Origin of the sequence: Winogradskyella sp. (genome assembly GCF_965228925.1) — a bacterium.
Taxonomy (GTDB): domain Bacteria; phylum Bacteroidota; class Bacteroidia; order Flavobacteriales; family Flavobacteriaceae; genus Winogradskyella.
Map to the genome: position 1 here is coordinate 1,441,785 of NZ_OZ245845.1, position 115,343 is coordinate 1,557,127.

Annotated in this window: 62 protein-coding genes and 1 tRNA gene (2 of these 63 cut by a window edge); 42 read left to right on the forward strand and 21 right to left on the reverse strand. The window is 40.0% G+C overall.

Annotated features, from left to right (window positions below):
* Both ACO052_RS06125 and ACO052_RS06130 read right to left on the reverse strand, forming a co-directional pair.
* A protein-coding gene (locus tag ACO052_RS06125; protein ID WP_422107120.1) for a BlaI/MecI/CopY family transcriptional regulator crosses the window boundary here: on the reverse strand, positions 1 to 97 show its 5' portion. It extends 269 nt beyond the left edge of the window; only the first 97 of its 366 coding nucleotides appear in the window; it begins with the start codon at positions 95 to 97; the stop codon falls past the left edge of the window.
* Between the two features lie 105 nt (positions 98 to 202).
* Positions 203 to 1,591: a dipeptidase gene (locus ACO052_RS06130; RefSeq protein ID WP_422107121.1), complete on the reverse strand. Its 1,389-nt coding sequence runs from the start codon at positions 1,589 to 1,591 to the stop codon at positions 203 to 205.
* Positions 1,592 to 1,693: 102 nt separating this feature from the next.
* On the opposite strand from ACO052_RS06130, the gene ACO052_RS06135 reads away from it, so the two are divergent.
* The 6 genes from ACO052_RS06135 (at position 1,694) to ACO052_RS06160 (ending at position 11,851) form a co-directional block, all read left to right on the forward strand.
* Positions 1,694 to 1,775, forward strand: a tRNA-Leu gene (locus tag ACO052_RS06135).
* 432 nt (positions 1,776 to 2,207) lie between these two features.
* Entirely contained in the window at positions 2,208 to 4,226 is a 2,019-nt protein-coding gene (locus ACO052_RS06140) for a tetratricopeptide repeat-containing sensor histidine kinase (protein ID WP_422107122.1), read from the forward strand.
* 1 nt (position 4,227) lies between these two features.
* On the forward strand, positions 4,228 to 4,878 hold the full coding sequence (locus tag ACO052_RS06145) for a response regulator (protein ID WP_422107123.1): 651 nt from the start codon (positions 4,228 to 4,230) through the stop codon (positions 4,876 to 4,878).
* 214 nt (positions 4,879 to 5,092) lie between these two features.
* Positions 5,093 to 9,475, forward strand: a complete 4,383-nt coding sequence (locus tag ACO052_RS06150; protein ID WP_422107124.1) for a choice-of-anchor Q domain-containing protein — start codon at positions 5,093 to 5,095, stop codon at positions 9,473 to 9,475.
* Positions 9,476 to 9,502: 27 nt separating this feature from the next.
* Positions 9,503 to 11,689 (forward strand): T9SS type A sorting domain-containing protein, encoded by a 2,187-nt coding sequence (locus tag ACO052_RS06155; RefSeq protein WP_422107125.1) that lies wholly within the window; start codon positions 9,503 to 9,505, stop codon positions 11,687 to 11,689.
* Between the two features lie 27 nt (positions 11,690 to 11,716).
* On the forward strand, positions 11,717 to 11,851 hold the full coding sequence (locus tag ACO052_RS06160; protein ID WP_422107126.1) for a hypothetical protein: 135 nt from the start codon (positions 11,717 to 11,719) through the stop codon (positions 11,849 to 11,851).
* 237 nt (positions 11,852 to 12,088) lie between these two features.
* Here the strand turns inward: ACO052_RS06160 and ACO052_RS06165 are convergent, their stop codons facing one another.
* Positions 12,089 to 14,161: a DUF5060 domain-containing protein gene (locus ACO052_RS06165; RefSeq protein ID WP_422107127.1), complete on the reverse strand. Its 2,073-nt coding sequence runs from the start codon at positions 14,159 to 14,161 to the stop codon at positions 12,089 to 12,091.
* Between the two features lie 512 nt (positions 14,162 to 14,673).
* Between ACO052_RS06165 and ACO052_RS06170 the strand changes: the two genes are divergently transcribed.
* The 9 genes from ACO052_RS06170 (at position 14,674) to ACO052_RS06210 (ending at position 47,220) form a co-directional block, all read left to right on the forward strand.
* Entirely contained in the window at positions 14,674 to 16,308 is a 1,635-nt protein-coding gene (locus ACO052_RS06170; RefSeq protein ID WP_422107128.1) for a tetratricopeptide repeat protein, read from the forward strand.
* 310 nt (positions 16,309 to 16,618) lie between these two features.
* Complete coding sequence (locus ACO052_RS06175) at positions 16,619 to 18,544, forward strand: tetratricopeptide repeat protein (RefSeq protein ID WP_422107129.1); 1,926 nt, start codon at positions 16,619 to 16,621, stop codon at positions 18,542 to 18,544.
* 266 nt (positions 18,545 to 18,810) lie between these two features.
* Entirely contained in the window at positions 18,811 to 24,603 is a 5,793-nt protein-coding gene (locus ACO052_RS06180) for an HYR domain-containing protein (protein WP_422107130.1), read from the forward strand.
* A 459-nt stretch (positions 24,604 to 25,062) separates the two neighbouring features.
* Positions 25,063 to 31,092, forward strand: a complete 6,030-nt coding sequence (locus ACO052_RS06185; protein WP_422107132.1) for an HYR domain-containing protein — start codon at positions 25,063 to 25,065, stop codon at positions 31,090 to 31,092.
* A gap of 89 nt (positions 31,093 to 31,181) precedes the next feature.
* The gene (locus ACO052_RS06190) at positions 31,182 to 36,914 is read left to right on the forward strand and encodes an HYR domain-containing protein (protein ID WP_422107133.1); all 5,733 of its coding nucleotides are present in this window, start codon (positions 31,182 to 31,184) and stop codon (positions 36,912 to 36,914) included.
* 9 nt (positions 36,915 to 36,923) lie between these two features.
* Positions 36,924 to 43,853 (forward strand): HYR domain-containing protein, encoded by a 6,930-nt coding sequence (locus ACO052_RS06195; RefSeq protein ID WP_422107134.1) that lies wholly within the window; start codon positions 36,924 to 36,926, stop codon positions 43,851 to 43,853.
* A 53-nt stretch (positions 43,854 to 43,906) separates the two neighbouring features.
* On the forward strand, positions 43,907 to 44,740 hold the full coding sequence (locus ACO052_RS06200; RefSeq protein WP_422107135.1) for a T9SS type A sorting domain-containing protein: 834 nt from the start codon (positions 43,907 to 43,909) through the stop codon (positions 44,738 to 44,740).
* 153 nt (positions 44,741 to 44,893) lie between these two features.
* Positions 44,894 to 47,053 carry a T9SS type A sorting domain-containing protein gene (locus tag ACO052_RS06205; RefSeq protein WP_422107136.1) on the forward strand — a complete coding sequence of 720 codons (2,160 nt, stop codon included), beginning with the start codon at positions 44,894 to 44,896 and terminating at the stop codon, positions 47,051 to 47,053.
* 8 nt (positions 47,054 to 47,061) lie between these two features.
* Entirely contained in the window at positions 47,062 to 47,220 is a 159-nt protein-coding gene (locus ACO052_RS06210) for a hypothetical protein (protein ID WP_422107137.1), read from the forward strand.
* Positions 47,221 to 47,495: 275 nt separating this feature from the next.
* On the opposite strand, the gene ACO052_RS06215 is transcribed toward ACO052_RS06210, so the two are convergent.
* From ACO052_RS06215 to ACO052_RS06245, 7 genes are all read right to left on the reverse strand, one after another.
* Positions 47,496 to 48,353: a carbohydrate kinase family protein gene (locus tag ACO052_RS06215; protein WP_422107138.1), complete on the reverse strand. Its 858-nt coding sequence runs from the start codon at positions 48,351 to 48,353 to the stop codon at positions 47,496 to 47,498.
* Positions 48,354 to 48,356: 3 nt separating this feature from the next.
* A complete protein-coding gene (locus tag ACO052_RS06220; RefSeq protein ID WP_422107139.1) occupies positions 48,357 to 50,393 on the reverse strand; it encodes a glycosyl hydrolase family 95 catalytic domain-containing protein in 2,037 nt (678 codons plus the stop codon).
* 25 nt (positions 50,394 to 50,418) lie between these two features.
* Positions 50,419 to 51,531 carry an ABC transporter ATP-binding protein gene (locus tag ACO052_RS06225; protein WP_422107140.1) on the reverse strand — a complete coding sequence of 371 codons (1,113 nt, stop codon included), beginning with the start codon at positions 51,529 to 51,531 and terminating at the stop codon, positions 50,419 to 50,421.
* A gap of 3 nt (positions 51,532 to 51,534) precedes the next feature.
* Positions 51,535 to 52,359, reverse strand: coding sequence for a carbohydrate ABC transporter permease (locus ACO052_RS06230; RefSeq protein WP_422107141.1), 825 nt, complete (start codon positions 52,357 to 52,359; stop codon positions 51,535 to 51,537).
* Positions 52,360 to 53,823 carry a glycoside hydrolase family 32 protein gene (locus ACO052_RS06235; RefSeq protein ID WP_422107142.1) on the reverse strand — a complete coding sequence of 488 codons (1,464 nt, stop codon included), beginning with the start codon at positions 53,821 to 53,823 and terminating at the stop codon, positions 52,360 to 52,362.
* Between the two features lie 97 nt (positions 53,824 to 53,920).
* A complete protein-coding gene (locus ACO052_RS06240) occupies positions 53,921 to 54,802 on the reverse strand; it encodes a carbohydrate ABC transporter permease (RefSeq protein WP_422107143.1) in 882 nt (293 codons plus the stop codon).
* 1 nt (position 54,803) lies between these two features.
* Entirely contained in the window at positions 54,804 to 56,030 is a 1,227-nt protein-coding gene (locus tag ACO052_RS06245) for an extracellular solute-binding protein (protein ID WP_422107144.1), read from the reverse strand.
* 129 nt (positions 56,031 to 56,159) lie between these two features.
* Between ACO052_RS06245 and ACO052_RS06250 the strand changes: the two genes are divergently transcribed.
* Entirely contained in the window at positions 56,160 to 57,029 is an 870-nt protein-coding gene (locus ACO052_RS06250; protein ID WP_422107145.1) for an AraC family transcriptional regulator, read from the forward strand.
* Here the strand turns inward: ACO052_RS06250 and ACO052_RS06255 are convergent.
* The gene (locus ACO052_RS06255; RefSeq protein ID WP_422107146.1) at positions 57,026 to 58,048 is read right to left on the reverse strand and encodes a LacI family DNA-binding transcriptional regulator; all 1,023 of its coding nucleotides are present in this window, start codon (positions 58,046 to 58,048) and stop codon (positions 57,026 to 57,028) included. The genes ACO052_RS06250 and ACO052_RS06255 overlap by 4 nt on opposite strands.
* 313 nt (positions 58,049 to 58,361) lie before the next feature.
* Here ACO052_RS06255 and ACO052_RS06260 point away from each other — a divergent pair, with 313 nt between their 5' ends.
* From ACO052_RS06260 to glpK, 15 genes are all read left to right on the forward strand, one after another.
* Positions 58,362 to 61,388 (forward strand): SusC/RagA family TonB-linked outer membrane protein, encoded by a 3,027-nt coding sequence (locus ACO052_RS06260; protein WP_422107147.1) that lies wholly within the window; start codon positions 58,362 to 58,364, stop codon positions 61,386 to 61,388.
* Between the two features lie 12 nt (positions 61,389 to 61,400).
* Positions 61,401 to 62,972, forward strand: coding sequence for a RagB/SusD family nutrient uptake outer membrane protein (locus ACO052_RS06265; RefSeq protein ID WP_422107148.1), 1,572 nt, complete (start codon positions 61,401 to 61,403; stop codon positions 62,970 to 62,972).
* A 123-nt stretch (positions 62,973 to 63,095) separates the two neighbouring features.
* Positions 63,096 to 66,419: a VCBS repeat-containing protein gene (locus ACO052_RS06270; protein WP_422107149.1), complete on the forward strand. Its 3,324-nt coding sequence runs from the start codon at positions 63,096 to 63,098 to the stop codon at positions 66,417 to 66,419.
* Entirely contained in the window at positions 66,412 to 69,660 is a 3,249-nt protein-coding gene (locus tag ACO052_RS06275; protein WP_422107150.1) for a VCBS repeat-containing protein, read from the forward strand. Before ACO052_RS06270 ends, ACO052_RS06275 begins: the two co-directional genes overlap by 8 nt.
* Entirely contained in the window at positions 69,647 to 70,978 is a 1,332-nt protein-coding gene (locus tag ACO052_RS06280; RefSeq protein ID WP_422107151.1) for a vanadium-dependent haloperoxidase, read from the forward strand. The genes ACO052_RS06275 and ACO052_RS06280 overlap by 14 nt, the downstream gene beginning before the upstream one ends.
* Before the next feature lie 6 nt (positions 70,979 to 70,984).
* Positions 70,985 to 71,902, forward strand: a complete 918-nt coding sequence (locus ACO052_RS06285) for a hypothetical protein (RefSeq protein WP_422107152.1) — start codon at positions 70,985 to 70,987, stop codon at positions 71,900 to 71,902.
* Positions 71,899 to 72,531 (forward strand): hypothetical protein, encoded by a 633-nt coding sequence (locus ACO052_RS06290; protein ID WP_422107153.1) that lies wholly within the window; start codon positions 71,899 to 71,901, stop codon positions 72,529 to 72,531. Before ACO052_RS06285 ends, ACO052_RS06290 begins: the two co-directional genes overlap by 4 nt.
* Positions 72,532 to 72,545: 14 nt before the next feature.
* Entirely contained in the window at positions 72,546 to 75,218 is a 2,673-nt protein-coding gene (locus tag ACO052_RS06295) for an MGH1-like glycoside hydrolase domain-containing protein (RefSeq protein ID WP_422107154.1), read from the forward strand.
* Positions 75,219 to 75,247: 29 nt separating this feature from the next.
* The gene (locus ACO052_RS06300) at positions 75,248 to 76,588 is read left to right on the forward strand and encodes an MFS transporter (RefSeq protein ID WP_422107155.1); all 1,341 of its coding nucleotides are present in this window, start codon (positions 75,248 to 75,250) and stop codon (positions 76,586 to 76,588) included.
* A gap of 15 nt (positions 76,589 to 76,603) precedes the next feature.
* Positions 76,604 to 77,839, forward strand: a complete 1,236-nt coding sequence (locus tag ACO052_RS06305; protein ID WP_422107156.1) for an MFS transporter — start codon at positions 76,604 to 76,606, stop codon at positions 77,837 to 77,839.
* Positions 77,836 to 79,689: a trehalase family glycosidase gene (locus ACO052_RS06310; protein ID WP_422107157.1), complete on the forward strand. Its 1,854-nt coding sequence runs from the start codon at positions 77,836 to 77,838 to the stop codon at positions 79,687 to 79,689. Before ACO052_RS06305 ends, ACO052_RS06310 begins: the two co-directional genes overlap by 4 nt.
* On the forward strand, positions 79,689 to 80,852 hold the full coding sequence (locus ACO052_RS06315) for an MFS transporter (RefSeq protein WP_422107158.1): 1,164 nt from the start codon (positions 79,689 to 79,691) through the stop codon (positions 80,850 to 80,852). Before ACO052_RS06310 ends, ACO052_RS06315 begins: the two co-directional genes overlap by 1 nt.
* A gap of 13 nt (positions 80,853 to 80,865) precedes the next feature.
* On the forward strand, positions 80,866 to 82,260 hold the full coding sequence (locus tag ACO052_RS06320) for an MGH1-like glycoside hydrolase domain-containing protein (protein WP_422107159.1): 1,395 nt from the start codon (positions 80,866 to 80,868) through the stop codon (positions 82,258 to 82,260).
* A 6-nt stretch (positions 82,261 to 82,266) separates the two neighbouring features.
* Positions 82,267 to 83,853, forward strand: a complete 1,587-nt coding sequence (locus ACO052_RS06325) for an FAD-dependent oxidoreductase (RefSeq protein ID WP_422107160.1) — start codon at positions 82,267 to 82,269, stop codon at positions 83,851 to 83,853.
* Positions 83,846 to 85,330, forward strand: coding sequence for a glycerol kinase GlpK (glpK, locus tag ACO052_RS06330; protein WP_422107161.1), 1,485 nt, complete (start codon positions 83,846 to 83,848; stop codon positions 85,328 to 85,330). Before ACO052_RS06325 ends, glpK begins: the two co-directional genes overlap by 8 nt.
* A gap of 288 nt (positions 85,331 to 85,618) precedes the next feature.
* Here the strand turns inward: glpK and ACO052_RS06335 are convergent, their stop codons facing one another.
* A complete protein-coding gene (locus tag ACO052_RS06335) occupies positions 85,619 to 86,269 on the reverse strand; it encodes a gluconate 2-dehydrogenase subunit 3 family protein (RefSeq protein ID WP_422107162.1) in 651 nt (216 codons plus the stop codon).
* Between the two features lie 13 nt (positions 86,270 to 86,282).
* Positions 86,283 to 87,980, reverse strand: coding sequence for a GMC oxidoreductase (locus ACO052_RS06340; RefSeq protein WP_422107163.1), 1,698 nt, complete (start codon positions 87,978 to 87,980; stop codon positions 86,283 to 86,285).
* Between the two features lie 203 nt (positions 87,981 to 88,183).
* Here ACO052_RS06340 and ACO052_RS06345 point away from each other — a divergent pair, with 203 nt between their 5' ends.
* The 5 genes from ACO052_RS06345 to ACO052_RS06365 are packed head-to-tail and all read left to right on the forward strand — an operon-like array spanning position 88,184 to position 93,395.
* On the forward strand, positions 88,184 to 89,128 hold the full coding sequence (locus tag ACO052_RS06345; protein WP_422107164.1) for a sugar phosphate isomerase/epimerase family protein: 945 nt from the start codon (positions 88,184 to 88,186) through the stop codon (positions 89,126 to 89,128).
* 7 nt (positions 89,129 to 89,135) lie between these two features.
* Positions 89,136 to 90,365 (forward strand): nucleoside permease, encoded by a 1,230-nt coding sequence (locus ACO052_RS06350; RefSeq protein WP_422107165.1) that lies wholly within the window; start codon positions 89,136 to 89,138, stop codon positions 90,363 to 90,365.
* Between the two features lie 8 nt (positions 90,366 to 90,373).
* Positions 90,374 to 91,510, forward strand: a complete 1,137-nt coding sequence (locus ACO052_RS06355; RefSeq protein WP_422107166.1) for a Gfo/Idh/MocA family protein — start codon at positions 90,374 to 90,376, stop codon at positions 91,508 to 91,510.
* Between the two features lie 37 nt (positions 91,511 to 91,547).
* Complete coding sequence (locus ACO052_RS06360; protein WP_422107167.1) at positions 91,548 to 92,600, forward strand: sugar phosphate isomerase/epimerase family protein; 1,053 nt, start codon at positions 91,548 to 91,550, stop codon at positions 92,598 to 92,600.
* A 42-nt stretch (positions 92,601 to 92,642) separates the two neighbouring features.
* Positions 92,643 to 93,395 carry a 3-keto-disaccharide hydrolase gene (locus tag ACO052_RS06365; RefSeq protein ID WP_422107168.1) on the forward strand — a complete coding sequence of 251 codons (753 nt, stop codon included), beginning with the start codon at positions 92,643 to 92,645 and terminating at the stop codon, positions 93,393 to 93,395.
* A 241-nt stretch (positions 93,396 to 93,636) separates the two neighbouring features.
* Here the strand turns inward: ACO052_RS06365 and ACO052_RS06370 are convergent, their stop codons facing one another.
* Both ACO052_RS06370 and ACO052_RS06375 read right to left on the reverse strand, forming a co-directional pair.
* The gene (locus ACO052_RS06370; RefSeq protein WP_422107169.1) at positions 93,637 to 95,298 is read right to left on the reverse strand and encodes an alpha-glucosidase; all 1,662 of its coding nucleotides are present in this window, start codon (positions 95,296 to 95,298) and stop codon (positions 93,637 to 93,639) included.
* A 22-nt stretch (positions 95,299 to 95,320) separates the two neighbouring features.
* Positions 95,321 to 96,970 (reverse strand): solute:sodium symporter family transporter, encoded by a 1,650-nt coding sequence (locus ACO052_RS06375; RefSeq protein WP_422107170.1) that lies wholly within the window; start codon positions 96,968 to 96,970, stop codon positions 95,321 to 95,323.
* A gap of 219 nt (positions 96,971 to 97,189) precedes the next feature.
* On the opposite strand from ACO052_RS06375, the gene ACO052_RS06380 reads away from it, so the two are divergent.
* Positions 97,190 to 98,752 carry an alpha-amylase family glycosyl hydrolase gene (locus ACO052_RS06380; protein WP_422107171.1) on the forward strand — a complete coding sequence of 521 codons (1,563 nt, stop codon included), beginning with the start codon at positions 97,190 to 97,192 and terminating at the stop codon, positions 98,750 to 98,752.
* Between the two features lie 31 nt (positions 98,753 to 98,783).
* Here the strand turns inward: ACO052_RS06380 and ACO052_RS06385 are convergent, their stop codons facing one another.
* From ACO052_RS06385 to ACO052_RS06410, 6 genes are all read right to left on the reverse strand, one after another.
* On the reverse strand, positions 98,784 to 99,203 hold the full coding sequence (locus ACO052_RS06385; protein ID WP_422107173.1) for a DUF4174 domain-containing protein: 420 nt from the start codon (positions 99,201 to 99,203) through the stop codon (positions 98,784 to 98,786).
* Positions 99,204 to 99,283: 80 nt separating this feature from the next.
* Complete coding sequence (locus ACO052_RS06390) at positions 99,284 to 102,163, reverse strand: alpha-amylase family glycosyl hydrolase (RefSeq protein WP_422107174.1); 2,880 nt, start codon at positions 102,161 to 102,163, stop codon at positions 99,284 to 99,286.
* A gap of 66 nt (positions 102,164 to 102,229) precedes the next feature.
* Positions 102,230 to 103,693 (reverse strand): SusE domain-containing protein, encoded by a 1,464-nt coding sequence (locus ACO052_RS06395; protein ID WP_422107175.1) that lies wholly within the window; start codon positions 103,691 to 103,693, stop codon positions 102,230 to 102,232.
* Positions 103,694 to 103,704: 11 nt separating this feature from the next.
* On the reverse strand, positions 103,705 to 104,844 hold the full coding sequence (locus tag ACO052_RS06400; protein ID WP_422107176.1) for a SusE domain-containing protein: 1,140 nt from the start codon (positions 104,842 to 104,844) through the stop codon (positions 103,705 to 103,707).
* Positions 104,845 to 104,859: 15 nt separating this feature from the next.
* Positions 104,860 to 106,470 (reverse strand): RagB/SusD family nutrient uptake outer membrane protein, encoded by a 1,611-nt coding sequence (locus tag ACO052_RS06405; RefSeq protein WP_422108049.1) that lies wholly within the window; start codon positions 106,468 to 106,470, stop codon positions 104,860 to 104,862.
* A 39-nt stretch (positions 106,471 to 106,509) separates the two neighbouring features.
* Positions 106,510 to 109,416 carry a SusC/RagA family TonB-linked outer membrane protein gene (locus tag ACO052_RS06410; protein ID WP_422107177.1) on the reverse strand — a complete coding sequence of 969 codons (2,907 nt, stop codon included), beginning with the start codon at positions 109,414 to 109,416 and terminating at the stop codon, positions 106,510 to 106,512.
* Between the two features lie 269 nt (positions 109,417 to 109,685).
* Here ACO052_RS06410 and ACO052_RS06415 point away from each other — a divergent pair, with 269 nt between their 5' ends.
* The 5 genes from ACO052_RS06415 to ACO052_RS06435 all read left to right on the forward strand — a co-directional run.
* Positions 109,686 to 110,732 carry a LacI family DNA-binding transcriptional regulator gene (locus ACO052_RS06415; RefSeq protein ID WP_422107178.1) on the forward strand — a complete coding sequence of 349 codons (1,047 nt, stop codon included), beginning with the start codon at positions 109,686 to 109,688 and terminating at the stop codon, positions 110,730 to 110,732.
* 129 nt (positions 110,733 to 110,861) lie between these two features.
* Positions 110,862 to 112,220 carry an MFS transporter gene (locus ACO052_RS06420; protein WP_422107179.1) on the forward strand — a complete coding sequence of 453 codons (1,359 nt, stop codon included), beginning with the start codon at positions 110,862 to 110,864 and terminating at the stop codon, positions 112,218 to 112,220.
* A 6-nt stretch (positions 112,221 to 112,226) separates the two neighbouring features.
* The gene (pgmB, locus tag ACO052_RS06425) at positions 112,227 to 112,883 is read left to right on the forward strand and encodes a beta-phosphoglucomutase (protein ID WP_422107180.1); all 657 of its coding nucleotides are present in this window, start codon (positions 112,227 to 112,229) and stop codon (positions 112,881 to 112,883) included.
* A gap of 40 nt (positions 112,884 to 112,923) precedes the next feature.
* The gene (locus ACO052_RS06430; RefSeq protein WP_422107181.1) at positions 112,924 to 115,230 is read left to right on the forward strand and encodes a glycoside hydrolase family 65 protein; all 2,307 of its coding nucleotides are present in this window, start codon (positions 112,924 to 112,926) and stop codon (positions 115,228 to 115,230) included.
* Between the two features lie 44 nt (positions 115,231 to 115,274).
* On the forward strand, positions 115,275 to 115,343 hold the 5' end (the start) of the coding sequence (locus ACO052_RS06435) for a glycoside hydrolase family 13 protein (RefSeq protein ID WP_422107182.1). Its footprint extends 1,893 nt past the window's final position; the window shows 69 of its 1,962 coding nt (coding positions 1-69); the start codon lies at positions 115,275 to 115,277; its stop codon lies off the right edge, out of view.

Sequence of the window (115,343 nt, forward strand, 5' to 3'; positions counted from 1 at the left end):
TGGGTTCTGGATAGGCCTCTAAAAGGTCTTTCATAAAAGCTTTATCGAATTTCCAGAGATATTGCATCAATTGTTCTTCGGTTTTGGAGAGTTCCATGTTCTACAATATTAGAATTAACTCTACAAATGTAGAATAAAAAATCAAATAAACAAAATCAAAGATAAAATCTTAGGCTTTTTTAGTCGTGAAACGCAGAGAATTCTAGGTCTTCAGTTCAGTAAAATACTTGTAAAACCAAGGTATAGTTTCGATACCTTTTAAGTAATTCCAAATCCCAAAATGCTCATTGGGCGAATGGATGGCATCGCTATCTAAGCCAAAGCCCATTAAAATAGTCTTGCTTTTCAATTCTTGTTCAAACAAGGATACAATAGGAATACTACCCCCACTACGTTGTGGTATAGGGGTTTTGCCAAAAGTCTCTTCGTAGGCTTTAGACGCCGCCTGATAACCAATACTATCTATTGGGGTAACATAAGCTTGTCCACCGTGATGTGGCATTACCTTGACCTTAACACCCTTTGGGGCAATACGTTCAAAATGGGATTTAAATAACTGTGTAATCTCGTCCCAATCTTGGTGCGGAACCAAACGCATGGAAATCTTTGCAAAAGCCTTGCTGGCAATCACGGTTTTTGCGCCTTCGCCAATATAGCCTCCCCAAATACCATTCACATCCAATGTTGGGCGAATAGAGTTACGCTCATTAGTAGTATAGCCTTCTTCTCCATAAACCGCTTCGATATCCAAAGCCTTTTTATAGGCGTCTAATGAGAATGGGGCCTTGGCCATTTCAGCACGTTCCGCATCAGAAAGTACTTCCACTTGGTCATAAAACCCTGGAATGGTGATATGCTTGTTTTCGTCATGTAGTGAGGCTATCATTTTGGTCAATACATTTACAGGGTTGGCAACAGCACCACCATACAATCCAGAATGCAAATCACGATTAGGACCAGTGACTTCAACCTCGACATAGCTCAAGCCTCGCAACCCGGTCGTAATAGATGGGACATCTTTAGCAATCATACCAGTATCTGAAATGAGGATCACATCATTTTTAAGTTTGTCTCTATTATTGGCAAGAAAAGGTGCTAAATTCTCACTACCGACTTCTTCTTCGCCTTCAATCATAAATTTGACATTACATGGTAAGACATCGTGCTTGGTCATATATTCCAAGGCCTTAACATGCATGTACATTTGTCCTTTATCGTCACAAGCACCTCGGGCAAAGATGGCACCATCTGGATGTAAATCCGTGGTTTGAATAACAGGCTCAAAAGGTGGCGAATGCCATAAATCTAAGGGATCAGGTGGCTGCACATCGTAGTGTCCGTAAACTAGAACCGTCGGCAAATTGGGATCGATTATTTTTTCACCGTATACTATGGGATAACCATCCGTTTCACAAATTTCCACATGGTCACAACCAGCATCTTTTAAACTGTTTTTAACAGCATCTGCGGTTTTGAGCATATCGTCTTTATAGGTGGAATCGGCACTAATGGAAGGGATTCTTAAAAGGGCGATGAGCTCATCAATAAAGCGTTGTTGATGAGTGTTGATATAGGACTTTATGTTTTGCATAATAGGACAGTTTCTAACAAAAATAATAAAAACAAATACGAATATTTCTTAAGCACTTGCTATTTGAATATTGAAACTATTGTGTATATTTGCACTCCTTTTGCAGGCGTGGTGGAATTGGTAGACACGCTAGACTTAGGATCTAGTGCCGCGAGGTGTGCGAGTTCGAGTCTCGCCGCCTGTACAATAAGACAAAGCTTCAGATTATTACTGAGGCTTTTTTTTGTGTTTTAGTTTAATTATAAGAAAGCGAGACGAGAAGCCTGTGCTGAGCAAGGTCGAAGTAAGTCTCGCCGCCTGTACAGAGATAAGCTTCAGTATTAGTACTGGGGCTTTTTTTATGGTATGTAGTATTCGGGTATGACATAATAGGCGAGACGAGAAGCGTCGCATTGAGCTTAGTCGAAATGTTTATGCTGAGCGAAGTCGAAGTAAGTCTCGCCGCCTGTACAATAAGACAAAGCTTCAGATTATTACTGAGGCTTTTTTATTTAAGGTTTGATTAAACCTTCACGATTTAGAACCAGTGCTAAGGTTTTACAAGAAAATCCCAAAAGTTATAAACATATTTATAACTTTACGCATATCACCCTATCACTAGTTAATATATTACCCCATGCGAAAAATTAGTTCTCTTTTCGTCTTATTGAGTTGTATCCTTGTATTTGGGCAAGACCCATCACTTGAGCAGTCCGTAAATAATCTCGAGCAACATATTAAAGCGTCACAAAATGGTGAAAAGCTTAAGTTAATGGACAGCCTTTGTAGGCTTGTTGAATACAATGGGAACTTACGTTTCGATTCCATCACCAAAGCCACTATAGCTTATGCCTACAAGTTAGACTCCACTCAAATGGCCATTCGCCATACCTCAAACCTCATTTTTTATTATGCCAATCGTGCTAGTAACGCTGAGGAAGGCGTCAAGCTATTTAAAGATTTTGAACAACGAAATTTAGATACGGATAACTACGGCCTTATGGGCAGACTGTATACCAATGCAGCGGATAGCTATTATTTTTCAGGGCAGACGGAACAATCTATTGGTTTGTACGATAAAGCAGAGGCTTTGGCGTTAAAGGCCAATGACTCATCCTCTTATGCATTAGCAAGATCCTATAAATCCGGGGCCTATGCAGTAAAAGGTAACTATGCCATAGCTTCTAAACTACTTTTAGAAACTTCAGACTACTTTCAAAAAGCACGAGATACCTTTAATTTGCTCTTTGTAAGAAATGAACTGGCCACATTATATACGAAAATAGGTTTTGATGATGAAGCCAAAAAAGAACGTGACGAAATTATTGCCATTGCCAAGCACCAGCGCAATTTTAATTCACTCGTTCCTAATTTGTACAATGCCTCATTAGAAGCGAGTTTTAAAGGCAATCAAGCGGCAAGAATCGTATATCTCAAAGAAGCTTATGGCTATGTTACGGATCCCGACTATAGCTTATCCTTAGAACCTGTAATTACTTATGCCTTGTTAGGGGCCTATGCCGTAACAGATAGTTTGAGTAAAGCCAAGGTGTTTTATGATAAGGTGCAAAAGGACTTTGCCCCACTAAGCCCAATTCCCTATGAAAGCTTGTATAGAACAGCATTAGCGGATTATTATATAGCAACTAAGGCATATAACAAGGCTTTAAAGGAAGGCGAGTGGGTGATTGATAAACATAAGCAAACTAAGAACTTCTGGGGGAAATTTAAGATGGATGAACGACTTTCTAACATATACAAAGCGCTTGGAAATATTGAAAAATCCCATGAACACTATGTGGATTTTGTAACCCTAAGAGATTCTATTAATAGTGTCAAAAAAGTAAATGGTCTGTCTTATTATCAAACCCTCTATGAAACCGAAAAACGGGATTTCACGATAACAGCCCAAAATTCTGAGATTGCGCTGTTGGACAAACAAAACAAAATCAAACAGCAATGGATGTTGTTTGGAGGTTTGGGCTTAGTGCTTTTATTCACAATTATCTATTTACTGCGTTCCAGAAACTTCTCGAGAAAGGAGAAAATAAATCAAGAGTTGTTTTCACAAGAATTGATAAAGACGCAAGAAGACCAGCGCACACAGGTGGCTAGGGATCTTCACGATAGTGTTGGTCAGAAATTGATGTTGCTCACCAAAAAAGTAAAATCTTTTGAGAATAATGATATCGATAATCTGGCAAAAACTACGCTGAGTGAGCTAAGAGGGATTTCCAGAGGGCTTTACCCCGCCACCTTCGAGAAAATAGGGGTTACTGCAAGTATAGAATCCATGATCAACGAGGTCGATGCTAATACCGATTTATTCTTCACCATTGATATCGCAAATATCGATGATGTACTATCTCAAAAAGATGCGCTACATTTATACCGTATTATCCAAGAAGTTCTGAACAATACCGTAAAACATGCCAAAGCCAAATCGGTTTCGGTCCTTATTTCAAAAACAGAAGATGTTATTGAAACGACGATTAAGGATAATGGAATCGGTTTCGAGTTTAACGAAAAACGCCATGCTACCTCGAGTTTAGGCATGAAAACCTTGATAGAACGTGCTAAAATAATTAAATCGAAGTTGTCTTTCGATAGTGCTAAAAATAAAGGTACAACGATGCAACTTATTACCCCCGTTTAAGATGATAAAAAAAGAAGATATTTCATTCATATTAGCAGATGACCACCCCATGCTTTTAAAAGGTTTACACGACGAGCTAACCTTACATAACTATGCTATAATTGGGCAAGCCACTAATGGGATGCAGGCTTTGGAACTGATTTTAAAGCTCAAACCGACGATCGCATTTTTAGATATCGATATGCCTTTACTAACGGGCTTCGAAGTGGTAAGAATGGCCAAGGATAAAGGCACGTCAACTAAATTTATTATTCTGTCCTATCATAAAGAAATCGATTATATTACCAAAGCAAAAGCACTACAACTCAATGGTTATTTGCTTAAGGAAGATAGTTTTTTTGAAATTGAACGTTGTATCGATGCTGTTCTCAACGGTGAGATCTATTTCAGCAGTTCTTTTGATAGTTTTGCCATTGAGAACGCTTCGGACGAGCTCAAAAAATTAAAACTGTTGACGCCTTCAGAGATTACTATTTTAAAACTCATTGCCCAAGGAAATACCAACACAGAATTATCCGAAACTTTGGGAGTTTCTGTCAGAACGGTTGAAAAACACCGTAGTAATATTGTCCATAAATTAGAGATAGAGGGCGGGACCAATGCCGTTATTAATTGGACCTTAAAGCACAAAGATGTCATTGTAAATCTCTGATAATCAAACTCTTTTATTATTATGTGTGCTTAACTACGTGTAAGCACGTAGTCTATACGTGCCTGCGCTTATAAAGTACGTGTATTCTCGTATTTCAAGGTTTTTTACCTCATTCTAACTTGCACCCATTAACCTTTAATTACACCCCGTTATGCAAACTTATTATTTGCCGGGAGTGATTTTTAATAAATCACTTTCTTCTTTTTGTAAAAGATTGAAATTAGCTGGTGCAATAATTATTTTTTCAGCTTTTCAATTACAAGCACAGACCTTTACAGTTACTAAAGCCGATGATACCGATGACGGTGTTTGTGATGCTGCCGACTGTTCCTTACGAGAGGCTTTAAAAGCAGCCTACCAAGCAAATGGAGACAATATTATCAACTTTGCCTCTCCTTATTTTGATACGCCTAGAACTATTACACTGACCTTGGGTCAACTTGAGATTGGTCCACCATCTGGAGGACATGGAGGCGATTATATTATTAATGGACCGGGTCAAGACCTATTAACCATCGATGGGAATCTACAGCACAGAGTGTTTTATGCTGGTTTCGGACATATAGATGTTGAAATCAATAACTTAACTATAGCTAACGGAAAACCCGACCAGCCGGGAACTGCTAATGATAGCCAGCCTTACCCACAATGGGGAGGAGGGATTATGAAATTAGGTGGTGACCCAGGTTCGTATTGTCGATTGATTAATGTTACTATAGAAAATTGTGAAGCACTTAGAGGAGGAGCGGTTTCATCTTATGGTGGTAATATGTATCTCGATGGCGTAACATTACGAAACAATACTTCTACTGGATACGGTTCAGCGATTGAAGAGGAAGGACGAATTTTCGAGATCAAGAATTCTGCGATCTATGGCAATTCAGGAAGCGCGCCCATACGGATGCATGCGAGCATTGCCAATGTTGACTTCAAAATGGAGAATACTACGATTAGCGGAAATAGTACACCAGCTGGTGGTTCGGCGATTGAGTTTATTACCACTGGAGGATATTCACAAACACTTAATATGAATAGCAATACCATTACCAATAATACATCTGGGAGTGATGGTGAAGCTGGCGCTGCCATTACGTTTTCTGCCAATAATCTTATTGATGGGACCATAGATAATTCCATTCTTTCAGGAAATTTGGCCAATGGCTCACCTTCAGATATTGGTAATGATAGCTTCACTCCAGATAGCGGAAACAATCTTATTGGTGCCGGTGCAACTCAAATTAATGCGACAAGCAACATTTTTAATGTCAACGATCCATTATTAGCACCACTAGCAGATAATGGTGGTAATACGCTTAGTCACTTACCATATGGAAATAGCCCAGCACTTAATGCCGGTTTTACGAGCCTTACAACCGATCAGGTAGGCAATGCCAGAGGTATTTTTGGTACTGATGATATTGGTGCCATAGAATTACCATCCGTAGGAAGCTATGTAGTAACTAAAACAGAAGATACTAATGATGGGGTTTGTGATGGTGATTGTTCGTTAAGAGAAGCATTTATAGCAGCGAATAACGATCCAGGTACAGACGTTATTGAGTTCTCATCATTATTCAATTCGCCTCAGACGATTACTGTTAGAGCACCCGAATATCAAGATCCGAACAACACTTCGTCTCCAATACTTTTTGGCCAGATGGAAGTAGGTGCAGCAGGTGGGTTTGGAGGATCATTGATTATTAAAGGACCTGGTCAAGACCTCTTAACTATCGATGGTAATAATGCTACGAGAGTATTCTATAACGGATTTGCACATTTGAATTTAACTATAAGCGATTTAACCATTGTTAATGGTAATTCAGCAACCATACAAGGGCCTTATAATACCTATGGAGGCGGTATCCTGTTGCTAGGTACCAATACAACGACTTTGACCAATGTGACTATTGGGTCTTGTACTTCGGATAACGGTGGTGCTATCTCCTCGTGGACAGGCACCATCAATCTTAATGGTGTTACCCTAAGTGAGAATAGTGCCAGCTATGGTGCCGCTATAGAAAGTGAAGCAGGAACATTAAATATCAATAATTCAGCAATTATTAATAACTCAGGAGCTGAGGCACTTAAAGTTTGGGCTTCAAATTCGTCCTCAGGTCAAGCCTTCATTGTAAATAATTCCACGATCAGTGGTAATACTGCACCAATTGGAGGCTCTGCGATAGAAACACGTACAAATTCAGGACGCAAAACTACTATGCTCATCACCAATAGTACCATAACCAATAATGTAACTGAAGCAGCTGGTAGTTCAGCAGCGATAAGCCATCAAGGTACGCTTAATGCAACAACATGGACAGTACATAATTCCATTATTTCAGGAAATACGGCAGAAGGTGCTCCTGCAGATGTAGTATTTCACGATTTCGAAGCAGGAAGTAGTTATAATATCATAGGCACTGGAACAGCAATAACCGATGGTACTAATAATAATATTATTGGTGTAGATGATCCGTTATTATTGCCATTAGCAGATAATGGGGGAAATACCTTAAGTCACTCATTTTTTAATACAAGTCCAGCGTATAACAATGGAATAGCTTTAGACTCATATAAGGTTATGGATTTTAGTGGAGCAACAACCATTACCTCCATAGAAGATACCCTATTTGGGAACGACCCTAATTACTGTGATCTGTATGTCTTTGTAGCACCTGCAACGGCACGATATGAGTTTACCTTTAGCGGAACTACGGAATATTTAGGTAATGATGCGGATCCGGACAATCCTAGAGAAGGTATTTCAATATATCTATGGGATGACAATCTTGTTGCTAATAGTGGCTTTTTTTCAGACAGACCAGAATATCTAGGGCATACCAATAGGAATAATGATGGCTCGTATTATGATGACGGTGGCGGAAGTCAATTCTTTGACCTAGTCGCTGGTGAAACCTATCTGTTTTATGTATCTACTTATTTTAATAATAGTTTAGTGACCTATGACGGAGAGCTAAGGGTTGTTGATTCAGGCATAGCACTTAATGATCAGGTTGGTAATCTAAGAAATTATAACGATCAAGGCTATGATATTGGTGCTATAGAGTTACAATCAGATAGTAATGTACCACCTATATTCAGAGCACGTGTATTCTTGCAGGGTGCCGCAATAGACCCAGTTCAAGCTGATGGAGAAGAGAATTTAATGCGCGATGATTTAAGAGTTGCGGGTATGATACCTACGACTAGCCCTTATTCAGATGGTCTTACCTGTGATAGTAGTGTCTTTGGAGATATAGATGATGAAAGCATTGTAGATTGGGTATTTGTGGAGTTACGCGATAAAGATAATAGTGCACAGGTCGTATACTCGCGATCTGCATTATTAAACAGAGATGGCTTCATTGTAGATGTCGATGGGCAAGCTAACTTAAGGCCTACTGCTTTGGCCGGCGATTACTATGTCGCCATTAAGCACCGTAACCATATAGGGGTTATCACAGCAGCTCCTGTTACCCTAAGTGGTACAACAACTTTAATTGACTTTACCGACCCTATTAATGTAGAAGGGGGTACCAATTCGGTAGTGTTATTACCAAATACATTGCACGGAATGTACACTGGGGATTATGATGGTAATGCACAGATCCAAAATACAGATGCTAGTGCAGTAATCCAATTAATCGGTAGCTCAGGTTATAATGAAGCCGATATGGATATCAATACTCAGGTACAAAATACTGATGTCAATGCCCTGATAAACCCCAATATCGGGCGTGGACAGCAGTTTAACAGACCTAGTATTGCTTCCGATTCACAATCCTCGAATGTAACCTTGGCCTTTGCCAACGCCCAAATTACCAATGATGGTACAGACGATTTCTATGAAGCTGATATCATGATATCCAGCACATCGGACTTCTATGTGGGCTCGGGCCAGGTATACTTAGATTATAATACGGCAGCCTTTGGTGATAATGTATCGACCAATAGTACTTTAGAGTACAGCCAACCGGACGGGTCCATTTTAGGCCATTCTTGGCCTGGAGTTCCTTTTCCAACACCGGCCTATAAGGATTTTGTTCATAACGATAATACCACGTCAAGGGTATCATTGTCTTTCCAACAGAATATAGCCTTAGTAGGATTGGAGACAGCGACGGAGTTAGTAGTGACGACTACTCCTAAGGTCTTATTCCATATCAAGATACGCTATGCCGATGTGAATGAAGATGCCAATATTTGTTTCTATAGCGATGGGGTATTCCAGGACCAGTTCTTTACAGCCTGCGGTGGGACAACGACAGCAGATTGTACGAATACACCCGGAGTACAGATTATGGATGATACTTATGACTGCTCGCAGTCGGCGCCAAGCACTTTGACTATAGCAGAGGTAGAGAACGATACCTTATTGCTATATCCAAATCCAGTAAAAACAAGCTTTTATATCAAAGGTTTAAAGACAATAGGAGCCGTACGTGTCTATGATATCAATGGGAGACTTATCCTACAGATGGATAATGTGGAAGGAGAGCAAGCCATAGATATGAGTGCCCATGAAGATGGTATTTATCTAGTTGAGGTGACTACAGAAAATCTATCGGTGACCAAACGTCTGATTAAAAAAAGTAATTAAGCCTTACCCCTTAAGTATAAAATAATTATGAAAGTAAAAATAGTTATAATGGTATTAGTGGTGATGTGCATGTATGATGTATATGCCCAAGATATCACCTTCTCCTTTGCCAATACACAGATTACCAATGACGGTACAGATGATTTTTACGAAGCGGATATCTTCATAACAAGTACCTCGGACTTTTATGTGGGTTCGGGCCAATTATATCTGGACTATAATACTGCAGCCTTTGGGGAGAACATATCGGCCAATGGCAATATAGAGTATAGTCAACCTATAGGCTCGATTATAGGCTATGAATTTCCGGGATTTCCCTTTCCAACGCCGGCCTACAAGGACTTTGTGCAGAACGATAATACCAATTCGAGGGTGTCACTATCCTTCCAACAGAATGTGGCCTTGGTTGGTTTAGAATTTGTTCCTGAAATAGAGGTGACGGCTACCCCGAACCTATTGTTTCATATTAAGATAAAATATGTTGATTCTAGCGAAGATGCCGGTATTTGTTTTTACAGCGATGGCGTGTTCCAGGATCAGTTCTTTACGGCCTGTGGCGGAACAAATATTGCAGATTGTACGAACAGTCCTGGGACTCAAATCACCAATGATAGCTATGATTGTTCGGGAGCATCTCTGATCATGGGTTACGTTTATAATAACGGGTGGACACCTTCAGACCCCAATGGGGTAGCGACCAGTGCCGATGATATCCTTATCGAAGCGGGTGAAGCGACCATCAACACGGATACGGATTGTAATAACATGACTGTAGAAGCTGGTGCTGGATTGACCATTACTAATGGTATAACACTAACGGCCGCTTCGGGTGTGCTTTTGGAATCGACCTCTACGTCCTATTCGAGTTTGATCTCGGATGGTACCTTAACAGGGACTATTGCCTACGAGCGCCATGTTAACCAAACGGCAGCCTCTGGAGGTAACGATCTGGTAAGCCCACCTGTTTCGGGACAAATCTTTACAGACTTTTTGGCGAACAACACCAATATCGTTTCTAATGCGGGTAATACCTTATACCTGTTTGGGCCATTCGACAAGGTCTCGGGCAGCTATGTTACCTATTCCAATACAGAATCTGCGACCTTGGACTCGGGAACGGGGTACAGGGCGGCAACGACGGATAATTCGACCTTACGCTTTGAAGGGACGGTTAACCAAGGGGACGTCAACCAAGCCGTATTTAATATTGGCCCGAGCTACAGCGAATGGAACCTTATTGGTAATCCCTATCCGAGCTACCTTAATGTTCAAGACTTTTTGAACGACAGCAACAATATGGGCGCACTCGATGTGAACAATGTGGGGATTTACGGCTATGACGGTGACGCCTCCGATGGTTGGGTGATCTACAACCTGAACACCACGGATGCCAATACAGTGATCGCTCCTGGTCAGGGCTTTTTTGTGGCGGTCGGCAGTGATGCGACTATCGCCTTTACACCAAGTATGAGAAGGCACGGTAATAGTGATGACTTTATAGCCGGAAGGCCTATGGATACCAATCAGTACCTAAAACTAGAGTTAAACAGCAGCAATGGGGACCGTTCGGCGACCGATTTTTATTTCAACGCCAACTCCACCAATGGCCTTGACCTTGGCTATGATGCTGCTGTTTTTGGGAACCTTGCCGGTGCATTCGGCCTTTACTCTCGCCTGTTGACTAACGATACAGGTATCGATTTTGCCATTCAGTCGCTGCCACAAGAGGTATTGAGTAATGGTAGCTTGGTTCCCTTAGGGATCAATGCCAGCCAGGCAGTACAACTGACTGTAGGCATAGACAGTTCGAACTTGCCTGCGAACGTTGATGTCTATCTTCTCGATACTCAGGCCAATACAACAACGCATTTAAATACGGAAGATTATGTAATGACGCCAGTCGAGAACCTTAATGGGACAGGACGTTTTTATATCAGTTTTGGCGAGCAGACTCTTGGCATATCCGATACTGATTTTAATAGCTTAAAGATTTTTACGGTGAATGCTAGGAACATCTTGGCCATAAGTGGACGGGTAGACCATAATACAACTGCCAAATTATACGATATCAATGGAAGGCTGGTAGCGCGCAAAGTTATAGAGGCAGGAACTCAGTACAACACTGTGGACATTATGGGATTAGGAACGGGAATATATATCTTACAATTGTCTAATAGTGCAGTAAGCCGCGCACAGAAAATAAGTATTGATTAGTACATGAAAAAGAAAGATAAAGACAAGATGACGCGCAAGGAGGCCATAATCAGGATGGGCAAGTATACCGCCTTAACGGCTATCGGGACATTTATGATTTTATCGCCTATGAAGGCGCAATCGGCATCACCACCAGATCCCGGAGGTAATCCCTTCGATTGAGCTATAGAAGAAAAAAAATGAAAATGATGTAAGTTTTTATAAGCAATTATTTAGAGGGACCCCTTTAACTAAACCAAAGATTCTTCATTAAATTAATAGCAGAAGAGGCACAAAACTGTTGAGTTTTAAAGGGGTGATTTTCATCAGCAGTAGTGCGATAACCTCCTTAAATAATTAAGGAGGTTTTTTTCTTTGGAACCTTTAAAAGAGATTCACCTTAGTCTGCAAAACTATTTTTTAGTATTTAATAATGGATTTGGTCAATTGCCCTTTGTCACTTTTAATCGTCAATAGATAAAAGCCCTTTGCCAACGCACTGAGATCTATGTGTTCTAAATCTTCGGATTTTTTTAGGATGAGATGACCAGTGGTGTCGTATACAGCGATGTGTTGCATTTGGTACTGGAAACCACTGTTTGCCAAATTTATAAATAAGATGTCATGAGTAGGGTTGGGATAGATCTGTATAGATTGTTCAAGTGCAACACTACCAATGGACAGCAAATCCGTATCGGCGACTAAGGCTACCCAGTCATTAGTGTCTGGAGCGGTCAAAGAGTTTGTTATAGCTGTTGGAGCGGTCAGACTGCCTCCAGTTCTAGGGTTGAACCAAACGACGGACCAGTTGCCAGAGGGTAAGCTAATATCAGTGGTACCTCCATCAGGTCTGTAAACCACATAAATGTCATTAGGTTTTGCGAATACATAATCCTCGTTGTCATTCGTAACACTATCCATAGATTGCATCTCTAGTAAATAGTCTTGTAAATAGGTATTAAAGAAGTCTAGGGCGATGCTCGCATGAGTGTATTTGGTATCTCTCGATCTATGGTCTTGAGCGGTGAGGTCGGTCTCTCCAGTACCATAGCCATAGTAATACTCAACCCCAGCTCCACCAGCCATTAAGGTACCCCATAATACGCGATGTCTTACAAGATGGTTATCATTGGGGTCTTGATCTACTCCAGTATCCGCATTGCCTTGCTCATCATTGGCAACCACCCATTTTTTACCAGCTAGAGCTGAATTATCAACCCAGGTTTTTACCATAGCATGTGTGCTAGCCTTGTCTATTTGTATCGACGCTCCTGTAAGTGCAGAATTATTACCTAGTAATGGCGTATAATGTTCATCTTGATCATTGGGGTAGGTGTGTAAGACAATAAGGTGATTATAAGGGTCTATACTTTCGATATAGTTTGATGTGGCAATAGCCACAGCATCAGTAAGTGTTGTTTCTTCCGTAATATTCCAGTTGAGCGCCAAATGATGACTGTATCTAGCAATCAATTCGCGATAATATAATTTCCGTTCCCTGCCAAAGGTATTATTATCCATCATATTATCATTTTCCGTTTCCATGGTTTTAAAGTGCATAAATAAGCCCTTCTTGTCAGCATATTCAAAGATGTGCTCCCATTGGGCCAATTTAGAGACATCAAAACGGTCCTTATGAACCCCTAATTCCCACTGCTGATTGTCGTTATAGTTATTATAGGTGTCCTCCGGTACATTTAAGAGGTGCGGGAATACGTTGTCATCATCGCCATGCAAGCTTAAGGTTAAAAAAGAAAAGGCGTTAACGCCTTTGTCCGATAGGTAACTCAAGACTCCTAACAATTCAGTGCCTTTACCGTTATCCCAAGTGTAACTAGAGGCATCATTGGCGTCATAATCCTGTTGGTGTGGGTTCCAGCTTTTTCTGCGATTGCCACGATTGGGTGTATTATCAAAGTCCTCATAAGCTAAGGTGTTTTCTGGGGCGTCGGCACCAGCCTTTACAAACCAATTGCCGTTTGGCACTGCTGGATTGGTGCCAGAATATCTTAAATAGTGTTCCCCGACATATACGGTCCTTCCGCGAAGGGGGCTTCTATGGTCTCTTCCAGATTTGAGACTTTCAGCGATTTCAAAGTTTCCGATCTGTCCATTCATAAAACCGGCACCGGTTCCACCACCATCCATAGCGACATCGGTCCCTGTGGTAAATGTGGCATTCCAATTCCAACTTCCAGTACGATCCGGAGCAAAGTGCACTTTCCATACGTTTCCAGAATCACAACTGGTATCCGCGGGGTTTTCGCAACCTGAGTAGTAGCCGGGCACGACAAAAGTTGTGTTTGTATCGCTGTGCGTAAATGTTACGTCTAAGCGATAGTCTGTGAAAGGGTTGGTCATTGCGGTTTCTGAACTGTTCGGACCTTCAAACGATAGTGTCACTTTATGCCATCGTTGTAATTCACCACTAAGGGTCTGTGCAAAATGCAGACCTTGCCATAGCATGAAAATGATAAGTAGTTTCGTTTTCATAATACATTGTTTTAGGTTAAGTATATGGGGTCCGGTTGATTTAACTACGTCAAAATTGGGTATGGAGTATGACTACAAGTCTTAATTTTCGATGAACCGCTTTAATTTTTAACATATAGCTCAGAGGATGACAACAATAGTTGAAATCATCTCGTATCGTCTATATATTCAGTTCTTGATGTGTTTTGATACTTGGCCCTCATTTCTGTGTTGCGTTAAATGGGTTTGAGAATAGCATCGCACTAATCGAATCACATCATATACCAATGAATTAGGAGGTAACAAATGGTTAACAAATTGGAATTTTTAGATTTTGTTGTTGTGAAAGACTAGATCATGAAACGTACAAATATTAAGGGAATTACGACCATGATTCTCGTCCAAAGCGTCCTTATTACAAGGCTTATGTCATTATGCGATTATAGAATATCCAATACAGGGAGCTAAAGGACGTCGTTTATAATTTCAAAATTGATTAATTTAGCGAGACAAACCCTCTTACCCCTGACCTGTTGCAACGTATTATTCCTTATTTATGTTTGCTCTTATCTTTTTTGGGCATCGCCCAAGAACAGGACACTACATTTCTTACTTTAAAGAACAATCTCGATAGGGCCACAAGTAACACCGAAAAAGTGAAAGCCCTAATGGCCTTAGGGGAATATCGAATAGAATATGATATAAAAGAAGCTGAAGACTATTTGTCAGAGGCGCGACAACTCGCAGAATTGGGTGACGGTGAAACTGCAGATTTAGCCTTTGTTTATAATCAGTTAGGAGTCGTCAATAGAAGAAAAGCCTTGTATGGGGATGCTATTGAGCTCTACTTGAAATCCAAGGATATCTATGAAAAAATAAACGATACCAGCAAGGTAGCAGATGTCATTCATAATATTGGGATGGTTTATCGCTATCAGGAACAAGACAGTGTCGCTGCTGAGAATTTTAAAGAGGCTATTCGTCTAAACGGACAAATGAAAGACACCTTCGGATTAGCCGCCGCCTTTAATATGCTGGGCGTATCCTACAGAAGGATGAACCAATTAGATTCTGCCTTGGTTAACTATAGCATCGCCCGCAATCTTTTTGTAAAGCTCGATAGTAAAGATGATATAAGACGAGTAGATAATAATATTGCGGTTGTGTATTCCATTACTGGACAATATGAAAAATCCTTGCCCATAAAGTTGGCCAATCTTGAATATAATAAAAGACAGGGTAAGAAAATGTCCATGTGCATTGGATATCATGGGCTCTCAAAAGAGTATTCGCGATTAGGAAACCCAGAAAAGGCCAAATTGTATGCGGATTCTTCATTGCAAATAGCTCTTAAAGAAGGCTATAGAGAAAGGATTACTAGTGCTTATGTAAGACGAAGTGCGGTACATAGAGATATGAAGAATTTTGAGCAGGCCTACCAAGATTATCGCTACTACAAAAAATATTCGGACTCCATATATGGTCTAGAATCTGCCGAACGTATTAAGGAACTAGAGCTACAGTACGAAACTCAAAAAGAAAAAAATCGACTCGAAATTTTATCCGAAGAACGAAAAGATAAGGTACGTTTATATACCTACTTATTCATTGCGGCCATACTTGTTGGTGGTTTGGTGGGCTACTTATTGTGGCGTAACTATACGGCGCGTGTCCGAATAGTGGCTGATAAATTAGAGAAAGAAAGACTTACCAAAGAATTGTTGGATGAAAAAGTAAAGGTATCCGAGGCGGAACTGAAATTTTTGGTGGCGGATAATACCATGCGTCTCCAATTTGTTAGGGAACTGTCTAATCGCATTAAAGAGAATAAAAAAGCAGCTGATTCAAATGAAATTCAACAGTTCGCCAATTCATTAATATTACAATTAGAACAACAAATTGGGACTGAAAGTAAATTGACCTTACTTCAGGAGCGCATTGAAGAGGTCAATAGGGGGTTTCATGAAAAACTCATCAAATTATATCCGGATTTATCAAAAACAGAGCGCGAGGTTTGTGCCCTGTCCCGACTAAATTTATCCATTAAAGAGATTTCCACCATACGAAATGCTTCAGTCGATGCCACTAAAATGGTAAGGCACCGTATTAGAAAAAAGCTCGATATACCAAAGGATACAGAGCTCGAAACCTTTATCCAAAGTCTTTAGAATTAAAGACGTTACTTTTTGTTACCACCAAAATTTCTAATCTGGGGGGATGATGATTATACTTGTTTAAATAGTTAAAAAAGGATGTTGTAATCAAAGCAGTTAAATGCATCATACATTCTTAGTTGTCTTCAGTAATCATTGTTAACTGAAGCTGTATAAACAATAACTGTCATCATAATTTACCTTACCCATGACAACGCTAAGCCTTATCTCAGCAGAAGTATATCTTAAAATACAAACTGTTCTACGCCTCAAAAAAATTAAAGGGTCACTATTAGAGCGTTTACTTTTTCTTTCTGTCTTTTGTTTGACTTCAATTTACGGTCAAGATCAGTATCATAACATCGATGAACAACTAAAGCAATATAAAACTGACCAAGAAAAACAAGTTTTTTTAGATTCTGTCACTAGACATATGGTCAGGACAAATGATACCTTAAAGATTAAATACCTAAAGCAATTAATACATCTTGCGCGACAGCTTGAGGATTATGATATGGTGGCCCGCAAGAGCAGACATATTCTTGCTGATTTAAACTGGCGAGGCCAACAAGACTCTGCCATCGCCATGGCCAATCAATTACTTGCTGAAAAGGATAAGTTCAAAGATCCTGTCTCGGCAGCACATTTATATTTAAAAAGGGCTGCTCCTCTTTATTTTCAAGGGAAATACCTAAAAGCTATCGAAGACTATGAAAAGGCCGCCACTATTTTCGAGGCCAATAATATCCCCCTATTTGCAGCCGACGGCTACTTTTTTGCATCACAGGTCTACAAGGATAAGCACGACTTTGTGCCTGCGGTGACCCATATGAAAAAGGCCATGCGCTTATATGAAGTAGGTGGGGATAGTACCTATGTACAATACGTTACGGAAGGCTTAACCGATTTGTACGATCGTAATGATCTATTTGAAAAGTCATACGGAGAGCGGCAGCGACTATTAAAAAAATATAGAGGAAAGCTCTCGCCCTCAATGCTAGCGATAAACTATTATGCCATAGCCCGGTATCATAAGGAACAAGGGGACAAAGCACTTCAAAAAGTGTATTTGGATTCATCCTATGCCGAAGTTTCAAAAATTGACGACCCCTCCATTCCTCAGGAGCATGTCGCTTCTTTGGCCATGACCTTTTGTAATGCCTATGTTAAATACTATCTCGAGCAGAATAATTTAGCAGAAGCAGAGACTTATCTTAAGAAAGCGGAGAGCTATTTTAAAAAGACCCTGTCTCAAGACTTTTATGAAGTCAGAATGTCTATGTATCGTGCCCTCGTGCTTGAGAAAAAGGGGCGTATTAACGGTGCAAAACACCTATATGAACAAGTACTGGAGAGAGGTTTAGAAATTGATAATCTCAGTTATCGTTTGGACGCTCAACAACAGTTGGCTAACATTTTAGAAAAGCAAGGCGATTTTAAGAGCGCCAATGAATTTCGTAAAAACCACCAGCAACTAAAAGATTCCTTAAATGGTGTAAAACAGACCAACACCCTCTTATTGTTACAAACGGAGTTCGAAACCGAACGTCATCAAAAAGAACTGGCGCAGCGCACGGCAGACCTCAAAAGTCTGGAGTTAGAACAATACAAAACGGAAAAAGAAAAAAATAGACTCGAAATCCTATCTGAACAACGACAGGACAAGGTGCGACTATATACCATTTTATTAATACTTGCCTTAATGATTGGTACGCTGGTAGGCTATTTGATATGGAAGAATTATAAAGCTAGGGTTCGTATTGTTGCCGACCAATTAGAAAAGGAAAAACTTAAGAAGGTTCTGTTAGATGAGCAAGTAAAGGTATCTGAGGCAGAATTGAAATTTTTGGTAGCGGACAATGCTATGCGGCTGCAATTTGTCAAGGAGCTCTCTAAAAAAATTAAGGAAAATAAAAGGGCGACGAACTCAAATGAAGTTCATAAGTTCGCCAATTCACTGATTTTACAATTAGAACAACAGATTGGAACTGAGAGCAAGCTGTCCTTAATTCAGGAGCGTATTGAAGAGGTCAATAGGAGTTTTCATGAAAAACTTATTAAATCATTTCCAGACTTAACAAAAACGGAGCGCGAGGTTTGTGCCCTGTCCCGACTCGATTTATCCATTAAGGAGATTTCTACCATACGCAATGCTTCCGTCGATGCCACCAAAATGGCAAGGCACCGCATTAGAAAAAAAATGGGTATTTCTAAAGATATAGGGTTAGAGACCTTTATCCAAAGTCTTTAAAATCAGCACTGTTACTTTTTGTTACCATTAAAATTTCTCAGTTGAGGGTTCTATAGTTAAACTTGCGTAGTACCTAAGTGAAAGGATGTTTTATGAAAGGTGACATGCTGAGTTAAACATCTTTTGAGACACGCTTGAAAGGGAAGAAAAATACAATGGGCCCAAACTATGCTTACCGTTTTCTAATACACATCTTCTTTTTCATATGCAACCATCATTAAACGAACATATGAAAACAATAATCACCATAATAATCCACCTTACCCATGAAAAAGCTCACCCCAATCCTAGTAAATTTATGGACCAAAACATATAAGGTTCAATACAATAGAAGCATCATAAGACTATTGACAGGCTTATTATGTTTGGCCCCTTTTATGAGTTATGGGCAAACGACTTGGTATTTAGACAATGTGGTTTTTGATGATGGTTCTGTGGCGGCGGGGTCATTTGATTACAATCCACTTGGAGGCGTAGTACAGTATACAAATATTAGCATCACATCGGGCATAAGTAGTATTTATGGCATAGGAAGATTTGACACCGTGGCAGCATTTTCAACCGATCCCACAACCGTACAATTTTTTGAGCAGTCTTCATCCAATTATACGGGCGCCCCTACGATGGTACTCAATTTTAACCAATCCCTGGTTATCGGAAGTGGTATTATAAATCTAACGGGATTTACGGGGACTTGTACTAATGCCAACTGTAATGGTATCGTTAATCCTATTTCTTTTACAGCGAGCGGTAGAATAAGAACAAATGTCCCGCCTACAGCGGTATGCCAAGATATTACCGTAGCCTTGGATGCCAATGGTAATGCCAGTATCACCCCAGAGATGATAGATGGTGGATCTACCGATGATATTGCGGGATTCTCATTACTATCAACAAATTTTTTAAATTTTACCTGCGCAGACTTAGGTGCCAATACCATTACCTTAACCATTCTGGACTTTAATGGTGCTAGTGATAGCTGTGAGGCTATCGTCACGGTCGAGGATATTTCTCCACCAGTGTTTTCACCGATACTTCCAATTACTGTAAATAATGATTTAGGAAGCTGTGGTGCCAATGTCACGGTACCTGTCCCCTCTGTTAGTGATAACTGTTCGTTTACATTAACTAATAGTTTTAACAATACTTCAGATGCTTCAGGCTTTTATCCTATAGGGACTACCGTATTAGTTTGGACAGCAACGGATCCTTCCGGAAACACCACCCGCCGTTCACAGTTTATAAATATCAATGATGCAGAACCAGCTAGTGTGACTTGTCCGGCTGATGTCGTTGTAACGAACGATTCGGGCTTGTGCACAGCTATGGTCGCCGTGCCTCAGCCTGTTGCAACAGACAATTGCCCATTTACACTTATTGATAACAGTTTTAATGGTACTGCAGATGCTTCCGGTGAGTATCCTGTTGGGACAACGGTCGTGAATTGGTCATTAGTAGAAGCTTCAGGAACTATTATAAACTGTACACAGAGTGTTACAGTGAATGATACAGAAGTGCCTACGATTACCTGTTCCTCTGATATCATCATAACTAATGATGCAGGATTATGTAGTGCCTCGGTGATAGTACCTCCACCAACTACTGCAGATAATTGTTCCGTAGCCTCCGTAACCAACGACTTCAATGATACTAATGATGCCTCAGGTAACTATCCTGCAGGAACAACTTTGGTGACATGGACGGTTACAGACACCTCAGGGAATACAAATACCTGTACCCAAGCAATTCTAGTTGGCGATCTTGAAGTTCCAAGTATAGACTGTTCTGGAGCTTATACGATAAACGGGTTTTCAAGTGATGAAATGGGCGTATGCAGTGCCTGGGTTACTGTCCCTGAACCTGTAGTTTCTGATAACTGCTCTGTGGCATCTGTAACAAACGATTTTAATAATACTTCGGATGCCTCAGGAATCTATCCTTTGGGCGTTACTACAGTAGTCTGGACTGTAACCGATGCTTTAGGAAGTAGCAATACCTGTATGCAAACAATAACCGTAAATGACACTGAGGCACCTCTTATTAGTTGTTCTGCAGATATCACAATGAGTAACACTTTAGGACAATGTGGTGCTTTGGTTTCGGTGCCTTTACCCACCGTTACCGACAATTGTAGTTTTACATTGACTAACGATTTTACCAATAGCGATGATGCTTCTACAGTATACCCCATTGGCACTACATTGGTCACTTGGACCGCTACTGATCCATCAGGAAACACAAATACCTGTACTCAAAACATTACAGTAAACGATACAGAAAATCCAACCATTAGTTGTCCAGATCTCACGGTTGGTACAGACATGGGTATGTGCAATGCTATTGTGACTGTGCCTGCACCCACAGTGTCTGATAATTGTTCCGTAGCATCATTCACAAACGATTTTAATAATAGTTCAGATGCTTCAGGAACCTATACTTCAGGAACGACTGTGGTTATCTGGACAGTTACAGACACTGCGGGAAATATAAATACCTGTACTCAGAATATTATAGTCAATGATACTGAACCACCAACGATTACCTGTCCAGCGGATATTGATGTAAATACAGAACCAGGGTTATGTGGTGCAACCATTACTGTGCCACAACCAACGTTTTCAGACAATTGTCCGAGCGTGACAATCACGAACGATTTCACTAATACTTCCGATGCTTCTGGAACTTATCCCGGGGGTATTACAACCGTAACTTGGACGGCAACCGATGCTGCTGGTAATACGACCGCATGTACACAACAAATCTTTGTCGATGATATTGAGCTCCCGATAGTGAGCTGCTCCGCAGTTAATGTCAACGTACCTGCAGGACAGTGTAGCGCCATGGTCACCGTACCTGCACCCACTGTTTCAGATAATTGTTCCATAAGTTCTGTTACAAACGAATTTAATGGTACTTCAGATGCTTCCGGAATTTATAATGTTGGCACTACCGTATTTAGATGGGTAGTTGTGGATTCTAGAGGTTGGACCACTTACTGTAATCAAAGTGTAACGGTAACAGAATCCATACCGCCATCCATATTATGTCCAGATGATATTACTGTAAGTTGTGCTCAAGTCGTAAACTATAACCCTCCGTCTGCAACAGAGAATTGTGGTTTTCAGACGGTACCAACATCAGTACCTAACTTTACACTGTTAGGCACTTTTGGCAACAGTACCTATTTTGTGTCTAATTTCCAAGCTCACAGTGGAGCAACAGTATTTTCATTAGCTGCTGATAATGGATATGACTTAGTGACCATTAATACCGCAGAAGAAAATGCCTATATCGTACAAGCACTCCGTAGTGCGGGTATAGGGGGTATTTTTCTAGGATATAATGACCTACAAACTGAAGGCACCTTTGTATGGCAAAGTGGGCAACCTAGTTTTTATGAAAATTGGGAAGAAGGGCAACCTGAGGATGACAGTTTTAATAGTAACGCAGCGGAAGACTATGTACGATTACTACCATTTACAGGAACATGGTATGATGTAATCGACGACACTTCTGCACATATAGTTATTGAATTTCACGACTACAGTAATGGAATGCCTATTCAGGTTGCAGGCTTACCTTCGGGTTCCTTTTTTACCAAGACTACGGTAAATACCTTTTACAGCAAAGATGCTAGTGGTAATGAGAGTACTTGTGCTGTTACAGTTACAGTAGAAGATACCGAAGGACCAACTATGAGTTGTCCAGCAGATATTGCGGTCAATGCCGATGTAAATAGTTGTAGTGCTGCAGTAAATATTCCAATACCAAATATGATTACAGATGTTTGTGGTGCAACACTTATTCCTAGTACGGGTAAGGTGTCGTATAATTTCAGTGCCATAGCATTAATAGATACACCTGCTACCTTATATAATGCCACAACAACCTTAGAAGATGTCCAATTAAATATCACCTATAACGGTGATCATGATGGATTAACAGAAAATTTTGTTTTAGTAGGTCCTGATAGTGTAACACTTTTAAATGAGAGTGAAGGTGAGAATTGCCAAACAACTACACGTACTGTTGTAATACCAACAGCAACCTGGAATACTTGGGTCACTACTTATGGAGCGAACCTAACATTTACCTTGTTAGCAAATCCTGATGTCAATGAAGAGGTATGCTTTAAGAATGTCGATGATTTTTTTCGGATAGATGCTGTCAATCAAGGCGTTTTAGCTTTAACCAATGACTTTAATAATAGTCCAGATGCTTCGGATGTGTATCCAATTGGGACAACAACTATCACTTGGACGATTACCGATTTAGCTGAAAATAGCACCACTTGTACGCAAAATATCACCGTCACAGAAACAGAACCACCTGTCATTTCTTGCCCAGGCAACATTACGGTAAATACAGATCCTGATTTATGTAGTGCGGTAGTGACATACAATGCACCAACAGTTACCGACAATTGTACGACCAATAGCTTACAAAATGTCCTCAATAATTTTAACCAAAATAACCAGCAGATTACAAGTCTAATTCCCAATGCCTATAATTTTGATCTGGATGTTGGTGTCAACAGTTACTATATTGATGATGGTGGTGGTGATATGTATGATGATGGGAATTTTATAACAACAGATATCAATCCATCGTCCATTTATTATTCAGATAATACCATTGTTAGGGCTTCATCATTTGGAACTAACGGCGTATTTTTCACACGTAAAGTTGACCATATGTGGCTCTTGGCTGCTGACCTAGACAATGTGAATACCTTCGATATCACAGGTAATTTAGGTGCAGATGGTTCTGGACTGGCGGACGGTTTCACGGCAACCATTATGGTAGAAGGAGTCAATTATAATCTGTTTGTAAAACGTGTTCGAGAAGATACTACTGTGAATAATGATAGTGATCCTTCAGTCAATCATCTGATTATTATTCCAGAAAATGCGAATGCAGCTCAAAACTTTGCAACCGATACCGATGATAATCAACATCAAGTAACGGGACTTTTGGGAACCACGCGATTGTACTATCTATTATTTGCGTCAGATAATAGCGGACTTGTTGATAATAACACCATGGAAGCCATTGCTACAAGTTTTATAACAAATACATTCTCTTTTCCAGGAACTATTGTGCAAACAGCTGGACTAGCCAGTGGTAGTGCTTTCCCTGTAGGAGCAACAACCAATACCTTTATAGCCACGGATGAAAGCGGCAATAGTAGTACCTGTTCCTTTACAGTGACGGTCAATGACACTTCTGGTAACTGTAATGTTCTGGTTTCGCCAAAGGTATATCTGCAAGGCAGTTCCCTAAATTCTACGATTGCATCCGACGGACTGATGCGTGATGATTTAAGAGCGGGTAATTATATACCATTAAACACACCATATACGGACAATACTTCCATTAATAGTTCAGTACTCAACGTTACTGGCGCAGATGCCATTGTTGATTGGGTCTGGGTAGAACTTCGTGATGCCAATACAAATACCACCGTTATTGACGGAAAATCAGCCCTTTTGCAACGTGATGGGGATGTGGTGGCCTTGGATGGTTCATCGGCTGTGATGTTCGGTCAGTTGGCAGGAAACTACCATGTGGTCATCAAACACCGTAATCATTTAGGGATTATGAGCAGCAGCGCCATTGCATTGAGCAGTACCACTACTATTGTCGATTTTAGCAATGGCAGTACAACCACCTTTGGTAGCGATGCACAGACCACCTCGGGACTGCCCAATGGTACTTTTGCCCTGTGGGTAGGGGATTCTAATGGGGATGCGGTGATACAATATGTTGGTGGTATACAGGATACCCCAGGCATCCTTGCCGAGGTGCTGAATGATAATGGTAATTTCCTTAGCCTACCCACTTTTGTAACTACAGGCTATTCTAATCGTGACATCAATATGGATGGCAATATTCAGTATGTGGGTGGAAATTCGGAACTCCCTTTTATCCTGCAGAATGTCTTAGACGATCCCCGTAATTTCTTAAACCTAAGTACCTGGCCTATTAATGCGCAACTGCCTACAACTACGGTTAGGGCTATGCAATTGAGAAACCAATTTGAACGCTCCAAATTCTAATGTATATCTAATGAACTTAAAATGTAATTATAGCTTGATACCACTTCTTAGTCAAGCGAATCTCTTAAAGAGATGTCCTGAATTGGCAACACTTCATTTGATATCACTAAAATGGCAAGGCGCTGTACTAGAAAAACGCTTAAAACTCTTAAAAGTATGAGCTCGAGATTGCTATATAAAACATTGAAAATCAGCGCTGTTACTTTTTGTTACCGCTAAAATTTCACAGTTGATCGTTCTAATAAGTATACTTGCGTAGTTAGAAACAAAGAGATGTTTTATGCACTTTAATAATGCAGCGTTAAAACAGCTTTTTCTTAACACCTTGGAAGAAAAAAGTAAGTTGTCCCCTCAGCCTTCCCTAACGGCAATTGGCAAACTACCATGACTTCTTCAGGTTTAATATCCCTTATTTAAAGTTGATGACATTAATAGCTACTACAAAAACTGACCTTACCCATGACAAAATTACCCCTTACCTCTGCCAACTTATGTGCCAAAACATATAGGGTCCAATACAGTATAAATATAAAATGGCTATGGATTGGGCTATTGATTTTTGCCTTTACAAAGACCTCTGCTCAGACGACTTATTATTTAGATAATGTGGTGTTTAATGATGGATCCATAGCGACAGGATCTTTTGATTATAATCCTTTAGGAGGTGCGGTACAGTATACGAATATCAATATTTTTGTGAGCAATAGTTCTATTTATGGAACTGCAACGTTTACAACGGTACGTCCGTTTTCAGTAGATCCTACGAATGCTCAATTTTTCACTGCATCTTCAGGTATTTCTACGAATGCTCCAGTTTTAAGTTTAAATTTCAACCCTGGCTTAAATACGACTAATAATGCAAATCTAACAGGGTTTACGGGGATTTGTACCACAGGTGACTGTAATTTTATAATCAATCCCATTACGCCTATAACAAGTGGAACTGTTCGAGCCAATACGCCTCCAAATGCTGTATGTTCAAATTTTACTGTTTCATTGGATGCCGCAGGTAATGCTAGTATAAATGCCTCCGACATCGATGGAGGGTCTACGGATGACATTGCTGGTTTTATACTGTCTATAGATAAAAGTAGTTTCACTTGTTCTGATTTAGGATCCAATACGGTGACCTTAACGGTAACTGATGCCAACGGTGCTACTGACAGTTGTCAGGCTACGGTCACTGTAGAGGATAATATAGCTCCGGTATTTGAAGGATTTTCTAGCGATGTAGTCATTGACGCTGGTATGTGTGGTGCTAATGTAACAGCATCTGTAACGTTTAGCGATAACTGTTCTTCATTTACTTTAACTAATGATTATACAGGGACCTCGGATGCTTCTGGATTTTATCCTGTAGGAACCACAGTAGTAATTTGGACAGCCACGGATACTTCTGGAAATTCAGTAAACCGCGCACAATTTATAAATGTTGAAGATGTTGAACCGGCAAGTGTCACTTGCCCATCAGATGTCATCGTCAATAATGATACAGGTTTATGCAGTGCTATGGTTTCGGTTCCTGCTCCAACGGTTGTGGATAATTGCCCAGTGACACTTTCCAATAGTTTCAATGGTACTGCAGATGCTTCTGGTGTCTATCCAATCGGAACAACCGTGGTGAACTGGTCAGTTTTAGAGACATCAGGTGACCTTACTTTCTGTAGTCAAAGTATAACAGTCAATGATATCGAAGCCCCTACGATTACCTGTTCCTCTGATATCTTTATAACTAATGATGTAGGATTATGTAGTGCCTCGGTTACTATACCTCCACCAACAGTTACAGATAATTGTCCAAATGTTACAATTACCAACGACTTTAACAATAGCTCTGATGCGTCAGGAACTTATCCGATCGGAACTACAACCGTTACTTGGACCGTTACAGATCCTGGGGGAAATACAGACACATGTACCCAAACTATTGCAGTGAACGATACGGAAGGGCCGTCTGTAAGCTGCTCAGATACAAGTTTTGATTGTGCCCAAGTTGTCAATTATACAATTCCTGCAACAACAGATAATTGTGGTCTACCTGAAGTGCCGCTCTCCATTCCAAACACGACAATTCTTGGCACTTTTGGGAACAGTACCTACTTTATTGACTCTAGAAATCTTTCGGCGTCATTCGCATTTGCGGTAGGTGAAGGCTCGGACTATGATTTGGTGACCATCAATTCCCCAGAAGAAAACGAGTATCTGAGGCAGCAATTAGTCAATCTTGGGCTGAATGCTTTCCTGATCGGTTACAACGATATTGATAACGAGGGGAGTTTTGTATGGCAAAGTGGACAACCTGCCACTTATGAGAACTGGCTAAATGGTAATCCTGATAGTGCTACTGGTGACGAAGATTATGTGTTTATGTTTTCAGACGGTATGTGGGTTGATGGAGGAGGAAATGGTGTAATACGCCTTATCTATGAAGTTCATGACTACAGTACAGGAGCTATTCTAGCCTCTGGATTAACTCCAGGTTCGCTCTTTGCGGAAACCACAGTAAATACATTTTTCAGTAAGGATATCTATGGTAATATTACGACCTGTACTGAGACGATTACTATCAATGATACACAAGCACCTGATATCACGAACTGTGATGATATTATGGTCAATATTGATCCCGGAACCTGTGTGGCGACGGTAGCCGCTCCAACAGCGACTGACAATTGTGTTGTGGCCAGCTTTGTCAATAATCTCAATAATAACCCAGGAAATGCAAATACCTATCCCGTAGGAACCACGGTACTCACATGGACTGCCATGGACTTTGCCGGGAACATGAGTAGTTGTATGCAGACCATAACCGTCACTGAAAATGATATACCAGAGATCACTGGATGTCCAGCGGATAGCAATCTCTTAAACTGTCCTCAAGTTTACGACTATACTATACCCACAACCACCGATTGTAGTTTCCCAGCAGTGCCTATTTCGATACCAGACTTTGCATTTTTGGGAAGACTAGGTAACAGCACTTATTTTGTTTCAAACACACCAATGACACCACCTCAGGCCTATGCTATGGCCCAGACCAATGGCTATGATCTGGTAACGATAAACTCTCAAACGGAAAATGCGTTTTTAAGTCAACTAGCGCCTACTGGAAGTATCCTTTTGGGCTATAATGATATTGATACCGAGGGTACGTTTACATGGCAAAGCAGGCAACCTAACTTCTATGAGAATTGGGATACTGGGCAGCCTAGTGGTAGTGCCGCAGATGTGGATTATGTGCAGTCTTTGAATGGTAATTGGAGTGATATTGGCCCAACGACTAACATAAGTGTTGTCCTAGAATTTCATGATTACACTGGCGGACAGCCCATACAAGTATCTGGTTTACCTCCAGGCGCTCTATTTACCAGTACCACGACCAATACCTTTTTTAGCAAGGATAGTTCAGGAAATTCAAATACCTGTTCATTTACCGTGAATATTCAGGAAGATACGACACCACCATCGGTGTTTTGTCCGAATGATGTTACCGTCAATTGCCCTCAAATTGTAAGCTATGGCAATACTGCGTCTTCAGATAATTGTAGCTTTCCCACCGTCCCCACAACAGTACCAAATTTTACATTGTTGGGGACGTTTCGCAACAGTACCTATTTTGTATCTAACAATACCTTAACAGCTCCTCAAGCGTTTGCATTGGCCTCTGGTAATGGTTATGATTTGGTGACAGTTAACTCGGCCGATGAGAATACGTTTTTGGTGGATGCGATGCGTACCATAGATATTAGCAATATCTTTTTAGGCTATAACGATATACAGACTGAAGGTGATTTTGTTTGGCAAAGCGGGCAACCTAACTTTTACGAGAATTGGACCCCCAATAATCCGGATTCATCTTTTGGCAACGAAGATTATGTAGAGCTTTCTTCTGATGGCCGATGGTATGATCGGGAGACCTTAACTTTGAGTTATGTGGTTCTTGAGTTTCATGATTACAGCAACGGGAAAACCACTCAGGTCACGGGGTTTCCTTCAGGCTCTCTATTTACACAAACTACGGTAAACACCTTTTACGCTAAAGATGCCGGCGGTAATATAAATACCTGTGCTGTCACGGTTACGGTAGAAGATGCCAATCCACCAATGATGACCTGCCCTGCCGACATTAGCGTCAATGCAGATGCAAACGCCTGTAGCGCTTCTGTTACTGTTCCCATACCTAATATGTTAGCGGATGACTGCGGGGCAACCTTGATCCCTAGTACATCCAAAGTGCTCTACAATTTTGACCTAAACGGTGATCTGATCGATACACCAGCGACGCTTAACAATATAAGCACCACTCTTGAAGATGTTATTCTAAGAGTGGCCTTTAAAGGCGATCATAATGGTAGCTCCGAGAGCTTTGTGCTTACGGGCCCAGATATGGTGACACTATTGGATGTAAATGATCAAGACCCCGGATGTTCTATTAAAGAATACACTATTACAGTTCCAACGGCAACTTGGAACACTTGGGAGAGTACCTATGGATCAAGCCTCACCTTTACCTTATTAGCCGATCAAGATGTAGATGATAATCAGTGTGGACAGGCTAGTGAAAATTTCTTTCAAATTGAAGCTGTTAACCAAGGCAACGTATATCCGCCAACTAATGACTTTAACAACACGACGGATGCTTCTGGTACTTATCCTGTTGGTACAACAACAATAACTTGGACCATTACAGATTTAGCGGGAAATACAGGGACTTGCACGCAGAGTATCACGGTAAATGAAACAGAGGCACCTGTGATGTCATGTCCGAGTGCTATTGCGGTAAACACAGATTCTGGTCTATGTAGCGCTACAGTCACCTTCGATAAGCCAACAGTGACTGACAATTGTACCGAGTTTACCAATTCGTTACAGAATGTGCTTAACAATTTTAATCAGAAGAACCTACAGCTCACTAGCCTTATTCCAAATGCCTATAATTTTTTAATGGATGGCAGCGGAGATGTTAATTCAGATCGAATAGAGGATGGCGGAATTGATATGTATGATGATGGAAATTTTATTGGAACTGACCTCAATGCTGGCCCCATCAATTACTCAGATAATACGGTCATCACTTCTACGGCCTTTGGCGCCAATGGGACTTTCTTTACCCGTAAAGTAGATAATATGTGGCTCTTGGGGGCAGACCTGGATAATGTGAACAGCTTTGATATTACAGGTAATTTGGGAGCGGATAGCTCTGGAGCAGCTGATGGATTCACGGCCTCTATTACGGTAGGTAATACGACCTATAACATATTCGTAAAGCGTGTCCGAGAGGATCTTTCAGGAGCAGATAGTGATCCTTCGGTCAACCATTTGATCATCATTCCAGAGAATGCAAACGCTACGCAAAATTTTTCTGCGGATACCGATGATGACCAGCATCAGGTGACCGGACTTTCGGGAACTACCAGATTGTACTACCTCTTATTTGCTTCTGAAAACAGTGGTTTGGTAGATAATACAGCTATGGAAGCCATAGCGACCAGCTTCGTCACCAATATGTTTACCATATCAGGCACTATTGAACAAACCGAAGGTTTAGCTAGTGGCAGTACCTTCCCCGTAGGAACAACGACCAACACCTTTGTCGCTACGGATGCCAGTGGTAACACAGATACCTGTTCCTTTACCGTGACGGTGACTGATCCTTCGGGTAACTGTAATGTACTTGTCTCTCCAAAAGTATACCTGCAGGGCAGTACCTTGAACTCTACGGTGACATCCGATGGACTGATGCGTGATGATCTAAGAACAGGTAATCATATACCATTAAATACCCCATATACGGACAATACTTCAATTAACGGTTCAGTACTTAATGTTACTGGCGCAGATGCCATAGTCGATTGGGTTTGGGTAGAGCTTCGTGATGCCAATGCCAATACGGTCATTGTTGAAGGAAAATCAGCGCTTCTGCAACGCGACGGCGATGTGGTGGCTTTGGATGGTTTATCGGCGCTGATGTTCGGTCAACTCGCAGGTAGCTACTATGTCGTCATCAAACACCGTAACCATTTGGGGATTATGAGCAGTGCTACAATTGCATTAAGCAGTACGACTACGTTAGTTGACTTTACTAATGGTAGTACCGTGACCTTTGGTAACAACGCCCAGACCACCTTGGGGCTGTCCAATGGCACCTTTGCTATGTGGGTAGGGGATTCTAATGGGGATACTGTGGTACAATATGTCGGTGGCATACAGGATACCCCTGGCATCCTTGCTGAGGTGCTCAATGATAATGGTAACTTTTTGAACCTGCCCACCTTTGTAGCTACGGGCTATTCTAATCGCGACGTCAATATGGATGGCAATATTCAGTATGCTGGTGGAAATTCGGAACTCCCATTTATTCTGCAGAACGTCTTGGATGACCCTCGTAATTTCTTGAATCTCAGTACCTGGCCTATCAATGCACAATTGCCAAATAATAATGATAGAGCTATGCAACTTAGAAACCAATTTGAATCCTCTAAATACTAACCATTATGATCCCTACCCCTAAACGATTTTTGGAATTTTTTGCGACACTAAAGAAACGGGTGCCTAGCATAATTACAGGGCTAATTTTGATGATATGTAACCTAAGTTATGCGCAACAAACCACCTGGTATTTAGATGGTGTCACCTTGGATTCTGGTGGTACCATAAGTGGGTCCTTCGACTTTGATACCACGCAAAATACCTATTCAAATGTTAACGTAAGCATCGAAAACAGTACCAACTACGGCATGATCAATTTTACTGTGGTATCACCATTATTAAGTACTGATTTTAATGATACGTTTGTTCAACTCATTCCATCAAGTAATGGCGACTTAACTGGACAGGCCAGCTTATTTCTTGAATTCAGCCAATCCTTAACCATAGGTAGTGGGAACATTGGTGTTTCAATAGGTAATCTTTCACTATTGGGCGCTTGCTTTGATAACATCTGTAATGGAATCACTGATCCTAATGAATTTATAACCAGTGGACGTGTTACCTCAGACCCACCTCCCTCAGCAGTTTGCCAAAATATCACCGTCAATCTAGATAGTGTCGGAAATGCCAGCATTAGTTCTACAGATATAGACGGGGGTTCTACTGATGATCAACTGGGGTATACGCTATCATTGAATCAAACTGATTTTACTTGTGCAGATCTAGGTCCAAATACTGTGACCTTCACCATAACAGATAGTAATGGATCTATAAATAGTTGTACCGCTACGGTCACGGTGGTGGATAATACAGCTCCTGATATATTTTGTACGGCAGATATTAGCACTAATGTGGATTTGGGTTTGTGCACGGCATCGGTCACTGTGCCCGCTCCAACAACTTCGGACAACTGCCCGAATACCAACATTACGAACGATTTTAATAATACCGCAGATGCCTCTGGTAACTATCCAATAGGTACAACTACAGTAATTTGGACTATAACAGATGCTGCTGGAAATAGTAATACCTGCAACCAAAATATTACGGTAAATGATATGGAATTACCGAACGTCACGTGTCCCGCAGATGTAAGTATTGCTTGTCCGCAAATAGTTGATTATAGCGCTCCAACAACCTCTGATAATTGTGGATTTTTAGAAGTGCCTAATTCCATTCCCAATACGATACTTCTCGGAACTTTCGGTGGTAGCACCTACTTTGTAGACACGAGAGACCTGCAAGCATCTGTTGCTTTTAGTACAGGTGTAGCCAGCGGTTATGATTTGGTAAGTATTAACTCACCAGAGGAGAATGCGTTTTTAAGTCAGCAGGCCGCTGACTTGGGGATCACCATACCTTTGCTTCTTGGCTATAATGATATCGACAACGAAGGGACCTTTGTCTGGCAAAGCGGCCAACCTGCTAATTACGAAAATTGGGAACCTGGTGATCCAAGTGGTGGTGTAATCGATGAGGATTATGTGTTATTTTTTAATGGGGAGTGGTTTGATATTACTGGAAATGGGATTTCAAGAATTGTATATGAAGTTCATGATTACAGCACAGGTCCTGTCCAAGTTACTGGATTGCCTTCTGGGTCTTTGATTAATAGTACTACGGCAAATACCTTTTTCAGCAAAGATCTTGCTGGAAATATAAATACTTGCACCCAGACTATTACGGTTACAGATACGGAAGCACCTACTATTAGTAGTTGTCCTGCAGATATTACGGTCGATAATGATGCAGGTCAATGCAGTGCTTTGGTCACGGTTCCAGTACCAACGGTAACGGATAATTGTTCATTTACCATCACTAACGACTTTAACAATAGCGCTGATGCTTCAGGAGAATATCCTATAGGCGCTACCTTAGTGACTTGGACGGCCACCGATCCCTCAGGAAACTCAAGCAGCTGTGAAACTATTGTTAGAGTAAATGGTCAAGATACCTCAGTACCAAGCATCTCTGCATGTATAGATGCCACCGTCACTGCTTCAGTGAACGCAAATAATGCTATGGTAAATGTTCTTACACCGACTTTACAAGATAATTGTGGTCTGATACCCATCCCAACGACTAATAGAGTACCATACAATTTTTCATCTGGTAGACTGGTTGATACGTTTACCACATTACCTAATCTATCAAGGGCAGCAGAGGACGTTACATTAGAGGTGACCTTCAGTGGAGATCATGATAATTTTCAAGGATTTGAAGCTTTTATATTACGAGGTCCTGATAATTCAACGGCATTGCTGATATGGTCTATAGATGATGATTGTATCGTTACGAAACGTGATGCCGTAATTCCTGTAGCGACTTGGAATTCTTGGATTGACACTTTTGGAACCGAACTTACATTTTATGTGTTTCGTAACTCCGACGTAGGAGAGAGTCAATGTTCGTTCTTACCAAATACGAATTTCTTCCAGATTAGCGCTCCAGACTTTGGCAATATAGCTTTAGCCAACGATTACAATAATACTAGCGACGCATCCGGTACGTATCCTTTGGGGACAACAGTGGTAACATGGACAGCCACAGATGCTGCAGGGAATAGTGCGAGCTGTACACAGACTATTACGGTCAATGAGGCCTTAACGCCAACCATAACCTGTCCACAAGACATTACGGTCAATGTCGATCCCGGTATGTGTAATGCTATGGTCACGGTTCCTATTCCTAATCCCTCATCAGATAATCCGCCTTACACTATAACCAATGATTTTACAGGTACTGAAGATGCCTCAGGGACATATCCCATTGGGAAAACACTCGTGATCTGGACTGCTATAGATCCTTCAAACAATAGCATCACTTGTACGCAAACCATAACGGTTACAGAGTCGACACTACCATCTATTTTCTGTCCTTCGGATATTAACCAATCTTGTCCGCAAGAGGTAAATTATGCACTACCAGCCACATTCGATTGTGCCTTTTTACCGGTACCTATGTCCGTTCCCGGATTTACCTTGGTAGGCACTTTTGGCGATAGCACCTACTTTATATCGAATGCTCCTATGACCGGACCAGCAGCATTTGCCATGGCCGAAGCTAACAACTATGATTTGGCAACCATCAACTCGGCTGAAGAGAACTTATACTTAGAGCAAACACTATCTTCTCAAGTGCTAATTGGATATAATGACCTGACTTCAGAAGGCAATTTTGAATGGCAAAGCCAACAACCCAACAATTATGAAAACTGGGAATTAGGGGACCCATTTGGTGATGATAGAGATTATACCTTGTTTGCTTATGGAATATGGTATGATACAATTGCGACCATACAGTTTCCTGTGTTGATCGAATTCCATGATTACTCTAATGGGCGCCCTATTCAAGTCGCCGGTTTACCCTCAGGAGCTTTATTCACGGAAGGTAGTACGGTAAATACGTTTTTTAGTAAGGATTTAATTGGTAATACCAACACCTGTTCTTTTACGGTGTCTATAAATGATACGAGTGCCCCTCAAATCATCTGCTCCAATGATATATCTATAAATGCAGATGCTAATGCCTGTGAAGCCAATGTTACGATTCCCCAACCGACATTTTCAGATGATTGCGGTGCAACACTTATTCCCTCAACCTCTAACATCCCGTACAATTTTGGTGGTATTGGTAATAGTTTAACCAATACGCCAGCTACATTAACTAATATGTCAACGGCCGCAAAAGATGTTGCGATAAGGGTCTCTTTTAGTGGAGAGCATCGTAGTTCAGCCGAGAACTTTATACTTACCGGCCCCGATGATGTGGTATTACTTGATGCTCCAGGGGTACTTCCTCAAGGCACACTTACTCAGAGAAATATTGTAATTCCTCAGAACACCTGGAATTCATGGATCTCAACTTATGGGGCAGATCTCACATTTACCTTGTTGGCGGCAATTAATGTAAGGCCACTTCAACCTTTGGTAAATCAGCCAACGGATTTCTATAGGCTTGAAGTGATGACTCTCGGTAACGTATTTACACCAACCAACGACTTTAATAATACCGCAGATGCCTCAGGGATATACCCTGTAGGGACTACAACCATAACTTGGTCTATTGCTGATTTAACAGGCAATATCGGTACCTGTACGCAATTAGTGACGGTTAATGATACTCAGGTACCCAACATCACATGCCCAAGTGATATTGCGGTAGATGTTGATAGTGGGCTTTGTAGTGCCACTGTCAATTATGTGATGCCAACGGCTACGGATAACTGTTCTTTTTTTACAAATTCTTTAGAGAATGTACTCAATAACCTAAACGTAAGTAGTCAACAAGTCACTAATCAAATACCTAACGTTGCCGATTTTGTAATGGATGGTCCGGGTGGTGTTAACGGAACCTATATTTCAGACGGAGGTAATGGTATGTTTTATATCAGTAACCGAATAGGTACAGATTTGAATGCAGGTCCTATTAACTATTCTGATAACACGGTAATAGCCTCGGCTGCCTTTGGAGCTAATGGACGCTTTTTTACTCGAAAAGTAGAGAATTTATGGCTTCTGGCTGCAGATCTGGATAATGTCAATACATTCGATATCACCGGATTTCTAGGAGCGTTTTCAGGTATAGGTACCGTTGATGGTTTTAGCTCTACCATAACAGTAAGTAATGCTAACTACAGCATCTTTGTTAAGCGTGTGCTTGATGATCCAACCAATTCAGTTTTTGGGTTTTCAATTCCTTCAATTAATCATCTCATTATTATCCCAGAAAATAACAATGCAAGCCAGAACTTTTCGCCAGACACCTTCGATGATCAGCATCAAGTAACAGGTCTGGCTGGCACCAATAGAATGTATTACCTGCTCTTTGGTTCTGAAAATAGCGGGCTTGTAGATAACATGTCCATGGAAACTATCGCTACGAGCTTTATCAATACGATATTAGCCGTTCCTGGGACCCTTCAACAAACCGAAGGCTTAGTTAGTGGTAGTGCATTCCCCGTGGGAACCACCACCAATACCTTTGTTGCTACTGACAAAAGTGGCAATACAAGTACCTGTTCCTTTACTGTCACCATAAGTGATCCTTCTGGGAATTGTAATGTACTTGTCTCCCCAAAAGTATACCTGCAAGGCAGTACGCTCAATTCTACGGTCGCTTCTGATGGGCTTATGCGTGATGACCTAAGGACAGGCAATTATATTCCATTAAACACACCATACTCAGATAATACGTCGATTAGCAGTTCTGTACTTAATGTTACTGGTGCAGATGCTATTGTGGATTGGATTTGGGTAGAGCTCCGAGACGCAACGACCAATACGACCATCATAGATGCTAAGTCGGCACTCTTGCAACGTGATGGCGATGTAGTAGCCTTGGACGGGACATCACCATTAATGTTCAGTCAACTCGCAGGGAACTATTATGTGGTGATTAAACACCGCAACCATTTGGGGATCATGAGCAGTAGTCCGATTACCTTGGGCAGCACGACCACTATTGTCGATTTTAGCAATGGTAGTAGAGCCACCTTTGGTTCCAATGCACAGACTACTTTAGGATTACCTAATGGCACCTTCGCCATGTGGGTCGGGGATACCAATGGGGATGAAGTCGTTCAATATGTTGGTGGTATACAAGATACCCCAGGTATTTTGTCTGAGGTACTCAACGATAATGGCAACTTTTTGAACCTACCCACCTTTGTGGCTGCGGGCTATTCTAATCGTGATGTGAATATGGATGGCAATATTCAGTATGCCGGTGTAAATTCAGAATTACCCTTTATCCTACAGAATGTGTTTGATGATCCCGGTAATTTCTTAAATCTCAGCACCTGGCCTATCAATGCGGAGTTGCCAAATAATAACGATAGAGCTATGCAGCTTAGAAACCAGTTTGAACGCTCTAAATACTAAGTAACCTCCATGAAATTAAATGGTAATCATATCGTAAAGTCATTTCTAAAGGCGCTAAATTTAAAAGGCATCATGGCTGTGCTTGTCGTGCTATGCAGTGCATTCAACTATGCACCAGAAGCCAACGGCGACTTAAGTCATCGTTCTTTTGATAATGAAACAGCAGAAACCATTGGTTTCTCGAATTTCGATTCAAAACTCACTAAACCAATGTCTAGCATTGCTAAAGCTATGCCGATGCCATCGATTACTTGCCCATCTGATATTACGGTGAGTTGTCCCCAGTCCGTCACTTATAATAGTCCCACAACGTCTAGTACTATCGGTTTCCCTGTTGTGCCTTCATCTGTGCTTGGTTTTACCTTATTAGGGACTTTTGGTAACAGTACCTATTTTCTTTCGAATGTCGCCATGACCGGTCCACAAACTTTTGCCATGGCCCAAGCCAATAATTATGATTTGGTGACTATTAATTCTTTAGAAGAAAATCTACAGCTAATGGCTTTACTTGGATCCACTCCAATATATATTGGTTTAAATGATTTACAAACCGACGGTTCGTTTGTTTGGCAGAGTGGACAACCGAGTTTTCTAGAGCTTTCGTATGGTATGGGTCCAAATGATTATGTATTCTTTCTTAATGGAAATTGGATAGATTTTTCAGGGACTGCTTTATTTCAAACGGTCATTGAATTTCATGATTATAGTGGGGGGCAACCCATTCAGGTGACAGGGCTTCCATCAGGTTCATTTATAGACGCAGGCACAACGGTTACAAATACTTTTTTTAGTAAAGATATTATGGGTAATAGCAATACCTGTACCCAAAGTATAACGGTTAATGATACAGAAGCTCCGAGTATAACCTGTCCAGCGGATAGAATTGTGGATAAAGATCCAGGACAATGCAGTGCAACCATAAGCATACCACAACCCGTCTTTTCAGATAACTGCCTGAGTGCGACCATCACGAATGATTTTAACAACACATCGGATGCTTCAGGCACCTATCCATTAGGATCTACTATAGTGACATGGACCGCAACAGATGCAGCTGGCAATGAAAATACCTGTATCCAAACGATTACGGTAAATGATGCTGAGGTCCCCACTATAACTTGTACGCCTGATATTAGTACCAATGTGGATTCAGGCTTGTGCACGGCTACGATCACGGTACCCGCACCGAGCTTTTCAGACAATTGCCCGAATACAACCATCACCAATGATTTTAATAACACGTCAGATGCCTCTGGTAGCTATCCCGTAGGAGCCACCTCAGTGGTATGGACCGTTAGAGATGCAGCTGGTAATGAAAATACCTGTACCCAAACGATTACAGTTAATGATGCTGAGGCCCCCACCATAACTTGTGCATCGGATATTAGTACCGATGTGGATTCGGGCTTGTGTACGGCAATGATCACGGTACCCGCACCGACCTTTTCAGACAATTGCCCGAATGCAACCATCACGAATGATTTTAATAACACTGTGGATGCTTCTGGCATCTATTCAGAAGGGACTACTACGGTTATATGGACCGTTAGAGATGCCACTGGAAATGAAAATACCTGTACCCAAACGATTACCGTAAATGATACGGAATCGCCAACTATATCTTGTCCTGCAGCTGTAACGATTAGTTGTCCACAAGTCGTGAATTATAGCGCCCCAACAACTTCAGATAATTGTGGCTTTCTAGCAGTGCCTAATGCCATTCCAAATACGATATTGCTAGGCACTTTTGGAAACAGCACCTACTTTGTGGATACGAGAGACTTGCAAACATCGCTTGCCTTTACTACTGGTGAAGCGAGTGCTTATGATTTAGTAACTATCAACTCATCAGAGGAGAATGTGTTCCTAAGCCAACAAGCTGCTAATTTAGGCATTACTACACCCTTACTTCTTGGTTATAATGATATTAATACCGAAGGGACCTTTGTGTGGCAAAGTGGACAAGCTGCTACTTATGAAAGTTGGGAACCTGGCGATCCAAGCGGTGGTGTGATCGATGAGGATTATGTCTTAGCTTTTAATGGGGAGTGGTTTGATATTACTGGGAATAGCCTTGCTCGAATTGTATATGAAGTTCATGATTACAGCGCAGGTCCTATCCAAGTTACTGGATTACCTTCGGGATCTCTTGTTTCTAGTACCACTACAAATACCTTTTTTAGTAAAGATCTTGCAGGAAATATAAATACCTGTTCTCAAACCATTACGGTCAATGATACTGAAAGCCCTACCATCAGCTGTTCAGCCGATATCAATGTCAATACAGACTCAGGGATATGCAGTGCTACGGTGACCGTACCTGCACCTACGTTTTCAGACAATTGTCCGAATGTGACCATTACAAATGACTTTAATGACACTTCGGATGCTTCAGGATCTTATCCAGTAGGTTCAACGATGGTGAGATGGACAGCCACAGATGCTTCGGGAAATACAACATCCTGCACGCAAGAAGTGATTGTAAATGATCAGGAGTTACCATCAATTACCTGTCCAGATGATATCGCTGTAAACGTAGATGCAATAACCTGTACAGATGCGAGGGTAACAGTACCCGCACCAACTTTTTCAGACAATTGCCCTAATGCCACAATCACCAATGATTTTAATAATACCGCCGATGCTTCAGGCACCTACCCCTCAGGGACCACTGTGGTCATATGGACTGTTAGAGATGCTGCTGGAAATGAAAATACCTGTACCCAAAATATTACGGTCAATGATATCGAACCTCCTACCATAAGCTGTTCGGCCGATATTAATACGAACGTGGATTCGGGCCTGTGCACAGCAATGGTAACTGTGCCTGCACCAACAACTTCGGATAACTGTTCTAATGTCACTATTACCAACGATTTTAATAATACCGCGAATGCGTCAGGTACTTACCCTACAGGAGTGACGACCATTACGTGGACGGCTACAGATGCCTCGGGCAATAGCGGTCAATGTACACAACAAATCACAGTAACAGCATCAGCTCCAGCCATAAATTGCCCATCCGATATTACTGTAGCCTGCCCCCAAACGGTCAATTATGCCAACCCAACCATCTCTGGCGTTTGCAATTTTCCAGTTGTGCCCACTTCGGTACCTGGGTTCACGGTATTGGGGACCTTTGGCAACAGTACCTATTTTATATCCAATACCCCAATGCAAGGTTCGGCGGCCTTTGCCATGGCGCAAACCAACAACTACGATTTGGTGACCATCAATTCTTTAGCTGAAAATCAACAGCTAGCGTCATTACTTGGTTCTACCACTGTATTCATTGGTTATAATGATGTTCAAACCGAAGGAACATTTGCATGGCAGAGTGGGCAACCTCATTCTTTTGAGAGTTGGGCACCTGGGCAACCTTCATCATTTTTTGCATCTCGTCTTGACTATGTCAGTTTTACTTCTGGACTTTGGTATACCGATTTTTTCAGTACAACTTATCGAGTGCTTCTTGAATTCCATGATTACAGCATTGGCCAACCTATTCAAGTGTCGGGACTCCCGTCGGGTTCTGTTATTGGGACAACGACCACCAACAGCTTTTTTGCTGAAGATGTATTTGGTAATACCTATAACTGTTCGTTTGACATCACTGTAGACGATACTGCTGCTCTTGTAATGAGCTGTGCCTCTGACGTCTCTGTGAGTGCTGCTAATGCTTGCAACACAAGTGTCACGGTGCCTGCACCGAGCATTACATACCCTTGTTCTTATCTGCTATCCAATGACTTTACAAACACCGCGGATGCTTCTGGAACCTATCCCGTTGGTACAACCCTAGTGACTTGGACAGCAACCGACCTTGCAGGAGGTAATAGCGTGTCCTGCTTACAACGTGTTATTGTGACGTCTACGGAAACTGAAGCACCTACAATGACCTGTCCTGAGAATATGACGCTAAGCTGTCCACAGGTCGTCAATTATACAAGCCCCACTACGGCAGATAACTGTGGTTTTCCAATTGTGCCTACATCAGTCTCAGGATTTAATCTGCTGGGAACCTTTGGGGATAGCACCTATTTTATATCAGATACAGCTATGACGGGTCCAGAAGCTTTTGCCATGGCAACAGCAAATGATTATGATTTGGTCACCATTAATTCCTTAGCAGAGAATGATCAACTGCGCGCATTAATCAATAACACCACCAGAGTCTTTATTGGTTATAATGATATACAAACTGAAGGGACCTTTGTTTGGCAAAGTGGACAGCCTAATAATTTTGAAAATTGGGCAGTGGCTCATCCAAGTAATGCGTCTGGTGCCCATGATTATGTGGTGTTTTTAGATGGCTTTTGGTTCGATGAGCTTAATACCGAACAAGCATTTACTGTCATTGAATTTCATGACTACAGTAGCGGACGTCCTATCCAAGTAACAGGACTTCCTTCTGGGGCTGTCTTTAGCAACACGACTACAAATACGTTTTATAGCCGAGATACCTCAGGAAATACTAATACCTGTGCGCTTACGGTAACTATTACTGGAACTACAACATTCAGTTGCTCATCAGATATTGTTGTCAGTGCGGATACCAATGCTTGCAATGCCAATGTCAATGTCTCTGCACCTACATTGGTAAATGCATCCTGTGGGGCATCATTAATACCTACGACGTTTAAGGTGCCCTATAATTTTGTTGTGAGTGATAGGTCCCGTACATTAGTTGATACACCGGCGGTTCTCCCTAATTTACTAACAGCTACAAACGATGTTGTACTTAGGGTTACATTTAGTGGTGATCATAATGACGGGCAGACTTTGGAAGACTTTAGGCTTTTAGGGCCCGACAATATAGAATTACTGGATTATATAAGTTCTGCGAGTTGTACTGTGACGGAACGTTTAGTAACGGTACCCATGGCTACTTGGAACTCCTGGATTTCTACCTATGGCTCTGATTTGACATTTACCCTTCCTGCCAATGCATCCGTTGATAAAGACGTATGCGATAAAAATTCCAATTTCTTTCAGATTGATGCTATTTCTTTAGGGGATGTCATCCTTACAAATAATCATACAGGGACGTCCGACGCCTCTGGAATATACCCTTTAGGTACTACTCCAGTAACCTGGACCTTCACAGACCTTAGAGGTTTCGGTGATACATGTGTACAGACGGTTACGGTTACAGAGTCAGAAACCCCCAACATATCTTGCCCTGCTAATATTACAGTAGATGTAGATAGTGGCCTTTGTACTGCCGTTGTCAACTATAGCCTGCCAACGGTGACGGATAATTGTACGCCCTTTACCAATACCCTACAAAATGTACTCGACAATTTTAATAAGCAAAATCAACAGCTAACCAGCCTTATTCCCAATGCCTTCAATTTTAATATGGATGGGACGAATGGCGTTAATGGCAATGCTATTGCTGATGGAGGTATACTTTCAGATATCGCCGGAGGTTTAGACATGTACGATGGAGGCAACCGTATAGGAACTAATCTCAATGCTGGTCCTATTAACTATTCGGATAACGTCATTACAGCCTCGACAGCCTTCGGTTCTAATGGTGCCTATGTGACACGTAAAGTTGAGGATATGTGGCTATTAGCTGCGGATTTGGACAATGTGAACAGTTTTGATATTACCGGGGATCTCGGTGCCAATAGTGAGGGACTTGCTAATGGTTTTAGCTCTCTAATTTCCGTAAACGGAAATAGCTATCATCTTTTTGTAAAGCGCGTTAGGGATAAAGTGGAACCTCCATTTTTTGAAAGGGATCCTTCGGTGAACCATTTGATCATTATTCCTGAGAATACCAATGCCACACAGAATTTTTCAACGGATACTAACAGTGATCAACATCAGGTAACAGGACTTTCTGGAACCAACAGATTGTATTACCTGTTATTTGCTTCCGATAATAGTGGTTTGGTGGACAACACTGCCATGGAAACCATTGCCATGAGCTTTATTTCCAACATACTCACGACCAGTGGTACCCTACAACAAACAGCAGGCCTGGCCAGTGGCAGTGCCTTTCCTGTGGGAACGACCACCAATACCTTTATGGCCACCGATGTGAGTGGCAACCAAAGTGCTTGTTCCTTTACGGTTACTGTTAATGATCCCTTGGGGAACTGTACCGTCCTAGTGTCACCCAAGGTCTATCTACAGGGCAGTACCATAAATTCTACTATTGCGACCGACGGCTTAATGCGTGATGACTTAAGGGTTGGTAATTATATTCCACTAAATACTCCTTATACGGATAATACGTCCATTAATAGCTCGGTACTTAACGTTACTGGAGCAAATGCTATTGTGGACTGGGTTTGGGTAGAGCTTCGCGATGCGACGACCAATACCACCATAATTGAAGCAAAATCGGCACTATTACAGCGTGATGGGGATGTCGTCGGTTTAGACGGTACTTCAGCATTATTATTGAACCAGCCCCCAGGAAATTACTATATCGCCATTAAACACCGCAATCACTTAGGGATCATGAGTAACAGTGCCATAAGCTTAAATGGTACGACCACTACTGTTGTGGACTTTAGTAATGGCAGTACGACGACCTTTGGCAGCAATGCACAGACCACCTTGGGGCTGCCCAATGGCAGTTTTGCCATGTGGGTAGGTGATGTGAACGGTGATGATATCATATTATATGTCGGAGGCTTGCAGGATACCTCGCGTATCCTTTCTGAGGTCCTTAACGATAGCGGTAACATCCTTAACCTGCCCACCTATGTATCTAACGGTTATTCTAATGGGGACATCGACATGAACGGTGACATCCAATATGCTGGTGGCAATGCCGAACCACCGTTTATCCTGCAGAACGTGCTGGGCAACCCTAGCAATTTCCTGAATCTGAGTACTTGGCCGGTCAATGCGCAGTTACCAAGTACCCTAAGCAAGGCGATGCAACTTCGAAACCAGTTTGAACACTCCAAACATTAACAGAAATGAATATCAAATTACATATAAACAATAACCTTAAACCTTTTTTTACAATGAAAACAACTACTCTTAACCGATTTATGTCTGTGCTGCTCGTCATTCTATCTTGTAGCCTAGGCGCACAGAACTACAACTTTACCTTAGTGGACAATGGTAACTACAGCTATACCATTGCTGCGGAGTCCCTTTTCGACTCAGGGGGTTTTGCGCCCGTTACGCAGTCCTATGGCTTTGTACTGGTGGTTCCCGATGGCGTAACCATAACTCTCAATGAAGTACTTCCCTCCGGGACATCAGAAACAGTAACCCCAATACCTGGGTCTAACGTTGCCGGTATTGATCCGTCCATGTCGGATAAGGATCTCTTCTTAGTTACCACGGATACTGCTGGTAGGACAATAAGTGCCCATGCCAATGCTGCGGTGATCCCCTTGGTAACCCTTACGGTAAACGGTAATCCTACCAGTGGGGAGATCCGATTGCTTTCCAACAGTTCCACGCTGGCCAGTGCACCAGCCATAAATGGGTCGCTTGATGCCTTCTTTCAGATAGATATTACCGATGATAGCACGGTCAACTTTACCAACGAGTACAATATGTTGGGCAGTACGGCAGCCATCAACTTCGGTACCCTGTCCATCGATGATGCCGAGATTGGCCCCAATAGTTTAGTGCTGTACCCCAATCCTGCAGACCAAGAGATTAACATCAGGTCAAAGGGACTGATGATAGAGACCGTAGAGATTTTTGAGCTCAACGGCAAACGCGTGATAAAGGTGGATAGGCCTTTGGGTGCGATCGATGTAAGCCAATTGGAATCGGCCACCTATCTGGTGATCATACAAACGGATAAAGGAAATACGATCAAAAAACTCGTAAAGGAATGATTGATAGTCCCGATAGCTATCGGGACCGGTAACGTTCGGTCCGATGGATGAAAGCCAAAGGACCGAAGACTGGACTAGCACCTTATATATCCTGACGCTCTAGAACAAACATATACTAGCCTTTTAGACAACGACTTAAAACAACGCTTAAGAATGAAAATTAAACAACAATCAAGACCTTATATGCTGTTTATACTGCTACTGGGTCATTTAGGTTTTGCCCAGAACTACAACTTCGATCTGGTGCAGAACAGTACCTACAATTTTACCGTTTCTGCCGTGGCACAGTTCGACTCGGGGGGCTTTGCGCCTATTACCCAGTCCTATGGCTTTACGCTAGTCGTCCCCGATGGGATAACCATCACTGTTGATACGGTCCTTCCTACGGGGACAACAGAAAACATAAACCTCATACCAGGGGATACCCCGTTTGTAGTAGGTATTGACCCGACGATGGCCGATAAGGAACTGTACCTGATCACCACGGATACCCAAGGTAGGACGATCAGTGCCCATGCCAATGGTGCGGTTATTCCCTTGGTGACCCTAACGGTCAATGGCGCCCCGACCTCGGGAGAGATCAGGATTCTGGACAATAACTCCACCCTAGCAAATGGACTTGGCGTTGCACTTGATACGTTCTTCCAAGTAGATGTTGTCGACGATAGTACTGTGAGCTTCAATAACGAGTTCAATGTTCTGGGCAGTACCCCTGCGGTGAGCTTTGCCATGTCGACGACCTACAGCTACAACAACGGTTGGTCACCCTCAGACCCTAATGGGGTGGCCACGGCTTCGGACGATATCAATATCGTTGCGGGCAATGCGACCATATCGACCGATACCAATTGTGACGATATTAGTGTTGCTGCGGGTGCTGGGCTCACCATTAACAATGGGATCACCCTAACCACAGCCTCGGGTATGGTCTTGGCTTCGACATCAACCGCTTATTCGAGCCTAATTCTTAATGGTACGGTAACGGGGACCATCACCTACCAACGCCACGTGAACAGTGCGGCCACGGGCGGCCAAGCTACGGGTGGCAATGACCTTATCAGTCCACCTTTACCGGGGCAGACCTTTGGGGCCTTTAGGGCGGCCAACGCTAATATACTATCGGGAAACATAGCCGGCAATCCCGCATTTCTTTTTGGGCCCTTTAACAATACTTCCGGGGTTTATGAAAATTACAGCAGCTTTAATGATGCCAATATATTAACTGCTGGTGTCGGTTATCGGACCGGCTCAACCGACAATGGCACCTTCAGTTTTACAGGTGCTGCACAGAACGGCAATATAGATGTGGCCGTTGACAATACGGCAACAAATCCTTGGCATCTTATAGGAAATCCGTACCCGAGCTATTTAAGGGTACAGGACTTTTTGAACGAAGCGCTCAATGCGGGATTGATCAACGAGAACGCAGTCGGTATCTACGGCTATGACGGCAGTGCCACTGACGGTTGGACAATTTATAACCTAGCCACCACTGATGGTACGACAGCCATCGCGCCAGGACAGGGCTTCTTTATCCTTGCCGAGGCTGCGGGTAACATACGCTTTACCCCTGTGATGCGTACCGCGGGGACGACGGACGATTTTATAGCGGGAAGGACTGCAAACAATGGCTTAAAGTATATGGAGCTAAAGCTTCAATCTACCTCTGATAGCCGTACGGCGGACTTCTATTTTGGTGACAATATTTCATTAGGGCTGGATCCTGGCTATGATGCCGAGGTCTTTGGTCCTGGGGACCATAGCTTGTCATTGTACTCGCATTTGGTGGATAACGATCAGGGCATTGATTTTGCGATCCAGGCCCTGCCCATGGATATACTGTCGAATGGTACAGTACCCTTGGGGATCCATGCGAACATGGGTGAGCAGTTGACGCTCAGCCTATCGGAAGCGGATTTGCCTGATGGTACGGAGGTGTACCTACTGGACAGCCAGGAGAACACATCAACCCACCTAAACACGATGGACTTTACGATAACGCCGATTGAAGATCTTAATGGAACGGGACGTTTTTACATCAACTTTTCACAGCAAGCGCTCGGCCTACCGGAAAATGACTTGAGCACTCTTCAGGTATTTACATTGGACGACACAGTGGTCATCAGGGGTGAGATACATGAGCAGACCAAGGCCACCTTGTATGATATGAACGGAAGGTTGGTTTTGACCAAGACATTTGAGCCAAGGAGCCATAACAATGCGATAAGCACAGCAGGCTTGTCCGCTGGGGTTTATATGGTGCGATTGCACAATGTTCAAGGGCAGTACATTAAAAAGCTAATCATAGATTAAAGAGATATATGGCAAGAGACGATAACAAAGCGATGACACGCAAAGCAGCACTCGGAAAAATGGGAAGATATGCGGCCCTAACGGCCTTAGGAACCTTTGTGGTCCTATCACCGATGCAGGCGCAATCTTCATCACCTCCCGACCCCGGGGGGAACCCATTTGATTAAGATACTGGTTAATCCAAAAAGGTATGGTCCCATTTTATGAAGCTAGATTAATAACGAAATCCCCGATCATACCTTTTGGATGACCGAGATAAACCCCAAAGACTATATGATTGATAGCAGAAAACACGAGACTAATAGACAATTAAAGGGGTAAGGTTCTAGTCTATGGTATTGTGTTATAACCTCCTTAAGTAATTAAGGAGGTTTTTTTATTAATAATTTTATGGTCTTGTAAGACAGGTTGATGCTTAAGTCTTAAAATGATAGCATCACTTCTAAAAGTTGATCATGGGATTGGCTCCTTTTTTGCTGGCCACTAAGCTTCCAATTTTACAGGCAAAATCGAGGGCTTTCGAAGCTGTTTTACCTTTTAATAGTTGGTCGATTATACCCGCAAGAAAGGAATCTCCAGCACCAACGGTATCTGCTACATGTACCTTATAGCCCTCATGCTCATAAAAGCTACCGTTCTTATACAGTAATGCGCCATTGGCCCCGCGTGTTACACAAATTGTATCTGTGGATGTAGCTTCCGCAATATAGGAGATAGCATCTGTCAATACTAAGTTCTTTTGACCCAAATTTTCGCAAATAAGCAGTAGTTCCTCATCATTAAACTTTGTAAAATCTGATTGCCGCATAAGGTCTTCAACAACATCAAACTGATAATGCGGTGCTCTTAAATTCACATCAAAAATTTTATAGCTGGCTTCTGGAAGAAGCTGGAGCAATGAGGATTTAGAAGCTTGGGATCTACAGGATAGACTTCCAAATATAAACGCCTCTGATGCTTTAACAGCTTCAAGGGCCGTGGTATTGACTTCGATAAAATCCCAAGCGCAGGGTTTGACAATGTCATACGACGCATTCCCTAAATCGTCTAACGTGACTTTTACCTCGCTGGTGTCATGTATGGTGTCGATCTGGATGTTTTTGGAAGCGAGATGGTGTTGTCTTATAAATTGCAAGATTTCAGTCCCTAAGTAATCATCTCCAATTCTACTTATGAGATCCACCGAATTTCCTAAAGATTGAAGCCTAAAGCTCACATTGAGAGGTGCTCCGCCAATACTACGATGCGTAGGAAATACATCGAAAAGGACTTCTCCAAAACAGACAATCCGTTTGTTCATAATCTACTTCACTGTGTAAGTTCTTTTGTCTTTACCAACACCTGTTATGGTTAAGGACTTCCATTGCTTTGGAAGAATAGGATTCTTTTGTTCAATGCCATTTTCGGTAAGATGCAAGCCTCCAAACCCAAATAATACCGTTTGTAACATGCCACCGGCACCTGTGGCAAAATAGGGTAAGTCTGCAGTTGCCGTTTCGGATAATGCTCCGAAAGGAGGTCTTTTATTAGGTTCATAAGAGTCTTTAAACAGTCTAAAGGCATTTTCTGCATCACCCAAGCGTGCATAAATAACCGCAAAAGCTGATTTTCCCATCGCCGGACCTTCTTTGGCCAGTTTTGGTTCGTAGTATTTTAGGTCTTTAAGAATGGTTGTACGGTCATTAATGATATTTAGAGGGAACGATAACAAGTTGACATCGGCTTGTTTTATAATATCGCCATTATACTTACTGTGCTCCATAGTCGTGCCGTCGGGAAAACGATAGAGCTTTATATTTTCAGCAACGCTTTTCCATGAGTCGTTTTCGGCTTCACCTAATGTTTTAGCGGCCAAGTTAGCAAATTGCAGTGCTGTTATAGCGGCACCATTGGTAAACGCATTATCATCAACATTAGGGGCAAATTCATTGGCGCCAACAACATTTTTAATGCTGTAACTCCCATCATCATTTTTTGTGACGCGACTTACCCAGTAATCCGCGACTGCCTTCAGCATGGGGAATCCCCGCTCTTTTAGCCATTGTTTGTCTTTGGTAACACGGTAATAATTCCAGAAGGCTATACCAACATCAGCGGTAATATGATGTTCAAAAGTACCTGTCAGTGCCCAGGCAGGAGTGGATTCTTCGCCTGTGTCATCGCTTTCCCAGGGAAACATAGCCCCTTTATATCCAAAGTTTATGGCTTTTTGTTTAGCCTTATCCAGTCTATCCGAACGGTAATTGACCAAGGATCGTGCAATATCTTGATTGAGTAATAATAACGGGGGAAACATCCAAAGTTCGGTATCCCAAAAAATATGACCGTTATAGTTTTGTGAAGACAATCCCATAGGTGCGATACTCAGATTGTTGTCTCCACGGCCAAAAGCATACAGGTGATATAGGGCCAAACGTACATCTTGCTGCGACTGTAAGTCGCCTTCAATGATAATATCACCTTGCCATAAATTGTCCCAAAGGGCTTTATGTTGTCTTAATAAATCATTGCGTGGTGTTAAAAGATTAAAAATCACAAAACGCTCGGACTCACTTTGTGGGTCATGAAAATCTTGGGTTGTCGCTTGTGCAGCGGTCCATGCAAAGGCCAAATCCTCACCTTTTTTGACGTCTTTTTCAAATGATAACTGATTATTGTATTCAGAGATTTTATGATGCACTAACTCTGGACGCTGGTGTTCTCTAGTACTATTGATATCGTGCCAAATAAATGTTCCCGATGCGGCAACAAGGTGTCTGCCCAGCCTGCTTTTGGCAACGGTTTGCAATATGGGCATGGTAGTTTCTAAATCGCGAAGCACTCTAAACGTACTCAATGGATCTTGGTATTCTTCAGGGGTTTCAATAGATGCAGTGGCCTTCATGACCATATCTTTTTTTGCAGTAATTTTTATATCCAAATAACCGGAATAGGCCACATTTCGTAAGGCATACATCGTGTATTCAATAGAGGCCTTGTCCTTGAAGTCAAAGCGTGTTGTAAACGCGGCCTCTTTCATATTGAGGGTTTGCTCCCAATTGGATATGTTGTCATCGGTTACGGTCTCACCATCAATGGTGATTTTCATATTTTGGAAGTTGATCCCCTTTAAAATGCGACTTACACCAAGCGGTGACTCTTTATCATAGACATTGTTGAGAATAATTTGCTCCGTTTTAAGTACTTTTTCTGAAGGTAATATCCCCAAGTGGCCATTAGCCACGACAATTCCTGTATAATTTGTGCTTTGATTTGTTGAAATGTGCCAACCATCATTTTGAGCCGAAATAGTTTGTGCTAAACTCATAAAGATTAATAAAAAATAATTGAAGGTTTTCATAGTTGGTGTGCTTTAAAAAATTAATTTAAAGTAGACGTAATCCTGAATGGGTGTCAAAAAACCGCATTCGATCTATATCAACACCAATATTGAAGGTATCTCCTACTTGGTAGACATGGTCAGAATTACTTCTAAAACAATAGCGTTGTTTAGGATTGCCTTTGAATCTGAAATATACAAAACTTTCGCTTCCTATCGGCTCTACAGTTTCTACTGCAATGCTCATATTATCGGATAGTCTTTTGTTTTTTTCAATGGCTTTATCATAGATATACTCAGGTCTAAAGCCAAAAGTGATATCTTTTCCTTCAAAAGCGCGCATATCTGGTTCAATATCTTTTGGTATAGAGAATTTTAAATCATCTGAAATGAATAGGGTGTCTTTTTCGATGACTATTTTGCCATCAATAAAGTTCATCGAAGGGCTACCTATAAAGCTTGCCACGAATTTGTTTGCGGGGTTATTGAAAAGATTCATAGGCGTGTCGAACTGCATAACATTCCCATCTTTGAGAACCACGATACGATCTCCCATAGTCATAGCTTCAATTTGGTCATGGGTGACATATATAATTGTAGCCTGTAGATCGCGGTGTAATTTCTTGATTTCTGCCCGCATTTGGACCCTAAGTGCCGCATCGAGATTTGAAAGTGGTTCGTCGAATAAGAACACCTTTGGGTCCCTCACGATGGAACGCCCTATAGCGACGCGTTGACGCTGACCTCCAGACATGTCTTTTGGTCTTCGGTCTAACAGATGGGTAATGTCTAGTATTTTAGCGGCTTCTTCGACTTTTTCCTTGATCTCATTTTTTGGGACTTTTCTGAGTTTAAGTCCAAATGCCATATTCTCAAAAACCGTCATATGAGGGTACAAGGCATAATTTTGAAATACCATGGCAATATCCCTATCTTTTGGGGAGAGTTCATTCACTCTGAGACCATCAATTTCAAGGTCCCCTTCCGTAATGTCTTCCAAGCCAGCGACCATTCGTAATAATGTTGATTTACCGCATCCTGAAGGTCCCACAAGTACAATGAACTCTTTATCTTTTATTTCGAGATTGGCATCTTTTATCGTGGCCGTTTCCGCCTTAGGATATACTTTCTTTAAATGTTTTATACTAATATTTGCCATGTGTTAACCTTTTAGTCCAGAGCTTGATACACCTTGTACAAAGTATCTTTGGAATATGATGAATATTGCGAGTGTCGGTAAAGAGATCATTATGGTCCCTGCCATTAGCAATGGCCAATCCGTTAAAAGTTCGTGTCTTAAACTTGCCATACCTAAGGGTAGGGTATACATGTCTTCGGTATAAGAGACGATGACAGGCCATAAAAATTCGTTCCAAGATCCTTGAAATGTATATATGGCTACGGCTGCAAGCGCAGGTTTTGAAATGGGAATAAAGATTTGCCAGAATATTCTAAAGTAACTACAACCATCGATTAGCGCGGCCTGTTCCAAATCTTTTGGAATCGTCTCAAAAAATTGTTTCATCAAGAAAATATTAGTAACCCCGACTAATCCAGGAAGTATTAAACCTCCGTAACTGTTAATCATTGATAGTTCATTCAATACAATGAATTTCGGAACCAATAGAATAATGCCGGGAATCATTAAACTGCTTAATAGTAAGGTAAAAATGAGTTTTCGTCCTGGGAATTCTAAGCGCGCAAAGGTAAAGCCGGCTAAAGCCGCAAAGAATACGTTTGATATGGTCTGAATAGTCGTGATAAAGACGCTATTAAATAACCATTTCCCGAAAGGTAAATCTTTCCATACGTTTTTGTAATTGTCTAGGGTAAAATCCGAAGGAATGATCTCTATAGGCCAGTCAAAGACATTTTTGTCGGCATTAAAGGAGATGCTCAAAGAAAATAGAAAGGGCCCAATGTATATAAGCGTCATAATACCCAAAATCCCAAGGAACACTATTTTTTGAAGTTTAATCGCTTTCATTTACCAAATGGATTTAAGGGTTTTAATGGCTATGTTTTTGAATACTGTTGCCTTTCCTTCAGAGAATAAGACAATCTCATTAGCATTGTCAATTGGAAATACGCGATCCGTGATCATGGTCTCACCATCATTTACAAAAACTTCAACTACAGAGTGGTCCACATAAATTTTGAAGCGAATCGTATCGCTTTCGGCGTGCACTGGGGCAGTTTCAACACTAGGAAACGCCTCGTTAAAATCTGTGATTCCAGAATGAGATCTATCTATAAACACGCTCTTGCTATGAGGGTCATAGCCAATTTTTGTGTGGTGTTCTCCATTGCCTAAAACGTCCATACCTGCTTTAACTATGCCTTTAGGGATTTCAAACTCCGCAATAAAAGCCTTGCTGTTTAATGGAATTTTAAATTGATCCTCTACAACGACATCATCCTTGTTCCAAGTTTGATCAATGAGGTGGTTCATGGCCTTGTTTGGAATGTTTCCGACCAAGTGAAGCTCATCATCAATATACTTTAAACGAAGTTCTCTTGGTAGCGACATGGCTCCCCTCCAGTTGGTGGTAGGCGTGTCTTTGGTATAAACGTGGCAGCCTAACCATGCCATCATAGTGACATAGTCTTCGGTATTAGTGTGGGCAAAAGTGATACCAGCATAAAAATCCTTTCCGAAGTCTAAGTATCTTGGGTAGTTGAGCGGATCAGGAATAAAGGTTTCACCATCAAACGCACCAATAAAATACTGCATAGCATAAAATCCATGGCCTTGTGGGTGACCAGCCGATACGCTTAATACCCATTTTGTGCTGTCCCCAATTTTAAGAGGGAAGAGATCAGGGCATTCCCAAACACTACTGGTATCGCCTAGAGGTCCAAATCGTGAAACTTCAGTCCAATGCTTTAAATCTTTGGATTTATAGAATGCAATTTGATGCTGATCGGCCAGACTTATTAGCATTATCCAGTTGGCACCGTGTTTAATGATTTTGGGGTCTCTAAATTCTTTGGATCTTATGTCCAATACAGGATTACCTTTATAATGTTCAAACGAATAGCCATCGTCATGACTGACCGCTAAACTTTGATGCTGCGCTATATTTTGGATATTGTTGTTCGCATCCAATTCATATTCAAAAGAGGTATAAGCAGCAATCATACAGTCTTTAGAGTTGCACAGGCCGGAATCATTATTGGTGTCGATAGCTGTCGTGCCAGAAAAAATCATATGTTCTGTCATATTTATAGCCACATCATGTTCTTTCCAATGGATAAGGTCTTTGCTGGTCGCATGACCCCAACTCATATTTCCCCATTGTGTCCCCTTTGGATTGTACTGGTAATACATGTGATACGAGCCTTTATGAAAAATGAGGCCATTAGGATCGTTGAACCAGTTAACTTTAGAGGTATAATGGTATTGTGGTCTGTGCAATTCCTTATAGTGTTCTTGGCTTGCTACTGCCACGTTGTCTTCGGATTGAAGCCTATTCGATTTATCCTTGTCCGATTGGCATGCGAACGAAAGAACGATCAGAAAAAAAACGTCGATATGTTTATGCGGTTTAATAAGCATCAGGGGGAAAGTATTTTTTCTGAACGGCAGTGACTGTAAAGATGAGTAATGCCAGCACCACTGCGGATGCCGCACCAAAACCAAATCTGAAATATTTAAATGAGTTTTGATAGACAAAATAAGACATCGTTGTGGAGGCATTGTCAGGGCCGCCACTGCTCATAACAAAAATTTGATCGAATACTTGAAAACAGCCTATTAAACTCATAACAACAACGAAGTAGGTCACTGGTCTTACCATGGGCACTGTAATTTTCCAAAATTGTTTCCATTGACTTGCGCCATCTATTTTGGCGGCTTCATATAGACTTGCAGGAATATTTTGTAATCCAGCTAGAAAAGACACCATAAAATAGCCTGATGTCGTCCAAACATTAAGCATCATAATGGCGGGAAGTACGGTTGAAGGATTCGTTAACCAGTCGATGTTGGATTCTACACCGGCACCATTGAGCAAGTAATTCAATAATCCGGGCTTTGAATAAATCCAAACAAAGATAATTGAGGTCACTACGGATGAGGTAATCGCTGGAATATAAAATGCAGTTCTAAAAAAGGCTCTCCCTCTTAGCTTTTGATTCATAATGAAGGCTAGGAAAAGCGATAAAAAAGTTTGTGTAGGGACAACACCTATGGTATAAATAATAGTATTCTTTATGGCTTTTACAAAAACTTCATCCTGAAACAATTCAATGTAATTTCCCAAGCCAACAAAGGGTTTGTCAGGAATGAGTAAATTCCAGTCATAAAAACTCACAACAAAGGCAAAACCAATGGGGAAAAACACAAAAATGCTTAGCAATAATAGCGGAAATGCTAAAAAGGTATAGGCCCAAAGGCGTTGTTCGTATTTAGGATGTTTAAATCTCATCTTAGGGTTTTAGTTTATACTTTTCTAATCGTTTTGCCAGTTTGGTGAGTACGTCTTTTGGAGCTTCTCCTTTATAAAAAATGGCTTGCATTGCGGCTTGACTTTCGTCATACCATCGTTCTTGCATAGGTATTTGATAGAGTTTGGCGTATGCAACACTATTAAGAAATACGCTATAAATAGAATCTTGATAAAAGCCATTTTCTAAGGCAACGCTCTTTCGAGTCGGTAAGGCAATGCCCGATGAGGTCCATAGGCGCATGCCGTCTTTACCCGCTAAATAAGAAAACATCTTCCAAGCGTCACTGAGATATTTGGTATCCTTGGGCATCACATAGGCGTTGGTAAAAGCCACCGTACCTTTGACTTTGCCTTGGGGTAACTCAGTCACATTGTATTTTAGATCCGGATAACTTTCTTTAAGATAGGGAATCATCCAAGAACCAGAAATTGCCATGGCTACTTGCTGACGACCAAAGACATCTCCATTCCAACCTGCACCGACATCTGAAGGGATTGTGGCCATACCATCCTTATATAAGGATGTATAAAATTCTACAGCCTCTATAAAAGGTGCTTCTCCAATTTTAATCTCGTTTTGATCAGATAAGATTTCCGCCTTATTTTGGAAGGCAAATGGCATAACCATATCCATTGATGCTTCCACGACAAATCCATATTGATCAATTTTTCCATCGTTATCTCTGTCTTTCGTCAGAATTTTGGCATAGCTACGCAATTCTTCCCAATTTTTTGGTGGGGCACTAATACCCGCTTCTTCAAGCATTTCGGTATTGTAGAATAATACGTAAGCGTTAAAATCCTTACCAAAGCCATAATAACTGTCATTATATTTAAAAGCATCTTTAAATATTGGGAAAAAATCATCTATATCGAAATTCGGTGTGGCTTCCAACAAGGAATCTAAGGGATAAAGCACATCGAAACTCATGTAGGCTGGTGAGGTGTCACCTTTAAGCCAAAACAAATCGGGTGACTTACCGGTACCTAACATAAGTTGTAATTTTTCGGTGTAATTTCCAGGAATAGGCTGATATTTATAGATAACATCCTCATGGACCTTACTAAAAGCATCTAAACTTTCTCTAACCAACCGCTCTTCAGTAGGACTGGATTGCCAGCTCGAAAAACGCATCCCCGTAGAATGGTCACCACAAGAAAAGACCAAAATCGTTATAAGCGCTATAAAAACTGTTTTATGAGTCATAGGTCTAAAGAAAATTACTCAAAATTAGAGGTTTTAGTTTTTAAACAATACATCTATTTTAGCCTTCTGTAAATCAATTTTTGCAGTTAAATGAATTAATAGTTACATTTAGGGGTAAAATACAGCTATATGCAGCCTGTTTATCAAAAATTGTCTATCGATTCACCGATTCGTTCATTTGCCAACTTTTGGGTTATGGCAAATCGTTTTGATGTGCATTGGCACTATCACCCAGAAGTTGAAATCTGTTATGTCAAATCTGGAGAAGGGCAAAGAATTATAGGGGATAGTGTTAATCAATTTGTAAAAGATGACTTGGTGTTATTAGGGTCGAATCTTCCTCATACATGGGTGACAAGTGACGCTTTCAACAGTCAAAATACAAACATGGAAGTCTATGTTGTACAATTTAACATAGAAACCTTGCTCAACATTGATAGTAAGGCATTTTCCCATATCAAAAAGCTGTTGAGCGATGCTCAAAGAGGGATCAGTTTTAAAGGTAGCAAAAGGATTAAAAAACGACTTCTGAAAATTAATAAGGCTGTTACAGATTACCAAAAAGTGATCACATTGTTTAACTTACTTAATGAAATGGCAGCATCTGAAAAGAAGGAATATTTAGCCTCGCCTTTTTACTCGTTAGAAAATAATCATAAATCTGAAGTTCAGATATCTAAGGTATGTGATTTTATATATAAGAATTATAGAGAGCAAATCTCTGTGAGTCAATTGGCAGAGCTCGTGGATATGAATATAACATCTTTCTGTAGATTTTTTAAGCGCAATACTGGTAAAACCTGCGTAAATTTTATAAATGACTTAAGAATTAATTACGCTGCGAGCTTGCTCTTAAATTCTAAGCGAAAAATATTTGAAGTTGCTTTTGATTCGGGTTTTCAAAGCCTCACACATTTCAATAAAACCTTTAAAAAAATCATGGACAAAACCCCTGCAGTCTATCAATTAGAATTTGCAAATGCTAGAAAACATAACTAGACTATTGGTCGAGTCGATTTTCTAACAATTAATTGTGTTGGAACGGTTACGGTCTTTTTCTCCGATTCCTTGACGTTGCCATTTAATTCGTCTAAAAGAAGTTCAAAAGCATGACGACCAATATCATGTCCCGATTGATCAATAGTAGTTAGGCCAGGATGGGTGACTTGTGACAAAAACCAATTGCTAAATCCAATAACAGAAACCTGTTCGGGAATCTTGATGTTTAATTCGTTTAGTCTGGTTAGCACACCAACGGCCACCATATCCGTAAAAGAAAAAATGGCATCCAAGTCCGGATGGTCTTTCAATATATTGTCCGTCAATTCATAACCATCCTCAAAGGATAGGTTGGCACTTTCGTAAACCAGACTTTTGTCGTAGGAGATATTATTTTTTAAAAGGGCGTCTTTGTAACCTTTCATTCGGTCGATAGTGGTCTGAGGTTTTAAAGGGCCTCTTATATGGGCAATTTTGGTGCACCCGGTTTTGATTAAATGCTCTGTTGCGATTTTTGCAGCATTGTGGTCATCTATAATGACTTTTGAGCAGTTTAAAATTTTCGAAATTTTATCATACAAGACAATAGGTACACCCAATTCCATGGCACTTTTTATGTGGTTGAAATTTACGGTATTGTCCGAAAGCGATATGAGGATACCGTCCACATTTTTTTCGATTAAAATATCGATTTGTTTTTGTTCCAATTCGTAGGACTCATCAGATTCTAAAACGATAACCACATAGCCATTTTTTTTGGCGGTTTCCACGACCGCTTGAATGATATTAGAAAAAAACTCATGAACAATTGCTGGGACAATAAGCCCAATGATATAAGATTTGTTAGACCTTAAACTTTGAGCAAAAGAATTTGGAGAGTATTTCACGGATCTGGCCATCTCTAAAACCCTTTGCTTTGTCTTTGAGCTTACATCGGGATAATCTTTGAGTGCTTTAGATACAGTAGAAATTGAAATATTCAGTGCTTCGGCTATTTCTTTTAGTGTTGTCTTTATCATTAGTGGTAAATGGATATAAAATTAAGCATTTAATGTATAGATGACTTCATCAAATTTGCCTTTGCATAAATATATTTTTGCATCAAATGCTCAAAAGAGAAATTTTAAAAGTAAAAATAGGACCATATTTAACTTTTTTTTAAAGTTTAAAAAACATTTTCGAAAACGTTTTCGGTGGTTTTTTGTTAGGTTTTGATTCGTTTTTTTTGTTCGACTATCAAAAAAACATATCATTGTTTGCGATATTAACAATATTTTAATAAGAATATGATAATATCGAAAATTACTGAGCTAACTAATTGAATTCTAAAATATGAAACAACAATCCTTTCAAAAATTTATTATTGGGGTTATGATGTTCTTCGGAGGACTTGTATATGCCCAAACCGTTACCGGGACGGTAAGCGATGCCACCGGTCCTTTGCCTGGGGTCAATATTATTGTAAAGGGCACAACAAATGGAACGCAAACCGGCTTCGAAGGTGATTATCAACTCGATAATTTATCCACCGATGATGTTATCGTTTACAGCTACGTTGGCTATGTGACTCAAGAAGTCATTTACACAGGTCAAACAGAAATCAATATAACTCTAGAAGAGGACTCTGCGCAACTAGATGAAGTGGTCTTGGTTGGTTATGGTTCAGTTCGTAAAAAAGATGCTACAGGAGCTGTGGCATCCGTAAAACCTGAAGACTTTAACAAGGGTGTGCAGGTGTCAGCAGATCAATTAATACAAGGGCGAGTCGCTGGTGTCAATGTCACCACAGCTTCTGGTGAGCCTGGTGCTGGTGCAAGTATTAATATTAGAGGTGCTTCGTCCATTAGATCGGGTAATGGCCCTTTAATCGTAGTTGATGGGGTTCCCTTATCTGGAGGATCGACAAGTGCAGGTGCAGATGCAGGTATTGGAACAAGTGCTGCGAGAAACCCATTAAACTTTATTAATCCAGCGGATATTGCAAGTATGGACATCTTAAAAGACGCCTCGGCAACAGCTATTTATGGATCGCGAGGTGCCAATGGTGTTATTTTGATTACAACAAAAAGAGGTCGCGCTGGTGAAGGTAAATTGTCTTACTCCACAACATTTGCTACCTCTACAATTACTAATGAATACGATTTATTAAACGGTGACCAATATGTCAATGCAAGAATTGGCTTAGATGGTGGTGTGGCCTCGGACTATGACCTTGGTGCTAGAGTCAATGCCTTTGATGAAATCATTAGAACTGGTAATGCGCAAACACACGATTTAAGTTATACAGGAGGTTCAGACACAGGTGATTATCGTTTTGCACTTGGTTATTTTAAGCAAGAAGGTATTATAGAAAATTCAGGTTTAGAGCGTATAACAGGAAACGTTACTTTAAACCAACGCTTTTTTGAAGATCGTTTAAAGTTGTCGGCAAAAGTGATTTTGTCTTCAAACCGAGATAATGCTGCGGCAATCGCTGATAACATCGGTGCAGAAGGCGATTTAATATCATCAGCATTACGATGGAATCCGACGCGACCATTTAGAAATGATGACGGATCTTATGTTCAGATCAGTAATAACCAAAGAAATCCTTTGGCACTGTTAGATTATTACTATGATGTCACAGAGACTACAAGAGCGTTTGCAAACATGTCTGCCGAGCTTAAGATTGTAGAAGGATTGACTTATAAGTTTAATATTGGTTTGGATAGGTCATTATCAACACGAAGAATAGGACAATCCCGTTTGTTGGGTGTTGACGGTGTAAGTGGTTTAGGTAGAGCAGATGTTGTGACTTATGAATCAGAGAGTACCTTATTTGAGCATACCTTTAATTATAAAAAGGAGTTGTCTGAGAATTTGAATTTAGATGCCGTAGTCGGTTATTCTTACCAAAATTTTAAGGATTTAGGACAAACGACAGTGGCACAGGGCTTTGCTGAAGGTTTAAATGATGAGCGTTTTTATGTAGAGAATACGAATTTTGCGACATCTTTCCCGCTTGCCTTACAAGATAGTTTTAGTACTCCAGAATCAGAGCTACAATCCTTTTTTGGTAGAGTGAACCTAAATCTCTACGATAAGTTTTTGGTTACAGCAACATTAAGAGCGGATGGTGCGAGTAATTTTGTGGGGAGTAATCAATACGGATACTTTCCTTCTGCGGCTTTTGCATGGCAATTGCACAAAGAAGATTTTATACCTGAAGCCTTTGATGATTTAAAACTTAGAGTAGGTTGGGGTATTACAGGTAACAGAGAATTCCCGAATGGTCTAGCACAAAATCAGGCTAATCCTGGTGGTGGTGTAGAACAAACTGGAAACGCTGTGGCACAAAGTATCATTGGTAACCCAGATTTAAAATGGGAAACAACAACACAGTATAATCTTGGTTTGGATTTCGCCTTTTTGGATAATAGACTTAGAGGTAGTATCGATTATTTCTACAAGCAAACAGACGATTTATTATTCCGTTTTAGAACGGTTCAACCTGCACCAGATGCCTTTACATGGCAAAACTTAACCGAGCTGCAAGTTGTAAACTCGGGTGTAGAGTTAGCCTTGGACGCCATTATTATAGACAATGAAGACTTTAGATTAAATGCTAATGTCAATGTCAGCTTCTTAGAAAACCGTGTTGAGAATGTAGCAGCTGAAGGTTTCGAAGCTGGTATTAGAACAGGTAATATTACGGGACAGGGCTTATCGAACGAAAGTGCACAGTTATTATTTGATGATCAGCCACTTTATGCGTTTTATTTGCCTATCTTTGAAGGATTCGACAGTAACGGTAATTCCGTTTTTAGAGATGTAAATGGCGATGGTGTCGGGGAAGCGAGTCTTCAAGCACCGGGTCAAGGTGACCGTACCTTTGTTGGAGATCCTAATCCAGATGTTTTAGTCGGTTTTCAGACCAACATGACCTATAAAAATTGGGATTTATCCATTATAATGAACGGCGCCTTTGGGCATCAGATATATGACAATACCGCTACAGCATTATTTAATGCAGGTGCTCTGTCGGGTGGAGGTAATGTCACTAGTGATATCGTTGGTAATGGAGAAGCTTCAGACAATCCAGTAACGGTATCCACACGTTATTTATACGATGCCGATTTCATGAGGCTATCTAACCTAACCCTAGGTTATAACTTTAATCCAGACTCATTGCCAGAATGGATATCGAGTGCTAGATTATTCTTTACTGGACAAAATTTATTCGTAATTACAGGTTATGACGGATTTGACCCAGAAGTTAATATTAGTAAAGAAGTAGATGACGTACCATCATTCGGTATCGATTTTACATCGTATCCAAGGGCAAGGACATTTTCACTTGGTTTAAGTGTTAATTTTTAAAAAAAATTGAATATGAGAAATATAGTTAAATTTATTTTAGGGGTGTTCGTAATTGCTAACATTAATTCGTGCACCGATTTAGATGAAGAGTTAACGGACTCTTTGCAGACGGATGAGGCGATTGCAAATGGAGTGTTAAATGCGCAAAGTGCGCTTAATGCGAGTTTGCAGGGGCTTGATGAGTTCCAGTTTCAAGATAAGATTTGGTCTTTACAAGAGATGAGTTCTGATATTATTGCAGGACCAACTAGAGGTACGGACTGGTTTGATGGCGGTGCTTGGCAATCTATGAGTAATCATTCGTGGAGCTCTACGCACCCACATATAGATAATGCATGGAGGTCGATTTTAAGTGGGCTGTTTAATGCCAACAGTGTTTTGGAATTTAGTCCTTCACCCGCGCAAGAGGCCCAAGGTCTTTTTTATAGAGCCTTTTATGTGTTTAGCGCCTTAGATTTGTTTGGCCAAGTGCCATTCAGAGAAGTAGGAAGTGATTTAAGTGATTTACCAATAGTACTGCAACGAGGAGATGCTATTGATTTAGTCATTGCTGATTTAGAAGCGAGTTTAGCTAATATCCCAGATGCAAGCTATGTGAATCCTAATGGTGATGTTTATGCGACTAAAAATGCAGCACATACCTTATTGGCAAAGGCCTATTTAAATAGAGCAGTGTATAAAGCAACGGGAGCAGATGGTTCGGCCATGGCAGGACCTTACACTTTTGATTCTGCGGATATGACTCAGGTCATTCAAAATTGTAATGCTGTTGCTAACTCAGGCTTTTACAACTATAATGCGAATTATTTTGACAATTTTTCGCCAACTAATGACACTGACTCTAGTGAGCTTATTTTTGGAGGTGCCAATACAGGTGACCGTTCTGGGCCAATATTCAGACGTTGGTTCATGACCATGCACTACAATCAAAATCCTAGTGGTTGGAATGGTTTTGTGGCGCTTACGGATTTATACAATCTTTTCGATGACGATGACCTAAGAAGACAACAAGATTTAGACCATTTAGTGGACAATGGTGCAGGCTACAATGCAGGTTTTTTAATTGGACCTCAATTTGCAATAGACGGAACGCCGATTTTTATTCGTAACTCTACGGACCAGGTTGTATTTACGGAGGATTTTTCTTTGACCAACTCAGCAGAAAATCAAGGTATCAGAGCGGTGAAGTATCTGCCTGACTTTTCAAGAGACGGTCAGAACCCTGCGAACAACGATTACGTTATTTTTAGATATGCAGATGTGAGATTGATGAAGGCCGAGGCGATGCTAAGAGGTGGTACGGATTCAGGAGGTGAAAGTGCGGATCAGATTATCAACGAACTTAGAACGGCCAGAAATGCTGGTGGTTCAATTACTGGGGCAACATTAAATGATGTTTTAGACGAAAGAGCAAGAGAATTATATTGGGAAGGTTGGAGACGTAATGACCAGATTAGATTTAATACATTTTTAGGAACGTGGCAGGAAAAACCAAGTGCCTCAAGTTCTGAACGCTTGTTATTCCCAATACCGGTAGATGCATTAGCTACCAACCCGAACTTACGTCAAAATCCAGGATACTAAACTGAGCAAAAAGAAGTGTTAATTAATTGATTGGTTTTATTATTTGAGCAACGAAAAAGAGGTACAGTTACGTACCTCTTTTTTAAATATTAGATATCTTTAAGCGCTTAAATTCATAACGATTTGAAAAGATTTTGCATTTATTTTATAATCATCTTCTCGGTAACCTCATGTGAAGAAAATAAGTCCTCTGATATAAATGAGGATGTGCGTTTGTTTACCTTACTTGATAGTCAACATACCGGTATTGATTTCGAGAATAAGATTTGGAATTCCAAAGATTATAACATCTTCAAGTACAGAAATTTTTATAATGGCGGTGGCGTTGGTTTAGGTGATATTAATAATGATGGTCTTCCGGATATTTTTTTAACAGCCAATCTGGGAAAAAATAAACTGTATTTAAACAAAGGAAATTTTGTTTTTGAGGACATCTCCGAATCTGCAGGGATTGGCGGTACAAATACCTGGTCTACAGGGGTCGTTATGGTCGATATCAATAATGATAAGCTACTGGATATTTATGTGTGTAACGCAGGAAATGTGGATGGCGATAATTTGAAGAATGAGCTTTTTATTAATAATGGTGATCTCACCTTTACCGAAAACGCTGAGGCCTATAATCTCGATGAGAGCGGACTCACTACCCACGCCTCATTTTTTGACTACGATAAAGATGGCGATCTTGATTTATACTTACTCAATAATAGCTTTATCCCAGTCAATTCATTAAACTATAATAATAAAAGAGAGCTTAGGGATGAAGATTGGGATGTGCCAAATATGTTGAAGGGAGGTGGTGATAAACTGCTGAGAAATGATAATAACAAATTTGTTGATGTCAGTGAAGCGGCTAATATTTATGGAAGTTTAATTGGTTTTGGACTAGGTGTTACGGTAAGTGATGTCAATAATGACAATTACCCAGACATCTACGTTTCTAATGATTTTTATGAGCGGGATTATTTATATATCAACAATGCGGATGGTACGTTTAGAGAGTCCTTAAAAGATTGGGCTAACCATTTGAGTCAATCTTCCATGGGTGCCGATATCGCCGATATAAATAATGATGGTTTATTGGATGTGTTCGTGACGGATATGCTACCAGAACCAAGTCAGCGTCTCAAAGAGATGACCTTGTTCGAAAACTATGACCTCTATAACCGAAAGTTAGGACTGGACTTCTATCATCAGTACATGCAGAATTCACTTCAATTTAACCTAGGGAATGGCCATTTTTCTGAAATTGCCAATTTTAGTGATGTAGGCAAAACAGACTGGAGTTGGGGGGCATTGATTTTTGACATGGATAATGATGGCTATAAAGATATTTATGTCTGCAATGGCATTTATAACGACTTGACCAATCAGGATTTTATGAATTTTTTTGCTAATGATATTATACAAAAGCAAGTGGTTACTGGTAAAAAAGAAAAGGTACAATCTATCATTGATAAAATGCCCAGTACTGCGATTAGAAACTATGCTTTTAGAAATAACCAAAACTTGACGTTTACCAATAAAGCGGAGGATTGGGGTTTTGGTACTGAAAGTTTTTCAAATGGAGCGGCCTATGGTGATTTGGATAATGATGGCGACTTGGATTTAGTCATTAATAATGTCAATCAAGAGGTTTTCGTTTACAAAAACAATTCCGAAGCATTATCTCAGAATAATTATGTTAGTATTAAATTAAATGGCGCTGAGACTAACACATATGGTGTTGGTGCTAAAATTCAATTGTTTTATAGCGATGGTATTATCACAAGGGAAGTTTACCCGTCTAGAGGTTTTCAGTCTTCTATAAATTACGTTCAGACTATAGGTCTTGGTGATAAGACTCTAGATTCTTTGGTTGTGCTTTGGCCAGACGGTAAATCGCAATCCATGACGCTGGATAAAATCAACCAAACCGTTACTTTGGATTATAAGGATGCCAAACTAGTACCCAAGGAGATTCGCAATAGTCCAAGCACCTATTTTGATGCTGTAAAGGCCGATCTCGTAAAGCACGATGAGAATACAAATCATATCGATTTTAATTATGAAGGTTTAATAAGGAAAATGCTCTCTCGTGAAGGCCCAACCTTGAGTGTTGGGGATCTCAATGGGGATCAATTAGAAGATGTTTTTGTTGGTGGTGCTAAAAATCAAGAAGCACAGATATATCTTCAGACGCGACAAGGGCGTTTAAAATTACAGGCCAATACGAGCCTAAGTGATGACGCTTCGTTTGAAGATACAGCCTCTACGTTTTTAGATGTGGATGCAGATGGCGATCTCGACCTCATTGTAGGCTCTGGAGGTAACGAACTTTACGAATCAAAAACCTATAGGGTGAGACTTTACATTAATAATGGAAAGGGTAACTTCACGCCATCTGAAAACAAACTACCAATTTTTAACAATAATACGGCCGTTATTTGTGCCTTCGATTTTGATGCTGATGGAGACAAGGATTTGTTTGTTGGTGGAAGATCTGTAGTAGCCGTTTATGGCATCAACGCCAAACATCAATTATGGCAGAATAATGGTGATGGTACCTTCACCGATGTGACTAATGCGAAAGCTTATGCATTTAAAGACCTCGGTATGGTGACAGGTGCTCAGGTTATCGATATAGACAATGATGATCTTGCGGATTTAGTCATCAGTAGAGAATGGGATGCGCCCATAATCTTTAAGAGCAACGGAAAGCAACTAAGCGCTTACAAAACAAATTTAGGTGATTATAAGGGCTGGTGGAATAGCCTTTTAGTGGTTGATCTCGATGGCGATGGTCGCGACGATATTGTTTTGGGGAACGATGGCCTAAATGTTCCCTATAAACCCACCAATGAGAAGCCCATAAAAATGTATGTCAATGATTTTGATAATAATGGGACTATCGAACAAATTTTCACCGAGACCATTGACCAAAAAGATTATCCAATTATTATTAAGCACGAACTGACCAATCAAATTGTGTCGTTGAAAAAAGAAAATCTCAAATTTTCGGAGTATGCCGTAAAGTCAATTTCCGAATTATTTCCTAAGGACAGATTAGATCAGTCCCTAGTAAAGAGCGTCACAACTTCTGAAAGCCTTGTGGCTTACAATAAGGGTAATGGTCAATTTGATATACAAGTACTACCTGCGCCTGTTCAATTCTCTTCGGTAAACGCCATTGCAACTTTAGATATTAATAAAGATGGGAATAAAGATCTTGTTCTTGGGGGGAACGAGTACGCCTATAAGCCTCAATATGCTCGACTGGATGCCAGTTTTGGTCATGTTCTCCTGGCTAAAGATACACAAGGTTTTGAAGTTTTAAAACCTGAAGTTTCTGGGTTTTTTGTACGCGGCGAGATTAAGGCGATTAAGCAAATAAGGCTTAATGGTCAATTATATCTCTTGGCGGTTGTCAATAATGAAGAACCAAAACTATTTAAACTTAATGAATAAGCTAGTTTATAAATATAGTGGGTTGTTTTGTCTGTTGATGCTCTTGGTTAATTGTGAAAAGAACAATAATCAACTTTTCCAGATAGAAAAGCCAACGGACTCTGGCTTAGATTTTAGTAATACCTTAAAGGATACGATTGGCCAAAATATACTAGACTACCTTTATTATTACAATGGTGGGGGAGTTGCTATTGGCGACATTAATAATGACGGGCTCTCCGACGTGTTTTTTGTGTCAAATCAAAACAAAAACAAGCTCTATTTGAATAAAGGTAATCTTAAGTTTGAAGACATCTCCCAAGCTGCACAGATTGAGGGGAAAAGTACCTGGAATACCGGGGTGAGCATGGCCGATATTAATGGGGATGGGTTTTTGGACATATATGTCTGCGCCGTTGTTGGTACCAATGGATTTATAGGCCATAATGAGTTATTCATTAATAACGGGGACAACACCTTTACAGAACGATCTGGGGCTTATGGTTTAGATTTTACAAATTATTCCTCAAAGGCGACCTTTTTCGATTACGATCTCGATGGGGATTTGGACATGTATTTACTCAATCATGCCATTCATACACAGGAGTCTTACGGTAAATCTAATATAAGAGCGAATCGCAATGACTTAAGTGGTGATAAACTACTCAGAAACGATGGGAACCGCTTTACGGATGTCAGCGAAGCTGCTGGTATTTTTGGAGGTCCTAATGGTTATGGTCTAGATGTCTCAGTTTCCGATTTTAATAATGACGGTTTTCCAGATTTATACATTAGCAACGATTTTCACGAGGACGACTATTACTATCTAAATAATGGAGATGGTACTTTTAAGGAAGAGCTAAAAGCGGCTTTTGGTCATGTGAGCAAATTCTCTATGGGTAATGATGTGGCAGATATTAATAATGACGGTTATGCGGATATTATAAGTTTGGACATGTTGCCAGAAGATGAAATGGTACTAAAATCATCCGCTGGTGATGACAATGTGCAACTTCAAAAACTTCGTACAGAAACCTTTGGTTACCACTATCAGTACAGCCGAAATATGCTTCAGATTAATGGACCTAGTCATCGGTTTACCGAGACAGCATTGTTAAGCGGAATTGCTGCAACAGATTGGAGTTGGAGCGCTTTAATTGCTGATTATAACAACGATGGTCATCAGGATTTGTTTATATCCAATGGGATACCCAAACGCCCAAATGATCTCGACTATATCAATTATATCTCCGATAGTCAAATCAGTAAAAAACTGAGTACGACCAATTTTATAGACAAAGAAGCCTTAGACTTAATGCCGGCAGGACAGCTTAAAAACTATTATTTTGAAGGTGAAAAGGGGATCCGTTTTAATCCTGTATCTGATTTTGCTGACCATCAGGCGTCCTTTTCGACGGGTGCGGCATATGGCGATTTAGATAATGATGGCGATCTTGACTTAATAGTAAATAATATCAATCAAAGTGCATTTCTCTATAACAACCAGACTGCCCAAACTAATTTTTGTAACATAGCATTGCGATATACAGACAAAAACCTATTCGGCATTGGTGCAAAAGTGACCTTATATCTTGGCGAAAAAGAATTAGTGCGAGAATTATTTCCTCAGCGTGGGTTTCAGTCCTCGTCAGACCCGAGACTTCATTTTGGTTTAGGAAAAAATAGCACTATTGATTCTCTAAAGATCCTTTGGCCAGATAAAACGGAACAGTTTATCATTTCACCCAAAGCTAATACACTTCTAACCATAAGCTATGAAGGAGAAGCTGCAAAATCGATATCAAAGAATTTAGAAGACGCCAGCACCGACTTGGTATTTGCAAGAGTGGATTCGTTGTTAAATACACCCCTTGTGCATATTGAAAATGATTATACAGACTTTAATAGGCACAAATTATTACATTACAAGCTTTCGGATCGAGGACCGGCACTTGCCATAGGAGATGTTGATAATAATGGCTTAGATGATATTTATCTGGGAAGTTCTAAAAATCAGCAAGACCAGCTCTATCTTCAAACTCAAGATGGTTTTAATAAAGTAAAAGATAGTTTGTTTAATACTATGGCGATTAATGAATCCGTAAGTGCACAAATTGCTGATGTCAATAATGATGGTCATAAGGACATCATAATCGGTCATGGCGGTGGTGAGTTTTTCGGAAATTCTGAGGTGCTAAATAATACTATTCTAAGGCTTAATACGACTTTAGAATCCACCCAACTTTCAGATGACTTTGAGGATACAGCAGTCATAAAAACAGCCGATTTTGATAATGATGGGGATACGGATCTATTTGTTGGCAATGCGACGCGATCTAATGATTTCGGCTTTATACCAGAAAGCTATATTTTAGTAAATGATGGCGGTAGCTTTTCTAAACAGTCTTTAGGAGAATTAGGAATGGTAAGAGATGCTATTTGGACAGATTTTAATGGTGATGAAGCCTTAGATCTTATCGTTGTCGGAGAATGGATGCACCCTTCATTTTTGGTTCAGGATGGTGAAAAATTCAAGGACGTATCTTCTGATTATGGGATGAATGCATTAAACGGCTTATGGCGCTGTATTTCTTCTTTTGACATCGATAATGACGGTGATGAGGATTACGTGTTAGGAAATTGGGGCGAGAACTCAAAGTTCCAAGCAAGTCCAGATGCACCTATGTTGATGTATTATGCCGATTTCGACAATAATTCTAAGACTGAGACGATTATTGCTACAAAAAAGGATAACCAGTATTACCCCTTAGATGGTTTGGACAGATTGAGTAATCAGTTAAGTACATTTTTTAAAAAGAAGTATAACTCTTATAAAGACTTTGCTGGGCAAACCATAGAACAAGTGCTAGGTAAAGATCATATAGAAAGCGCTAAATTATTTAAAGTGCATACCCTTCAATCAGGCTATCTTATAAATGATAACGGGTCTTATAGATTTATGCCTTTTGAAGAAAATCTACAGGTGGCACCTATAAATAGTATGACAAAGGTTGAGAGTAAAAAAGGGAAAGGATTACTTTTAGCAGGAAATTATAAAGGAGTCATACCCTACCATGGGAAACTTGGTGGCTTTAAAGGAGCACTCATTTTAGACAGTGACACTATTGTTGTCGGTGATGAGCTTGGCTTGGATTTTTATGATAAAGTCATTAATCAGTTGGGGGTCATTAAAATTAATAATAAAGACTATTTAATAGCAGTAGTACATAATGGAACAGTTCAGTTTTATGAGATTAAGTAAAGTTGTATTAGTAATTACGATTTTATATTTAGGATGGAGTTGTGCATCTCCAAAGGCGGAAGATGTCATTGTAACTCAAGACGATTACTTTAGTGCAGTAGACAAGGTCACGCAGATAATGATTCACGATATATTCTCGCCTCCAGTAGCCAGCAGGATATACGTTTATCCAAACATTGCGAGCTACGAAATTATGGCGCTTCAAAATAAATCTTACAATTCTTTGGTAGGGCAAGTTGAAGGCTTAACAACAATACCAGCGCCTAAGGATACCAATGTAAATACACAACTTTCTGCGCTTATAGCCCATATGGAGGTCAGTAGAACTTTAATATTTTCTGAAGATAAATTAGAGCAGTTTAGGGATAGTCTCTATGGCGTATGGGCATCTAAGAATGAGGCACAATTTGAGGCCTCAAAAGCCTATGCATTGGAAGTCGCTTCGCATATGAAAGATTGGATAGACAAAGATAATTATAGCCAAACCCGGACGATGCCAAAGTTCAATGTAGATGCCTCTGAAGCGTCACGCTGGCAACCTACTCCTCCAGCTTATATGGACGGCATCGAACCCCACTGGAATAAAATAAGAACATTAAGTATTGACTCTGCTTCACAGTTTAAACCAAAATCGCACCCAAAATTCGCTTTAGACAAGGGCTCTGATTTTCATAATGAACTTATGGAAGTTTACAATGTGACTAACAATATTACAGCCGAAGGAGATGATTCTGAAGAAATAGAAATTGCCCAGTTTTGGGATTGTAATCCTTATGTGTCAGTCACTAGAGGCCACTTTATGTTTGCGACAAAGAAGATTACACCAGGAGCACATTGGATAGGGATTACCAAGATTGCAAGTCAAAAGGCAAATATATCGTTTGACGAAACGATTTATGCCTTTACGAAAACATCGATAGGTATTTTTGATGCATTTATAAGCTGCTGGGATGAAAAGTATAGAAGTAACCTCATTAGACCAGAAACACTGATCAATCAACATATTGACGAAAAGTGGAAGCCTATTTTACAGACACCACCTTTTCCTGAATACACAAGTGGACATTCCGTTGTTTCCGGCTCGGCTTCTACAGTATTAACCTCCATATTTGGGGATAATTTTCAATTTGATGATGATACAGAAGTTGCGTTTGGATTGCCTATACGATCGTTTGAATCATTTAATAAAGCAGCAGAAGAAGCGGCAATTAGCCGATTATATGGAGGTATTCACTATATGGCTGCCATCGATGATGGTTTGCTCCAAGGGCGAAATGTTGGGAAGTGGGTTACAAATAGTTTAAAAATGAAAAACTAATTACCTATGAACAAAAAAATACTTTATGTTATAACTGGTGTTCTTGTAATGCTTGCAGCATGGTATTTTTTTGTTAAAGACTATGACTATCAGATTACTTTTAAGTCTAATAATCCGAAAGGCTTTGTTTACAATAATATAAAAACATGGAATAACAATAGACCGGTTAAAGATACTATGGTTAAAACCATTAGTAGCATTCCATTTAGTGAAATACAGCAAAAATACTATCCCGCCAAAGATTCTACGATTAATATCAAATGGAAACTAGACAAAATCAACGATTCTCTTACAAAAATTATAGGGTATTTTAAAAGTGACCATGGTGGTCCCCTGCTCAGAACACAGCTCTTGTTTTCCACTCCGGATTTTGTGAAGCAAAGTCTTGATTTTGCCAAGGGGTTGAACAGGCGCATTAAATCGAGGTCCAAGTTGTATAAGCTATCTGACGTCGATACGATTATGGTGCCTTCAAAACAATATGTCTATGTCATCTGTGATGCAACGCTTCAGACGAAGGCAAAATCTATGATTGCTAATAATGGCTATATATTGCAGTACCTTAAGAAGAATAATTTAGAATTAGCAGACTTTCCTTTTGTAGACATACAATCTTGGAACAAACAAACAGATAGTATTCGTTTTAAATTCTGTTTCCCTATTAAGACGGTCCATCAGAGCCAAGAATCCGACATCAAATTTGAGGAACGTAAGCAATATAAGGCTTTACGCATACGATTTAATGGCAATTACAGTAAATCGCATATGGCATGGTATGCCTTTAATGATTATTTCGAAGCTAATCATAGCTCAGAACAACAAATATTGCCGACGGAAATCTTCTTAGACGATCCTAACCAAGGAGGTGAAGATATTCAATGGCGCGCCGATATTGTCTTACCCCTAAACCAAATCGATCAATGATAGGTGATAAATTGACATATCATTCAAATTACCGTAAGGTCACGGATAAAATTATGAGTAGGCTCAACAAGGAGTTAACAACTAAAGCATGTGTTTGTATTGCTGTTGGTGGTGAATCGGGGAGTGGAAAAACATCTTTAGCACACGCCCTTCATCTCGATATTGAAAAAAAGCTATCCTTAAAGGGGTTCTTGTTCCATGCCGACGATTACTTTATACGGCCACCAAAGGATAATCACAATAAGAGATTAGAAGATATAGGTAATGTCGGGGTAGAAGAGGTGAATCTCGATGTATTAGATGAACACATTAGAATGTTTATCAATAAAGCGGACCTCATTGAAAAACCCCTAATAAATTATAATGAAAACTATATCTCTAAAGAAATCATTCAGCCAAGTGACTATGATTTTTGCATTGTTGAGGGCACCTATGTCATGCTTTTACAAGAGCCGCATTTTAAAGTTTTTATAAAAAAAACCTATAAAGATACTATGGCAAATCGTCAAAGGCGTGCCAGAGATTTGATTAATGCCTTTAATGAAAATGTATTGGAAATAGAACATCATATTATCAAAGCGCATTCAAAATTGGCAAATATGATTGTCAGTGATAATGGCATTGAGTAACAAAATAATCCGACATGATGAAATATAAAGTTATCGTATTAGCAGCCTTGTGTATCTTGTTAAATTGTCAATCAGGCGAAAATTCATCAAAGCACAGCCCTATATACCAATCTGAAAGCTTTGAAATTTATAAGGATAAGGTGGTGCAAGGTGAAAACATAGCAGAAGTTGTTTCACCAATACACTTAAAATCTAACTATCGAAGTCCTGCAAGTACGACCTTTTCCAGGTTGGTAAAATTTAAGTTTTCCATCAATGAAAAGGATAATGAATTGGCACCTGGAGCCGATCATTGGTTGATTATTGGAGATGACCAGCACGAGTCGGAAGTGGTGACTTTTGGAGCTAACCCCCAACCGATACCCGATCAGCCCAATACCTATTTGTCAACGAATTATGAATTCACTTTTAAGGTCGATGTATCCCCCGTACTAAAACAGTTTGAGGAAAAGGGATTTTATGAAGCTTTCAATGGTACAAAAGTGGCTAAAGCGGATTTTAAAGGGTTTTATATTGCTGGCGGTTCAGAACCTTTGACATGGGATTTCGTGAATTTAGATAGTCAAGGTTTAAAATTACAACCAACTGACGATAAGCATATTTACAGTATTACCGTGACCTTGAATCCCTATAATGAAGCAGAAGCTCAGGATAAGGCATGGAACCTATCGGAGGACATATCCAACCGTCCACAGTATGTTTCGCAGCAGCCCATAGTCGATGCCCTGTTCAATCTCTCTTTAGAAGAAGCTATCAAGAATATTGAGCCAGATAGTACCTTGAGAACTGGCGCAAAATGGGGTGGTGTTTGGACACGCGATGTAAGCTATTCGATTTTGTTGGCCTTTGCATATCATGAGCCAGAAGTCGCAAAAATTAGCTTACGTAAAAAAGTGAGACGCGGTCGCATCATTCAAGATACAGGTTCGGGCGGTGCTTGGCCCGTGTCGTCGGATAGGACGACTTGGTGTTTAGCAGCTTGGGAGATTTACAAGGTGACTGGAGATAAAGACTGGTTAGATGAGGTGTATCCGATCATTAAGAACACCTTGGAAGACGATTATAAAACCATTTACGATGAGCGCTTCGGACTGTATTCGGGAGAATCGTCGTTTTTGGATTGGCGAGAACAAACCTATCCGAAATGGATGGATAATCGAGATATTTATGTGTCGCACAATTTGGGAACCAATGTCGTGCATTATCAAGCACATCGGATTTTGGCAGAAATGGCCAAGTTAAAAGGTGAAGATGCTACGATTTTCAATGAACGTGCCGACCATATAAAAAAGGGTATTAATGACCATTTATGGTTACAAGACCAAGGGTATTATGCACAGTTTATGTATGGTCGTGAGGACCTGATGTTATCCCCGCGGTATGAGGCACTGGGTGAAGCCTTAGCAATTTTGTTTGGGGTAGCCGATGCTGAAAAAGCTGCTTCAATTATTTCAAAATCACCGTTGACCGAATTTGGTGCCACCTGTATTTATCCTCAGATCCCAGATATTCCACCCTATCACAACAACGGCATTTGGCCCTTTGTACAATCCTATTGGAATTGGGCTGCTGCAAAAACTGGGAATGAAGCCGTCTTAAATCACGGTTTGGCCAGTGTGTATCGCGCCGCAGGCTTGTTTTTGACGAATTATGAAAATATGGTGGCCGAAACCGGTGACTTTTTAGGAACAGAAATCAATTCGCATCGTATGCTTTGGAGCATGGCGGGCAATTTGGCGATGGTACATCGCGTGTTTATGGGTATGGAATTTACCACGGATGGTTTGGCGTTTAATCCTGTTATACCAAGTGCTTACGGTGGTGAACGTAGCTTGTCTAATTTCAAATATCGAGATGCCATTCTAAATATTACGGTTAGCGGTCATGGCACAAAAATTAAATCGGTAATGATCGATGGTAAAACTGTAGATAAAGCATTTATAGCAAGCGATGCCAGTGGCACGCACGAGATCGTCATCGAAATGGCCAATAATGACTTTCCCAATAAAGGCATCAATAGTGTTGAGAATCACTTTACTCCAACAACGGTGCTGGCGAAAAAAGAAGGGGATTTTGTGACATGGCAAGCGATTAAGGAGGCAAAGGCATACCGCATTTACAAAAATGGAAATTTCGTGAAAACGACAACCGATACAGCATTTAAAAACGATGAAGAAGGCTATGCCTCGTATATGATCAGTGCAGTTGACGAGAAAGGCTATGAAGGTTTTGCGAGCGAACCCGTGATTTTTGCAAATGATGTTCTGACCATTGAAGCAGAACGTTTTGCGGCAGCGTCTACCTTGCCATATAGTAATTTTTCGGGCAATGGCTTTGTAGAACTCACCTTGAATAAGAACAGAGAACTCGACTTTACTTTTGAAGTCGAAAAAGCGGGTACCTATATATTGGATTTTAAATACGCAAATGGTAGTGGACGCTGGAATACCAATAACAAGTGCGCAATTCGGAGTTTGACCGTCAATAATCAGTACGAAGGCGTCGTCGTCATGCCCCAACGGGGTAAAGATGAGTGGTCAGACTGGGGCTTTTCTAATGTCCATCAAGTGCAGTTAAAGGCTGGTACCAATACTGTGAAAGTACATTTTGAGGATTGGAATAATAATATGAATGTCGACGTTAATACGGCTATGCTCGATTATCTCCGCCTGATCTTTATCAAATAGTAAAACTAACTAACTAAATTATAAATAAGATGAAACTAACCAAACCAAGATTATCCTTTTGGCAAATATTCAACATGAATGTTGGCTTTCTAGGCATTCAATACAGTTTCGGATTACAGCAAACGGCAATTAATCCTATTTTTCTATATCTAGGTGCACCGGAAGATATGCTACCAATTTTAAACATTGCTGGACCAGTAACGGGATTGATAATCCAACCTATTATTGGAGCAATGTCAGATAAAACTTGGTCTGCAAGATGGGGAAGGCGTAAACCGTATTTTTTGATTGGAGCGTTACTGGGAAGTTTGTGTTTATTTGCATTTCCGAATAGTCCGGTACTGTGGTTTGCTGTCGGTCTCTTATGGATTTTGGATGTGGGTAATAACATGGCTATGGAACCCTATCGTGCTTTCGTTGGCGATAAGCTACCCGAAAAACAACTGAGTTTAGGGTTTCAAATGCAAAGTCTATTTGTAGGTGCAGGGATTTTATTAGCAAACGGATCTATCATTTTATTTCAGAAATGGTTTGGTGGTGATGTTGAAGTGGCGGGAAAAATTCCTCAATGGCTGTATTATTCGTTTTATATTGGTGGTATTTTGTCCATTAGTACCATTTTATGGTCGGTCTTAAAAACTCCTGAAATCCCACCTTCAGATGAAGAATTAGCTGAGATTAATCATAGTAAAAGTTTAGGATTGGCGCATCGTATAAGAGAACCGTTCAACGAAATTGTTGGCGCTATTAAAGACATGCCTAAGTTTTTGTGGAGAATTGCCGGCGTGTATTTATTTCAATGGTATGCCTTGTTTATTTATTGGCAATTTGTCACACCTTTATTCAAACAAACGTTGAACTTTTCAACTTCTGAAGCAGCAGCTCAAGCCGCAAAAATGAATACAACTTACAACGTTGTGACCATGCTTGTCGCCTTGGCATTAGTGCCCTTAACCTTAAGGTTTGGAAACAAAAAAATCTATGCCTATAGTCTTGTGGGTACTGCGATAGCTTTGTTTTCAATACCAAATATTCAAGATCCAAATCTGGTCTTGATACCTATGGTATTATTTGGAATTGGTTGGGCCGCAATGATGGGAATTCCCTATACCATGGTGTCTAAGGCAGTTCCTCAAGACAGACGCGGTGTATATATGGGAATTTTAAACATGATGATCGTAGTGCCTATGGGAATCCAAACACTAACTTTTGGCCCTATTTATAAGTATCTATTAGGTGGAAATGCAGTTAATGCCATGCTATTTGCCGGGACATTTTTTGTTATTGCGGCATTTTTAGCTATGAGATTAAAAGAACCAAAGTCTTCAGTTGATGAAGAAGAAATTGCAGTGCCTCCGGGAGGACATTAATCAAATAGGTGACATATGAAAAATCTAGGTATAAAAATTTCTATCTATCTCAATTATTTTGTCTTTGCTATTTTATTAAATAGTGTCGGGATTGTTATAGAAAAATCTATTGACGTCTACGAGGTTACTGAATCTCAAGCTTCGGTCTTAGAAGCGTTCAAGGATTTGCCAATCGCCATAGTGTCGTTTTTAATTGCATCCTTTTTACCAAGATATGGCTATAAAAGAGCCATGCTTACGGGATTGGCCATTGTGTTTTTTGGCTGCTTATACATGGTATTCGGTAACAGCTTCTTTCATACCAAAATACTGTTTTTATCTATCGGCGTTAGTTTTGCCTTGATAAAACTATCGGTGTATTCTTTAATAGGGGTTCTTACTGAAACAAAAAAAGAACATTCGTCCTTAATGAGTTCAATAGAAGGATTTTTTATGGTAGGCATTGCTTTGGCTTATTTCTTATTCCCAGCATTTTATTCCGATACCAATGAAAATGCTTGGCTCAATGTGTATTACGTATTGATGGTACTTATTTTAGCATCCTTTATCTTTTTATTTTTTTCAAAGCTCAATTATCAGATAGAGGCTACCGGTTCCAGCTTAGTGGAAGATTTAAGAGAATCTGGAAAATTAATTGTGGTACCTCTAGTGCTGGTATTCATCGTTTCGGCATTTCTATTTGTAATGATCGAACAAGGGATTATGACGTGGCTACCGACGTTTAATAAACAAATCTTCAATTTTAACTCGGTATTGAGTGTGCAAATGGCCAGTATTTTAGCTCTTTCATTAGCTTTAGGCCGCTTTATAGCGGGATTTTTGACCAAGTATATTAAATGGGTGTATTTAGTGATTCTATGTGTCATTATATCAGGGGCGATATTGGTAATTGTGTTACCGCAACTTAAAGTTGATGTGGCTAATGTATCCGAAATTTCTAGTATAAGCGATGTGCCTATGTTAGGGTTTATCCTTCCGATTATAGGATTGTTTATTGCGCCAATTTATCCGCTTTTAAACTCATCCGTTTTAAGTTCCCTGTCAAAGAACCTACATGCGCCAATGTCTGGACTAATCATTATTTTCTCGGCTTTGGGAGGAACCTTAGGATCGCGAATTGTAGGTGAATTGTTTGAACATATTGGAGGAGCGAATGCCTTTTACTTTTTACTGATACCGATGGTCTTATTGATTGTTTTTGTATTGGTTATTGATAAAATGTCTAAGAACAAAGTCGAGGTGTCGTTATGATGTTTAAACTTCACATACAGGAGACCCTTCAAGCGCTATTAGCCCAAGAAGATACCGATGGGGATAAAAAAATAACCATCGAAGACAAGGGACCAAAACGGTTTAGGCTTAGAAGTGAAGAAGGAGAAGAGCTTGTTGTTCAAGGGACCTATCACCTGTCCAATTTGTTACAAGAACTCGTTATCCAAAAACTTCAAGGGGAATCTATAGCCCATATAGAACGCTCTAAGATTGAAGAACGACCAGCTCACCGGATTTCAAGAATGATTAAGGAGCATTATTGGAATGGTTTGACACGGCGTATGGACAAAACAGGCATTTCGGCTTTGGTATCAGATACCAAAAATGACAGTTTGACGGCAGAGGTCCTTCCAGTTTATGTGCCTGCCTCAGACGATCTTGCTATGACGTACTATAAATCGCTAGAAGCCGATTTTCCTATTAAAGCGGTGGCGCTACCTGAGCAAATAACTCCCGAGTTCGTAAAATCTATAAACGATAAGCCAGGGATATTAAGTTTAAAATTAGAAGCTGTAGATGACCAAATTCAAGGAGTGCCATTTGTTGTACCCGGTGGACGGTTTAACGAAATGTATGGTTGGGATTCTTACTTCGAATCCATTGGTTTGCTTTGTGACGGCCGTGTGGATTTAGCCAAAGCTATGGCTGATAATTTTCAATATCAAATTGAACACTATGGCAAAATCTTAAATGCTAACCGAAGCTACTACTTAACACGCACACAACCGCCATTATATTCTAGTTTAATTTATAAGGTGTTTAAAGCTACAAAGGATAAGGAATGGTTAGCAAGTCATCTCAAAACGGCCATTAAAGAATATGAGACCGTTTGGATGGTTCAGGGGAAACGCCTGACCAGTAATGGACTTAATAGATATTTAGCTGAAGGCATTGGGATAACACCAGAAGCAGAAGAAGGGCATTATGATGCCGTTTTAAAACCATATGCTGACGCACAAGGCCTTACAATTGCTGAGTATTCTGAAGCCTATCAAGAAGGACGTATGAAAAATGAGGAACTTGATACCTATTTCATACACGATAGAAGTTTACGTGAAAGTGGTCATGATACCTCTTGGCGATTAGATGATGTCTGTGCCGATTTAAATACGGTTGCACTCAATAGCTTACTCTATAAATACGAATTGGATTTTGCTTATATAACAGACACTTACTTTAATGGTGTATTCGAGGGCTATGACGGGTCATATTGGTGGACAGTAGCGGACGAAAGAAGAGAACGCATGCATAAATACATGTGGAATGAAGAATATGGCCAATATTTTGACTACAATTTTGTAAAGCAAGAACAGACCTTATTTGAAAGTGCGTCAAATTATTTTCCCCTCTGGGCTGGTTTAGTAAGCAAAGATGACGCGAAGTTAATGATAGACTCATTAATGAATCGGCTTAAAGAAAAAGGCGGTATTGCAGGAACATCGAGAACCATGAATGCAAATTTGCCGAAAAATGCGATTCAGCGTCAATGGGACTATCCAAATGGTTGGGCGCCACATCAAATGTTAATTTGGGAAGGACTGAAAATTCAAGGATATACTAATGAACTCCAAGAATTAGTCTACCGATGGCTCTATATGATTACCAGAAATGCGGTAGATTATAACGGTACTATTCCTGAGAAGTACGATGTCGTGGCGGCTACTCATAAAGTGTTTGCCGAATATGGAAATGTTGGTACGGAGTTCGAGTATATTACTCAAGAAGGTTTTGGTTGGATGAATGCCTCATATCAGTATGGCTTATCCATTTTAAAGGATGAATTTGTAGAAGCGCTTAACCAACTTAAAAATCCAGAAGAGCTCTTTTAATGGATTCATTAAAGCTTATACTATCGCGGAAGCGCTACTTTTCGGTAGTATGGGTTTTTTGTTCATTGAATATCATGTTTGGGACTTGGATACTTTACATTCCGCAGGTAAAGCAGAAGTTAGTGCTTAATGATTCGCAAATTGGATTTGCCATGTTTTGTTTGGCATTAGGTGTCCTGTGTTTTATTCCTTTGGTGCCCATCATATCCAAAAAAATAGGGATAGGTAAAAGCACGTTTTTCGGGATATGCGTTTTTAGCATGGTTTTTTTAATTCCAGTAGTAGCCCATACCTATATTTTACTATGTGCAGCTTTATTTATGGTAGGTATGTTTTCTGGATTTACAGATGTGACCATGAATACTTTAGTTTCTGAGCTCGAAAAAAGAGATGAGGTCAACTTTATGTCTGCTGCACATGGGTTTTTTAGTCTAGGAGGTGCTATAGGTGCCCTTTTAGGAACATTTTTAATGGTATATATAGAAGTCCCATTATTTCATTTGAGCCTAATGGCGATTATAGTAGTAGTAACCAACCTGATACTAGTATCCCAATATTTTAAAATCAGGGAAACTGAAACTAGAAAGTCTGAAGATAAATTACCATTAAAGTCATTTAGACCTTTAGTGGTCTTAGCACTTTTGGCTATGATAGTTATGGGTAATGAAGGTGCTATTGAGCATTGGAGCTCAATCTATTTCACTGAAGTCATTGCCGTGGCATCAGACAATATGGTTGGCTTGGGCTTTACCGTATTTTCAATAATGATGACGGTAGGGCGATTTTTTGGCGATGGTATTAGTGAAAAAATAGGTTCAGTCCGAATCATTGTACTAGGTTGTTCCCTTGCAGCTTTAGGATACGTATTTGTGCTACTGAGTCATTTAATTTTAAGTGCTATAGGTTTCGGAATTATTGGTTTAGGATTGTCTGTTGTCATTCCAGAATTGCTAAGAGTAGCAGGAAAAACAGAACATATTTCAGCTTCGAAAAGCATTTCGTTCGTTTCTGGGGTGGGTTTTGTCGGATTTTTAGTTGGTCCCATCATTTTAGGCTATATTTCTGATTATTTTGATTTACAAATTAGCTTTTCCTTTTTACTAGTGTTAATCCTATTAGCAGTAGTGTTAACACGACTTAAATTAAATTCAAAAACAAGTTGATCATATCATGTCCATGAAACGAAGAGATTTTGCAAAAAATATGGCTTTAACGGTTGGCGCTGTTGGAACAGCGTCTATTTTAACGGCCTGTAATGACGAAAAAGAACCTATAAAAAGTAGTAATGGAACTCAAGGTCATATTCACGAAGTTTCGCCTGAAGTATCTGAGGCGATGTACAAAAAAGCATTAGAAATTACCAAGAAAAAAATACGTGGCGGTGATAGCGAACCATTCTTCAAGAAACCATTCATAGATGCCGCTTTCAGTGCTAATATATTCCTTTGGGATACTTGCTTTATGTGCTGTTTTGCGAAGTATCACTTAGATGAGCTTCCCGTATATCAGGCTTTAGATAATTTTTATGACCGTATGGAAGACGACGGTTACATTTGTAGAGAATATCGACAAACAGGTGAGCCACTTTGGCCAAAAACACATCCTGTTTCTATAAATCCACCGTTATTGGCCTTTGCAGAAATCGAAATATTTAAGGTCGATAACAATATAGAGCGAATTAAAAAGGTATATCCTATTCTTAAAAAGAATTTTCAGTTTCATGTGGACAATTACATGATGGAGGATAATTTATTCTGTGGTGATACCCTTGGTATGGGCATGGATAATATTCCTAGATACCCTAGAGATTGGAAACCAACGGTGGGTAATGGAATGACACATCATGAAATAGGAGAAAAACTAAATGCCATGAGCGCCACAGCCGAAGAGAAACTCAATACCTTTATTGTAGATTATATGGAATCTATAAGTGGAGTTTGGAATAAGCAAGGTCGGCTAGTAGACTTTTCAGCTCAAATGGCGATGTACGCCATGCAATTAAAAGAAATGGCTGAAAGGATAGGAAAAACCGAAGACATTCCAGAGTTTGAGGCTATTCATAAAACAATAGCCAAAGCTATTAATGACAAGTGTTGGAATGAGGAGGATGGGTTTTATTACGATTTAGCTTTTGATAAACACATGCCTAGACGCCACATAGGGGCATATTGGACCCTTTTAGGAAAGGTAGTTCCTGACGATAAGCTAGAGCGCTTTTTGGCTCATCTTACTGATAAAAACGAATTTGACCGGATCATGCCTTTACCTGCACTTTCAGCGGCGGATCCAGATTATGTAGGTTGGGGCGACTATTGGCTTGGTGGTGTTTGGGCGCCTACGACGTATATGGTACTGAGGGGGTTATCTGCTTACGGAAAAGAAAATTTAGCAAGAGCCATCGCCAAAAAAACCTATGCCAATGTGGCCACTGTATTTGAAGCCACAGATACCTTTTGGGAAAATTATGCACCAGACTTAGTGTCTTACGGATTACCAGCAAAAAAGGACTTTTGCGGTTGGACAGGCTTGTATCCAATAGCCATGTATAATGAATATATAAAAAACCTCTAGTCTTAAATGTATAACAGAGCACATCAAAAAAAGCAATTAAAAAGCATCCAAAAATTCGATATAGTAGTCATTGGCGGAGGTGCTAGCGGGCTGGGTATTGCTGTTGATGCAGCATCGAGAGGATTTAAGGTCGCACTTTTTGAAGCTTATGACTTTGCTAAAGGCACCTCGAGCCGAAGTACAAAACTAGTCCATGGCGGAGTGCGTTATTTGGCCCAAGGCAATATAAAATTGGTCAAAGATGCTCTAAAAGAACGCGGACTCATTGAAAAGAATGTCAATCATTTGTTCAAGAGGCAAACCTTCCTCATTCCCAATTATGCGCACTGGGACAAATATTACTATGGCATAGGGCTGAAAGTCTATGATTGGCTTTCAAGCAATTTATCTATCGGGAAATCTAGGATTGTTTCGACTGATGAAGCTTCGGATCACATTCAGGAATTAAAAGTCGAAGGACTTACAGGAGGTGTCACCTATTTAGATGGTCAGTTTGATGATGCGCGGTTGGCACTCAATTTAGCGCAGACAGCAATAGAACAAGGAGCAACTGTTTTGAACTACTTTAAGGTCACTGATTTTGTAAAAAATGAAGACGGCCAAATAGAAGGTGTTGAGGTATTAGATACCGAAACCTACGAAACTATTAGGGTTAATTCTAAAGTCGTTGTTAATGCTACTGGTGTGTTTTCAAACAAGATTTTGAAGTTGGCCGGGCGAAAGAAAAAGAGTTTAAAAGTGGTGCCTAGTCAAGGGATTCATTTGGTATTCGACCGCTCATTTTTAAAGGGAAATACCGCATTAATGGTGCCTAAAACCAGTGATGGTCGCGTTTTGTTTGCCATACCTTGGCATAATAAAGTGTTAGTGGGCACGACCGACACACCTATAAAGAAACCTAAATTTGAACCTCGAGCATTCAAGGAAGAAATAGACTTTATACTGGCTACCATGGCTGAGTATTTCACTAAAGCACCAACTAGAAAGGATGTATTATCTGTTTTTGCAGGGTTGCGACCTTTGGTGGCGCCAGAAGGTGATAAGAGTAATACCAAAGAGATTTCTCGCAGCCATCAAATTATACATTCAGAAAGTGGGTTGCTCACCATTGTAGGGGGAAAGTGGACCACCTATAGAGAGATGAGTGAAGATGTTCTAAACGAAGCCATCAAGGTGCATCAGCTTAATGAAATAGAAGCAAAAACAGAAACGCTAAAGATTCATGGCAGTATTCCAGAAGAGAATAAAAATGCTATTCCTAAAGATTTATGGTACTATGGAAACGACGCTATCGAACTTCAATCATTTATAGCGTCTAATCCAGATTATGAAACACGCCTTCATCCTAATTATAAGTTTCAAAAAGGACAAGTTTATTGGGCGATACAGCATGAAATGGCACGAACTGTTGAGGATTTTTTAGCGAGGAGAATACGATTGCTTTTTATTGATGCCAAAGCTGCCATTGCCTGTTCTGAAATTGTAGCGGACATCCTTCAGGCTGAACTCAAAACATCAGACGATTGGAGAGATCGGCAAGTCGAAGATTTTAAGAACTTGGCCGAAGGCTATTTAATTCAAAACCATGACTAAAGATATTATAATTGCCTTAGACCAAGGCACGACGTCTAGTAGGACTATAGCCTATGATAAGGAAGGCGATGAGGTCACTTCGGCACAGCAAAGTTTTGAGCAGCTCTTTCCAGATAATGGATGGGTTGAGCACAATCCAGAGGTTATATGGCAATCACAATACAAAACGATTGAGCAAGTGCTCGCACAAGGTATAACTGTAGGGCAAATTGCTGGCATTGGCATCACCAACCAACGGGAGACCACAATCGTTTGGGATCGTACTACAGGACAGCCAATATATAATGCTATCGTATGGCAAGACCGAAGAACGGCATTGTTTTGTGATGGATTAAAATCACAAGGCCATTCAGATGTCATTCAAAACAAGACAGGCCTTATTATAGATGCCTATTTTTCAGCATCCAAAATTCGATGGATTTTAGATCATGTTGAAGGCGCAAGAGGTCTAGCCCAAAAGGGAGATTTATGTTTTGGAACTGTAGATACTTGGTTGATTTACAAACTAACTGAAGGACGCGTTTTTGTTACTGATGTCAGTAATGCATCGAGAACCATGCTCTTCAATATTCATGATTTATCATGGGACGAAGAATTGCTGAACATCTTTGATATTCCAAAAGCAATGCTTCCCGAAGTTAAGTCCTCTTCAGAAATTTATGGTTACACAAATTTATTTGGATCTAAGATACCTATTGCGGGTATTGCTGGCGACCAGCAAGCAGCGCTCTTTGGTCAATTGTGTACCAAAAAAGGGATGGTTAAAAACACCTATGGTACAGGCTGTTTTCTTTTGATGAATACAGGAAAAAAACCTGTACTATCGCAAAATCAGTTGTTAACAACGATAGCATGGCAAATTAATGGAAAAACACAATATGCTTTAGAAGGCAGTGTTTTTGTAGGTGGCGCTGCTGTACAATGGTTACGAGATGGTTTAAATATTATAGATGATGCCAAAGCTATTGAAGCGCTAGCTAAGGAGGTGGACGATAGCAATGGTCTAGTCGTGGTACCAGCTTTTACGGGTTTAGGCGCACCATATTGGGATCCCTATGCTAGAGGCAGTATTATGGGTATTACACGGGCTACTACCAAAGCCCATATAGCCAGAGCAACACTAGAAGGTATTGCCCTTCAGGTATATGACATTGTAAAGGCTATGGAAAATGATGCCAATATGCACATTAAGGGCTTACGTGTCGACGGTGGTGCCTCCGCCAATAATTTACTATTACAGATACAGTCCGATATTTTCAATTGTGAAGTCGTAAGGCCTAAGAATCTCGAGACCACAGCTCTAGGTGCCGCTTATTTAGCAGGTTTAGCTGTAGGCCTATACCAGAGTAAAAAGCAACTGCGAAAACAGTGGGAGGCGGATCAGGTAGTTACACCAAATACTGACAGTTCAAAGCAACAACAATTAATCAACCAATGGCATAAGGCTGTTAAACGAAGCAAAAACTGGTTGGAGTGAGATGCTTATTTTAATATGAGTTCGACGTAAGAATTGCGTATAAATATGCCTCAAACTCTTAATTTTCAGATGTTTGTCATTTCGACGGAGCGAGGTACAAGCGGCGAGAAATCTTTAGATTCAGCATAGCTAAACCGTAAGGTTCAGCGCAGCTAGATCTCAGGATAATGAGATTCCTCCTCATATTTCGTTCGGAATGACAAGGTTCTTATCTTTTATTAACTATTTTATAATTAGGTGTATATATTTATAAATTATCGAACTCAAGTTAATTATAAAAGTTAGTTTTTAAAACCTAAATCGCCTTAAGGGCAAGGCATAGGCTTTTCCGTTGGTTTCATTAATGTCTATACAACCTTCTTGCTTTGTTGGAACGGGTTTGTAGGCCATAATGCCTTCACCCACGACTTCAGAATTTCTATAGGCATGTATACAAAGGCGTCTAATGGCATGTAGCGCCACATAAGTAGTCATTTCTTCAGATATTGGTGTTTCATTTTCTATGGCCTCATTGAAGTTTTTCATTATGGTTTCGTTTTCTTCCTTAGTCTTTTTTAGAATGCGACCAAAAACGGGCTCAATGTCTTTAGGCTTTAAATCGTCTAAAACCTCAGCGTTCGCAGCTTTCATCACCAAATTCCCAAAGTTAGAAATGCCTTTTTTTAAGACATCCTGCTCTTTAAGCTCAAGAACTTCACTCGCAAATTTATCTATAAACTGCGGTGCATTCACCTCAGTGGCGCTAGGCGAATCTTCAGTTTTTGGTAAAATAACATCTGCAATTCTATTCAAGAACAGCGCTTGCTCCTCTGAAAAAAATGTTGGAATCCAATTGGCTTTTTCTTCTGCACAGCTTTCTAGTAAGCCAAAAACTGTAGGCGTTACTAAAAGCATTCCTAAAGAACCACCCAACCCTTTTATTGCTTCTCTTCTTTTCATAATTCAGCACTATTTATAGATTACCTTTTTTAAGCTCATTAACGGCATAGTTAGCTGCTCTTGCAGTTAAAGCCATATAGGTTAGTGATGGGTTTTGACACGCCGAAGATGTCATCGCAGCACCATCAGTAACAAATACATTTTTTACGCTATGTACTTGGTTATACTTATTTAAAACAGAGGTTTTGGGGTCTTTGCCCATACGAGCTGTACCCATTTCATGAATGCCTAAACCAGGAGCGCCAATGTCATCCATGGGGCGAATATCCTTAAAGCCTGCTTTGTCTAACATTTCCATGGCTTGCGTAATCATGTCTTTTCGCATTTGCAACTCATTGTCTTTAAATTCGGCATCAAAGGTAACCGTTGGTAAGCCCCATTTATCCGTATTAGTATAGTCTAAAAACATTTTATTTTCATGATAGGGTAAAGTTTCCCCAAAGCCCATTAAGCCCATACTCCAATCACCGGGTTTTAAAATGGCAGCTTTTAAGTCTTTACCATGACTAAGTTCCCGAATACTATCGGACCAATCTTCTCTACTTGCGCCACCTTGATAACCATAACCTCTTAAAAAGTTATTTTGATTGGTAGGACCTCCTAGATTTCTAAATCTTGGGATATATATGCCATTCGGCCGCCGCCCAGAGTAGTATTTGTCGTTAAAACCATCATATTTCCCAAAGGCACCAGCCTTAAAATGATGATCCATGACATTGTGACCCAATTCTCCAGAATCATTACCCATGCCTTCTGGAAATCTATCCGATTTTGAGTTTAATAAAATATAGGTGGAGGCAATGGCTGAGGCGCACAAGAAAACGATTTTGGCTTTGAATTCATGGGTTTCGTTGGTTTCTGCATCGATTATTTTTACCCCAGTAGCTTTTTTTGCGTCTTTATCGTACACAACTTCATAAACAATAGAGTTTGGACGCAAGGTCATATTTCCGGTGGCTTCGGCAGCGGGTAAGGTCGAAGAGTTACTACTAAAATACGCGCCAAATGGACAACCTCTCATGCATCGATTTCTATATTGACAATTGACACGCCCTTTTCCCGGTTTTGTACCCTCCGTAATATGTGCTGTTCTGCCAATGGTGAGTAATCTATCTTCATAATTTTGAGCGATACTCTCTTTTAAATGATTTTCAACACAATTAAGCTCCATAGGCTTTAGAAACTTACCATCTGGTAGTTGCGCTAACCCCAAATTTTGGCCACTAACACCGATGTATTCTTCAACATAATCGTACCAGGGCGCTATATCCTTGTAACGGATCGGCCAATCTACGGCGATCCCTTCTCGAGCATTGGCAGTAAAATCAATGTCGCTTAGTCGATAACTTTGTCGTCCCCACATAAGGGAGCGTCCACCAACGTGATAGCCGCGTATCCAATCAAAGCGTTTAATTTCATTATAGGGATGTTCTAGGTCATCGACAAAAAAATGGCTATGGGCTTTTTCAGTGGTGTAACCCGTTCTATGCTGTTTTTCTTGTCGCTTTATATCGGCTTGGGTGGGTAAACCACCGTTAGGCATATCCCAAGGATCTAAATTTGCCGTGGTATAATCGGTAGGGTGATTCACCATTCTACCACGTTCTAGAACTAGTGTTTTCAATCCTTTTTCACATAATTCCTTTGCGGCCCATCCACCAGAAATACCAGTTCCTACGACTATGGCATCATACTCGTTTATTTGTGTCATAATAATTCGGTTGCTGTCTTGCAGAGTTTTATTGCTTAATAACTCTAAATTGAGATTATTAATTTACTATAATTTTTGTAATTATTTTAAAATAAACAGTGAAAAAAAGGTGCTTGGGTAGGATATTCTTAAAAAACGATTTAAGTTTATGTGATTTTTAAACTCTCAGGCTTAAAATTTGATTAATAACCTTACTTTCTACAATGAAAAGACTTCACTTAATTTCTTTAACTACGCTGTTATTTATTCTGACGAGTTGTGGTGATAAGCAAAATCAAAAAGAAAAAATAAAAGTTGCAGAAGATGTACCTAAACTGAAATTGTCATTGGCGCAGTGGTCCTTACATAAAGAGATTGAAACGGGGCAACTAGATCCATTCGATTTCCCCAGAGTCGCTAAAGAACTGGGTTTTGATGCCGTTGAATGGGTAAATCAGATCTATAAAAAAGAAATGGATAGTTTGGGTTTTGATGCTGTCATCAAACGATGGAAAGAAGAGAGCGAAAAATATGGCATAAAGAATGTATTGATCATGGTGGATCATGCCGGCGATTTATCACATTCAGATAAAGACAAACGCGATGAAGCTGTTGAAATGCACAAGAAATATGTGGATGCTGCTGAATATTTAGGATGTCATGCTATTCGTGTCAACACTTTTGGGACATACAATGCTGAGGCGTGGGTCGAGGCCACTTATGACGGGTTAAAGCGATTATCTGAATATGCCAAAACAAAGAACATTAATGTGCTGGCGGAGAATCATGGCTGGTTCTCTTCAGATCCTAGATTGTTAATACCCCTAATTGAAAGCATTGGATTAGACAATTGTGGTACCCTTGCCGACTTTGGTAATTGGTGCATTAAAAGGAAAACCGATGAGAATTGGGGGGAATGTGCCGAAGAATATCCTGATAAGTATGAAGGGTTTGAAAGATTAATGACCAAAGCTCAGGCGGTTAGTGCCAAGGCCTATGAATTCGATAAAAATGGAAATGAGACCACTTTAGATTTTGAGAAGTTCAGCCATATTATAAAAAATAGTGGGTACCAAGGCTACATTAGCGTTGAGTATGAGAACGAAACTTTAAGTGAACGCGAAGGCATTTTGGCGACAAAAAACTTGTTATTAAAACACTTTAATTGAAATTATTATGAAAGCAACGACGTCTGTAAAATTGTCGATAATGATGTTTCTCGAATTTTTTATTTGGGGTGGTTGGTTTGTGACGATGGGATCTTTTCTCGGAAATAATTTAAGTGCAACTGGAGCAGAAACGGCAATGGCATATTCAACACAATCTTGGGGAGCAATTATCGCCCCTTTTATTATTGGGTTAATTGCAGATCGCTTTTTTAACGCAGAAAAGATTTTAGGCTTATTACATATCATTGGCGCAATTTTGATGTATCTGATGTCCCAGACTTCAGATTTTTCTGGTTTTTATCCTTATGTTTTAGGATATATGATTGCTTATATGCCAACTTTGGCTTTGGTCAATTCGGTATCCTTTAATCAAATGAATGACCCTGAAAAGCAATTTCCTTATGTAAGGGTTTGGGGAACTGTTGGTTGGATTGTTGCCGGATTAGTGATTAGCTTTGTCTTTAAATGGGACGCCATCGACAATATTCAAAAAGGGATGTTGTCCAATACATTTTTAATGGTTGCTGTTGCCTCAGGTATTTTAGGGATTTTTAGTTTTACACTGCCAAAAACGCCTCCAAGCATTTCAAAGGGTGAAAACGTTAGGCTTTTTGATATTTTAGGGCTAGATGCCCTAAAGTTGTTAAAAGACCGAAACTTTTTGGTGTTCTTTTTGTCCTCTGTTTTAATATGTATTCCTTTGGCGTTCTATTATCAGAATATAAGTCCGTTTTTAACTGAATATAAAGTAGAGAATTCTACAGCTTGGGCGTCTTTAGGTCAAGTTTCGGAGGTGCTCTTTATGTTGCTGTTACCATTTTTCTTCAAAAAATTTGGGTTTAAGAAGACTATTCTGTTCGGAATGTTAGCCTGGGGAATTAGATACTTGTTATTTGCCTATGGAAATTCAGGGGACTTGTTCTTTATGATCGTTTTGGGCATTGCATTACATGGCATCTGTTATGATTTCTTCTTTGTATCGGGTCAGATTTATACAGATTCTAAAGCAGGTGAAAAAGTAAAAAGTGCTGCTCAAGGCCTCATAACTTTGGCAACCTATGGTATAGGTATGTTAGTTGGTTTTTGGGTTGCAGGACAAATTGTAGATAAAAATTTGATAAGCGAGGGGTTGCACAATTGGAAGAATATTTGGGTATTCCCCGCCATTTTTGCAGTAGTTGTTTTAGTGATTTTTGCTGTGTTATTTAAAGATGAAAAGGTAGAATATAAAGATTAGTAATTGGCATGAGCAAGAAAATTAGACTTGGGGTTTTAGGTGGAGGAAGCGATTCTCTAATAGGTGTGCTACATCGCGTCGCATCAACAATGTATGATCGTTTTGAATTAATCGGAGGTGCATTCAGTTCATCTCTTGATGACAGTATAAAATTCGCGCATCAACTCGGGATGTCGACAGCACAAGTTTATAAAGATTTAGACACATTAATTGAAGAAGAACTAAAGCTTCCAGAAGAAAAGAGAATGGAAGTGGTATCTATATTGACGCCAAATTTTCTGCATTTTCCAATGGCTAAAAAGTTATTGGAAAATGGATTCAACGTCATCTGTGAAAAACCAATGACAACAACTTATGACGAAGCAAAAATTTTGCATCAAACCTTGACAAAGGCAAAAACTATTTTTGCTGTGACGTATACATATACAGGTTATCCAATGGTGCGTCAAATGCGCCAAATGATTGCTGAAGGTGCCATTGGTCATATTCAGAAAATGGATGCCCAATATTATCAAGGTTGGATTAATCCCATCATTCACGATAAAGAAAAACGAAAATCTACGTGGCGACTAGACCCTGAAAAATCGGGAATCAGTTGTTGTATAGGTGACATTGGCACACATGCTTTTGATATGTTAGAGTATGTATCTGGCTTAAGGGTAAGCACCATATTAGCCGATCTTAATTATTTATATGCCGATAATCAAATGGACATCGACGGCACCGTTTTACTGCGTTGCCAAAATGAAGTAAAAGGTGTTCTAAGAGCTAGTCAGATTGCGACCGGTGAAGAAAATAATTTTACCGTACAGATTTATGGGGATAAAGCCGGATTAAAATGGGAACAAGAAAATCCTAATTATTTATACCTGATGGAAGAAGGTAAACCTTTACAGGTGTTAAAACCTGGGCACGCTTATAACAGTGCGCTATCTTTAGATGGGACAAAGCTTCCGCCAGGGCATCCTGAAGGTATATTTGATGCCATGGGTAATATTTATAAAGGTGTCGCCAAAGCCATAAGAAATGAAGACTATGACCATGCTGAATACCCAACGATACTAGATGGTATTAGAGGCATGAAATTTATTGAGAAAGCCATAGAATCTCACAAAAATGGAAACGTCTGGGTTAGTCTTGATTAATTCATGGCCTATGCTACCTCATATAAAACGATAATAAATGAAAACAATAAAAGGACCTGCAGTTTTTTTAGCGCAGTTTGTTGATAATGAGAAACCATTTAATTCTTTAGATGGAATTTGTAAATGGGCAAGCGACTTGGGCTATAAAGGTGTTCAAATTCCAACATGGGAAAGTAGCTTAATCGACTTAGATAAAGCGGCAGAGAGTAAAACCTATTGTGACGAGTTAAAGGGCAGAATTGCGTCTTATGGATTAGAAATAACGGAGCTTTCTACACACTTACAAGGACAGTTGGTAGCTGTGCATTCGGCTTACGACGTCATGTTCGATAATTTTGCACCAGAAGCCTATAAAAATAACCCTAAGGCGAGAACCGAATGGGCTGTGCAACAAGTTAAGAATGCTGCAAAGGCGAGTGCGCATTTGGGTTTAAAAACGCACGCTACATTTTCAGGGGCTTTACTTTGGCATACAATGCATCCTTGGCCACAGCGCCCAAACGGACTAGTGGAAATGGGTTTTGAAGAGCTCGCAAAACGATGGTTACCCATTTTGAATTATTTCGACGAGTGTGGTGTTGATGTGTGTTATGAAATTCATCCAGGAGAAGACTTACACGATGGCGTTACGTTCGAACGCTTTTTAGAGGCAACAAATAACCATAAAAGGGTTAACATATTATATGACCCATCGCACTTTGTTTTACAGCAATTGGATTATATAGCCTATATAGATCATTACCATCAATTTATAAAATCATTTCATGTTAAAGATGCTGAATTTAACCCCACAGGGAAAAAAGGGGTGTTTGGTGGCTATTCCGATTGGATTGATCGCGCAGGTAGATATCGTTCTTTGGGCGATGGACAAATAGATTTTAAAACGATATTTTCTAAGCTCACGCAATACGGTTGTGATGTTTGGGCTGTTATGGAGTGGGAATGCTGTATTAAGAGCCCAGAGCAAGGTGCAAGGGAAGGCGCTACGTTTATACAAGATCATATTATTGAGGCTACTGAAAAAAGATTCGATGATTTTGCTGGGGATGACATTGATGAGCAAAAACTAAAAGACATACTTAATTTATAGATGATGAGGATTAATCATTCGTTTTGTTCAGTCTTGATCCTAATGCTATTGATTTTAGCTTGTCAAAATGTGGAGCAAAAAGCACAGGTGGAAGTAGCCGCTAAAGTCGAACCAACACAACCCGAGGAGACTGAAATTTGGGAACCCAAACCGCCAAGCGTAAAACCATATAGTAAAGGCGGAGCACCATCAGATGCGATTATTTTGTTTGATGGCTCTAATTTTGATGAATGGATGTCTAGTAAGGATAGCACAGCCGTAAAATGGGTTTTAAATGACGACGGAAGTATGACTGTAAAGGATAAAACGGGCGATATTCAAACAAAGAAAAATTTTGGTAGCATACAGTTACATTTAGAATGGCGTTCTAATCCCGAGAATAAAGCTACGAATCAAAATAGAAGTAATAGTGGTGTGTTTTTGCAGAATAGGTATGAGGTTCAAATTTTGGATAACAACGACAACCCCACTTATGTCAATGGTCAAGTCGCTTCTATTTATAAACAGTCCATTCCGTTAGCTATGGCCTCTGTCACGACAGGTGAATGGAATAGTTATGATATTATTTTTCATGCGCCGGAGTTTAATAATGATGGCGATAAAACCAAATCAGGCACTATTACAGTACTGCATAATGGCGTTTTGGTTCAAGATCATTTTGAATTGCAGGGAACAACTGAGTACATTGGCTGGCCTAAAAATGAGGCTCACGGAAAAGCACCAATAAAACTGCAGGATCATAATGATCAAAGTGGAGTGAGTTTCAGAAATGTTTGGGTAAGAGAGTTGGATTAGTTTATAGGATCTAGTTAAAGGTTAAAGTAAAGCCCTTGCAGTTACTCTAGTTTCTATAGAGCTTTATCATCTTGCTATGTCATTCCGCACTTGATGCGGAATCCACTATACTATCATATTTTTGATTCCTACCTTGTTCCTCCGCTAAAGCTTCAGCGAACGCGGACGCAGGAATGACAATAAACACTAATCAAGAATTTGATTCGATCATTAAAACCATGTATTTCCGATGCATAGTGGTTTATTTATATCGTCTTAGCTGCCCTTCCCAAGGTTGTAAAACCGTTGAGGAATTGTTTTCAAGATAGTTTGAGACGAGCAATTCGGTTTTATCAAGCCCTAGAGTGTCATTATTTATAGGTTGTACATCATCGCTAAAATTTAACAGAATAATATAGTGTTCTTCCGCATTCCATCTTTTGTAAATATAAAGGTGCTCATCTTGCTCATTTAGACATTCATAATCCCCATAAACCATAACTTTATTGGCCTTTCTAAATAAGATCATTTTTCGATAAAAGTTCAAAATGGAATTGGGGTCGTTTTCTTGTGCAGCGACATTGATGGTTTTGTAATTTTCATTTACAGGTAACCAAGGTTCGCCTTCTGAAAAATCAGCATTTCTAGAACTATCCCATTGCATAGGTGTTCTGGCATTATCGCGACTTTGTCGATGTACAATTTTTAAGAAGTCGTCCATGTTTTTACCTTGGGCTTTAGCGGTATGCCAAGCCCCAAGCGTTTCGACATCATTATAATGGCTAATATCCGGATAGGCAACATTGGTCATTCCGATTTCGTCACCCTGATAAATATAAACGGTGCCTCTTAAAGTGAACAATAAAAGCGATAACAGTTTTGCAGATAATTCATGATAATTTGTGGCATTACCAAAGCGACTCACTATTCTAGAAAAATCGTGATTACCCAGAAAAATACTTCCCCAACCATGATCTTTTAATTTCATATCCCAATCACCGAACACTTTTTTAAATCGCGGCAGAGATATATCGATAGGGTCGTATTTTCCTCCGAGGCCATTGTCTATAAACATATGGTCAAAATGAAAGATCATATGGAGCTCGTCGCGGTCTTCATGAACATAATCTAAGCCATTGTCGAGATCAATTCCCGGGCCTTCACCAACGGTCATGACATCGTATTTTGATAATACTTTGTTGTTAAGCTCATTGAGATAGTCATGGATTTTTGGACCATTGGCATAATACTGTTTTATGATATTGCCAAAATCTTCCGATCCATTGGTGTTGGGAAACTCGGTTTGTTTTGATATTAAGGAAATGACATCCATACGAAAGCCATCAACGCCTGTTTGACACCAAAATTCGACAATATCATGAATTTCAGCTCGTACCTTAGGGTTTTCCCAGTTTAAATCGGGCTGCTTTTTTGTAAAGAAATGCAAATAATAATCGTTCGTCGTTGTTTCTTTTTGCCAGGCAGACCCACTAAAAAAAGAAAGCCAGTTGTTTGGAGGGCCTCCATCTTTTTCGGGTTCCCAAAAATAATAATCGCGATATGGACTGTTTTTAGACGATTTAGATTCTAAAAACCAAGGATGCTCATCAGAGCTGTGATTAAGGACGAGATCCATAACGAGTTTCAATCCTTTGTCGTGCATGCTCTGGAGAAGTTGGTCAAAAGCATCGGCGCCACCAAAATCCTCAGAAATCTTACGATAATCTGAAATATCATAACCGTTGTCATCATTGGGGGATTCATAGACCGGACAAAGCCAAATAATATCGACACCAATGGATTTGATATAATCTAACTTTTCAATAATACCGTAAATATCCCCTACGCCATTTCCAGTAGTATCTTTAAAGGATCTAGGATAAATTTGATAAACTATGCCTTCTTTCCACCAAGTTCTTTTCATGATTAAGGGGTCTATAAATTGTTCAGAAAATGATATAGGTGCCAATGACTAAAATTGAAATGATAATACCACAAATAATGGTGTATTTCCAAGGTTTTACGTCAACGGCATCAGTAATTATTGGGGTGTAAGTATCCGTCTTAGGTTTAAGCTTACTCGTTATCAGCATCACTAAAATATTAAATACAAACAAGAACCCCATAACATGCAAGTAATGCGGATAGGCTTCAGCTTTTATAGTACTTAATTGATCAGGGTCATTAATACCATTGGCGATAGCTTCACTGACTGCGGCATCTCTAAAGTATGGCTCTATAATAATAAGACTTATGAGATATAAGGCGACGCCGGCAATTAAAACGATTTTTGCACCAAGCGCAGGGACTTTCTTTGTAAATACACCAACAAGAACAACGGCTAAAATAGGAACGCTCAAACTCCCTAGCGATTGCTGAATATAGCTAAATAAGCCATCAGGGGCGTATACAATAAATGGAGCGATAAGCATGGAGACGGCTGCGACGATTAATCCAAAACGTTTACCCGCTTTTACGGTTTGCTTTTCGCTGGCGTTTTTGTTGAAGTACATTTTGTATAAATCAAAACCAAACAGTGTAGCACTACTATTGAGTAAACTGTTAAACGAACTCAGTACAGCACCAAATAGAACAGCTGCAAAAAAACCAACAAAAGCATTTGGCAATACTTTTTTAACCAGTGCAGGATAGGCCTCATCAGGATTGCCTAAATTTTCCCCAAAAATATGCCAGGCCAAAATACCCGGGACGACAACCACTATGGGAATTATGAATTTTACCAAAGCCGCCAACAGCATCCCTTTTTGACCTTCTTTAAGGCTTTTAGCGGCAAAAACCCGTTGTAAAATGGATTGATTAGTGCCCCAATAATAAATTTGGGCGAGCATCATACCCGTAAACAAGGTCCCAAAAGGTATTGAGGAATCTACGGCGCCTTGCATTTCAAATTTATCGGGATTATCGTTCCATAATATAGATAAGCCTTCACTGATACTCCCATCTCCGACTAATGACAGTCCGAAAATTGGGATAAGTAAGCCACCAATTAACAAACCAATGGCATTGATTAAATCAGAAACAGCGACAGCCTTTAGACCACCATAAATAGCATAAATAACACCAATGATTCCAATACTCCACACACAAAGCCAAATCACTTTCCATTCTGCAATATTGAGGACTTGAGGTAAATCGAACATCGTACTAAATGCTAAAGATCCTGAATACAAAATCGTTGGTAATAATACGATAGCATAGGCCGCTAAAAATAAGAGCGATAGTAAGGCTTTAGTTTGTTTGTCGAAGCGGGTTTCAATAAACTCTGGTATGGTTGTAATGCCAGATCGCATGTATTTTGGCAAGAGAAAAATAGCACCAAAAATAATAGCAACAGCTGCTAATGTTTCCCAAGCCATAACCATTAAACCTTCTTTAAAGGCAGCACCGTTAAGCCCTACGATTTGTTCAGCAGAAAGATTGGTGAGCAAAAGAGAGCCGGCGATGGTAATCGCCCCTAGACTTCGGCCTGCAAGGTAAAAACCTTCTGCTGAGGTCTCATCTGTTTTTCGAGTGGCATACCAAGCTATAATGGCCACCAAGGCAGTGAAACCAACAAAAGAAATTATGGATAGCATTGAAGTAAAATGTTAGTTAGTGTGAATAAACTTCAATATATAAAAATACTCACAACTAAAACTTTTATTAGGCTAAGAAGCGCCTTCTAGTTAACGAAAACGTTTTCGGTGCTAAATGATTTCATTATGATCATTATTTACAGTGTATTATTCATAAATAATTAATTTTAAAATGAGATTTATGAGAATTACGAAATAGACTTAGAAAGAACAACTGTTATGGAAGGAAACGGAGTAATGCTAAATGCTTATCCAGATAGTATAGGAGACAACTTATCCGATACGCTTAAAATACTCGCTTTACCAGCGTTTAAAGATCTGTTTTCCTTGTTTTATGTATTACCAACCTTCTTTAATAGCGATTTAGATCGCGGCTTTTCCATCATAGATTATGACCTTAACCAAGAATTAGTTTCCGAAAACGACTTAAAGACCATCAAGGAGCTGGCCATAGACCTTAAATTTGATATTGTATTGAATCATCTTTCAGTCGCTTCACCTCAGTTTAAGGATTTGTTGGCCCATGGTGAAGCATCTACGTATAAGGATTTTTTCATCAATTGGAATACCTTTTGGAAAGGCCACGGTACTATGAATGACGATGGGATCATTATTCCTCAAAAAGACTTTCTCGATAAACTATTTATGCGGAAAGCAGGCCTGCCCATTCTTAAAGTGCAATTTCCTGATGGTTCAGAGCAACCGTATTGGAACACATTTTATCAGAAGGTCAGTTTTTCAAAAACCGAAGGCCAAAAGACATACCTAGGTCAAATGGATGTTAATGCAGAATCCCCAATGGTATGGGACTTTTATGAGGAGGTATTGACAAAACTAAAAGGCTATGGTTGCAAAATTCTAAGACTGGATGCTTTTGCCTATTTGCATAAAGCGGTTGGGGCATCTAACTTTTTTAATACACCAGGGACATGGGATTACCTAGACCGGATTAATAAAATGGCGGAAAAGCATCACATAACCCTGTTGCCAGAAATTCATGCGGAATATGGTTCTGGACTGCACAAAGAAGTCGCAGAAAAAGGCTATATGATTTATGATTTTTTCCTTCCGGGATTGCTTATACATGCGCTTGAGTTTAAGACCAATGAACCTTTGCTTCAATGGACTAAAGAAATACTAGACCATGGTTATAAGACGGTAAATATGTTGGGCTGCCATGATGGTATTCCGGTATTGGATTTAAAAGGAAAGGAGATCAATGGGGATTATCATGAAGGGTTGTTGTCCGATGAAGCCATAGAAGCTGTTATGGATATTGTCATTGATCGCGGTGGAAAAGTCAAAAATCTCTATGGCCCTAACGGTGAAAAGATATCTTACTACCAAGTGAATGCCACCTTTTTTAGTGCCTTGGGAGAAAACGAAAAGAAATTGTTATTGGCCAGAGCTCTCCAATTATTTATGCCAGGGACTCCTCAAATATGGTATCTCGACCTTTTTGCAGGTACCAATGATTATGACGCTGTACAGCGTGCCGGAGAAGGCGGGCATAAAGATATCAACAGAACTAATTTAACGATTAAGGATATTGAAAGTCAACTGCAAAAACCAATTGTTCAGAAGCAGTTAGACTTAATTAGATTGCGAAATACATCAAAAGCGTTTCTTGGCAACCTTACCATTGTCGAAAAGGAAACACATACTATTAATTTACGTTGGGATTATGGCCAACATTTTGCGCAACTCAGCGCGGATCTTAATGAGGCGAGTTTTGTGATTTCATATTCAAAAGATGGTGAGGCACTTAAGTTATATTCATAATTTACCAAGTAGGTGAGCAGCAATTTATTCCTCAATGATCCCTAAGTTCTCTTTGGCGCATGGGCATACGGTCTATCGTAAAAAACAGTTTTTCGGAATCCAGTACGTCGTGTGCTTCCAGCTTTACACCGCCATCTAATCCAATAAGCACGGTTTTGAATTCATGGCCTTCGGAATTATACTTATCATACGACGTAGAGTCCATAATCCAATCGGTGTTGTTTGAGCCTATAATTCTATATTGTTTAGGGTGCAGTCTATAAATAATTAGTTTTCGCTCGTTTAGTGGTGCGGGCTCATCTAGTAATTCTAATTGAAGTTTCACCAAACCTGAAGTCTCATCTTCAGAAATAATAAGGAGGATGCGATGCTTCCACTGGTGTTTTTCTAGGTCTTGCGCCTTAACAGAAATACATAGTGACAGTAATAAGAATAGCAGTTGATACTTCATGTCAAAGAATTAAAATTTAAAGTTAATAAAAAAAGAGCCTCTCATCGAGAAGCTCTTTTTGCTCAAATAACACTTAATAATTAAAGCTTGACTAACTTAGTGGTCATTGTTTGGTTATTGTCGTTTTCAACTCTTACGATATACATTCCCGTATTAAGACTAGAAATATCAAAGGTGTCTGTTCGTGTAAAATCACCGCTGTAGGCTTTTATCAATTTACCTGTGAGATCATAGATTTCAACATCCGAAACATTGGTGTTAACACTAAATGATGTGCGCGAAGGATTTGGATAAATTGTAAAAGTACTGAAGGTTTCATCGTCTACACTAAGAACGCTTGAAGGTTGATTTCCGAAGATTCTGAACTCCCCAGGTGCTAGCGAAAGAAATGGAGTACCATTGGCAATCGTTGTTGTTCCCGTTGGATCCATGAGGTCGTACCAAGTACTTGTCACACCATTTGGAAAATTGGTGAATATGTTTTGAGTCGTAACGTCAAAATTAGCATACACAATAACATTTCTTAACTGGGTCGTAGGAATAGACGTATCGAAAATATCAATCCTTGGGGTAAAATCGCCAGAGGTTATGGCATAGTCACCTTCAAAAACGGGCTCTTCAATTTTCAACTTATGCATTTTTGACCAATCCTCATAGATTTGACTCCTTAGTGCATCACTTAGCCAATTTTCTGCCCATTGTGGTTGTGGTTTTGTAGCTAGTTTACAACCATCATCACCAATGGAAACCGTAGTACCGTCACCACAGGTCCATATAGAATTATCCATGCCCAAATCCCCAAAATGCCAGATCATTTTTGGCCCAGGAATTAAAACAGAAATAGCACCAAGTGCAGACATTCGCGACAATGCTGTATTTAAGTTTTGAACATTATGTGAGGCGTTAGAACTATTACCAAAAGTGACATTGTTATACATAAGACGCTCTTCATCATGACTTTCGGCGTACCCAAGTAAGCGTGGCTCCGAAAATCCTCTGCTCACGTGTCCCATTCTATTGAAATTCTTATTGCCACCTTGTCCCATGGTCAATTCATTGTACTCGCTAGTCAATTTACCCCACATCATCACTCCTAAACCTTCATTTACTCTGTGGTTGGCCCATTGTTGTTCTTCGTTATCTGGGCCAAGGTGCTCAAAAATTGTGTAGTGGGTTGGGTCTAAAGACCAAGCGTAATCTGTATATTCCTTTAAGACATCAACCCGATCTTGTTGGTAGCTATCGGTACATCCACCAGGTGAACCTGGGCCACAATTATTGGTAAATCCTTTGGTAAGGTCCCAACGGAAACCATCAATTTTAAAGTCTTCAATCCAATGTTTAATCACACGCTTTACGTAGTTTTTAACTCTATCATTTTGATGGTTGTAATCGTAACCTACATTGTAGTCATGCTGGGGTACTGTATGGAAATAAGGATTATCGGATGTTGGATCGCCAAAACCATTACCATCTGAGTCACTCATCCACATTCTTACCATTGGCGAACGCCCAAAAGCATGGTTGAGAACAACATCTAAAATAACGGCGATACCGTTTTGATGGCAAAGATCAATGAGCTCGCGAAGTTTATCTTCGGTGCCATAAAATTTATCAAGTGCCATATGGTATGAGGTGTTATAACCCCAACTCTCGTTACCTTCAAACTCCATAACTGGCATTAAATGAATGGCATTGATATTTAAGTTTTTGAAATAGTCAATCCTATCGATCAAGTCTTGGTAGTTTCTATCCGCATCAAAGTCGCGAACGAGGACTTCGTAAACGATGAGGTCTTCTTTTTTAGGCTTATTAAAATTTTGAACTTGCCAATTATAGGGAGTTTGTCCCGTTTGAAGTATAGTAACCTCAAATTCAGCTCTGTCAGGGAACGCCGGTAAATTAGGATAGGTCGATGTAGGGATGAACGGGTCATCAAAAGATGACAATATTAACGTGGAGTAAGGATCAGCAGCTTTCACTAATGTTGGAGAGTTAGCTGGTGGGGTTTCATCGACTACCCAATACTGATAGGTGTTTAATTCCCCTGGCGTCAAGTTGGTAAGCTCCAAGAAAAATTTTGTGGAGTTCGGCGTATTATCCTTAATCATGGCATAGGTATTGTCTGGAGAATAGTCGTTAAAACTACCAGCAACGTAAACATAGTCCTTTAAAGGGGCATCCAATACCAAGGTAGCTCTTGTAGGATCGTTGTCGTCGTAATTAATACCATCGACAAGATCGGCTGGTATAGTTTGTGGACTTATGTTAGGATTTAACAAGGCGGTAATCCCTAATACCCGAGTATCTGGTCCTTGCGACACTTCCAATGCAAAAGAGGTGGTTTCGGTAACGTTATTCGCCGTATAGCTATAAGATGCCGTATTGGACTGTGTGTCTACGGTAACACCGTTAGCTTTGAGTACATAGTTTGCATTACCACAGGTATTAGATGCGTCAATGGTAACATTGTCTCCAGAACTAATAATAAACGAATTTTCTAAAGGTGCATCTAAAAATACGGAAAATGAAGATTCCCCGACTTCAACCAAAATGTCTTGAGATTTTTTGTCCCCAGTACCATTTTGAGCTTTGATTAAAAAACCAATGCGCCCAATATTACTGCGCTGAAAATAACCGTTTGGATTCAAGGTGATTGTATAAGTATCTGGCCCAATGTTGTAAGTTAATTGACTAGCAGGGTTCGAATTGTTCCAAGACCCATTAAATGGGGAATCCATCTGGTTGGCATCATTTTCATCAAAAGACCAAGACCATAAAAAGAGTTCGTTATTGGTGACGCCCCAAGCGGCTTCATCAATACTACTGCCTAAAAATGTTATGGTAATATCGTCGCTATCAGAGAATGAGCAGGGATCTACTTCAAATTGCACCGTTTGCTGCTGGGCAGTAGCGACTAGAGCAGCAAATATTGCGATAACTAGTGTAATTTTTTTCATAGTTTTAATTTTTAAATAAAAAGGCTGTTTAATCTAAACAGCCTTTTTTGAATATAACAATATGTATTAGTTAGGAATAATAACGTATCTACCGTCTAAGTCATTGAACCATACATCGTATGAGCCAGTTGGACCGGTAAATGGGAAGTTATCTCCACCGCCGGCCAAATTAGCTTGGCCATAGAGTTCACTAGAACCTGTATAGCGCCAAACACCATTACCCCAATCATCGTTTGGACGAATCAAGAATTCATCACCATTGGTAAAGTTAACACCAAAGGCATACCATAAGTGCGGGTTGTTAGCATCTTGGGTGAGTTCAATTTCGTCACCGTCTCCCCAGCCGCCAATCGCTTGACCTATAACACCAATAGTATTATAAAGCGGAGCGGAAGATGCATCGAAAGGTGTTACCGTAAAGCTTCCACCTTCACCAACAACGGTAAAATCATAGGTGTAATAACCTGCAGCAGAAACATTGAATGTTCCAGGATCAGAACCTCCTCCAGGGTTAACAGCTAAAGTAGAACCATCATTGGTACCCCATTGTGGTTGCCACTGTCCTAGAACTTCTAAAAGTTTGAAGGCACCAGCATTGAAGTAGCCTGTGTAAACATAGTTGTTAGGAACATCTTGATTTCTGAAGATCGCTGTATTATTGTTATTGTTGTTCCAGCCTGGAGTTGTGGCATCACCCACTAAATAGAGGGCTGGAAAGCTTACTGAGTAAGGTGTGATACTAATAGTCACTGTTTCACTTACACGTTCTAATACATCGTTATTAGAATTAGTAGTCGTTGCTCTAATTCTTATATCCACATCACCAGCCGTATCGGCCATAAGCCCAAGCCCTAATGCTACTGCATTAAGATCAGAGTGCGTTAACTCGAGTGATTGAATGTCAGTTCCGCTACCAATATTTACAATTGTTGCGAAATCAGTACCCGCTAAGGCCGATTCTACAACATAATCAACACTTCCTATAGCTTCTGGTAAAGCATCTGCCCATTGCATATCTAAAACAACGTCATCTACAGAGTCTATGGATAGCACAAAACTATCACTATTTGAAGGTGCTGTTATGGTAATACCTTCAGTAGGATAAGCGGTAACAGTATAAGCGACTGAATTACTTATTGAACCTCCCGCTAGAGCTCTTATATAAACATCTAAGTTGTCAAAATTTGTAGTTCCGGTTGAATTAATTGCGGAATTTAAATCCATAACACTTATTGAAAATGAATTTGTACTAGAACTTCCTAAGGTTATTGGACTCGTAAAATCAGTACTGATATCCATTTCTATATCATAGCTTGCACTACCGGTAACGGCATCACTCCAGGTTACTGTAAAGGCAGGGTTATCTGGAAGACCGAAATTTAAGAGTACATTAGAAGCTGAGGATTGTTCTAAAATAAACCCAGCTTCAGGTTCTATAATATTTACTGTCTCATCTTCATCACAGGCTAAGACTATGGTCGCCAGTGCCAGAATGAAGATTCCTATAAATCTATTTAATTTATTTTTCATAGTCATTTATTTTAAAGGTTTAGGGGAATCATGATATAATCTCCAGTCAGGTCATTAAACCAAACTTCGTAATCATCTTCAACAACAACAGGGATAGTATCACTACCCTCAGTAGCGCGACCAGAGAAAGCAGTTGTACCAGCCCAAGTTGACCCTGTGTTGGTAGAGAATTGCAATTCACCAGGGACTAAGCTTACGCTATTAATGTACCATATATGGGTATCAAAAGAAGATTGCGTCATTGCAGTACCTCCAGAAACACCTGAACCCTGTAGAGTCATACTTGTAAAATCTGTAGCCCCACTAGCATTAAAAGGTACTATGGAGTAAGTCGATGCACCAAAGTCAATAGTAAAGGTGTAAAAACCATCGGCCTCAACTCCAAAGCGACCTGGATCCCCACCATCAACACCTGGAGGGTTACCAGCAATACCACCAGCAGTTTCTATAGGGTCACTACCATCGGGATATGAGCTGCCCCACTGAGGTTGCCATTGCCCTCTTACTTCGAGAACTTTAAAGCGACCGTCTGTTAGAGCACCTCCACCTTTCGTAAAGAATCCTGTATAGGTGTATAGATTACTATCGGTACCATCCCTAAATAAAGGAGGATTGTTATTATTGTTATTCCAGTCCGCCATCGTACCATTACCTACAATGTAATAATCCTCGAAAGTATAGTTGAAGAATGGTACGACAACAAAACTAATAACATTGGAAGTCACAGCAAGTTCGTTTTGGACACCCAAGGATGCAATCACTCTAGCATATATGGTGCCTTCGACTAATGGATTAAGACCTATAGCACCTGCAGAGCTATTAAGTTGGCTCATCGACATAGTAACCGTACTTGTACCAAGAGTACTCGTCGCTTCTATAGGGTTTGAAAAATCAGCGGCAGATGAAAACTCAACAGAATAGCCTTCTGCAACAGCTTGATTAAAATCTCCGTTGTTCCAATTGAAGGTCACCCCTGGGTTATCAGGATTGGAACCGTCAATCACAATGAGATTTATATTCAAGTCCTCAAGAACAATCGGAGTCGATTCTTCCGCAAAAAATTCGGGATCTGGGCCATCACATGATGACACCCCAAGGCCGACGAGAAGACTAACGACAATTAAGTATTTAAAATATTTTAATGTTTTCATAATTATTAAACTTGTTTAGTATCCTGTGTTTTGCTCTAAATTGGTATTAACACTTAGATCCGTTTCTGGAATTGGCATAAGATCTCTAAAGGCCTCTGTAGTTGTACCTTGTTGTACATTCCCTTTCCATTGCCAGATACCACTATCTGAGAATTGATTAAAGCGAATTAAATCGGTACGTCTGTGTGCCTCCCAGTATAATTCTCTTGAGCGTTCGTCAAGTATAAAATCCAAAGTCAAATCAGAAGCATTAATGTTTCCTGAAGTATTGCCATAAGCGCGTTCTCTTAGTTCATTAATGTAACCAACGGCTGTACCCATGTCACCACCAGCACCACGCGCCACAATTTCAGCATACATTAAATAAGCATCAGCTAATCTAAACATTGGGAAGTCGATATCAACATGATCTCCAGAAGGATCAGAACCAGGATTACCATCTACATCGACATTGCGATATTTAAAAATACCATAACCGTCTGTGAAAGTACTCACATCCATAACGTCTTTGTTTTGACCATCTGTCCATATTAAAGCTCTACCATCAGCAGAGTTAGCTTCACCAGGGAAACGCTCAACGAAATTAGGTAAGGTTCTAACACCAAACCAACCTCCACTGGCAATTCCGAAGAAGGGACCTGCCACATCATTCATAGTTCCACCTACTGGAGCATGCGTTAAGAACGTCATACCACCAAAAACTTGAGTTCTTAGACCATCAAAAGGAATGGTAAAAATAACCTCGTTCTGAGCACCGTTGGAATCATTATCCGCTAAGAACGAATAAAAATAAGGTGTATCTGGTATAATGTAACCAGAACTAATCACATTATTAACATAGGTAAGGGCATCACTATATCGTGCAGAGCCAGTGTAAACTTCAGCATTTAGGTAAAGTTTAGCTAATAGCATCCAAGCTGCCGCACGGTCGGCACGACCATAATCATTTTGTCTTGGATCAACCATGGTGTTTAAAATATCCAGTAATTCACTTTCTACAAATGCGAATAAATCTGCGCGTTGTATTTGTGGCGGTAAAAAAGCACCAATGGGATCATTCTCAGTGACAAATGGTGGATTTCCAAATAAATCCAACAAATGCCAATAAGAGAGGGCTCTCATAAAGCGGGTCTCCGCTCTGAATACCTGAATTTCGGCTCTTAAATCAGCATCAACGCCTCTACCATCTAATTTAGCATCAGTCGTTTGACGCAAAAATTCGTTGGTTAAAGCTACCTGATACATGAGTCGTGTGTACATGGTTCTGATAAATTCATTACCTGATGTCCAGACTTGCTTATGTAAATCTTGAATGGTACCATCATTCCAAGCAATCAAGGCCTCATCCGACGTTAATTGCTGCATTTTCCAGTATAAACGTAAATAATTGGAAAACCCTTCATCTAAACCTGCTAAGTCAGGTTGTCCAGCAGGACCTTGCTGACCACTTAAAGAAATACCTGCATAAATCTTAGCCAAAAACTCTCTGTAAGCTTCCGGATCTTCAAAAGCGGCTTCAGCCGTAAGGCGCTCATCTTCTGGTTCTAAGTTGAGTCTATCTTCGCAAGAGTTCATAAAGAACACCAACGTAAACAGCACCAGAACCGTTTTAATCGTTCTTTTCATCATAGCTTTGTTATTTATATTAATTTTTCTCATTTTTTTCTAGAATGTAAAGTTTAATCCTAATACAATATCCCGCGTTCTAGGATAGAAGTTTCGTTCTCTTCCATCGCCAATTTCTGGGTCAAGTCCGTCATATTCTGTAATAACGAAGAGGTTAGTTCCTGTTAAGGACGCTCTTAGTGTTACTTTTTCGAAAGGAATGGTATAGCCCAACGAAATGTTGTCTAGTCTCACAAAGTCTGCACGCTCTATATAATAATCAGAGAAGAGCTGTTGATTTTGAAAACCTGTGTCCAAAAAGCTTGCATTACCATTAGCCAAATAACCTGGTTGATTGGTAATAGCATTAAGGTTACCCGTATCTGAAGCGTTATTATTGTAGACATAATTCCCGAAACTTCCTCTAAAAGTGAAATTCAAGTCAAAATCCTTGTAGCGGAAGTTATTCGTCCAACCTATAAAGGCGTCTGGTGTCGCTTTTTTATAAGGTTGTCTATCAGCTTCTGTAATTTGGTTATCACCATTGACATCGACATACGCGCCTTCAATCGGGTTGCCATCATTGTCATAAACTTGACGGAACACGAAGAATGTTGTAGGGTCAAAGCCTGGCTTTAAAATTTGAATATTGTTACCTACACCACCATTGATGTCTCCGGTATTAATAAAGAAATTAGGATCATCACTCAAACTAAGTTTCGTAATTTCTTGATCTTGAAACGTCACATTAAAATTAGAATCCCAACTAAAGTTGTCATTTTGAACGATAAGTCCGTTTAACGCAATTTCTATACCTCTACTTGTCAATTCCCCAACATTCGTGGTCAATAAATCCGTTAAATTTGATCCTGCTGGAACAGGTACTGTAGCTAAGAGATTATTAGTTTCTCTATAATAAGCATCAATACTTCCTGACAGTCGGTTATTGAAAAATCCAAAGTCAAGACCAACGTTATATTGGTCGGTTTCCTCCCAAGTTAGGTTTTCATCGAAACCTTCAGGTCTTAAAGTTCTTATGAAAATAGGGTCGCCATTGACCGTAGTTCCGAATTGAATATTGGCCTGATTGTTAATGGATGGCGTATATAATCCGAGGAAGCCATAGTTAAGATCACCCAACTCTTGGTTACCAGTTACACCATATCCACCTCTAAGTTTTAAATTAGAGAAGAAAGAGTCTTCCATCCAAGCTTCATTTGTAATTTTCCAACCGACATTAATACCAGGGAAATAACCCACACGGTTATCTTCACTAAAACGCGATGAAGCATCTCGTCTGATGATTGCGGAAATTAAATAGCGATCAGAGATATCAAAACTTGCTCTAGCAAAATAAGATAACAAGTTGTTTCTTCGAATTGTGGTGTCATCAAGAATCTCAGGACCTTGAACGTTATCGACATCCGATCTTACATAGAATTCTTGGAAAGCATGACCAGCAGTTAAATCAATTTCTGTATCTAAGGATTCAATGTTGGTTTTATAATTTAATAAGAAATCTAAAGAGGTGTTTCTATTTAAACCTTGGGAAGTTCCGTTAAAGTCAAATTCCCCATCTACATTAGGATTTGCAGGAGCAAATCTAAATCCGTCGTTTTCTGCATAGTCAATTCCCGTACTAACGGTCAATTTTAAATCCTTTAAAAACCAGAATTTATAATCAAGCACAAAGTTACCTATAAAACGTTGAACCGTCTGGCGATCCTCGACGTTCTCCAGTGTGAAAACAGGATTGATAGGAGGTAAACTACCAGCCGTAAAATACTGTGTAAAGTTACCGTCAGCGTCTCGAACTGGCTGCGTAGGGTCAAATCGTACAGCAGCTCCGATAGCGCCTTGATCGGCATATCTAAATTCGTCTTGTGTTCCTCTAGCCACGACCGTTATCTTTAAGTCGTTATCTAAGAAACGATGTTCGAAAGAGGTGTTAAAACCGGTACGCTCATACAAATCGTTGATTAACGGTCCCTGTTGTGACGCATGGTTGAAATTCACACGGAAATTAAAATTTTCGTAACCTTTGGTAGCCGTTATGTTATGAATAGCGCCTACAGCAGTTCTGTAAATAGCATCCTGCCAATCGGTATTTGCATTGCCAAAGGTAGAGGTATCACCACCGTTTTCTGTAACCACATTTCGGTATTGGGCTGCGCTCAATACATCTAAGGTGTTAGCCACGCGGCGTGTAGAAGCTTGTAAGCTATATTCGAATTGTAAAGGTTGGTTTGCACGACCTTTTTTAGTGGTAATTAAAATAACACCATTGGAAGCACGAGATCCATAAATCGCAGTAGCTGATGCATCTTTAAGCACGACAAAATCTTCGATATCAGCAGGGTTAATGGCATTTAAGGCATTTCGTGTACCTTGAGCACCACCACGTTGGTCGATTGGTAAACCGTCCACAACAATTAACGGATCGTTTGATGCCGTTAACGAAGCGCCACCACGAATTCTAATCTCACCACCTTCACCGGCAGCACCACCACCTGTAGTTACACGTACACCTGCGGCTTTACCAGCAATAAGTTGTTGAGGAGCGACGATTGCACCGCGGTTAAAATCCTCATCACCGACCTTTTCCACAGCACCTGTGGCATCTTGCTTGGTCGTAGAACCATAACCGATAAGTACTACCTCGTCTAATTGCGCTGCATCTTCTTCGAGTGCAACATCGATCGTAGTTTGTCCATCAAAAATAATTTCTTGGGTTCTGTACCCCACATAAGAAACCACTATGATTTCTCCTTGTTCGACTTCTATGGAGTATTTACCATCAAAATCTGTTGATGCACCTCTAGAAGTCCCCTTTACCACGATATTAACACCTGGTAAAGGCATAGCGTCTGCCTTGTCTGTAACCGTACCTGTAACCGTTGTTTGAGCTAATAGGGTTGCAGGTATCATAATTAAACAGAGTAATACAGCATTTAAGAATGTTTTCATACAATAATTTTAAATTAATTGCTTAGTTAATTGATCTATATTTTCACTTCTCGGGTTAAATCTATGTAAAATTTATGTTAAAATCTGTGACGAAAATCACGAAAACGTTTTCGTGTTAAAAACTTTTTGAAGATTAATCATAGCATCTTAAATTTAGCAAAAAAATGAGATATTGTCAATTTACCGCTGTTAAAATTGTGAAGTCAAAAATTCCGCTTATGTTAAATTTGACTTATATTCGTTAATTATCTGTCTAGTGTTAAGCGAATATGAAGCGAAAAATAACCCTCAAACAAATTGCTAAGGAACTTGATGTTTCTATTTCTACAGTATCTAAAGCCTTGAGAAACAGCCCGGAAATTAGTGATGATACCAAGCAAAAAGTTCAGGCCTTTGCCAAATTATACAACTACAGGCCCAATAATATTGCATTAAGTCTCAAAAACCGCAAAACCAATACTATTGGCATTATCATACCTGAAATTGTACACCATTTCTTTTCAAAGGTAATTCGTGGTGTAGAATTGGTGGCCAATAATAGAGGGTATAACGTCATTGTAGGCTTGTCGAATGAGTCGTTTTCGAAGGAGGTCATAAATATGGAAATGCTAGCCAACGGTAGTATCGATGGATTTATTTTATCGATTTCTAAAGAAACACAACAACTACAAGATTTTCATCATTTTAATGAGACGATGAGCCAAGGTATGCCCATAGTGATGTTCGATCGCGTTGTGTCCGAAATTAAGTGCGATAAAGTTATTGTGGATGATTTAAACGGTGCCAAAAATGCCGTAGAAAAACTAGTGCACAATGGCTGTAAAGCGATTGCTCTGATTACAACTAAAGATTACGTCAGTGTTGGTAAATTGCGAACGCAAGGTTATCTCGAAGCTTTGCAAGATCATAAAATAATGCCTAAGGCAGAGCTTATCCTTAAGATCGATGATACCTTAGACTTTGAATCGCGCTTAGATACCCTTGAGCAGGAGATCGAACAGCTTTTTAAATCCAATAAGGATATAGATGGTGTTTTTGCCGTTAATGAACTTTATGCGCTTTCAGCGATGAAAGTAGCTCGAAAGCTGGGTTTAAATATACCCGATGATATACAGGTTATCGGCTTTACGGATGGGGTCTTATCCAAACACGCTACACCAAGCTTAACGACGGTTAGCCAGCATGCGCAGCAGATGGGGGAACGTGCAGCAGACCTGCTTATCGACAAATTGGAGAATGAAATTGATACTGAAGAAGAAGAATTTCAAACCATCATTATTGCCACGGATTTGGTAGAACGCGAATCCACCAAATAGAAATTTAACATTGCCATTTTAAAATCTTTTATATCTTTATCGCCGAAATCAAAACTTATATTTTCACTTCTTTACATAGGTTTTGATAAGCGTTGCTTGTCAGAATAGTATTAATTTAAACATACTATTATGCAAAAGCGTAGATTAAGTTTCTGGGAAATCTGGAACCTAAGTTTCGGTTTTTTGGGAGTTCAAATGGGTTTTGCCCTTCAAAATGCTAACGCTAGTAGAATACTCCAAATTTTTGGTGCTGATGTCCATGAGCTGTCTTGGTTTTGGATCGTTGCTCCATTAACAGGATTGATTGTTCAGCCTATAATTGGGCATTACAGCGATAAGACATGGACAAGACTTGGTAGACGTAGGCCTTATTTTTTGGTAGGCGCGATTTTAGCTTCTATCGGTCTAATCTTAATGCCAAATTCGGATATGTTCACAGCTTACATGCCTGCACTTTGGGTAGGAGCTGGGATGTTAATGATAATGGATGCTTCGTTTAACGTCGCCATGGAGCCATTTAGAGCCTTGGTGGCAGATGTTTTACCATCTGATCAAAGAACCTTAGGCTTTAGTGTGCAAACCATTTTAATTGGAGTAGGAGCGGTAATAGGTTCTTGGCTGCCTTATGTATTGGCAAATTGGTTTGGTGTAGCCAATGAGGCTGCAGTTGGGGAAGTTCCATTAAATTTATTATGGTCATTCTTTATAGGAGCTGCAGTATTGATTGGAAGTATTTTAGTAACGGTGACTACAACGAAAGAGTATTCGCCGGAAGAAATGGCTTTAATTCATGCTGCTTCGGGAGAAGAAGTTGAGGAAGAAGAGTCATCAAGTTTGATGAATATTTTTACTGACTTTGCTAAAATGCCCGATACTATGCGTCAATTGGCATGGGTACAATTCTTTTCTTGGTTTGGACTTTTTGGGATGTGGGTTTTTGCTACACCAGCGATTGCCTCTCATATATATGGTCTAGATATAACAGATACCCATAGTAAAGGATTTCAAGATGCTGGAGATTGGGTCGGTATTTTATTTGGTGTTTATAATGCAGTTTCGGCAGTATATGCCTTTTTCCTGCCCGCAATAGCAAAAAAGGTTGGGCGTAAGAAAACACATTCTATATCGCTTGTTATTGGTGCAATAGGATTATTATCTTTGTATGTCTTACCCGATAAAAATTGGCTTATCCTTTCAATGGTTGGAGTTGGAATCGCATGGGCGAGTATACTTGCTATGCCTTATGCAATATTAGCAGGTTCTATACCTGCCCGAAAAATGGGCGTTTATATGGGGATTTTCAATTTTTTCATTGTATTACCTCAGATTTTGAATGCCCTAGTAGGTGGTCCTATGGTAAAGTATCTCTACAATGACAAGCCCATTTTTGCATTAGTGTTAAGTGGAGTGTCATTTATTATTGCAGCGCTCCTAGTTTCTAGAGTAAAAGATGTTGATGATGAGGCAGTAGCCTCTATAGATAATTAAGTTTAAATGACTAAAAAAGGCTTTATATTCGATTTGGACGGTGTCATTGTAGATACCGCTAAATACCACTTTTTGGCGTGGAAGAAACTAGCAAATAGTCTAGATATAGACTTTACCGAAGAGGAAAACGAACAACTTAAAGGTGTTAGTCGTGTTAAATCTTTGGAGAAGATTCTGTCTTGGGGAAATAAAACGATTTCTGAAGATCAATTTAAGGCATTGATGGCTGAGAAAAATGAAGATTATCTCAACCATATTTCAAAAATGGATGAAGACGAAATTTTACCAGATGTCCCAAGAGTACTCCAACTTCTAAAGATGAAAGAGCAAGCCATCTCATTAGGTTCGGCAAGTAAGAATGCCAGAGCTATATTAGATCGCGTTAATTTAAAAGCGTCATTCCATGCTATCGTAGATGGCAATGACGTAACTAAAGCCAAACCAGATCCAGAGGTCTTTTTAATCGCAGCAAAACAATTGGAGGTAAAACCAGAAGATTGTATTGTTTTTGAAGACTCTGTTGCTGGAGTCGAGGCGGCAAATGTAGCCAATATGATATCTATTGGTATTGGCAGTACGGATGTCTTAGGACACGCAAAATATGTGTTCAAGGATTTTACTGAAATCTCGGATGAGTTTATAACATCATTAATTGAAAATTAAAACTTAGAAGGCCTAATCCGGTCTTCAAATTAAAATATACATGAATTTAGATTATATCATACCCAATGATTGGTCGATCTTAGAAGAAGGATTTGATCCAGACAATGTAAAAGCTTCAGAAAGCTTATTCAGTATTGGAAACGGTGCCATGGGGCAACGTGCAAATTTCGAAGAAAGATATTCAGGACCTACTTTTCAAGGCAGTTATATTGCCGGAGTTTACTATCCAGATAAAACGCGAGTGGGCTGGTGGAAAAATGGCTATCCAGAGTATTTTGCAAAAGTACTCAATGCGCCAAACTGGATAGGAATCAATGTGTTTATCAATGATGAAGCACTAGATCTTCACACCTGTAAAAAGGTGGAAAACTTTAAAAGAGAACTCAATATGAAAGAAGGTTGGTTGTCTAGAAGTTTTGTGGCAACGCTTCAAAATGATATTCAGATAGAAGTCTTGGTAAAGCGTTTTCTGAGCTTGGATATTGACGAATTAGGGGCTATTAATTATTCAGTTAAGCCTTTGAACTCTGATGCAACGATATCCTACAGGCCTTACATAGATAGTGGAATTACCAACGAAGACACCAATTGGGACGATAAGTTTTGGGATACCTTAAATGTAAGTCACGAAAACAATCAGGCATTTATCCAGGCCAAAACCATGAAGACGGATTTCTACACCTGTACGTTCATGGAATCCCAAGTATTTATTGATGGGAAATCCGTGATCATAGAACCGAATATTAGTGCGGATTCTAATAGTGCTGCATTTAGTTATAGCTATAGCGTTAAACAAAATGAGACCTATACCTTGCATAAATTTGGTGGTTATACTGTTGATAGAAACCACGATAAATACGAACTGGTCACTGCGGCAAAGCAAGTTTTAGAGAAAGCTAAGGCCTCTGGTTTTGAAGCTTTGCTAGACAATCAGAAAAGAGCATGGGCAAAGATTTGGGATATGGCGGATATCACCATTGATGGTGATGTGAAGGCGCAGCAAGGCATTCGATTTAATATATTTCATTTAAACCAAACTTATTTAGGAACCGATGCCCGATTAAACATTGGACCCAAAGGGTTTACTGGCGAAAAATATGGAGGCAGTACGTACTGGGATACCGAAGCCTATTGCATTCCATTTTATATGGCGACGAAAGATCAGAGTGTCGCTAGAAACTTATTGACCTACAGGTATAAGCATTTGGAAAAAGCCATTGAAAATGCCGAAAAACTGGGCTTTACTAACGGAGCAGCATTATATCCAATGGTCACAATGAACGGTGAAGAATGTCATAATGAGTGGGAAATTACCTTTGAGGAAATTCATAGAAATGGCGCTATTGCGTTTGCTATTTTCAATTACCATCGTTATACAGGTGATTATAGTTATGTTCCGGAAATGGGGCTTGAGGTGCTTATCGCTATTGCACGTTTTTGGCATCAAAGGGCAACATTCTCCACAGATAAAAATAAGTATGTCATACTTGGTGTCACGGGGCCTAATGAATATGAAAATAATGTCAATAACAATTGGTATACCAACTACATCGCGCAGTGGTGTATCAATTATACTATTGAGAATATTGCACGTGTACAATCAGATTATGCTACAGATTACACACGTGTTATGCACAAAGCTAAATTATCGAAAGCTGAAATTAGTGATTGGCAAAAGGTGGCCGATAATATGTTCTTTCCATATTCAGAAAAACACAAGGTCTATCTGCAACAAGATGGTTTCTTAGATAAGGAATTAATTACGGTTTCCGATTTGGATAAATCACAGCGACCTATCAACCAAAAATGGTCGTGGGATAGAATCTTGCGGTCTCCTTATATAAAGCAAGCCGATACGCTGCAAGGGTTTTATTTCTTTGAGGATCACTTCAGTATCGACGAACTGGAACGTCATTTTGATTTTTATGAACCTTTTACGGTTCATGAGAGCTCATTGTCACCTTGCGTACACAGTATTCAGGCCGCTAAATTAGATCGAATGGAACAGGCTTACACCTTCTATTTAAGAACATCGCGATTGGATTTAGATGACTATAACCATGAGGTTCATGAGGGCTTGCATATTACATCGATGGCAGGGACATGGATGAGCATCGTCGAGGGCTTTGGAGGTATGCGCATTAAGAATAATACACTGAGCTTTGAACCAAAAATTCCAAAACAATGGGAAGCGTATTCCTTCAAGGTGAATTTTAGACATCAAATCATTAAGGTCAATGTATGTCAGGGCCATACACACTTCGAATTGGAAGGCGATAAGGATTTACAAATTATGGTGAATGGAAAATCGATATGGATTTCGCCAAATAATTTAGTGACCGTATAGCGTGATGGACGACTCCAAATCAAGAACATTAAAATATTAGTAATATGAAACATTTATTTAGAGTTCTAAGCGTATTTCTATTCGTTTTTGCGATGTCTTGTAAAGAACAACCA

Bases quoted from the DNA above. Each gene is read 5' to 3' on its own strand.
- ACO052_RS06130 (WP_422107121.1), bottom strand. From the start codon at position 1,591: ATGCAAAACATAAAGTCCTATATCAACACTCATCAACAACGCTTTATT.
- ACO052_RS06140 (WP_422107122.1), top strand. From the start codon at position 2,208: ATGCGAAAAATTAGTTCTCTTTTCGTCTTATTGAGTTGTATCCTTGTA.
- ACO052_RS06145 (WP_422107123.1), top strand. From the start codon at position 4,228: ATGATAAAAAAAGAAGATATTTCATTCATATTAGCAGATGACCACCCC.
- ACO052_RS06155 (WP_422107125.1), top strand. From the start codon at position 9,503: ATGAAAGTAAAAATAGTTATAATGGTATTAGTGGTGATGTGCATGTAT.
- ACO052_RS06160 (WP_422107126.1), top strand. From the start codon at position 11,717: ATGACGCGCAAGGAGGCCATAATCAGGATGGGCAAGTATACCGCCTTA.
- ACO052_RS06165 (WP_422107127.1), bottom strand. From the start codon at position 14,161: ATGAAAACGAAACTACTTATCATTTTCATGCTATGGCAAGGTCTGCAT.
- ACO052_RS06180 (WP_422107130.1), top strand. From the start codon at position 18,811: ATGAAAAAGCTCACCCCAATCCTAGTAAATTTATGGACCAAAACATAT.
- ACO052_RS06185 (WP_422107132.1), top strand. From the start codon at position 25,063: ATGACAAAATTACCCCTTACCTCTGCCAACTTATGTGCCAAAACATAT.
- ACO052_RS06190 (WP_422107133.1), top strand. From the start codon at position 31,182: ATGATATGTAACCTAAGTTATGCGCAACAAACCACCTGGTATTTAGAT.
- ACO052_RS06195 (WP_422107134.1), top strand. From the start codon at position 36,924: ATGAAATTAAATGGTAATCATATCGTAAAGTCATTTCTAAAGGCGCTA.
- ACO052_RS06200 (WP_422107135.1), top strand. From the start codon at position 43,907: ATGAAAACAACTACTCTTAACCGATTTATGTCTGTGCTGCTCGTCATT.
- ACO052_RS06205 (WP_422107136.1), top strand. From the start codon at position 44,894: ATGAAAATTAAACAACAATCAAGACCTTATATGCTGTTTATACTGCTA.
- ACO052_RS06210 (WP_422107137.1), top strand. From the start codon at position 47,062: ATGGCAAGAGACGATAACAAAGCGATGACACGCAAAGCAGCACTCGGA.
- ACO052_RS06215 (WP_422107138.1), bottom strand. From the start codon at position 48,353: ATGAACAAACGGATTGTCTGTTTTGGAGAAGTCCTTTTCGATGTATTT.
- ACO052_RS06220 (WP_422107139.1), bottom strand. From the start codon at position 50,393: ATGAAAACCTTCAATTATTTTTTATTAATCTTTATGAGTTTAGCACAA.
- ACO052_RS06225 (WP_422107140.1), bottom strand. From the start codon at position 51,531: ATGGCAAATATTAGTATAAAACATTTAAAGAAAGTATATCCTAAGGCG.
- ACO052_RS06230 (WP_422107141.1), bottom strand. From the start codon at position 52,359: ATGAAAGCGATTAAACTTCAAAAAATAGTGTTCCTTGGGATTTTGGGT.
- ACO052_RS06240 (WP_422107143.1), bottom strand. From the start codon at position 54,802: ATGAGATTTAAACATCCTAAATACGAACAACGCCTTTGGGCCTATACC.
- ACO052_RS06245 (WP_422107144.1), bottom strand. From the start codon at position 56,030: ATGACTCATAAAACAGTTTTTATAGCGCTTATAACGATTTTGGTCTTT.
- ACO052_RS06250 (WP_422107145.1), top strand. From the start codon at position 56,160: ATGCAGCCTGTTTATCAAAAATTGTCTATCGATTCACCGATTCGTTCA.
- ACO052_RS06255 (WP_422107146.1), bottom strand. From the start codon at position 58,048: ATGATAAAGACAACACTAAAAGAAATAGCCGAAGCACTGAATATTTCA.
- ACO052_RS06260 (WP_422107147.1), top strand. From the start codon at position 58,362: ATGAAACAACAATCCTTTCAAAAATTTATTATTGGGGTTATGATGTTC.
- ACO052_RS06265 (WP_422107148.1), top strand. From the start codon at position 61,401: ATGAGAAATATAGTTAAATTTATTTTAGGGGTGTTCGTAATTGCTAAC.
- ACO052_RS06275 (WP_422107150.1), top strand. From the start codon at position 66,412: ATGAATAAGCTAGTTTATAAATATAGTGGGTTGTTTTGTCTGTTGATG.
- ACO052_RS06280 (WP_422107151.1), top strand. From the start codon at position 69,647: ATGAGATTAAGTAAAGTTGTATTAGTAATTACGATTTTATATTTAGGA.
- ACO052_RS06285 (WP_422107152.1), top strand. From the start codon at position 70,985: ATGAACAAAAAAATACTTTATGTTATAACTGGTGTTCTTGTAATGCTT.
- ACO052_RS06290 (WP_422107153.1), top strand. From the start codon at position 71,899: ATGATAGGTGATAAATTGACATATCATTCAAATTACCGTAAGGTCACG.
- ACO052_RS06295 (WP_422107154.1), top strand. From the start codon at position 72,546: ATGATGAAATATAAAGTTATCGTATTAGCAGCCTTGTGTATCTTGTTA.
- ACO052_RS06300 (WP_422107155.1), top strand. From the start codon at position 75,248: ATGAAACTAACCAAACCAAGATTATCCTTTTGGCAAATATTCAACATG.
- ACO052_RS06305 (WP_422107156.1), top strand. From the start codon at position 76,604: ATGAAAAATCTAGGTATAAAAATTTCTATCTATCTCAATTATTTTGTC.
- ACO052_RS06310 (WP_422107157.1), top strand. From the start codon at position 77,836: ATGATGTTTAAACTTCACATACAGGAGACCCTTCAAGCGCTATTAGCC.
- ACO052_RS06315 (WP_422107158.1), top strand. From the start codon at position 79,689: ATGGATTCATTAAAGCTTATACTATCGCGGAAGCGCTACTTTTCGGTA.
- ACO052_RS06320 (WP_422107159.1), top strand. From the start codon at position 80,866: ATGAAACGAAGAGATTTTGCAAAAAATATGGCTTTAACGGTTGGCGCT.
- ACO052_RS06325 (WP_422107160.1), top strand. From the start codon at position 82,267: ATGTATAACAGAGCACATCAAAAAAAGCAATTAAAAAGCATCCAAAAA.
- glpK (WP_422107161.1), top strand. From the start codon at position 83,846: ATGACTAAAGATATTATAATTGCCTTAGACCAAGGCACGACGTCTAGT.
- ACO052_RS06335 (WP_422107162.1), bottom strand. From the start codon at position 86,269: ATGAAAAGAAGAGAAGCAATAAAAGGGTTGGGTGGTTCTTTAGGAATG.
- ACO052_RS06340 (WP_422107163.1), bottom strand. From the start codon at position 87,980: ATGACACAAATAAACGAGTATGATGCCATAGTCGTAGGAACTGGTATT.
- ACO052_RS06345 (WP_422107164.1), top strand. From the start codon at position 88,184: ATGAAAAGACTTCACTTAATTTCTTTAACTACGCTGTTATTTATTCTG.
- ACO052_RS06350 (WP_422107165.1), top strand. From the start codon at position 89,136: ATGAAAGCAACGACGTCTGTAAAATTGTCGATAATGATGTTTCTCGAA.
- ACO052_RS06355 (WP_422107166.1), top strand. From the start codon at position 90,374: ATGAGCAAGAAAATTAGACTTGGGGTTTTAGGTGGAGGAAGCGATTCT.
- ACO052_RS06360 (WP_422107167.1), top strand. From the start codon at position 91,548: ATGAAAACAATAAAAGGACCTGCAGTTTTTTTAGCGCAGTTTGTTGAT.
- ACO052_RS06365 (WP_422107168.1), top strand. From the start codon at position 92,643: ATGCTATTGATTTTAGCTTGTCAAAATGTGGAGCAAAAAGCACAGGTG.
- ACO052_RS06370 (WP_422107169.1), bottom strand. From the start codon at position 95,298: ATGAAAAGAACTTGGTGGAAAGAAGGCATAGTTTATCAAATTTATCCT.
- ACO052_RS06375 (WP_422107170.1), bottom strand. From the start codon at position 96,970: ATGCTATCCATAATTTCTTTTGTTGGTTTCACTGCCTTGGTGGCCATT.
- ACO052_RS06380 (WP_422107171.1), top strand. From the start codon at position 97,190: ATGGAAGGAAACGGAGTAATGCTAAATGCTTATCCAGATAGTATAGGA.
- ACO052_RS06385 (WP_422107173.1), bottom strand. From the start codon at position 99,203: ATGAAGTATCAACTGCTATTCTTATTACTGTCACTATGTATTTCTGTT.
- ACO052_RS06390 (WP_422107174.1), bottom strand. From the start codon at position 102,163: ATGAAAAAAATTACACTAGTTATCGCAATATTTGCTGCTCTAGTCGCT.
- ACO052_RS06395 (WP_422107175.1), bottom strand. From the start codon at position 103,693: ATGAAAAATAAATTAAATAGATTTATAGGAATCTTCATTCTGGCACTG.
- ACO052_RS06400 (WP_422107176.1), bottom strand. From the start codon at position 104,844: ATGAAAACATTAAAATATTTTAAATACTTAATTGTCGTTAGTCTTCTC.
- ACO052_RS06405 (WP_422108049.1), bottom strand. From the start codon at position 106,470: ATGAAAAGAACGATTAAAACGGTTCTGGTGCTGTTTACGTTGGTGTTC.
- ACO052_RS06410 (WP_422107177.1), bottom strand. From the start codon at position 109,416: ATGAAAACATTCTTAAATGCTGTATTACTCTGTTTAATTATGATACCT.
- ACO052_RS06415 (WP_422107178.1), top strand. From the start codon at position 109,686: ATGAAGCGAAAAATAACCCTCAAACAAATTGCTAAGGAACTTGATGTT.
- ACO052_RS06420 (WP_422107179.1), top strand. From the start codon at position 110,862: ATGCAAAAGCGTAGATTAAGTTTCTGGGAAATCTGGAACCTAAGTTTC.
- pgmB (WP_422107180.1), top strand. From the start codon at position 112,227: ATGACTAAAAAAGGCTTTATATTCGATTTGGACGGTGTCATTGTAGAT.
- ACO052_RS06430 (WP_422107181.1), top strand. From the start codon at position 112,924: ATGAATTTAGATTATATCATACCCAATGATTGGTCGATCTTAGAAGAA.